Consider the following 114486-nt stretch of genomic DNA (forward strand, 5'->3'; position numbering starts at 1 on the left):
CACGACGTCCAAGTCCGTGAAGGTCGGCATCCCGTCACAGAGCGCGACCATCTCGTGGAAGAGCCGGTCGGTCTCGGGGAGGTGGGAGTTCCGCATCGCCACGTCGTACGAGGGGAACTCGACGATCTCCACGAAGTGCGACCCGTCGGACCGGTCCTTCCCGAGGACGCTGTGGGTGGCCGTCCGCTTCCCCTCGGTCTGCTCGGCCCACTGGTCCATGAGCCGGTTCATCTCGTCGAAGCGGCTCGTCCTGCAGTCGATGATCTGCACGAAGGTCATGACGCCTCCCGGGGCGGCAGGGACGTCTCCATTCTAGGTTCGGGGGGCGCGGGGCGCCCTGGCACGATGGGGCCCATGAAGCGGGGGATCGATGTCGACAACGAGGCGGGCGTCGTCGTCATCGGCGACGGCAACACGGTCGGGTTCGGTACGGGGACGGGGACGGCGGTCCGTTCGGCGTACCGGGAGCAGGTCCGCCGGATCGCCCCGCCGGAACTCGTGGGCCGTGAGGAGGAGTTGGCGGAACTGGCGGAGTTCTGCCGCACGGGGAGCGGGTACCGGTGGTGGCGGGCGGACGCGTGGGCGGGCAAGACGGCGCTGATGGCCTCCTTCGCACTCGACGCGCCCCCGGGCGTGCGGATCGTCCCCTTCTTCGTCACTGCCCGGCTCGGCGCGCAGAACGACGTGGTCGCGTACGTGGACGTGGTCCTGGAGCAGCTCGCGGAGCTGGCGGGGGAGGGCCTCCCGGCCCTGCTGACCGCCGCCACCCGTGAGGCCCACCTCCTGCGCCTGTACGCCTCCGCCGCCGAGGCCCGCGCGGCGCGCGGCGAGCGCCTGGTCCTCCTCGTGGACGGCCTGGACGAGGACCGGGGGGTGACGACGGGCCCGGACGCCCACTCGATCGCGGCCCTCCTCCCGTACGGCACGCTCGACCTGCCGGTCGTCGTCTCCGGCCGCCTCAACCCGCCCCTCCCGGCGGACGTCCCCGAGGACCACCCGCTCAGGGACCCGTCGATCGTCCGGCTCCTGTCCTCCTCCCCGAAGGCCCGCGCGATCCGCGCGGAGGCGGAACGGGAGCTGAAGCACTTCCTGACGGGCGGCGGCCTCCCGTACGAACTCCTGGGACTGCTCACGGCGGCGGGCGGCGGCCTGACGGCGGACGACCTGGCGGAACTGACGGCCGAGATCCCGTACCGGGTGAGGGACGTCCTGCGAACGGGGCCGGGACGGACGTTCGCACTGCGGGACGAGGCGTATCTGCTGGCGCACGAGGAGCTGGTGGTCCAGGCGCGGGAGATGCTGGGTTCGCGGGAGCTGGGGCGGTGGCGGGGCGCGCTGGACGACTGGGCGGGGGAGTGGCGCGCCCGGGGCTGGCCGGACGGCACCCCCGACTACCTGCTGCACGGCTGGTTCCCGATGCTGCGGGCCGCCGGAGACCCGGACGCGATGGCCGCGTGCGCCCTCGACGCCGTACGGCACGACCGGCTGCTCGCGGCGACGGGCGGCGACGGGACGGCGCTCGGGGAGATCACGACGGCGGGCGAGGCGCTGCTGGAGCGGGGGGACCGGCCCGGTCTGATCGTCACCCTCCTGCAACTCGCCCTGCGCCGGGCCGCCCTGCGGGACCGCAACGGACGGGTGCCGGACGAACTCCCTGCGGCATGGGCCGAAGTGGGGCAGGTGAACAGGGGGTTTGCGCTGGCGCGGGGGCTCGAACCGGTGAACCGGATCCGGGCCCTGTGCGGCCTCGCACGGCTGCTGCACGCGCGCGGTGAAGAGGAGCGGGCCCTCGCCCTGGTCGACGAGGCCGCCGCGCTGGCCGACACGGTCGACCACGGCAATGAGCGGATCTCCGTGCTCCAGGCCGTCGGGAACACCTGGGTCGCCGTGGGGGAGGCGGACCGGGCGGAGGAGGTCGCGCGGACGCTGGGAGTCGTCCTGAGAAGCGACTTCCTGCTGGATCTGGTGGCGCTCCGGTGCCGGGCGGGTGAGTTCCGGTCGGCGCTGGACGCGCTGGCCGCCCCGGAGAGAGAGGGGGCGGAGGCCGAGGGCCGCGCCCTCGTCTGCGTCGCCCTCGTCGGGGCCGGACGCGAGGCCGAGGCCCTCGCCCTGGCCCGTTCCGCGAGCGGCCTCGGACGCGCGCTCGCCCTGGTGCGGATCGCCGGCGAGGTCTGCGAGGGTGCGGAAGCGCTGATCGATGAAGGGCTTGCCGCGCTCCCGGAGAAGACCGCGACGGTAGGACCCGACGGCGGACTGGTCGAGGCCCTCGTCGTGGCCGGGGCCGTGGAGCGCGCCGAGGCCCTGGTCGCAGAGTGGGGCGAGTGCCCGTACGCCCACGACGGACGCCTCGCGCTGGTCCGGGGCCTGGTGCGAACGGGCGCGCTCGACCGGGCCGAGACGCTGACCGACCGGATGGCCTCCGGCACCGACGGGGACGACATCCGAACGACACTGATCGAGGCCTGGGCCCGCGAAGGTGCCGTCGAACGACTCGGACCCGCCCTTGCCGGGCTGACTGGCCTGGGGAGCCGTTCCCGCGCGACCCGGTTCGTGGTCGGCGCCCTGGTCCGGGCGGGACGCGTCGAAGAGGCCGAGGCACTCGTGTCGTACGAGACCGGCACGGTCGTCACCGGGCAGACCTGGCTCGCGCGGACCCTGGCCGGCGCCGGGTACTGCGACCGGGCCGTCGTGTTGCTCGGCCGTGTCGAGGCGGCGAGCCGCGAGCCCCGGCGTGCGGAGGCCATCCCCGTCCTGGCGGCCGTCGCGGAGGCGCTGGCACTGTCAGGGCACGGCGGACGCGCCCAGGTCCTCACAGAGGGTCTGGCGGCCAACGGGAACCTGGAGTCGCAGTTGCTCCCGGTTGTGCGCGCCCTGCTTGCCACGGGCCGCTTCGACGAGGCCGAACGGCAGGCGCGGACGGCGGTCGTCGATCAGCAGAGGCACCTGCTCGACCTGGTCGCCCGCGCCTTGGGCGATCCGTCGCTGAGCGAACCGCCGGAGCGTTTCGAATGGGGATGTGGTGGGGGCCGGCCGACCAAGGGCGAGACGGCGCACCGCCTGCTGCCCGCTCCCGAGCAGTGGGTCTCTGTCGTGGAGGCGGAGCGGCGCGCGGCGCGTGCCCGCGCCCTGCACGAGGAGGGCCGGGACGGGAAGGCGGCCCGCGAGCTGACCCGTGCCGTGGCCGCCGCGCGCGGGATCCTGCGGTACACGGCGGCCCCGCTGCCCGTCGTCGTACGGGCGCAGATGGCCCTGGGACGGACGGCGGAGGCCGCCGAACTGCTTCGGGAGGCGACCTCGCACGTGCAGCGCCTGAACGGGATCCGGGAGAAGTCCTTCCTGGCGGAGGCGCTCGTCGCCACCGGGCGGGATGAGGAGGCAGTCGTCCTCGCGCGGACGCGGGCGTACCGCTTCGAGGACACCTCCGCCACACAGCTCGACCTCGTCGGCGTCCTGGCCCGCGCCGGACATTACGCACGGGCCACGGACCTCCTTGACGGCCTTGCACGGCGCGGCCTCGCCCGGGCCCGGGCCTACGCCGGTCTCGCCCTCGCCCACCCCGAACCGACCCGCGCCCGCGAGCTCACCGCCCTCGCCCTTCACACCGGTCCCTGGTACGACGCGCTGCCCGCCGTCCTGCGTCACGAACCCGACGCCCTCCCGCTCGTCCTTGCCGAGGCCGACCGCCTACACCGCGCGCTGGAAGTCTGAGCGGAGGCCCGGCGGCTACGCCGACCGCGTCAGGTCCGACGCCCGCACCTCCTCCACGAACGCCTCCCCCCGTACGTACCGCTCCACCTCCCCCACCGCCTGGTCCGCCATCCGGTGCAGTTCGTTGCCGAGGGAGCCCGCCACGTGGGGGGTGAGGAGGACGTTCGGGAGGGTCCACAGGGGGGAGTCCGGCGGGGGGAGTTCCGGGTCCGTGACGTCGAGGATCGCGTGGAGGCGGCCCGTGAGGAGGTGGGGGAGGAGGGACGGTTCGTCGACCAGGGAGCCCCGGGACGTGTTGATCAGGGTCGTCCCGTCCGGCATCGCCGCCAGTTGTGCCGCGCCGATCATGCGGTACGTGGACGGGAGTTGGGGCGCGTGGACCGAGACGACCGTGCTGCGGGCGCAGAGTTCGTCCAGGGACACCGCCTCCACGCCCGGGACCTCGGTGTACGGGTCGTACAGCAGGATCTCGAAGTCGAAGGGGCGCAGGAGGTCGATCACCCGGCGGCCGATGCGGGAGGCGCCGACGATGCCGATCGTGCGGCGGTGGTTGCCCCAGGCCGTGGACTCCTCCAGCCAGGCGTGGTCGGTGCGGAGTTCGGCGTACCGCCGGGCCGAGCGCAGGACGCGCTTCCCGGCGAAGAGAATCGCGGCGAGCGTGTACTCGGCGACCGGCAGCGCGTTGGCGGCGGCGGCCGACGTGACCCGCAGGCCCCGCTCCCAGCAGGCGTCCGTGACGTGGTGCTTGACGGAGCCGGCCGCGTGGACGACGGCCCGCAGCCGGGGCGCCCGGTCCAGGACCTCGGGGGTGAGCGGGGTCGCGCCCCAGCAGGTCAGGAGCACCTCGGCCTCCGCGAGGGCGGCGGCCGTCCGGGCGTCCGGGGCCGTCAGGTCGTGGGCGACCAGGTGCGGATCGGTGCGGGTCAGGGCCGCGAGGCGGGTGCGGTGGGCCTCGGTGAGCAGGCGGTCGGCGACCCCCGGGCCCATCGCGAGGAGGAGGGAGGGGCGGTTGTCAGTGGTGGGGTGCATCGTGGGTGACGGCCTTCCTCACTTGACGCTGCCGGCCGTCAGACCGGCCTTCCAGTGGCGCTGGAGGGAGACGAAGGCGATGACGAGGGGGACGACGGCGAGCAGGGAGCCGGTGACGACGAGGGGGTAGTAGTCGGGTTCGGCATGGGCGTTGCTGTTCCACGCGTACAGGCCGAGGCTCAGCGGGTACAGCTTCTGGTCGGACAGCATCACCAGGGGGAGGAAGAAGTTGTTCCAGACGGCGGTGAACTGGAAGAGGAAGACGGTCACGAAGCCGGGCATCACCATGCGCAGGCCGATCGACCAGAAGACGCGCAGCTCGCCCGCCCCGTCGATGCGGGCGGCCTCCAGGGCCTCGTCGGGGACGTAGCCGGCGCAGAAGACCCGGGAGAGGTAGACGCCGAAGGGGTTGACGAGGACGGGGACCAGGACGGCCCAGTAGGTGTTGACGAGGCCGATCTCGCTGGCGAGGAGGTACATCGGCAGGGCGAGCGCGGTGGTGGGGACGAGCACGCCGAGCAGGACGAGGCCGAAGAGCTTCTCCTTGCCCCGGAAGTCGTAGACGTGGAAGGCGTATCCGGCGGCCACGCTGACGAGCGAGCAGGCGAGCGCCCCGAGCCCGGCGTAGAGGAGGCTGTTCAGGTACCAGTGGAAGTAGATGCCGTCGCTGTGGGCGGCGAGCCGGGAGAGGTTGCCGCCGAGGTCGAAGCCCTCGAAGGAGAAGGCGTCCCCGGCGAGCAGGCCGCCGGCGTCCTTGGTGGCGGCGGTCAGCAGCCAGACCAGCGGGAAGAGCATGTAGACGGTGGCGAGGACGAGGACGCCGTTGACGGCTGTTCGTGAGAGCCATCTGCTGGCGGAACGGGTCCTTCCCGTACGGACGGTGCTCATGCGGTGCGCTCCTTCCGTGCCGCCCGGCGGCCGGTCAGGCGCGTCACCGCGAAGGAGAGCAGCGCGGCCGTCAGGGCGAGGAGCACGGAGGCCGCCGCGGCGAGCCCGTAGTCGTTGCGGTCGAAGGCCGCGGTGTAGGCGTACATGTTCGGCGTCCAGGTGGAGGTGACGGCGGAGCCGGTGCCCTTGCTGAGGATGAGCGGCTCGGTGAAGAGCTGGAGGGAGCCGATGACCGTGAAGAGCCCGACCATCGCGAGCGAGGCCCTGACGAGCGGGACCTTGATGGAGAAGGCGATCCGCCAGGCCCCCGCCCCGTCCACGGTGGCCGCTTCGAGGACGGAGCGGTCGATGGCCTGGAGGGCCGCGTAGAAGATCACCATGTTGTAGCCGAGCCACTCCCACAGGGCGATGTTCACGACGGAGGGCAGGGCGCCCCCGGGGGAGAAGAAGTCGAAGCCGATCCCTCCCGCCTCCATGGCCTTCACGACCGGGCTGAGCTGGGGCGTGTAGAGGTAGACCCAGATCAGGGCGGCGATGATGCCGGGGACGGCGTGCGGCAGGAAGAGCGCGAGCTGGAAGAAGCGGCGGGCGCGGGCGAGCGCCGAGTCGAGCAGGAGGGCGAGGCCGAGGGCTCCGGCGAGCAGCAGCGGGATGTAGAGCAGGCAGTAGCCGAGCAGGACGCCGAAGCCCTCGCGGAAGGCCCGGTCACCCAGCGCCGCCGTGTAGTTGTCGAGGCCGGTGAAGACGGTCTCGGTGCCGCCGAAGCCCAGTCCGGACTGCTTCTCGGTGAAGAGGCTGAGCCAGACCGCGTAGCCGATCGGCACCACCATCACCGCGGTGAACAGCAGGAAGAAGGGGGTCAGCAGGATCGTGGCGGCGCGGGTGCGGGCCTTCACGCGGATCAGCCCTCGACCTTCAGGCCGCGCTTGGTGAGTTCGGCGACGGTGGCGTCGTGGCCGGCCTTCACGGCGTCGGCGAGCGTCGGACCGCCCGCGGCGACCGCGCCGAACCGGTCCTTGATGGTGGTGTTGGTGGTGCCGGTGGTGGGCCCCCAGGCCCAGTTCGGGTCGATGGAGGCGCCGGCCGTCTCGAAGAGGGCGTAGATGTCCTGGCCGCCGTAGTAGCCGGCGTCGAAGGCCTTCTTGGCGACCGGGCGCAGGGCCGCGGCGGCGGGGAAGGCGGAGGAGGTGCCGGAGGCGATGCGGGCCCGCACGCCCTCCTCGGTGGTGGACATCCACTCGGCGAAGGCGACGGCCGCGGCCTTGTTCCTGCTGTCCTTGGTCACGGCGAAGGAGGTGCCGCCGAGCATGCCGCTGGCGGGCTTGCCGTCCCAGCTGGGGATCGGGGCGACGGCCCACTTGCCGCTCTGCTCGGGCAGGGTGCCCTTGAGGACGCCCGCGCCCCAGGAGGCGCCGAGGTAGCCGAGGGTGGTGCCGTTCTTGAGGGAGCCGACCCACTCGGGGGAGAACGAGGCGTTCTTGTGGACGAGCCCGGCGTCGAGGAGCCCCTGCCAGTAGGCGGTGACCTCGGTGGTGGCCGGGTCGGTGGTGTTCACCTTCCAGGTGTCGTCCTCGGCCTTGAACCACTGGGCTCCGGCCTGCCAGGCCATGGCCTCGAAGGTGGTCGGGTCGTCCGGGAAGAAGGTGGCGATGCGGGCCTTGGCGTCGGCCTTCTTCACCTGCTCGGCGGCCTTCTTGAAGTCGTCCCAGGTGGTGGGCACCTGGACCTTGTACTTCTCGAAGAGGTCCTTGCGGTAGAAGAAGGCCTGCGGGGAGGCGTCGAAGGGGACGGCCCAGGTCCTGCCGCCGAGGGTGGTGAGCTCGACGCTCTGCGGGAGCAGCTTGGCGCGGTCGGCCTCGGTGAACTCGCCGCCGATGTCCTGGAGGGCGCCGGAGCTCACGAACTCGGGGAGCGAGGAGTACTCGATGGAGACGAGGTCGGGGGCGTTGCCCGCCTTCACGGCGTTGGAGATCTTGGCGTAGCCGCCGGCGGTGCCGGAGGGGATCTCCTCGAACGTCACCTTGACGTCGGTGTGGGAGGCGTTGAAGGCGTCCACGACGTCCTTGGTGCCCTTGGCCCAGCCCCAGAAGGTGAGGGTCACGGGGCCGTTCGGCTTGTTCGCGGTGTCGTCACCGCCGCCGCCGCAGGCCGTGAGGACGGCGAGGGCGGCGGCGGTGCCGGCTATGACGCGGGTCGTTCTGCTCCGGAAGGGTGTCACGGCACGGCTCCTGGGGGCGGGGCGGCTGGGAGGTTGTGGCCGTGATCCTGTGACCGTTCATGACCGAAGTCAAGAGCGAAAGATTGATTGATCGAAAAAAGAACAGATCGATCAGGGCGGACCTCTACGGGTGGAAGGCCGCCGCCGGAGCCCCGCACGAGGACCGCACCCGCAGCCACGGCAGCAGGCTCAGATGGCGCCGCGCCTGCGCCTCCCCGGGCCCGTCCCCCGCTCCCTCACCCCCTTCGGTGAGCCGCTCCACGAGCAGCTCCGTCGCGTGCCGCCCCACCTGCCGCTTGGGCGGGGCGACCGCCGTCAGCGGGGTGTCGGCGAGCGCGGCGACCTCGTCGTCGTACGCGATCAGGGCCAGGTCCTGCGGCACCCTGACCCCCAGCTCGGCGAGGCGGCGCGCGATCTCGATGGCGTCCACGTCGTTGTGGACCAGGGCCGCGCCCGCCAGGCCGGAGCCGACGGCGTCGTGCAGCGCCCGCACCGCCCGCTCGAACCCCTCCGGGTCCGTCTCCGCCGGTACGGAGTCGACGACCGGCCGCGGCTCCGCCAGGCCCAGCGTGCCGAGCGCCTCGGCGTACCCGGCGCGCACCGCGAGCGCGGTCGGGGAGTCGCGGCGGGCGACGAGCAGCGGCGTCGCGTGACCCAGGGAGAGCAGGTGGCGCAGGGCGAGCAGGACGCCGTGGGCGTGGTCGGAGGCGACCCGGTCCAGGCCGTCGAGCGGGCTGCCGGGCTCGGCGCGCCGCTCCAGGAGCACGGCCGGCACGGGCAGCTCGGCCAGCCAGTCCCCGTACGCGAGCCGGTCCTCGGGGCCCCGCCAGCCGGGCGCGACCAGGACGCCCTCGGCGCCCGCCGCGAGCAGCCCCTCGGTGCGGGCCCGGTCCTCCTCCGGGCGGTAGTCCGAGACGCGCAGCACGAGCCGGGCCCCGGCGCGGGCCGCCGCCTCGTGCGCGCCCCGGATGACCTCGGCGAAGTAGTACGTGGCGGAGGGCACGAGCAGGCCGAGGACCAGGCCCTCGCCGGGCCGCCCGGCCCCCGGCGCGCCCTGCCGCTCCGGCCAGGACACCTGGCCGTGCACCCGGTCGAGCAGGCCCCGGCCGGCCAGGGCCTCGACGTCCCGGCGGGCGGTGACGGGGGAGACGCCGAGCCGTTCGGCGAGCTCGGAGACGCGGGCGGTGCCGCGCTCGCGCACCAGGGCCAGCAGTCGGTCGTGTCGTTCGGCAGCACTCTCGCGCACGGCGCGGTTCCCCCTCGCGGTGGTGGTGGTCCCCCGAGTCTAGTTCAGAATGATCGAACGGAGGGAATTTCGATCATTCGATCCGAAAGTCTTGACGTTCGATCGGAGCCTGTCCAGGATTCCCGACGACACGGACGTCAGGACGCGGAGCCGCCACGGGGCCCTCGGGACGCCGCCGGAACCGTCACAGGGAGCAACTCATGCCCACGCCCCCCGAAGACCGCGCGCTCAGCCCGTACACCGGCTGGACCCGGGTCCACTGGGAGGCCGCGGCCGACCGGCTCCTGCTCGACGTGCGGCCCTTCGCCTCGCCCCGGCATGGCCTGATCGACCTCCCCGGGCCCCGTCCCAGCTGGTCGGGGCCCCGCTCCGACGGCCTGGAGGGCTGGGCCCGCACCTTCCTCCTCGCCGCCCTCCGCGTCGCGGGCGACCGCGGCGCGGACCCCCACGGCCACCTCGACCGGTACGCCGCGGGCCTCGCCGCCGGAACGGAGGAGCCGGGCCGGGACGACGCCGAGTCCTGGCCCCCCATGGCCGACACCCGCCAGGCGGTCGTCGAGTCCGCCTCGGTCGCCCTCGGCCTGCGCCTCACCCGCCCCTGGCTCTGGGACCGGCTCGACGACCGCGTCCGCGAGCGGGTCGTGGAGTGGCTGCTGCCCGCCCTCGGCCCGTCCCCGGTCGACAACAACTGGTGGCTCTTCGGCCTCACCGTCGCCGGCTTCCTCCGCGACGCCGGGATCGAGACCGACCGCGCCGCCGCCACGATCGACCGCTCCCTCGCCCGCGTCGAGGACTGGTACCTCGGCGACGGCTGGTACAGCGACGGCGACAACCGCGCCTTCGACCACTACAACGCCTGGGCCCTGCACTTCTACCCCGTGCTCCACGCCCACCTGTCCGGCGACCGCGCGCTCCTCGACCGGTACGGCCCCCGGCTGCGCGCCCACCTCGACGACCACGTCCACCTCTTCGACGCGAACGGCGCCCCCGTCCCGTACGGGCGCTCCCTGATCTACCGCTTCGCCGCGGCCGCCGCCCCCTGGCTCGGCGCCCTCACCGGCCACACCCCGCTCACCCCCGGCGCCACCCGCCGCCTCGCCTCCGGGACCCTGCGGTACTTCCTCGACCGGGGCGCCACCGACGGGCACGGGCTCCTCACCCTCGGCTGGCACGGCCCGTACCCGCCGCTCGTCCAGGAGTACTCGGGTCCGGGCTCCCCCTACTGGGCGTCCAAGGGCTTCCTCGGCCTCCTCCTGCCCGCCGGCCACCCGGCCTGGATCGACCCCGAGGAGCCCCTGCCCGCCGAACGCGCCGACACCGTCCGCGCCGTCGCCCCCGCCGGGCTGCTCGTCCAGACCACCGCCGCCGACGGGCTCGTACGCCTCCACAACCACGGCAGCAACCACGTGCACAGCCGCGCGGGCGGCGAGGACGACCCCGGTTACGCCCGCCAGGCCTACTCCACCCGTACGGGACCCACCACCGGGACCGCCCCGGCCGACAACCACTTCGCGCTGCTCGACGACGGGGGCCGGGCCACCACCCGGGGGCCCGCGGTGCCCGCCGGCACCGGCCCCGGCTGGGCCGCCTCCCTGCACGTCCCGCGTCCCGGCGTCCGGATCCTCTCCGCGACCCTCGCCCACGGCGACGCCGAACTCCGCGCCCACCTCGTCCTCGGCGCCCCGGAGGGGACACCCGTACGGCAGACCGGCTGGGCCACCACGCCCGACGGGCCGCGCGCCCGGCTCCACCCGGTCCACGGCCACCCGCCGGAGGACCCGGCCACCGCGCTCCCCGTGGGGGAGACCCTTCAGGGGCCGGACGGCCGCGTCCTCGCCCTGTACGGCACCACGCGCGGCCCGGCCGCCCTCTTCGCGTCCCTCGCCTCGCTCACCGCCGCCCCCGACCCGGCCGCCGTCACCGCCCTCGCGCGCGTGCGGGTCGACGGCCACGCCCTCCACGTGACCTGGCGGGACGGCAGCACCGCGCACCTGGACCTCGACGCCCTGCTGTGAACGGACCCCCCGCGAGGATCACTTCGGGCCGTACTTGCGCCCCGCCTTGGAGGAGACCCCGCCGAGCAGACCACGCGGCGCCAGCTTCGCCACGCCCATCAGGGCCTTGTAACGGGGGTCGGGGATCGACAGCGTCTTCCCCCGGTCCAGGTCGGACAGCGCCGCCGACACCAGCTTGTCCGCGTCGAGCCACATCCAGCCCGGGATGTTGTCCGTCCCCATCCCGGCCCGCTCGTGGAACTCGGTCCGCACGAAGCCGGGGCAGAGCGCCATCAGCCGCACCCCGCTGCCCGCCAGGTCCCGCGCCGCGCCCTGGGTGAACTGCACGACCCACGCCTTCGAGGCGCCGTACGTGCCCCGGGGCAGGAAGGCGGCCACCGAGGCGACGTTCACCACCCCGCCCCGGCGCCGCTCCTTCATCGAGGCGGCGGCGGCCGAGGTCAGCCGCAGCACGGCCTCGCAGTGCACCGTGAGCATCTTCAGCTCGTCGGCCACGGAGACTTCCAGGAACCGGCCCTTGTTGCCGAAGCCGGCGTTGTTCACCAGCAGGTCCACCGGTCGCCTCGGGTCCGAGAGCCGCGCCTCGACGGCGGCGATCCCCTCCTCCTCGGAGAGGTCCGCCGCGAGCACCTCGGCCTCCACCCCGTGCCGGTCGTGCAGCTCGGTCGCCTGCTCCCGGAGCCGCTTCACGTCCCGGGCCACGAGCACGACGTCGTGGCCGTCGGCCGCCAGTCGCCGGGCGAAGGCGGCCCCGATGCCCGCGGTGGCCCCCGTAATCAGTGCAGTCGTCATACGGGCACGGTAGTGCCCCGTCCGGAGCCGGGCACCGGCCCTATGCCCCGGCGCACTCCGCAGCCTGCCTGTCCGCGTGCTTCTCCGTGTACTGGCGGGCGAGGTCGAGCAGGCCCGACTCCATCCACGCGGCGGCGGCCAGCGTGCCGGGCAGCAGGGACCGCTCGACGGTCGCGGCCCGGTGGAGCAGCGCGACGGTGACCTCGTGGTCGGGCCGGTGCACGACGGCGATCGGATCGCCCGCCCGCACCTCGCCCGGCACGATCACCCGCAGCAGCGCGCCCGGCCCCGCCTCCGACCGCGTGAACCGCTTGACCCAGCCCTTCTCGCCGAGGAAGCCCGCGAACGTGCGGCACGGGATGCGGCCGCCGGTCACCTCCAGGACCACCTCGTCGCCGATCCGCCAGCGCTCCCCGATCAGGGCGTTGTTGACGTCGAGGCCCCGGGTGGTGAGGTTCTCGCCGAAGGAGCCGTTGGCGAGCTCGCGGCCCAGCTCCCGCTCCCACAGGTCCATGTCCTCGCGGGCGAAGGCGTACGCGGCCCGGTCGGCGCCGCCGTGGAAGCGCAGGTCGCAGACGTCGTCCCCGGCGAGCCCGCTCCTCCCGACGCCGAGCGGCCCCGGCGCCTCGATCCGCACGGCCCCCTCGACGGGACGCTTGTCGATGGCCGTACGTCCGACGGGGGCGTCGGTGTAGTCCACGGCCCTGGCGCGGCCCACATTCACACTCAGCAAGGTCATGAGGGCACTTTACGGGCGTCCCTCTCAAAGCCTTCGAGCGATATTCGAACCCTCTCCCAAGACTCGCTTATGCTGGAGCACATGATCGAGGCACGCCACCTCCGCGTCCTGCGCGCCGTCGCCGCCACCGGCTCCTTCTCGGCCGCCGCGCGCGAGCTCGGCTGCACCCAGCCCGCCGTCAGCCAGCAGATGAAGGCGCTCGAAGCCTCCGCCGGCACGCCGCTGCTGATCCGCACGGGCCGCGAGATGCGCCTCACCCAGGCGGGCGAGGTCCTGGTGCGCCACGCCTCCGGCATCCTCGCCGGACTCACCGCCGCCGAGGAGGAGGTCGCCGCCATCGCCGGGCTCCGCGCGGGCCGGGTCCGCCTGGTCTCCTTCCCGAGCGGCAGCTCCACCCTCGTCCCCACCGCCCTGGCCGCCCTGCGGGCCGCGCACCCCGGCACCCGGGTCTCCCTCGTCGAGGCCGAGCCGCCCCGCTCGATCGAGATGCTCCGCGAGGGGGACTGCGACATCGCCCTCGCCTTCCGGTACGGGGCGGGGCGGGCCGAGTGGGACGACCTCGTCGTCCGCCCGCTGCTCGCCGACCGGCTCGTGGGCCTGGTCCCCGAGGGGCACCGGCTCGCCGGGTCCGGTCCGGTCGGCATCGGGGAGCTGGCGGAGGAGTCCTGGATCGCGGGCTGCCCGCGCTGCCGCCGCCAACTCGTGGACGTCTGCGAGGAGGCGGGCTTCACGCCCCGCATCGACTTCGCCACCGACGACTACCCGGCCGTGGTGGGCCTGGTGGGGGCGGGTCTGGGCGTGGCCGTCCTGCCGTCCCTCGCCATCGAGTCCGTACGGCCCCGGGGGGCGCGGACCGTGGCCGTGGAGCCCGCCGTGGAGCGGGAGATCGTGGCCCTGACCCTGCCGGACCTCGCGCAGGTCCCGGCGGTCGCCGCCACGCTGGACGAGCTGACACGCGCCGCCACGCGCGCGTAGGCACCTGCGCGGTGTCCTCACGCGCGTGGGCGCGGTGGGCGTTGCTGTTCTCGGGCTCTTGGTTCTCGGTTCTCGGCTCTTGGTTCTCGGCTCTTGGTTCTCGTCGGATCTCGGAGCTGCTCGAAGCTACTCGAAGAAACGTTCCTTCACATGGACGCCGGCGCGGTCGTCGGTGCCGTGGTGGGGGCCGTCGTGATCAGACGGTTGCGGGCGCGTCCCATGAGCTCTTCGCGTTCGTCCTCGGTGAGGCCGCCCCAGACGCCGTAGGGCTCCCGCACGGCGAGTGCGTGTGCCGCGCACTCCGCGCGCACCGGGCACCGCATGCAGACCTCTTTCGCCGAGTTCTCACGCGCACTCCGTGCCGCGCCGCGCTCTCCCTCGGGGTGGAAGAACAGGGAGCTGTCGACCCCGCGGCAGGCCGCGAGCAGTTGCCAGTCCCACAGATCGGCGTTGGGTCCGGGAAGGCGGGAGAAATCTGCCATTGCGCTTGTCCCCTTGAAACCGTGTCGAACGGATAGGTGGGCGGGTGGATGGCTGATGGCCGGGGCTCCTTCCGGTCCCCGACAGCTCGGGTCGTTACACCTACTGTCTAAGTAGATGTAAATATGACTCATTGCGAATCTAGCCACAGACACTGCGAAAAGGGAAGAAATCCCGCTAAATGGGGCATAGCTTTTGATCTCCGGGCGGAACGGCCGCGTCGCTCTCCTCCGCGCACGGCCCCTCACGTAGAGTGCCGAAGCCTGCCGTCCGACCCGTAACTCTTTCGAGTGACCGTCGTTGAGAGTGCGGAGGCGGTTGGAGGAATAAGCGATCGGGCAGGTGTCCGAGAGCGTCAACCGCACAGGTGACGATACGTACAGCCCTGGAGGCTCAAGGTGACGCGCAACAGCTGCGAGAGCCGCGGAGGTCAGGCATGACATCCGTCCTCGTCTGCGACGACTCCCCGCTTGCCCGAGAGGCGCTCCGCCGCGCGGTCGCGACCGTGCCCGGCGTCGAGCGCGTGACCACCGCGGCCAACGGCGAGGAAGTCCTCCGCCGCTGGGGAGCGGACCGCTCGGACCTGATTCTGATGGACGTGCGCATGCCCGGTCTGGGCGGCGTGGAAACCGTCCGCCGGCTGCTCTCGGCGGACCCCGGCGCCCGGATCATCATGCTCACGGTCGCCGAGGACCTCGACGGCGTCGCGCTCGCGGTCGCCGCGGGTGCCCGCGGCTACCTGCACAAGGACGCCTCGCGCGCCGAGCTGCGGGCCACGGTCACCCAGGCGCTCGCCGACCCGACCTGGCGGCTCGCCCCGCGCCGTCTCCGCTCGGCCGAGATGGGCGCCGCGCCCACCCTCACCGCGCGCGAGATCCAGGTCCTCGAAGGCATGAGCCACGGCCGGTCCAACGCCGAGATCGGGCGCGAGCTCTTCCTCTCCGAGGACACGGTCAAGACCCACGCCCGGCGCCTCTTCAAGAAGCTGGGCGCCTCGGACCGCGCCCATGCCGTCGCGCTCGGCTTCCGCTGGGGCCTGGTCCGCTGACGTCGCAGGTCACCTGCCGCATCCCCGTCCCCGTCCGCGTCCTTCGCGGGCCGGACGGGGTGGGCTTGTGTCACTTCCCCGCCGGATGACGCATCCTTGAGATGTGGAGTTCCTCGGGGACGAGTCGATCGAGCGGGAGGGGAGGGCGCGGGGGATGAGTTCCGGCGCACCTGCTCATAACGCTTCGGTGCACAACTACGGACGCGGTGCCACGGACGCGGAAGCGTCGGGGCACCATGGAGCGATGCGCGACGACGAGACCGCACGGTCCCCCATGCCCGCCGGGCAGGGGGAGATCGCCGCGCTCGTCCACCGCGCGGTCGACGGCGACGCGCAGGCCACGCACGACCTGCTCGCGCGCGTGCACCCGCTCGCCCTGCGGTACTGCCGCACCCGCCTCAACCGGCTGCCCGGCGACGCGCGCCACTTCGTCGAGGACCTCGCCCAGGAGGTCTGCGTCGCCGTCCTGATGGCGCTGCCGCGCTACAAGGACACGGGCAGGCCCTTCGAGGCCTTCGTCTTCGCCATCGCCGGGCACAAGGTCGCCGACCTCCAGCGGGCCGCCATGCGGCACCCCGGGTCCACGGCCGTGCCCTCCGACGAGATGCCCGAGCGGCCCGACGACTCCCTCGGGCCCGAGGAGCGGGCCCTGCTCAGCGACGACGCCGAGTGGGCCAAGAAGCTGCTCGCCAACCTCCCGGAGAACCAGCGCGAGCTGCTCGTCCTCCGGGTCGCCGTCGGGCTCACCGCCGAGGAGACCGGGCAGATGCTCGGCATGTCCCCCGGCGCCGTCCGGGTCGCCCAGCACCGCGCCCTCAGCCGGCTGCGCGCGCTGGCGGAGCAGTAACCCCGCCGCTCGCCGACTCCCCGCCCCTTCGGGCCGCCCCGCCGGACGGTAAGTCCCGACGGCTCCCGTCGTCCCTTTCGTCCACGTGGGAACGTCCAAAGCCGCCCGCTGATCTTGCTCGTGGAATGAGACACCGCTCGGGCCCGTTAGCATGGACATCCCGCACCGATCAAGGCCATTTGGGAAGGTGTCATGACTGCCAACGTCGACGGAGTGCCCGACAAATTCGCGACACTCGGGCTGACCTACGACGACGTGCTGCTGCTGCCGGGAGCCTCCGAGGTCCTCCCGAACGCGGTCGACACCTCGTCCCGCATCTCGCGCAACGTCCGCGTCAACATCCCGCTGCTCTCGGCGGCGATGGACAAGGTGACCGAGTCCCGCATGGCCATCGCGATGGCCCGCCTGGGCGGCGTCGGCGTGCTCCACCGCAACCTGTCCGTCGAGGACCAGGTCAACCAGGTCGACCTGGTCAAGCGCTCCGAGTCCGGCATGGTCACCGACCCGATCACCGTGCACCCGGAGGCGACCCTCGCCGAGGCGGACGCGCTCTGCGCCAAGTTCCGCATCAGCGGCGTCCCCGTCACCACCCCCGACGGCAAGCTGCTCGGCATCGTCACCAACCGCGACATGGCCTTCGAGACCGACCGCGACCGCCAGGTCCGCGAGGTCATGACGCCGATGCCGCTGGTCACCGGCAAGGTCGGCATCTCCGGCGTCGACGCCATGGAGCTGCTGCGCCGCCACAAGATCGAGAAGCTGCCGCTGGTCGACGACCAGGGCGTCCTCAAGGGCCTCATCACCGTCAAGGACTTCGTCAAGGCGGAGAAGTACCCGAACGCCGCCAAGGACGCCGAGGGCCGCCTGCTCGTCGGCGCCGCCGTGGGCGCCAGCCCCGAGGCCCTGGAGCGCGCCCAGGCGCTCGCCGCCGCCGGCGTCGACTTCCTGGTCGTCGACACCTCGCACGGCCACAACAGCAACGCCCTGAGCTGGATGGCGAAGATCAAGTCCAGCGTCGACGTCGACGTGATCGGCGGGAACGTCGCCACCCGCGACGGCGCGCAGGCGCTGATCGACGCCGGCGTCGACGGCATCAAGGTCGGCGTGGGTCCCGGCTCCATCTGCACCACCCGCGTGGTCGCCGGCATCGGCGTCCCGCAGGTCACCGCCATCTACGAGGCCTCCCTCGCGGCCCGCGCCGCCGGCGTCCCGCTGATCGGCGACGGCGGCCTGCAGTACTCCGGCGACATCGGCAAGGCGCTGGCCGCCGGCGCCGACACCGTGATGCTCGGCAGCCTCCTCGCGGGCTGCGAGGAGTCGCCCGGCGAGCTGCTCTTCATCAACGGCAAGCAGTTCAAGTCGTACCGCGGCATGGGCTCGCTCGGTGCCATGCAGTCCCGCGGCCAGGGCCGGTCCTACTCCAAGGACCGCTACTTCCAGGCCGAGGTCTCCTCCGACGACAAGCTCGTCCCCGAGGGCGTCGAGGGCCAGGTGCCCTACCGGGGTCCCCTCTCCAACGTCCTGCACCAGCTCGTCGGCGGCCTCCGCCAGACCATGGGCTACGTGGGCGCGGCCACCGTCGCGGAGATGGAGTCCAAGGGCCGCTTCGTGCGGATCACCGCGGCGGGCCTCAAGGAGAGCCACCCGCACGACATCCAGATGACGGTCGAGGCGCCGAACTACAGCAGGAAGTAACGGAGCGCGACGCGTGGGGCGGTTCCGGCATGTGGCCGGAGCCGCCCCACGCGCGCGTGTCGGGGATACTGGTAGGCGCAGACGTAGAGGGAAAGGCCACACATCGTGACTGAGATCGAGATCGGGCGCGGCAAGCGCGGCCGCAGGGCGTACGCGTTCGACGACATCGCCGTCGTGCCCAGCCGGCGCACCCGGGACCCGAAGGAGGTCTCGATCGCCTGGCAGATCGACGCCTACCGGTTCGAGCTGCCGTTCCTGGCCGCTCCGATGGACTCGGTCGTCTCGCCGCAGACCGCCATCCGGATCGGCGAGATGGGCGGCCTGGGCGTCCTGAACCTCGAAGGCCTGTGGACCCGGTACGAGGACCCGCAGCCGCTGCTCGACGAGATCGCGGAGCTGGACGAGGCCGCCGCGACCCGCCGCCTGCAGGAGATCTACTCCGCCCCCATCCAGGAGGAGCTGATCGGCAAGCGCATCAAGGAGGTGCGCGACTCCGGCGTCGTCACCGCCGCCGCGCTCTCCCCGCAGCGCACCGCGCAGTTCTCCAAGGCCGTCGTCGACGCCGGGGTGGACCTCTTCGTCATCCGCGGCACGACCGTCTCCGCCGAGCACGTCTCGGGCGCGGCCGAGCCGCTGAACCTGAAGCAGTTCATCTACGAGCTGGACGTCCCGGTCATCGTCGGCGGCTGCGCCACGTACACCGCTGCCCTGCACCTGATGCGCACCGGCGCCGCGGGCGTCCTGGTCGGCTTCGGCGGCGGCGCCGCGCACACCACGCGCAACGTCCTGGGCATCCAGGTCCCGATGGCGACCGCCGTCGCGGACGTGGCCGCGGCGCGCCGCGACTACATGGACGAGTCCGGCGGCCGGTACGTGCACGTCATCGCCGACGGCGGCGTGGGCTGGTCCGGCGACCTGCCGAAGGCGATCGCCTGCGGCGCCGACGCCGTGATGATCGGCTCCCCGCTGGCCCGCGCCACGGACGCGCCCGGCAAGGGCCACCACTGGGGCATGGAGGCCGTCCACGAGGACGTGCCGCGCGGCAAGCTGGTCGACCTGGGCATCGTCGGCACCACCGAGGAGATCCTCGCGGGTCCGTCGCACACCCCGGACGGCTCGATGAACTTCTTCGGCGCCCTGCGCCGCGCGATGGCCACCACGGGCTACAGCGAGCTCAAGGAGTTCCAGCGCGTCGAGGTCACGGTCGCGGACGCGCAGCACAAGCGCTGACCTCCGTACGTACGGAGGAGGGGCCCCGCACCGACCCGGTGCGGGGCCCCTCTCGCGTATCCCCCGGTGCTACTGGGCGGCCTTCTTGGCGCCCGAGAAGGCGGCGAAGGCGGCGAGGCCGAAGAACAGGAAGGTGAGCGGTCCCAGGCCTTCCTTCCAGGCCGCCGTGATCACGTCGAAGTGGTCGAGGAAGAGCTCGGTGGCGGGGACGTTCAGCTCCTTGCCGCCGATGATCGCCAGGAGGATCAGCTCGCCGAGGTAGACCGCGCCGAGCGAGAGCACGGCGCCGGCCACCGGCAGCGCCGGGTTGGTCCCGCCGACCTTGCCGGCCGCGAAGCCGACGACGAAGCCGACGCCGACGGCGGCCCAGCCGATCTCCCGCTCCACGGCACCGGCGATGCCGCCGTAGGCCGCGGCGGCGACGAGGGCCGCGACGAACGCGGCCAGCAGGCCGAGGCCCACGTTGTCGCGGACGGGCGCGGGCGGCGGCGCCGCCGGGTAGGGCTGCGGCGCGGCGCCCTCGGCGAACGGGTTGCCGGACGGCGGAACGGGCTGGCTCATGCGGTGGATCCCCCCGGGGAACGGAACGCGCGAGCGCGCGTTCGAGAGGCCGGAGACTAGCAGCCGGCTGTGACACCGGCACCGGAGTTACCGCCTTCGAGGCCGGGCGGTCGAGCGGCCGGGCGGCCGAGCGGCCGGGCGGCCGAGCGGTCGAGCGGCCCGATGGTCGTCGGCTCAGAGGCGGTGGGCCGCGCCCGCCGGGGTGGCGCCGCGGGTGTCGAGGAGGAGCTGGGCCTTCACCGACAGGCCCTGGAGGTCGTAGGTGCGGTGGTGCTGGAGCAGGACCGTCAGGTCGGCGTGGGCGGCGGCCTCGTAGAGGGAGTCCGCGCGGGGGACGGGGAGTTCGCGGACGCGCCAGTCGGGGACGTGCGGGTCGTGGTAGCTGACGGCCGCGCCCAGGTCCATCAGGCGGCGGGCGATCTCGTCGGCGGGCGAGCCCTGACGGTCGGGCAGGTCGGGCTTGTACGTGATGCCGAGCAGCAGGATCCTGGCTCCCCGCGCCGACTTGCCGTGCTCGTTGAGGAGGGCGGCGGCGCGCTGCACGACGTACCCCGGCATGCGCTCGTTGACCTGGCCCGCGAGTTCGACGAGGCGGAGCGGGCGGTGGGCGCCGACGGTGTCGACGGGGACGCCGTGGCCGCCGACGCCGGGGCCGGGGCGGAAGGCCTGGAAGCCGAAGGGCTTGGTCTCGGCGCAGCGGATGACGTCCCACAGGTCGACGCCGAGTTCGTGGCAGAGGACCGCCATCTCGTTGACGAGGGCGATGTTGACGTGCCGGAAGTTGGTCTCCAGGAGCTTGACCGTCTCCGCCTCGCGGGGTCCACGCGCGCGTACCACCTTGTCGGTGAGGCGTCCGTAGAAGGCGGCGGCGGACTCGGTGCAGGCGGGGGTGAGGCCGCCGATGACCTTGGGGGTGCCGGCGTAGCCGCGGGTGCGGCTGCCGGGGTCGAGCCGGCCGGGCGAGTACGCGAGGTGGAAGTCGCGGCCCGCGCGCAGTCCCGAGCCCGCTTCGAGGACGTCGCGGAGCAGGCCCTCGGTGGTGCCCGGCGGGACGGGGGACTCCAGGAGGACGGTGGTGTGGGGGCGCAGCCGGGCGGCGAGCGCGCGGGCGGCGTCGGTGACGGCGGTGAGGTCGAGGGACCGGTCGGGGCCGAGGGGGGTCGGGGCGCAGAGGACGGCGGTGCGGACCCGGCCGAGTTCGGCGGGGTCGTGGGTGGGGCGGAAGCCCCCCGCGAGCATCCGGCGGACCTCCGGGACGGTGAGCGGGCCGTCGACCGGGGAGCGGCCGGCGGCGAGTTCGGCGGCGGGCCGCGGGTCGGTGTCGTAGCCGATGGTGTCGACGCCCGCGGCGGTGGCGGCCTGGGCGAGGGGGAGTCCGTGGTGGCCGAGGCCGATGACGGCGAGATCAGCGGGCATGGGGGGTGGGCCGTCCTTCCCAGTAGCCGGAGGGGACGCGACGCGCAAGCCCGGTGGGCGAAACGGGTCGCACGCAATGTCAGACTAGGCGTAAATATGACCGATATGCCGCATTGGGTGGCCGCAGGTCGCCGAGTGTTATCCACAGGTCGGTGGCGAGGCGGTGGCTGAAGTCACCGGGGCGGGACAGAATCGAGCTGTGAGCCGGACCGCACGGTCCCGGCTCGCTCGCGGGAAGGGCCGCGTGCGCGCTTGCGGGGAGGCCCGTGTGGGCGCGCTCGTGTGTTCGTGGAAAGGGCGGCGCGTGTCCGCCCGCGGGAAGGCCGTGTACGGGAGCCGGGCACGGGAAGCCGTGTGCGGGAAGGCCCGCGCGCGGGAAGGACGGGGGAACGACGGGAGGCGGCAGACGTGAGGACAGCGACACTGGGACCGGCCGAGCGCACCGAGGCGCTCGTCGCCATGGCCGAGCGCGAGCTGGACGTGCTGGTCGTCGGCGCCGGGGTGGTCGGCGCCGGGACGGCCCTCGACGCCGTCACGAGAGGACTCTCCACCGGCCTCGTCGAGGCCCGCGACTGGGCCTCGGGCACCTCCAGCCGCTCCAGCAAGCTCATCCACGGCGGCCTGCGCTACCTGGAGATGCTGGACTTCGCCCTGGTGCGCGAGGCGCTCAAGGAACGCGGCCTCCTCCTGGAGCGGCTCGCCCCCCACCTGGTGAAGCCGGTCCCCTTCCTGTACCCCCTCCAGCACAAGGGCTGGGAGCGGTTCTACGCCGGATCCGGCGTCGCGCTGTACGACGCGATGTCGCTCTCCTCCGGGCACGGCCGGGGCCTGCCCGTCCACCGGCACCTCTCCCGGCAGGGCGCCCTGCGCGTCGCCCCCTGCCTCAAGAAGGACGCCCTCGTCGGCGCCCTCCAGTACTACGACGCCCAGATGGACGACGCCCGCTTCGTCACCACCCTCGTGCGCACGGCCGCCTCCTACGGGGCCAGGGCCGCCAGCCGCGCCCGGGTCGTCGGCTTCCTGCGCGAGGGCGAGCGGGTCGTCGGCGCGCGCGTCCAGGACGTCGAGGCCGGCGCCGAGTACGAGATCCGGGCCAAGCAGGTGGTCAACGCCACCGGGGTGTGGACCGACGACACCCAGGCCCTCATCGGGGAGCGCGGCCAGTTCCACGTCCGCGCCTCCAAGGGCATCCACCTCGTCGTGCCCAAGGACCGCATCCACTCCACCACCGGCCTGATCCTGCGCACCGAGAAGTCCGTCCTCTTCGTGATCCCCTGGGGGCGCCACTGGATCGTCGGCACCACCGACACCGACTGGGACCTCGACAAGGCCCACCCGGCCGCCTCCAGCGCCGACATCGACTACCTCCTGGAGCACGTGAACACGGTGCTCGCCACCCCCCTCACCCGCGACGACGTCGAGGGCGTCTACGCCGGGCTGCGCCCCCTGCTCGCCGGCGAGTCGGAGGCCACCAGCAAGCTCTCGCGCGAGCACACCGTCGCCCACCCGGTCCCCGGCCTGGTCGTGGTGGCCGGCGGCAAGTACACGACGTACCGCGTGATGGCGAAGGACGCCGTCGACGAGGCGGTCCACGCCCTGGACCAGCGCGTCGCCCCCTGCGTCACCGAGGACACCCCCCTCCTCGGCGCCGAGGGCTACCGGGCCCTGTGGAACGCGCGGGCCGGGATCGCCGCCCGGCACGGGCTGCACGTCGTGCGGGTCGAGCACCTCCTCAACCGGTACGGCTCCCTGACGCAGCAGGTCCTCGACCTGATCGCCGAGGACCCCCGGCTCGGCGAACCGCTCCCGGCGGCCGACGACTACCTGCGCGCCGAGATCGTCTACGCCGCCTCGCACGAGGGCGCCCGCCACCTCGACGACGTCCTCACCCGGCGGACCCGGATCTCCATCGAGACCTTCGACCGGGGCACGCGCAGCGCCCGCGAGTGCGCGGAGTTGATGGCCCCGGTCCTCGGCTGGGACGCCCGCCAGATCGACAAGGAGGTCGAGCACTACGAGAAGCGGGTGGAGGCCGAGCGCGAGTCGCAGCGCCAGCCCGACGACCTGACGGCGGACGCGGCACGGCTGGGGGCGCCGGACATCGTGCCCCTCTGACCGCACCCGGACCCCTCCGCCCGTACGCCCGTGGACACCTCCGTTCCTACGCTCGTGGACAACTGACGGAACGTCCGGTCCGGTGGGACGCCCGGGTCGTCCGCATACCGGCGGGAACCTGGGAGGCGCACGGCGGCGTCGTCATCCCGGAGTACGGACCCGGGGGCGCCACCGGTCCCGAGGTGAGGGACAATGGGCTCTCTTCCAGGGCGGGTTAACGCATCACGCGGGAAGCGGCAGACGCGGCGAAGACCAGGGATCGCAGAGGGGACGCATGTCGGAGGCGGAGCAGTCGCGGGACACGGCGAAGGACCCCGGGCGGGACGCCGCGGGGGCCGCGACCGACAGCGACCGAGGAACGGTCCCGGCCGCGCGCGAGCCGGAGCGGGACGCGAAGGACGCGCAGGTCGAACGGGGTGCGCAGGCCCCGGAGGACGGCGCGGAACAGGAACCGGGCGTCGGGACCGCCGGGCCGGCGCAGGACGCCGGATCCGCTTCCGGAACCGGGCCCGCCGAGGGGGCCGGGCCCGTCGCGGGATCCGGGTCCGTCGCGGGATCCGGGTCCGTCGCGGGATCCGGGACCGTTTCGGAGGACGGGTCCGTTTCGGGCGGTGCGGGCGGGAAGTCCGCTTCGGGCGTCTCGGTCGTGAAGCGCGCCGCGGACCCCCGGTCCGACGCCGCGACGGGTTCCGGAGCGGATGACGCGGCGGCCGGTGCCGGTGCGGCCGGGCGGCTGCGGGGGACCGAGCCGTCGACCGGGCGGGCCGGGTTCGGCGCCGGCGACGGCGACGGCGGCAGCGGCCGCGGGACGGCCGCGACCGGCGCGGCGCGCGGCGGCGACAGGCTCCGCAAGGCCCCCGCCGGCGAAGGGCGGCTGCTCGCGGGCCGCTACCGCCTCGGCGTGGTCCTCGGACGCGGCGGCATGGGCACGGTGTGGCGCGCCGTCGACGAGACCCTCGGCCGCACCGTCGCCGTGAAGGAACTCCGCTTCCCCAGCAGCATCGACGAGGACGAGAAGCGTCGCCTCATCACCCGGACCCTGCGCGAGGCCAAGGCCATCGCCCGGATCCGCAACAACGGCGCCGTCACCGTCTACGACGTCGTCGACGAGGACGACCGCCCGTGGATCGTCATGGAGCTCATCGAGGGCAAGTCCCTCGCGGACGCCGTGCGCGAGGACGGCACGCTCACGCCCCGGCGCGCCGCCGAGGTCGGCCTCGCCATCCTCGACGTGCTGCGCTCGGCGCACCGCGAGGGCATCCTGCACCGCGACGTGAAGCCGTCCAACGTGCTGATCGCCGAGGACGGCCGGGTCGTCCTCACCGACTTCGGCATCGCCCAGGTGGAGGGCGACCCCTCGATCACCTCCACCGGCATGCTCGTCGGCGCCCCCTCGTACATCTCGCCGGAGCGCGCCCGCGGTCACAAGCCCGGCCCGGCCGCCGACATGTGGTCGCTCGGCGGTCTCATCTACGCGGCGGTCGAGGGCAGCCCGCCGTACGACAAGGGCTCCGCCATCGCCACCCTCACGGCGGTGATGACCGAGCCCGTCGACCCGCCGAAGAACGCGGGTCCCGACCTTGAGAAGGTCATCTACGGCCTCCTCGCCAAGGACCCGGCGCAGCGCCTCGACGACGCCGGCGCCCGGGTCCTGCTGCGGGCCGTGCTCGACGCCCCGGATCCGGCGCCCCCGGTCTCCCCCGAGGTCACCAGGGTCGTACCGCTGCCGCCCGTCCCCGGACCGGCGCCGGCCGACCGGGGCGGGGCGCCCGACGCGGCCGCCGACCGGATGCGGGGCGCCCTGAAGTCCGTGCGCAACGCGGCGGCCTCCGCGAAGGCCGAGCCGAGGTCGAGGACCGCGCCGAACCCGCGGCCCGCGCCGATCCGGGGCGGTGGTAGGCAGGCCCCGGCCCGCGCGTCGCTGACCGACGTCGTGTCGCGCCGCACCCTGGTCGTCATCGCCGCCGTCGTGGTCGTCGCCCTGCTCGGGACGATCCTGGCGGTCTCCCTCGGCGGCGGGGGAGACGAGGGCAACCAGGGCAAGGAGGGCACCACGGCCTCGGCCGGCGCCTCCGCGGGCGGTGACGGCTCCGACGGTTCGGGCGGGTCCGACGGCGGCAAGGGGCAGACCCCGGCCGACCCCGGCCAGCAGGGCGGCGCACAGCCCGACGGCGACGGCGCCGACGGATCGGCCGGCACCGACGGCGCGACGGGGGCGACGGGTTCGACAGGGACGACGGGGACGGCGGACGGCGGGAACGGCGCCACGCCGTCCGGCAAGCCCGACGGCGGCACCGGCGGCGGACTGCCCGCCGGGTACACCCTCGTCACCAGCGACCGCTTCCACTTCTCCATGGCCATGCCCTCGACGTTCGAGCCGAGCGCGATCCCCGGGTACTCCCTCGGCGGGATCTTCAGCGAGAACGGCGGCTTCCCGCGCGTCCAGGTCGACTACAACAACAGCCCGAAGGACAACGCGGCGAGCGCCTGGGAGCTGGCCAAGATCGGCGTGGCCGCCACCAGCAAGGACTACAAGCACCTCGGCATACGGCCCGTCTCGTACAAGGGCTACCCGTCCGCCGCCGACTGGGAGTTCGAGCGCACGCAGAAGGGCGTGCGCGTCCACGTGCTCAACCGCGGCTTCAAGGTGGACTCCAAGTGGGGCTACTCCATCATGGTGAGCTGCGAGGCGGACGAGTGGAACGGCGAGGAGTGCCGGACCCTGCGGGAGACGGCGTTCGCCACGTTCAGCCCCAAGGAGTGACCGGTCCCCCGTATCGTGGGGATCCGGGGGTCGTACGCAATCGAACAGAGCCGCTGACCGCACGGCCCCGCACCGGACCGACCGGAACCGACGGACTCGCGTGATCCCGCACGATCCGGGGTACCCGCGAGGCCACGGGGGACAGTGCGCGCGTGGGGAGGCGTCGTGGACGACTACGCGGGAAGGGTGCTCGCGGACCGCTATCGCCTGCCGCTGCCGCCGGAGGACGGGACCGGGGACGGGCACGACCTGACGGAGACGCGGGCCTTCGACACGTACAGCGGGCAGGAGGTGCTGGTCCGTCAGGTCCCGCTGCCGGAGTTCGTCGACGCCGAGGTGCTCGACGGCGCGGGACCCGACGGTCCCGGCGGCTTCCGGGGCGGCGGGGGGCGGGCCACCCGCCGGCCCGCCGAGCCCGTCGTGCGCCGGGCGATCGAGGCGGCCCAGGCCGCCGCGCAGATCCCCGACCACCCCTTACTGGACCAGGTCTTCGACGTCTTCGCGGAGGCCGGTTCGCTGTGGATAGTCAGCGAACGCGTGGCGGCGGCACGGCCGCTGGCCGCCCTCCTCGCCGAGCGGCCGCTCAACCCGTACCGGGCGGCCGAGATCGGCGCCGACGTCCTCACCGCCCTGCGCGCGCTCCACGCCCACGGCTGGGTGCACCGGAACATCACCTCCCGGACCGTCCTGGTCTGCGACGACGGCCGGGTGGTCCTCTCGGGCCTCGCGGTGGGAGCCGCCGAGGAGGCCCTCTGCGGCTACGCGCCGGTGCCGGAACAGGACGTGCCCGACGAGTTCGCGTACGCGCCTCCGGCTCCGTCGGGGACGGACGAGGAGACCACCCCGGACCCGTACGCCCCGGACCCGTACGCCTCCGACTCCCGCGGACCGGATACGTACGAGCCGGAGGTGTACGAGGCCGAGGCGTACGAACCCGGGGTGTACGGGGCCGAGACGTACGAGGCGGGGCCGTACGAGCCGGACGCGGACGAACCCGAGACGCACGGGGCCGGTGCGTACGCCCTTGAGCCGTACGCGCCGGACACGTACGAGCCGGAGGCGTACGTGTCCGAGCGGTACACGCCTGAGGCGTACGAGCCGGACACGCACGCGCCCGAGCGGTACGCGCCCGAGCGGTACGCGCCCGAAGGGCTCGCGCCCGTCGAGGGTTACGGCTCCGAGGAGTACGCCTCTGGAGCGTACGGCTCCGGGCCGTACGCGCTGGAGGCCCCCGACGGGTCCTGGCGGGCCGGTGACGGGGCGGACGACGGGCCGTACGGCGGCACGGACGACGGGCCGTACGGCGCGGACAGCGGCACGGACGACGGCGCCGACGGCGAGCCGGGCGAAGGCTCCGGTTCCGGCGGTTCCGCTCCGGGGCCCCGCCCCGCCCCCGACCCCTACGGCACCGACCCCTACGGGAAGTCGGCGGCGACTCCCGCCGCGTCGCGGCCTCCGGCCACGCCGCCGACCGCCGACGTGCGGGCCGCGCGGGCCGGGGCCATCGCCGCCTACCGGGCCGGTGCGCGGGCCGCCGCCCGGCTCGGCGAGACGGGGGCGCTGCCCGTGCAGCGGCCCGCGCCCCCGGAGACGCCGGGGCCGCCGCCCCCGCCGACGGCGCAGGCGGAGGGGTCGCCCGAGCCGCAGTGGTGGGCGCGGGTGGCGGACGACGACGAGGACGACGAGGACGAGGGCGACGAGCCGTACGACGGCGGCCCCCGGAACGGCCCGCCGCCGCGCGTGATGCTGACCGGCAGTTGGAGCGACGGCCCGCACGCCTCGCGGGACGGCTCCGGGCCGATACCGGCCGGTGGCGGCTCGGGGACCGGCCGCGGGCCGGTGCTGCCCGGTTCGGGGCGCCCGGCGCTGCCCGCCGGATACCGGGCGGCGGACCCGGACACCGGGCGCCTCCCGGTGCCCGCGGGCGTCCCGGAGCCCCGGCGGGAGGAGCCGGCGACGGTCCCGGCCGAGTCGTACCGGGGCCCGACCACGCGCCTCGCGGCGGAGCGGGCCCGGCAGACCCGGATCGCGGTCGTCGGCGCCGTCACCGAGCGCTGGGCGCCCGAACAGGCCGGTCCCGTCCACGAGAACTGGCGCCTCGCCGCGCCCATCGGCCCCGCGACCGACCTGTGGGCGCTCGGCGCGCTCCTCTACCGCGCCGTCCAGGGCCACGCCCCCTACCCGGAGGACAGCGCGGCCGAACTGGTCCAACTGGTCTGCGCCGAGCCGCCCGCCTTCGCCGAGGAGAGCGGGCCGCTGCGCCCGGTCGTGGAGTCGCTGCTCCGTCAGGACCCGACCGAGCGGCCCGACTTCGAGGAGCTGCGCGGCTGGCTGCGCTCCCTCGTCCGCTCGGCGCCCGAACCGGAGGCCGGTGTCGGCGTCGTACCGCTGCCGTCCTTCGACGGGACGCGGCTGCCGATCGTGCGCCGGCGCGGCGAACTGGTGCGCAGACGGCGCAAGGGGGAGGGCGCGGGCCACCGCCGCCACAAGCGGGGCAAGGACCCGCGCGCCGCGCTCCGGCACGAGCCCGGGCCCGAGCGGAACCGCGTCCGCGAGTACGCGCGCGTACCGGACGATTTCCGCGAGGAGTCCGACGGCGGGTACCACGAGGAACTCCCGCAGCGCGCCCCGCGCGCACCCCGGTCCCCGCGCGCCCCGCGCACCTCCTCCGGGACCTCGGGCTCCCCGCGCGCCCTCGGCCGTACGCTCCTGCTCCTGGTCTTCCTCCTGCTCGCGGGGGCCGTCGCGTACGCCGTCCTCTTCATGCCGCGCGAGGGGGAGGAGCCCGCCGGTTCGGGCACGCCGACGACCGGGCCAGCCCCCGTCACCACCGCGCCGGACACGGGCGGCGACGCCCCGGCCCCGACGACGGGCGCCCCCTCCGCGACCACCCCGCCGGCCACGACCCGGCCCCCGGCGGATCCGTCGGCCCCCGCGCTCGCCTCCGGGTACGCCCTGCGCCAGGACCCGGAGGGGTTCCGGATCGGGGTGCCGAACGGCTGGCGGCGCAGCCCGATCAACGACGCCGGGCAAGTGCGGTACACGGGAGGTGACTTCACGATGATCGTGGTCCCCGGCCGGGACGGCGTGAAGGACAACGGCGCCGACCCGCTGGCGTACCAGAACACCCGGGAGCGCGAGCTGGAGCCCTGGCGGGCGTCCAGTTGGGCGGGCGCGGAGCGGACGCTCCGGGTCGACATCGGCAGCACGGCGACGGCCACGGGAAGTTACTGGTGGCTGGACGGCACGGGACGCGAGGTGTTCGTCCGCAACCTCGCCCTGATCGACGGCGGCCGGTACCACGTCGTGCAGGTCATCGGCCCGTACACCGAGCGGGACAAGGTCTCCGAGATCTACGAGCAGGCCACGAAGGCGTTCCGTCCGGGCCGTTGAAGCGGTCCCGCCGGGGCCGCCGAAGCCGTTTCCTCCGGGCCGCCGCACCCGTTCCGGGCCTGCGGCCCCCGGTCACAGTGCGGTTCCTATGACCGCCCCGAGGTTTCGCGGTCCGTGCCCCCGTCCGTAACCTTGCGTCAGAGGGAACGGGCGGGGGCAAGTGGAACATTCACAGGGCACAGGGACGGGGCTGCTGCTCGCCGGACGCTACCGGCTGGGCGAGTCCATCGGACGCGGCGGCATGGGCAAGGTCTGGCGCGCGCACGACGAGGTGCTGCACCGCGTGGTGGCGGTCAAGGAGTTGACGGCGGGCCGGTTCGTGGCCGAGGCGGACCGGCTCGTGCTGCACGCCCGTACGCAGAAGGAGGCACGGGCGGCCGCGCGGATCACGCACCCGGGCGTGGTGACCGTCCACGACGTCCTGGAGCACGACGCCCGCCCGTGGATCGTCATGCAGTACGTCGACGGGCCCTCGCTCGCCGACGCCGCCAAGGAGTCGGGCACCGTGGAGCCGCGCGAGGCGGCGAGGATCGGGCTGCACGTCCTCGGCGCGCTGCGCGCCGCGCACGCGGCCGGGGTGCTGCACCGGGACGTCAAGCCGGGCAACATCCTGCTCGCGCGCGACGGGCGCGTCCTCATCACCGACTTCGGGATCGCGGCGATCGAGGGGGACTCGACGATCACCCGGACCGGTGAGATCGTCGGTTCCATCGACTACCTGGCGCCCGAACGGGTGAAGGGCGCCGACCCCGGTCCCGCCTCCGACCTCTGGTCGCTCGGGGCCACGCTCTACACGGCGGTGGAGGGCACCTCGCCGTTCCGCCGCGGCTCCCCGATCAGCACCATGCAGGCCGTGGTGACCGAGGAGCCGCCGCACCCGGAGAAGGCCGGGGCGCTGGCCCCCGTCATCGTGGCCCTGCTGCGCAAGGACCCGAAGCAGCGGCCGCGCGCGGACGAGGCCGGTCGGATGCTGCTCGAAGCGATGGAGGGGCGCACGCCGGCATCGGCGCAGGCGTACGTACCGACCCAGCGGGTGGTCAGGGAGGACCTGGACCGGGCGGGGGACGACGTACGCGCCACGCCCGACGAGGCCCGTGCGGCGGATCGGGCGGATCAGGCGGCTCAGGCGGCTCAGGCGGACCGGTCGCACCGGTCGGAGCCGGGAGCCGCAGGGTCCGCAGGGGCCGCGGAGGCCGCCCCGCGCGGCTTCACCGCCCAGTGGCCCCAGCCGCCCCGGACCCTCCGGCAGTCCCAGGCCCCGTCGCCGTCCCGTACGGTCCCCGCTCCGGCGCCCCCCTCCGCCCCTGCGCCGTCCACCGGCCGGGGCCGCCGGCGCGCCGTCGTCCTGGCGGCCCTGCTCGCCGGGCTCGTCGCGGGCGGCGCGGTCTTCGCCGCCATGCAGTACACGGGCGGCGACCGCGACGTCGACGGCACCGGGAGGACGACCGCCGCCACGGCCCCGACCACGACCCCCTCGGCCGAGGGCGAGGGGAAGGACGGGGTCCCCGAGGGATGGCACCGCGTCGTGGACCCGGAGGGCTTCGGCCTCCTCGTCCCGGACGGCTGGAAGCGGCAGGTCACGGACGGCCAGATCGACTACACCCCGGACAACGGCAATCACCGCATCCGGATCAGCGTCGACCGCAGCCCCGACTTCGAGAGCCCGTACATGCACGCGCTCGACCTGGAAGGCGCCCTGGGCAAGCGCATGCACTACAAGCGGGTCCAGCTCTCCCAGAAGGTCTACCGGGATCAGACCCTCTCCGTCCTGTGGGAGTTCACCTGGACCGAGAAGAAGAACTTCCCCGGACCCCGGCACGCGATCGACCAGATGTACTACGGCGACGACGGCACCGAGTACGCCGTCTACATGTCCTCGCCGGAGTCGAGCTGGGAGACCACCCGGGAGCAGTTCGACATCGTCCTGCGGCACTGGCGGGAAACGGGGGAGTAGGCGGGCGCACAAGCGGGCGGGCGCAAAGGCCGGGAAAATCTCCGTGGTGGGCCTCCGGCAGCCGTAAGCCGCTGATCAGGGCTTATGTGCCAGTGATCGCTGGCGCGATGCGCGGCCCCGGTGAAAACGCGTTACCGACGGGTACCCAAAGGGCGGAAGGCGCCTTACGCTCGCCCTCATGACGGACTCGCAGGCCCCCGCCGCCCCTTCGGCTCCCGACGCCCCCGCCACCGGCGCCCTCTCCACCGGGACCGGGACCACCGCCCCCGCCGGGGCGACCAACCCGGTCGCGCCCGCGCCCGCCGGCGCCCGGACCGCCGCCGACGTCGTGACGCCCGACCTGGTCGCCCGGCTCGTCCGCGGCGTGGTCGGCTCCGGCCGGACCGCCAACCACACCCCCTTCACCGGGGAGAAGCTGGCGGACCTGCCCGAGTCCACCCCCGAGGACGTCGCCGAGGCCTTCGCCCGCGCCCGCGCCGCCCAGCCGGTCTGGGCCGCGACGCCGGTCCGCGCCCGCGCCGCCGTGCTCCTCCGCTTCCACGACCTGGTCCTCCAGCGGCAGGCCGAGGTCCTCGACCTCATCCAGCTGGAGACGGGCAAGGCGCGCCTGCACGCCCACGAGGAGGTCCTGGCGGTGGCCGTCGCCGCCCGCCACTACGGCCGCAAGGCCCCCTCCTACCTGCGCCCCCGCCACCACACCGGCGTCGTGCCGACCCTCACCAAGGTCACCGAGCTGCGCCAGCCGCGCGGGGTCGTCGGCCAGATCGCCCCCTGGAACTACCCGCTCGAACTCTCCGTCGGCGACGCCCTGCCCGCCTTCGTCTCGGGCAACGCCGTCGTCATGAAGCCCGACACCGAGACCGCGCTCACCGCCCTGTGGGCCCGTGACCTGCTCATCGAGGCCGGACTGCCCGCCGAGGTCTTCCAGGTCGTCCTCGGCGAGGGCCCGGTCGTCGGCCCCGAGGTCGTCCGGCACGCCGACTACGTCTCCTTCACCGGCTCCACCCGCACCGGCCGCGAGGTCGCGCAGGGCGCCGCCGCCCGCCTGGTCGGCGTCTCCCTCGAACTCGGCGGCAAGAACGCCATGCTCGTCCTGGAGGACGCCGACGTCGAGAAGGCCGCCGCCGGCGCCGTCCGCGCCTGCTTCTCCTCCGCCGGACAGCTCTGCATCTCCATCGAGCGCCTGTACGTGCACGAGTCCGTCGCCGACGACTTCGTCGCCCGGTTCGCCGCCCGTACGAAGGCGATGCGGCTCGGCACCTCCCTCGCGTACGGGGCCGACATGGGCTCCCTCGTCGGCGAGCGGCAGCTGGAGACCGTCAAGCAGCACGTCGAGGAGGCCGTCGCCAAGGGCGCCGAGCTGGTCGCGGGCGGCGTCGCCCGCCCCGACGTCGGCCCCCTCTTCTACGAGCCGACCATCCTCGACGGCGTCGAGGCCCCGATGGCCGTCTGCCACGAGGAGACCTTCGGCCCGGTCGTCTCGATCTACCGCTTCACGGACGAGGACGAGGTCGTCGAGCTCGCCAACGCCACCCCGTACGGCCTCAACTCCTCGGTCTGGACGAAGGACTCGCGCCGCGGCCACGCCGTCGCGGCCCGGCTGCGCACCGGCACCGTCAACATCAACGAGGGGTACGCCCCCGCGTACGGCAGCGTGCAGTCCCCGATGGGCGGCATGAAGGACTCCGGGCTCGGCCGCCGCCACGGCTCCGAGGGCATCCTCAAGTACACCGAGGCCCAGACCGTCGCCCAGCAGCGGCTGATCCCGCTCGCGCCCTCCTTCGGGATGGACGACGAGAAGTACGCGGCGTTCATGAGCCTGTCCCTGAAGGCGATGAAGGCCCTGCGCCTGCGCTGAGGCCCCCGGGCCCCCGCCGGTGGCGGGGGCCCGCGCACCCCCTCTTTTCGACCCCTTTTTCCGTACGCCGTACGAGGAGAGCCATGACCGCGGTACCCCCTACCCAAAATCAGGAGCAGGCGGAGGACGGCGCGTACGACTACGACGTCCTCGTCGTCGGCTCCGGCTTCGGCGGTTCGGTCACGGCCCTCCGCCTCACCGAGAAGGGCTACCGGGTCGGCGTCCTGGAGGCCGGGCGCCGCTTCACCCGCGAGACCCTGCCGAAGAACTCCTGGGACCTGAAGAACTTCCTGTGGGCCCCCGCCCTCGGGCTCTACGGCCTCCAGCGCATCCACCTGCTCGGCAACGTCATGGTGCTCGCGGGCGCCGGCGTGGGCGGCGGCTCCCTCAACTACGCCAACACCCTCTACGTACCCCTCAAGGCGTTCTTCGACGACCCGCAGTGGAAGGACATCACGGACTGGGAGGACGAGCTCCGGCCGTACTACGACCAGGCCAAGCGGATGCTCGGCGTCCGGCTCAACCCGACGATGACCCCCTCCGACGTGCACCTGAAGTCGGCCGCCGAGGCGATGGGCATCGGCGACACCTTCCACATGGCACCGGTCGGCGTCTTCTTCGGCGACGGCGAGGACGCCGACGGCACGACCAGGACGAAGCCTGGCGGCGAGGTCCCCGACCCGTACTTCGGCGGCGCGGGCCCCTCCCGCCGAGCCTGCGCCGAGTGCGGCGAGTGCATGACCGGCTGCCGCCACGGCGCCAAGAACACCCTCAACGAGAACTACCTGTACCTCGCCGAGAAGGCGGGCGCGACCGTCCACCCCATGACGACGGTCGTCACCGTCACCGAGGACTCGCGCGGCGGCTTCGCGGTGAAGACCCTGCCCACGGACGACCGGAAGAAGGGCAGGGGCCGCACGTTCACCGCCCGCCGGGTCGTGATCGCGGCCGGCACGTACGGCACGCAGACCCTGCTCCACCGGATGAGGGACACCGGCCTGCTGCCCCGGATCTCGCACCGGCTCGGCGAGCTGACCCGCACCAACTCCGAGGGCCTGGTCGGCGCGCAGACCACCGACCGCCGCTACCGGAAGAAGCACGGCGGGGGGAAGGCCGACTTCACCCGGGGCGTCGCCATCACCTCCTCCGTCCACCCCGACGAGAACACCCACATCGAGCCGGTCCGGTACGGCAGGGGCTCCAACTCGATGGGCAGCCTCACCGTCCTCCAGGTGCCCTACGGCGCCCACCGGGTGCGCAACTGGGTCCTCAACCTGCTCCGGCACCCCGCGCTCGCCGCCCGCTCGCTCTCCAACCGGAAGTGGTCCGAGCGGACCATCATCGGCCTGGTCATGCAGTCCCTCGACAACTCCCTGACCACCTACCGCAAGCCCGGCGGCATCGGAAAGGGCCTGCTCACGGCCCGCCAGGGGCACGGGGCGCCGAACCCGGTCCAGATCCCGGCGGCCACCCGGGCCGCCACCCTCCTCGCCGAGGAGATCAACGGCTTCGCCGGCTCCAACGTCGGCGAGCTGATGGGCACCCCGCTCACCGCGCACTTCCTGGGCGGCTGCCCGATCGGCGCGGACGCCGCGTCCGGCGTCATCGACCCGTACCACCGGCTCTACGGCCACCCGGGGATCTCCGTCGTCGACGGGGCGGCCGTCTCCGCCAACCTCGGCGTGAACCCGTCCCTGACGATCACCGCCCAGGCGGAGCGGGCCATGTCCTTCTGGCCGAACAAGGGCGAGGAGGACCCGCGCCCGGCGCAGGGGGAGGGGTACGCGCGGCTCGCGGCGGTCGAGCCGAAGTCCCCCGCGGTCCCGGCCGAGGCCTTCGGCGCGCTGCGGCTGCCGTTCCTGGGGATGCCGAAGGTCCCGTCGAAGGCCCTGCCGGACGTTCCGCTGGAGGTCCCGTCGAAGCAGTCGACGCGGGAGTGACCCGGACGGAGCGGGAGTGACCCGGGCCGGAACGGCGGAAGACCCCGGCCGGAACGGCGGAAACAGAAAGGGCGCTGCATCCCCCTCCGAATGCAGCGCCCTTCCGGCTTCTGGTGTTGCTGCATGGTTGACCCGCCACCCCGGCGATTGGTTGTAGCGGTTGCACGAGATCGTCATGTGACGCGCGTCACATCCCGGAGGGCGGGGGTACGGGCGAGGGCCCCGTGCCGCGATTCGGGTCGCGGCACGGGGCCCTCGGGGGTCGGCACCGGTGTCGGGGCGGCGGCGGTGCCGAACGGAGCGGCGCCGGGGGGTCGCGCCGCCGTGGGGGAGGGGGAACGGAGTGGGGGGACGAGGGGACGGGGTCTGCGCAACGGTGCTGGGGCCGCGGGGTGCGGCCGGGGGAGCCGGTTGCGGTCGACCCCGGGCGTCCCCGGGGCCGACCGCCCTTTCTGGGTGACCGGACCGCTGTCCCCTGCTGCCCGGTCACACGCGCTGGTGCGAGGTCCCACGACGTACCGGAGAGGCACGCCACACGCCCCAGCGAAGCCACGCGTGGTTTTTCTTCGGGCCCGCCCCTGGCTGGCACGGACAACCGGACCAACGAAGCCGGCGCGGAGCCGGTCACGCGCCGTACGGGTGAGAGCGGGTCCGAACTCGGGTGCGGGCACCCACTCAGACGCGTCCCCGGCACAGCTCCAGCATCGTCATCGCGAGCGCCGTGCCCGGCTTGCCGAGGGCGTCCCTGTAGTGGCCGAGGACCTCCATCTCGCGGTTCAGGTTCACCCGGCGGCCCCCGGAGGAGATCCGGGCCTCCTGGATGACGGCCGAGACGGCCATCCGTTCCTGGATGAGACCGATGATCCGGTCGTCGAGCGCGTCGATGCGCTCACGGGCGTCGTCGATCAGCGCCGCCGCCTCGTCGGTGCGGGCGCCGGTCTTCTCGGTGGTGGCGGTGTGCTTCTCGGTGGTGGCGGTGGTCGTCGTCATGGTGGGGCTCCTGGGGTGTCGGGCCCCCGGAACGATCCGGCCCGGGAACGACAGAGCGCCCCGGGCCTTGTCGGCCCGGGGCGCCTGGGAAGTCGCTCGTCAGTTGCTCAAGCAGCACGACCATGGCAGCCGGTGGGCCGGTTGCCATAGGTAAAGACGAAGGTCGGGTGCTTGCGCATGGCGACAGTATGGACCCCGCCCCGGAGCCGGGGCCAACCCGGGTTCGGATGGTGAGACGAATGATCCGACCGGCGCGCCGGTAGAATCGACAAATAGCACCCCTTTCGAGGGACCCCCTCCTACCGCCGGAAGGCCGCCGTAGTGTCATCAGCGACCCCCGCTGCCGCGCCCGACGTCACCAACCCGGACGTAGTCCTCGTTGTCGACTTCGGCGCCCAGTACGCCCAGCTCATCGCCCGCCGCGTCCGTGAGGCCCGGGTCTACAGCGAGATCGTCCCGTCCACCATGCCGGTGGCCGAGATGCTGGCCAAGAACCCGAAGGCGATCATCCTCTCCGGCGGCCCGTCCTCCGTGTACGCGGAGAACGCCCCCCGCCTCGACCGCTCGCTGTTCGAGGCGGGCGTCCCCGTCTTCGGCATGTGCTACGGCTTCCAGCTGATGGCGACCACCCTCGGCGGCACCGTCGACAACACCGGCGCCCGCGAGTACGGCCGCACCCCGCTGCACGTCTCCAAGGCCGGCTCCACCCTCTTCGAGGGCACCCCCGTCGAGCAGTCGGTGTGGATGTCGCACGGCGACGCCTGCTCCGCCGCCCCCGAGGGCTTCGCCGTCACCGCCTCCACGGACGTCGTGCCGGTCGCCGCCTTCGAGAACGACGAGAAGAAGCTGTACGGCGTCCAGTACCACCCCGAGGTGCTGCACTCCACGCACGGCCAGCAGATCCTGGAGCACTTCCTCTACCGGGGCGCCGGCATCGAGCCCAGCTGGACCACCGGCAACGTGATCGAGGAGCAGGTCGCGGCCATCCGCGCCCAGGTCGGCACCAAGCGCGCGATCTGCGGCCTCTCCGGCGGCGTCGACTCCGCCGTGGCCGCCGCCCTCGTGCAGAAGGCCATCGGCTCGCAGCTCACCTGCGTGTACGTCGACCACGGCCTGATGCGCAAGGACGAGACCGAGCAGGTCGAGAAGGACTTCGTGGCCGCCACCGGCGTCCAGCTGAAGGTCGTCGACGCGCAGGAGCGGTTCCTCACCGCCCTCGCCGGCGTCTCCGACCCGGAGACCAAGCGGAAGATCATCGGCCGCGAGTTCATCCGCGTCTTCGAGCAGGCCCAGCTGGAGATCCTCCAGGAGGAGGGCCCCGAGGTCGCGTTCCTCGTCCAGGGCACGCTCTACCCGGACATCGTCGAGTCCGGCGGCGGCACCGGCACCGCCAACATCAAGTCCCACCACAACGTCGGCGGCCTGCCCGACGACATCGAGTTCGAGCTCGTCGAGCCGCTGCGCCAGCTCTTCAAGGACGAGGTCCGCATGGTCGGCCAGGAGCTCGGCCTGCCCGAGGAGATCGTCCAGCGCCAGCCCTTCCCCGGCCCCGGCCTCGGCATCCGCATCGTCGGCGAGGTCACCAAGGAGCGCCTGGACCTGCTGCGCGAGGCCGATGCCATCGCCCGCGAGGAGCTGACGGCCGCCGGTCTCGACCGCGACATCTGGCAGTGCCCGGTCGTGCTGCTCGCCGACGTGCGCTCCGTGGGCGTCCAGGGCGACGGCCGCACCTACGGCCACCCGATCGTGCTGCGTCCCGTCTCCTCCGAGGACGCCATGACGGCCGACTGGTCGCGCCTGCCCTACGAGGTGCTCGCCAAGATCTCGACCCGCATCACCAACGAGGTCGCCGACGTGAACCGCGTCGTCCTCGACGTCACCAGCAAGCCGCCGGGCACCATCGAGTGGGAGTGACCCCTCCCGCCCGCCCGTGAAACCGCCGCTCCGGACCACCGGGGCGGCGGTTTCGTCGCGTCCGGGCCCGGGTGACCCGACCGGCCGGGCACTGCCTCCCGGCGCATGAGCCTGCCACCGGACCCCGTCCCCCACGACGCCGCCACCACCCGCGAGCGGCTCGGGGCGGTCTCGTCGCCCGGACCGACCGCCAGCCGCTCCGGCGCGGGACCGGCCGAGCGGATCCCGAACTCCTGTCGTCACACCATCGCTTCACCCTTCTGTACGTCAATCCGACGACACGGCAATCACTCCTGGGTGGGGCGCACGCGGCGGTGGCGGGAGCCCTCGGTACGGCACAATTCCGTGGAACCAACGGCACGTTGGCCCTCCACGGCACCTCGCGGCGCACCGGAACACGCCGGGACGCACCGGAACGGGTCGTGGAGCGAGCCCGGAGAGAGAGCACCGTGGCGGTTCAAGAGGCGAGACGGTACGGCGAGCACGCGACGGCCTGCGACGGCTGCGCCCCTTGCGGGCGGACCGGCCACCGGCGCGCGGTCGCCGCCTTCCTCGCCCGTCGCGACGAGCTCGCCGCCGGACACGGCGTCCCCGCCGCCGTCGCCCACTCCCCGGTCGCCGCCCGCCAGTGGGTCTCCGACGAACTCGCCCAGTCCGCCCGCGCGGTCGCCGCGCACGCCCGGGAGGCCGGACCCGCCCGGCTCGACCTGGTCCGGCGCGGCTGTCTCCGCACCGTCTGGGGCGCCGTCCTCGCCCTCCTCCTCGGCCAGGCCCTCACCGCCGTCGAGTCCGGCTGGACCGGCGCCCGCACGGCCGGCCTCTGCACCGCCCTGGTCCTCGCCGCCCTCCTCAGCGCCGCCGCCCACGTCCACCGGGCGCGCGGCGGCCTCCTCGCGCCCCTGATCGGCGAGGACAACCGGCTCTCCACCACCCGCGCCGTCGCCGCCGCCTGGCTCCTGCTCCTCTCCTTCTCCCTCCTCTTCCTGGCCGCCCGGCTCCCGGCCCTCCGGCCACCGGCCGCGACCACCACGACCACGGCCACGGCCACCGCCACGGCCTTCGGTCTGTCCCGGGCCGCCGGCCTGCTCACCGCCCTGGCCCTGGTGGCGGCCGTCACCGTCACCGCCCGCCTCGTCGTCACCGCCGGGATCGCGGCGGGCCGCCTCCAGAAGGTGCGCGCCGACCGCCCGCGCGCCGCCGACCTGCTCTGCGACGACAGCGGCCGGGCCTGTCTCGCCGACGTCCAGTACCTCCTGGTCTCCAGCGCCGTCCTCGCCCTCGCGGCCGTCGGACTCGCCCGCGACCCCGCCCGGCTCCCCGAGGTCCCCTGGTCCCTCGTGCTCCTCCTCGGCGTCTCGGCGGCCTGGCACCTCGCCGCGAAGTGCGCCGAGGGCGTCCGCCCCACGATCCACTCCGTGGTCCGGTCCCGGGAGGCGGGCGACCTCGACGCCCCGATCCGCACGGGCGACGACATCGAGATCCGAGGCCGCGGCTTCGTCCCGCCGGGCGCGGGCGCCCCCGACCCCCTGACCCGCCTCGTCGTCCGCATCGGCCCCGTCCACGCCCACGTCCCCCTGGTCCCGGTCCCGGGCGGCTTCGCCAACCCCACCGACACCGCCCTGACCGTCCCCCTCCCGGCGGACGTGGAACCGGGCCGGGCGGAGGTCTCGGTCGTGACGGCGGCGGGCGTGGAGACCAATCGGGTCACGATCGACGTCGTGGACTGACCTCCCGGCCCCTCCTCGCACCCCGGGGCCGCCGAACGGAGGAGAATCGTTCCGCGAGCAGCCGTACGGGGTGTGAGAGGTGACCGGCGATGACGGAACAGACGGACCGGACGGGCCAGGGGGACGACGGCCCCCGCGGCGGGACCGGCGGCGGTGGAACCGGCGGTGGCGGCAGGACCGGCGGTGGCGGCAGGACCGGCGGTGGCGGCAGGACCGGCGGCGATGGTGACGGGACCGGTGCCTGGAAGGCCCTCGCCTCCCGTTACGCCCTCCTTCCCCTGCGGATCTTCCTCGGGATCACGTTCGTCTACGCCGGACTCGACAAGCTCACCGACTCCTCCTTCTTCGCCGACGCCGGCAGCGGGTCCATCGGCGAGACGATGCGCGGCGTCCGGGACGGCTCCGCGCTCCCCGCCCTCGTCGACCTCGCCCTCAAGAGCCCCACCGGCTTCGGGTACGCCCTCGCCTTCGGGGAGCTCGCCGCCGGGCTCGGAACCCTCTTCGGCCTCTTCGCCCGGGTGGCGGCGCTCGGAGGCGCACTGATCTCGCTGAGCCTCTGGCTGACCGTGAGCTGGCAGGCGTCGCCCTACTACCTCGGCAACGACCTCGTCTATCTGATGGCCTGGCTGCCGCTGCTGCTCGCCGGGGCCCCGGTGCTCTCGCTGGACCGGATCCTCGCCGAACGGCGCCGTATTCGATAGGCGACCCAGGTCGCGAGGGCGGCGGCGCCCAGGCCGCCGCAGAGCACCGGGACCACCGCGTACCAGGGGGTCGTCCAGGCCCCGGCGGCATCGCCCGCGTACAGGGCGGTCAGGGCGAGGGCGGTGAGGCCGACGAGGAGCCGGCCGGGACGGAACTCATGAAGCAGCACGGATGACCTCCACCTGTCCGAGTGCGACCTCCAGGGAGAGGTCCAGGGTGCCCGCCGGGGCGGTCCCGGCCGGCGGCGCGAGCGTGTGGGTCTCCTCGCGGCCCGGTGCGATGTCGATGTCGTTCGGGGGCTGTCCCGGCAGGCGCAGGTCGCCCAGCGCCACCTCGGTGCGCAGCTTCACGACCGCGTCCTTCGGGACGACCACCTTGAGCTGCCCTGCGCCCACCTCGGCGCCGGTGGTGACCGTCGTGCCCGCGGGGAGCGGGAGCCCCGACAGGTCGAGCGTGCCGACCCCGCTGCCCAGCTCGTAGCGCGGCTGCACCGCGGCGACCGACGCCGGCGCCCAGGTCTCGCGGACCCAGTCCGTGGTGATCCGGTCGGGCAGCGCCGTCGCCAGGGCGAGCAGGCCCGCCGTGACCACGGTCAGGAAGACCGTGCCGAACCCGGTCCGCCCGAGGAAGCTGCTGACGACGAGCCCCAGGCCGAGCACCCCGAGGGCGGCGGCCAGGCCGATCTGCAGACTGGTGCCGAGCGGCTCCGTCTCCCAGGTCAGGGCCGTGCCGAGGCCGGCCGCCACCATGGCGAGCAGCTGGACGAGACCGCCGATGGAGAGCGGGCTCTTCCGCACGGAGGGCGTCGGACGCCCGGGCGCCGGGGCCGCGGGACCCCACTGGCTGCCGGGCCTCGGCACCTCGCCGTTCACCTTGCCGTCCTCGTCGAGCACGCCGTGCGGGCCCCACAGGTAGCCGACGGCCACCCGGCCCGTCGAGCCGTCCTTGACGATCGGGTCCTTCCACCAGGAGGTGTACTCGATCAGCGGCGGGGCCTTCGTCTCGGGCGGGGCCTCGGCGACCGCGAGCGCAGCCGCCGTGTCCGTCCTGCCCTCGGTCTCGACCGCGCCGGTCCGTCTCCGCCGGGACCAGACCGCCGCTCCGCACGCCACGAACGCCACCAGCAGCGAGGAACCCAGCATCGATCCGCTGCGCAGCATCGACAGGAAGACCCCACAGCCGACCAGCGCCATCAGCAGGGCCGCGAGGGAGGAGCCGGAGACGCGACCGGTCAGCAGCCTGCGCCCCTCGTGGTCCTCCTCGCCCGCGAGCGGGATCAGCAGCCACGCGAAGCCGTAGAAGATCAGACCGAAGCCGCCGGTCACCGCCAGCACGCCGATCGCGACGCGGAAGACCACCGGGTCCAGGTCGAAGTACCGGCCGAGACCGCCGCAGACACCGCCCACGACCTTGCTTCCGCGCGAGCGCCGCAGGGGCGCGGCGGAAGCGGCCTCCGCCGCCGGCGGGGCCTCGTGCTGCGAAGGCGTCGAACTCGTCATGCCTCCATGGTGACGGCCCGTGACGCCCCGCGGCACCGGGGACGACCCTGGCCCGACCCTGATATTCGGAGGGCCCTCCTCCCCGAGGCCGTACCGGGGAAGATCTCAGGGCCGACCCTGATGTCCCGGGCGGGCCGAACGTGTGACGATCGGCGCATGTCCGTATCCGCTCGTGTCACCGAGACCGACGAACCGCCCCTGCGCAGGCTCTACCGGAGCGCCGACGGGCGGTGGCTCGGCGGTGTCGCACGCGGTCTCGCGGGACACCTCGGGCTGCCGGTCGTCTGGGTGCGCACGGCGTTCGCGGTCCTCGCCATGGCGGACGGCCTCGGCGCCGTGCTCTACGCGGTCTTCTGGATCGTCGTCCCGCTCGGCGTCGGCGGACGGACCGCCCCGCGTCCCGTCTTCGAGACCACCCCGGACGGGCGCCGCAAACTGCGCAAGCCCGACCGGGGCCAGGTCTTCGCCCTGGTCGTGCTCGCCGCGAGCCTCGCGGTCGTCGCCGGGAACGCCAGCTTCGACGGCCAGACCGGTCGCTACATCTGGCCCGTCCTCCTCACCGGCGTCGGCGTCGCCGTCTTCTGGCGCCAGACGGACAACGCCCGCCGGGCGAGCTGGACCGACCCCGGACGGCACCGGCGCGCGTTCCAGCTCGCCCGCGGTCTCGTCGGCGTCGCCCTGGTCGGCACCGGTCTCGCGGTCTTCGTGGTGGTCCGCGGCTCCGTCGCCCAGCTCGGCACCGCCCTCACCGCCGCCGTCGCCGTCCTCACCGGCATAGCCCTGCTCGCCGGCCCCTGGCTGGTCCGCATGTCGCAGGACCTCACCGAGGAGCGGACCATGCGCATCCGCGCCCAGGAGCGCGCCGAGGTCGCGGCCCACGTCCACGACTCGGTGCTGCACACCCTCACCCTGATCCAGCGCAACGCCGACGACCCGGGCGAGGTGCGCCGGCTCGCCCGCGCCCAGGAGCGGGAGCTGCGGAACTGGCTCTACAAGCCGGAGGGCACCGGCAGGGACGAGGAGGAGCCCGAGACCCTCGCGGAGGCGGTGAAGAGGGCCGCGGCCGAGGTCGAGGACAAGCACGGCGTCCCGCTGGAGGTGGTCGTCGTCGGCGACTGCCCCCTCGACGAGGGACTGGTCGCACAGATACAGGCCGCGCGCGAGGCGATGGTCAACGCCGCCAAGTACGGTGGCGAGGGAGGGGCGGTGCAGGTGTTCGCGGAGGTGGACGGCCGCACGGTCTTCGTCTCGGTGCGCGACCGGGGGCCGGGATTCGACCTGGACGACGTGCCCGAGGACCGGATGGGCGTACGAGAATCGATCATCGGCCGGATGCAGCGCAACGGCGGTACGGCCCGGCTGCGGTCACCGCAGGGCGGAGGCACCGAAGTGGAGCTCGAGATGGAGAGGGCGGACGGATGAGCGACGAGACCGGGGCAGCGACCGGGAGCGGGGCGGGCGCGGACGCGGGGGCGGCGACGCCGGGCGCCGGGCGCCGGGTGCGGGTGGTGCTCGTCGACGACCACCGCATGTTCCGCACCGGGGTGCAGGCCGAGATCGGCCGGACCGAGGTCACCGGCGTCGAGGTGGTCGGCGAGGCCGCCGACGTCGACCAGGCGGTCACGGTCATCACCACGACCCGCCCCGAGGTCGTCCTGCTCGACGTGCACCTGCCGGGCGGCGGCGGGGTCGAGGTGCTGCGGCGCTGCGCGAGCCTGCTCGGCGCGCCCGAGGACCCGGTCCGCTTCCTGGCGCTCTCGGTGTCGGACGCGGCCGAGGACGTGATCGGGGTGATCCGGGGCGGCGCCCGCGGCTACGTCACCAAGACGATCACCGGCACCGACCTGGTCGACTCGATCTTCCGGGTCCAGGAGGGCGACGCGGTCTTCTCCCCCCGGCTCGCCGGCTTCGTCCTGGACGCCTTCGCCTCGACGGACGCGCCCCCGGTGGACGAGGACCTGGACCGGCTCACCCAGCGGGAGCGGGAGGTGCTGCGGCTGATCGCCCGGGGCTACGCGTACAAGGAGATCGCCAAGCAGCTCTACATCTCGGTGAAGACGGTCGAGTCGCACGTCTCGGCGGTGCTGCGGAAGCTCCAGCTCTCCAACCGCCACGAGCTGACCCGCTGGGCCACCGCCCGCCGCCTGGTCTGAGCCCGCACCCCGGACCTGGGACGCGGGGACCCGGGACCGGGACCGCGCCCCGCCGGGGCGGTGGACGGGCGTGCGGGGGGGTCGGGCCCGGGGCCGGCCCACACGGCAGGCCCGGGTCAGGACGTCAGCTCACGCGGGTCGCTCCGGCGAAGGGCATCTCGTCGATCGGGGCGATCCGGATCGGGGCGCCGGGCCGGGGGGCGTGAATCATCCGGCCGCCGCCGATGTAGAGCCCGACGTGGCTGATCCCGGAGTAGAAGAAGACCAGGTCACCGGGGGCGAGCTGGGAGCGGGAGACCCGCTTGCCGGCGTTGATCTGGGTGTACGTCGTGCGGGGCAGGGAGACGCCGGCCGCGCGCCAGGCCGCCTGGGTGAGGCCCGAGCAGTCGTACCCGGAAGGACCCGTCGCCCCCCACACGTACGGCTTGCCGAGCTGGGCGTGGGCGAAGGAGACGGCCTGGGCGGCCCGGGAGTTCGGGGCGCTCACCGGTCCGCGCGCGCTGCCCGAGGAGCGGTCGGCCCGTACGCGGGCGGAGGTGCCGGGAGCGTTCGTTCCGTACGGCCGCGTCGCGGTGTCCGGGACGTTCCGGGTGGCGGTGGCGGCCTCGTACCGGGCCCGTTCCTCCGCGGTCAGCCGGGCGAGCAGGGTCCTGGCCGCCTTCAGTTTGCCGAGGACGGCCGCCTTCTGCCGCCGCAGTTCGGCCTCGTGACCGCGCAGTGCGGTCAGCCGTTCCGCCGACTCGCCGCGCAGCTGCCCGATCGCGCCGAGTTCGCGCCGTACGGCCCGGATCGCGGTCGTCTGCCGGTCGCCGGCCTGCTCGGCGAACGCGGCCCGCGCCAGGTACTGGTCCGGGTCGGAGGTGAGGACGAGCCGCACCGTGGGGTCGAGCCCTCCGGAGCGGTACTGGGCGGCGGCCGCGGCCCCGAGGGCGTCCCGTGCGTCGTTGAGGCGCCGGGTCCTGCGGGCGGCCTCGTCGCGCAGCCGGTCGAAGGCGTCCCGCGCCTCGTCCGCCTTCTCCTTCGCCCCGTCGTACCGCTCGGTCGCGGCCCCGGCCTCCTCGTAGAGCCGGTCGACCTGCGCCTTGACCTGGGCCGCGGTGGGCCGGGGGTCCGCGTGTCCGGACCCTTCGAAGAGCGTCGTCGTCGCCGCGGAGGCGAGGGCGAGGGTGGCGGCGGTGCGGACCGCCTGACCGCCGAGGAGGGACGGCGTGGACTTCCGGTGCGCTGCCACGAGGGCGGGTCACATCCTCTTCCCTGGGGGACGGTGTCCGCCGGGCCGGCGGCGGCCCGCACAGGGGGACGGACCGCCGCCGGTTTTCTCGGCGGGGGTGACCGACGACCGCCGACCTGCCGGCGGGGTGGGGAGCCGGTCACCTGGTGGAGGACGCTAGGCCCGGGGTCACGCCCGGATGACGGGTTGACCGCTATTGGCGGCAGTTGACAGGTGGGCGACCGAACCCTTTCGCCGGGTGACGGGGTGAGGATCGGTTCCGGGGCGCCCGGGCAGCCGACCGGAGTTCCGGGGTGCCCGAGGCGCGCCGGCAGCCGACCGGGGTTCCGGAGCGGACGGGACCCGTCCGGAAAGGGGGACCGGGGGCCCGGCTAGGCTCCGCCCCATGGACGTCCTCATCAATGTCTTCGTCGCCCTGCACGTCATCGGCATCGCCTCCCTCCTCGGCGGCTTCCTCACCCAGATGAAGGCGATGGGCGCCGGTACGGCCCGCTTCAGCCCCGCGATGCTGCACGGAGCGCTGACCATGCTGATCACGGGCGTCGCGCTCGTCGGCCTGAACCAGGCCGACGACCAGAGCGTGAACAACCTCAAGATCGGCATCAAGCTGGCGATCCTCGTCGTGATCCTCGGCCTGGTCTACGTCAAGCGGGACGACGAGAAGGTCGACAAGGGCCTCTTCGCCGCCGTCGGCGGCCTGACCACGGCGAACGTCTTCATCGCGACCCTCTGGACCTGAGCCGCGCCCGCGGTGCGCGGCCCCGGTGTGACCCGTTCCGCACCCAGGCGGCGCCGCTCGGCTCCTCAAGGCGGGCCCGGATGTCGGCGGGGCGTCCTAGACTCGTGAGGCGATGAGCAGCCTCTTTGACGACAGCTTCCTGGCCGGTCTCCAGAACTCCTCGGAGGAGCCCCCGCCCCACCCCGAGGACGACGAGCAGGGCTCCCCGGCCCCGGAGGAGGTCCCGCACGACCTCTTCGGGGAGCACTTCGACGCGCCCCCGCCCCGGGACGCGTACTACCGCGACGGCGCCCCGCGCCCCGTCGTGGACCCCGCCGCGCTCCTGGAGGGGCTGAACGAGCAGCAGCGCGCCGCCGTCGTGCACACCGGCACCCCGCTGCTCATCGTCGCCGGCGCCGGCTCCGGCAAGACCCGGGTGCTCACCCACCGCATCGCCCACCTCCTGGGCACGCGGCACGTCCACCCCGGCCAGATACTGGCGATCACCTTCACCAACAAGGCCGCCGGCGAGATGAAGGAGCGCGTCGAGCAGCTCGTCGGCCCGCGCGCCAACGCCATGTGGGTCATGACCTTCCACAGCGCCTGCGTCCGGATCCTGCGCCGCGAGTCGAAGCGGCTCGGCTTCACCTCCTCCTTCTCGATCTACGACGCCGCCGACTCCAAGCGCCTGATGGCCCTGGTCTGCCGCGACCTGGACCTCGACCCGAAGAAGTTCCCGCCGAAGTCCTTCAGCGCCAAGATCTCGAACCTCAAGAACGAGCTGATCGACGAGGAGACCTTCGCCGACCAGGCGCAGGACGGCTTCGAGAAGACGCTCGCCGAGGCGTACCGGATGTACCAGGCGCGGCTGCGCGAGGCCAACGCCCTGGACTTCGACGACATCATCATGACGACGGTCCACCTGCTCCAGGCGTTCCCCGACGTCGCCGAGCACTACCGCCGCCGCTTCCGCCACGTCCTCGTCGACGAGTACCAGGACACCAACCACGCCCAGTACACCCTGGTGCGCGAGCTCGTCGGCACCGGTTACGACGACCTCGGCCCGGCCGAGCTGTGCGTGGTGGGCGACGCCGACCAGTCGATCTACGCCTTCCGCGGCGCCACCATCCGCAACATCCTCCAGTTCGAGGAGGACTACCCGGACGCGACCACGATCCTCCTGGAGCAGAACTACCGCTCCACGCAGACGATCCTCTCGGCCGCCAACGCCGTCATCGAGCGCAACGAGTCCCGCCGCCCCAAGAACCTGTGGACCAACGCGGGCGAGGGCGCGCGGATCACCGGCTACGTCGCGGACACCGAGCACGACGAGGCCCAGTTCGTCGCCGACGAGATCGACCGCCTCACGGACGCGGGCGAGGCCAAGGCCGGGGACGTCGCCGTCTTCTACCGGACCAACGCCCAGTCCCGCGTCTTCGAGGAGATCTTCATCCGCGTCGGCCTGCCCTACAAGGTCGTCGGCGGCGTGCGCTTCTACGAGCGCAAGGAGGTCCGGGACGTCCTCGCGTACCTCCGCGTCCTCGCCAACCCCGAGGACAACGTCCCGCTGCGCCGCATCCTCAACGTCCCGAAGCGGGGCATCGGCGAGCGCGCCGAGGCGATGATCGACGCGCTCTCGCTCCGCGAGAAGATCACCTTCCCGCAGGCCCTCAAGCGGGTCGACGAGGCGTACGGCATGGCCGCGCGCTCCGCGAACGCCGTCAAGCGCTTCAACGTGCTCATGGAAGAGCTGCGCACCGTCGTCGAGTCCGGCGCCGGACCCGCCGTCGTCCTGGAGGCCGTCCTGGAGCGGACCGGCTACCTGGCCGAGCTCCAGGCCTCGACCGACCCGCAGGACGAGACCCGGATCGAGAACCTCCAGGAACTCGCCTCCGTCGCCCTGGAGTTCGAGCAGGAGCGGGGCGAGGAGCCCGCGACCCTCGCCGAGTTCCTGGAGCAGGTCGCCCTCGTCGCCGACTCCGACCAGATCCCCGACGAGGACGAGGAGGGCCGGGGCGTCATCACCCTCATGACGCTGCACACCGCCAAGGGCCTCGAATTCCCGGTGGTGTTCCTCACCGGCATGGAGGACGGCGTCTTCCCGCACATGCGGGCCCTCGGCCAGACGAAGGAGCTGGAGGAGGAGCGGCGCCTCGCGTACGTGGGCATCACGCGCGCGCGTGAGCGGCTCTACCTCACCCGCTCGGCGATGCGCAGCGCCTGGGGCCAGCCCTCGTACAACCCGGCCTCGCGCTTCCTGGAGGAGATCCCGCCCACGCACCTGGAGTGGAAGCGGACCGGTCCGATGGCGAAGCCCGCCGGGCCGACCTCGGGCATCACCTCCTCGCTCTCCTCCTCCCGTGCGCGCTCCGGCCCCTCGGGCTTCGCCACGCGGCGGGCCGGTGAGAAGCCGGTGGTCTCGCTCCAGGTGGGTGACCGGGTCACGCACGACCAGTTCGGTCTGGGCACGGTGATGGCGGTGACGGGCGAGGGCGACAAGGCCCAGGCGACGATCGACTTCGGCGACGACAAGCCGAAGCGGCTGGTGCTGCGGTACGCGCCGGTCGAGAAGCTGTAGGGGACGTACGCGGTCACGGAAGGGGGCCCCGACTCCGGTCGGGGCCCCCTTCCGTACGTGCGTGGCGGATCAGATGGTCGGGTCGAGGCCGTGGCTGCGCAGCCACGCCAGCGGGTCGATCGCGTAACCGCCGCCCGGCCGGACCTCGAAGTGCAGGTGCGGGCCGGTGGAGTTGCCGGAGTCGCCCGAGTACGCGATGACCTCGCCGGCCTTCACGGAACCGGAGCGGATCTTGGCGCTGCTGAGGTGGCAGTACCAGGTCTCGGTGCCGTCCGGGGCGGTCACGATCACCATGTTGCCGTACGCGCTGTTGAGCTGGGTGCGGACGGTGCCGTCCGTCGCGGCCATCACGGGCGTGCCGCCGAACACGGGGAAGTCGATGCCGGTGTGCACGGACATCCAGTTGACGCCCGACTGGCCGAAGCGCGCGCTGAGCCGGTGGAGCTTCACCGGCAGCGCGAACTTGGGGCGCATCGCCTCCTTGCGGATCGCCTCCTCCTCGCGCTTCTTCTTCTCGGCGGCCTGACGGACCTTGAGGTCGATGCGCTCCTGGGTGCGGCTGGCGCGGCTGCCGAAGTCGCGGGCGTCGGCGTCGAGCGCGTCGAGCTGGGTGTTGAAGGCGTTGTTGGCGGCGACCGGCTCGACCGCGTCGGGGGCGGCGGCGAGCGCGGTCGTGTTGTCCTTCTTCTCGCCCCCGGCGCCGGTGCCGGGGAGCCCGCCGACGGACGCGGCGGCGATGCCGGCGACCCCCATGACACAGGCGGAGGGGACGGCGACGGTCAGCAGCGCGGACCGCTTGGCCGGGGTACGACGACGGCCGCGACCGCCGCCGGAGGAACGGCGTGCGGAGCGGCCGGCGGGGGAGTCGGTACGGAGCTCGACGGCGGGCTCGTCGTGGGTTTCCTCGTCGGACCCGTAGGTCTCGTCGGCCTCGTAGGCCTCATCGGTCCCGTGGGTTTCGTGAGCCTCGTCGGCCCCGTACGCCTCGTCGGTCTCGTGGGCCCCACGGGCCTCGCCGTCCGCGAAGGAGAACTCGGGCGCGTGCTCGGCGAGCGGGTCGTCCTGCGGGGTGTACTGGTGGGGGACGACCGGCTCGGCCTCCGGAGCCGCCTGGTTCCACGCGGTCGCGTCGTAGGCACCGGTCTCGGTCTCGGTCGCGAAGACCGGGGCGGCCCACTGGCCGGTGGCGTCGTAGGACTCGTAGCCGTACGTGCCCTGGGCGGCGTACGCGCCGGCGTGGGCGGCCTCGTACGGGCCGGCGTGCTGGGCATCGGTCCAGGCGGAGGCGTCCCACTGGCCGGAGGTGTCGTACTGACCGGGGGTGGCGTACGGCGCCGCGCCGGTCGCGTAGGCCTCGTACCCCTCGTAGGAACCGGTGGTTCCGTAGGCGGGGGTTCCGACGTTCCACTGACCGGTGGTGTCCCACTGACCGGTCGTGTCGTACTGCCCGATGGTGTCGTGCTGCCCGGCGGCGCCGATGGTGTCGGTGGTGCCGTACTGGCCGAGATCCCACTGGCCGCTGTGGTCGGCCCGGCCGCCGGGGTACGAGCCGAACAGCGGGTCTGCGGCGAAACTGCCAGTGGTGGGGGTGTCGTCTCCGACGTACCCGGCGTGGGGGTGCTGGTCGTTCACCAACGTCTCTCTCGCCTCGGCAGCAGGACCAGTCCGGGGCGGGCCCGACGAGGGGTGTCCCGGGGGGAAGCAGTGGCGCGACTGTACCCGGCGGTATGCGCGACGGACAATCTTCGGAGGGGTTTGCGACCGTAGGAAACGGGCAATCGGTCGTGTTTCGCCAGCTCGTGGAGACAGCTTTGGCCTTGTGTTCGAGAAACGTTCGAACGGGGGTGTCGCGCGGTCGGGCGACGGGTGCGGATGCCGGTGATGCCGTGTGAACGGACGGCCACAAGGCGTCTACGGAACGTCTACGAGGCGCCTGCGGGGCGTCGGCGAGGCGTCGGCGAGTCACGGGCGAGACGCCCTGCGGGCCCCGGTCGGGCCACCCCCGGTCAGGCCACGGAGGACGCGTCCGGTTCCTCTCCCCGCCCGGCCGCGGCACCGGGCCCGTCGGCGTCGAGCGCCTCGCGGACCCCGGTGGCCACCGTCGGGTGCACGGGCAGCGCGAGGTGGCCGATGCCGCTGACCCGGACGTTGTGCACGAGCAGGTCGGGGTGGTCGAGGCGGGCGGTCTCCACCGGCACCATCACCTGGTCGAGGTCGCTCCAGAAGCTCACGAACCGGGTCCGGCAGCCGGGCGCGGGCCCGGCCAGCTCCCGCAGCACCTCGGAACCGGGCCGCATCTGCCGCACCAGCGGATGGGCGGCGGCGAGCCGGGCCATGGTCGTGCCCGCGTGCGGGGTGCCGAGCATGACCAGGGTCCGCACCCGTGCGTCACCCCCGAGACACTGCACGTAATAACGGGCGATCAGCCCGCCCAGGCTGTGCCCGACGACGTCGACCTCGGCGTGTCCCGTGCGGGCGCGGATCTCCTCCACCCGGCGGCCGAGGAGCTCGGCGGCGGCCCGCAGGTCGCACGTGAGCGGTGAGTAGTTGAGCGTCTCGATCCCGTCACGGCCGTGCCGGGCGAGGGAGCGGCGCAGCAGGACGAAGACCGAGCGGTTGTCGACGAAACCGTGCAGGAGCAGGACGGGGCGCCTGCCCCGGGCGAGCCCCTCGGGGGAGGCGTCGGGCGGGGCGGGGGCGAGGCGCTCGGCCGCGATCCCGGTGGGGTAGAGGACGAGGTGGCCGGTGAGGATCGCCAGCTCGAGTGCGGTGGCCTTCATCAGGGTGGTGACCTTGGCGAACTCCATGGCCGGCCTCCCGAACGGCGTGCGGGGCCGGACGCTGTGGCCGGTGCGCCGCGCCCCCGCGCCGCACGGACGGCGGCACGGAGGCGCGGCGCACCTCGTCGCGGCTCCCTTCGCGACCGGTCCCGCCTGCGGCTGGTGGGCCCAGGAGGAGGGCCCTGAAGCGGGGACGGTGCGGAGCGAACATGTCCCACGTGTGATTTCCCCCTCGGTGGCTGCCGCGAAACAGCCGCTTGCGGGATGCTGGGGATAACGTTCGTTCACCTCCCCGGCAAAGAGGCGCGGGGGTCGCATGTGGAGGCAGTGATGGGTGTGACCGGTCCGATCCGCGTGGTGGTCGCCAAGCCGGGTCTCGACGGCCACGATCGCGGGGCCAAGGTGATCGCGCGAGCGCTCCGGGACGCCGGCATGGAGGTCATCTACACCGGACTCCACCAGACGCCCGAGCAGATCGTCGACACCGCGATCCAGGAGGACGCCGACGCGATCGGCCTCTCGATCCTCTCGGGCGCGCACAACACGCTCTTCGTGAAGGTCCTGGAGCTCCTCAAGGACCGCGACGCGGAGGACATCAAGGTCTTCGGCGGCGGCATCATCCCGGAGGCGGACATCGCGCCGCTGAAGGAGAAGGGCGTGGCGGAGATCTTCACGCCGGGTGCGACGACGGCGTCCATCGTCGACTGGGTGAACGCGAACGTCCGCGTGGCCGCGTAGTACGCGGGGCGCGAAGCGGCACGGGTCGCGAAGCGTTTCACCCTCCTCACTGTCCAGGGCCCTCCCGCGGGAGGGCCCTTCGCCGTCCGTGCGTCCCTCGGGCGGGCGGTGCGAGTTCGGCGCGTATCGACGCGCGCAGGCGGAGCGTGGAGACCAGGCGCCGGAAGGCCTCCGACCAATAGCCGCCCGCGCCGGGGACGGCGTCCTCCGCCTCGTCCGGACGGGCCGTCAGGGGTTCGAGGTGCCGGGCCGCCTCCGGGGCGAGGCAGCGCTCCGCGAGACCCATCACCCCGCTGAAGCTCCACGGGTAGCTCCCCGCCTCGCGCGCGATGTCCAGGGCGTCGATCACCGCCCCGCCGAGCGGCTCCGCCCACGGCACGGCGCAGACGCCGAGGAGCTGGAACGCCTCCGACAGGCCGTGGGCCGCGACGAACCGGGCGACCCAGAGCGCCCGCTCCTCCGGGGACAGCATCGACAGGAGCTGGGCCCGCTCGGCCAGCGACGAGGTGCCGGGGCCCGTCGCGGGCGGGGTCGCGGGCGAGCCGAGCAGCGCGCGCGACCAGGCCGCGTCCCGCTGCCGCACGGCCGCCCGGCACCAGGCCGCGTGCAGCTCGTCGCGCCACTCGTCGGCGACCGGCAGGGCCACGATCTCCTTCGGGCCGCGCCCGCCGAACCTGGCCGGCCAGCAGGAGAGCGGCGCGGACTCGACGATCCTGCCCAGCCACCAGGAGCGCTCGCCCCGGCCCGCCGGGGGGACCGCCACGACGCCGTCCCGCCGCATCGCCGCGTCGCACTCGTGCGGGGCCTCGACGCCGATCGTCGGCACGTCGGCCGTCCGGTCGAGGCCGACGCAGGTCAGGGCCCGGACCGCCATCCGGGCCGCGAGGGCGGAGGAGGGCAGCGCGGAGAGCAGTTCGGCGGCGGTGGCGCGGACGTTCCGGCTGCGGTCGCCGAGCGCCGCCTCCAGGAACTCCTCGTCGGCGTCGGTGAGTCCGGCCCGCAGCGAGTCGAGGAACATCAGCCGGTCCTCCGCCCGCTCGGCGGCCCAGGTGGAGGCGAGGAGGGCGAGACCGGCGGCCGGGTCCTCGTTCCGTACGGCGGTGAGCAGGGCGACCCGTTCGGCGAACAGGCCCTCGTCCCACAGGGCCCGCACCGCCTCCGCGTCCCGGGGGGACGGGAGGGAGCCGGCCGCCCCCGTCCCGCGGAGGGCGAACCTCCACTCGGGGTTGAGCCGGGCCAGCCACAGCCCGCGCGGCCCCGCGAACCGGAGGGCCGGGGCCCGCAGGTCGGTGCGGGCCCGGGCCGCGTCGAGGAGCGCGGGCAGGGCGGCGGGCGGCGCCTTGTACCCGTGCTCGTCGGCGAGGGCCAGCCACTGGGGGAGCAGTTCGGCGAGGTCGGGCGCGGTTCCGCGCCGCCCGGCGGGCGAGGGCGCGGTCCGGCCGGCGAGCAGTTGGTCGAGGCGCCGCCGGGCCGCCTCGGGCAGCGGCGCGCGCGGGTCCTCCGGCGCGGGCTCCGGCGGGGGCGCGGCGGGCCCGGGGCGCAGCCCCGCCCTGCGCCGTACGGTGTGCAGCGCGGCCGCGTCGAGCAGCGCGAGCGCCGCGGCCGCGCCTGCCGTGTCGCTGCCTGCCGTGTCGCTGCCTGCCGTGTCACCGCCTGCCGTGCTGTCGCTCGTCGCGCTGTCGTCCGTTGCGTTGCCGCTTGTCGCGTTGCCGTCCGTCGCGTTGCCGTCCCCCGCGCCGCCGCTCCCCGCGACACCGCCCGTCCCCGCGCGCGTGAGTCCGGCGGGCGGCCGTCGGTCCGTTCCGAGCAGCGCCGAGGTGACCAGCTCCTCCCAGCGGAGGTCGGAGGCGGGCCCGGCGGTCGTGCGGTTCCCGCCGCCGTCCGCGGCGCGGGCGGTCACGGCCTCGTCCGCTACTCCCGTCCCGCCCTTGGCGGACGTGGTCGTGGTGGTGTCCATCGGGCTCCTCCTGGCGGTCGGGCGGTCGGTCGCCGGTGACTGGTGGTTTTCGGACGTCATGAGGTCACAGGAGGGGGACCGTCTCGGCCGGGGCCTCCGGCGACCAGGCGGCGAGCGGGGTGAACCCCCGGTGCCCGCACTCCCCGAAGACGGTCACCGGGGCGCCGCCGGACAGGGCGACGAGCCGCCAGAGGCCCGGGTGGGGCCGGGCCCCGGACGTCAGGGGCAGCGCCTCGCGGCCGTCCGCGTCGGCGAGCTGCCAGCCGTACTCCGCCCGCGCCGGTACGACCCCGCCCAGCGTCACGGGCCACGCGTCCAGCCACGGGTCCCCGCGCAGCGCGCGTCCGTACGCGTCGAGGGCCTCGCCGACCGGGCCGCCCGGCGGCGGGGCGGCGGGACCGGCGACCGGGACGAAGTGCTCGCCGGGCTCGGCCCGCACCTGTCCGGAGCCGGCGTGCGGGGTCAACTCGCCGTCGAACACCGCGCCCACCGGAAGGGAAAGGCCGGGTGCCCGGCCCGCCGCCCCGTACGAGAGCACGAGCGCCGTGCGCCCGCCGGTCGTCCCGTACAGCCAGACGCGCCGGGTGGTCAGCCGGGCGTCACCCGTGTCGTACTGCGCGAGGACGAGCCAGTGGTCGCGCACCGGGGCTCCGGCGACCGGAGAGGGGAGGCCGACCCGGGTCCGCACGGTCGTCGCGAAGGGCGCGGGCAGCCGGTCGGCGGCCAGCCACGCCCGGTCGAGGAGGTGGGTCAGCGCGCACTCCTCCAGGAGCCGCACGGGCCAGCCCGGCCCCGAGCCCGGTATCGCCCCCAACTCCCGCACCCGGCCCGCGAGTCCCGGGGCCTGGGCGTCGACCATGCGGGCCGCCGTCTCCTCCCACAGGCCGTGTCCGGTCCGCCCGGCCGTCGCCAGGCCGCCCCGCAGCAGATCGGTGAGCCGCTGCTCCAACTCCCGCGCGCCCGAGGTGATCCGGGCCGCCCTGCGCTCGGCCCTGCGGCGGGCCGCGACGGGATCCGCCGGGCCCTCCTCGGCCGTGCCGGGCCCGCTCCCCGCTCTGCGCGACGCCTCGTCAGGAGCCGGTGCCGGCACCTGCCCGGTCGTCGAACGCACCCCCATGCCATCCATGTCCACGACGGTAGAGGGCACCACTGACAACGCTCCCCGGCCCGGGAGTTCGGGGAGGAGGGGCAGGGGGGCGGAAAGGTGGCTTTACTCTTCCTTTACCATTCCCTGTGCGGGGGTCACGCTCGGCCCTCCGCATCCGGACACGTCCAGGGGGACTCCCGTGAAGCGCACCACCCGTGCCACCCGTACCGCTCGTACCGCTCGTACCGTCCGTACCGCTCGTACCGTCCGCACCGCCGTCTCGGCCCTGGCCGTCACCGGCCTCGCCCTCGGCCTCGGCGCCTGTTCGGAGGCCGCGGAGAAGGCCGTCGACCAGGTCGACAAGTCCGTGAACGAGACCTACGAGGTCACGTACGAGGTCAGCGGCAGCGCGGTCGAGTCCGTCGACTTCCACGCCGGCGGCGGCACCGCGATGGAGCCGAAGATCGAGTCGGAGAAGAAGCCCGCCACCCCGTGGAAGAAGACGGTGACGCTGAAGGGCATCATGCCGCCGGCCGTCATGCCGGTCTCGCTCAACCCCTCCGACCTCACCTGCAAGATCACCTACAACGGCAAGGTCATCAAGGAGGCCAAGGCCGAGCAGGCGATGGCGGGCGGCTGCGTCGCCGTCTCCCCGGTCGTCGGCTGACCCCCGCCGGGACCGGAGGGTGCGTCAGCCCCTCCAACCACCCCTGACCAGCGGTGACATCGGATTGTCAGTGGCATGGTGCACGGTGGATCGCACAGCAGGTCGAACGATCTGGAGGGGGATCCATGCCCGTGCCCGAAACCATCGCGAAGCCCGGTGACGGTGCCGAGACGGACACCGCGCCGGGCCGGCCGCAGGCCTCCACCGAGGTCCTGCGGCCGCACGCCGAGCACGCCTTCGCCGCCGAACTCGCGGCGCTCGCCGCGGCCGACGACCGGCCGCGGCCCGCCCGCTGGCGCCTCTCGCCCGGGGCCGTCGCCACCTACCTCCTCGGCGGCACGCTCCCCGACGGGACCGTGATCACACCCAAGTACGTCGGTCCGCGCCGCATCGTGGAAGTCGCCGTCACCACCCTCGCCACCGACCGGGCGCTGCTCCTCCTCGGTGTCCCCGGCACCGGCAAGACCTGGGTCTCCGAGCACCTCGCCGCCGCCGTCAGCGGCGACTCGACCCTCCTCGTCCAGGGCACCGCCGGCACCCCCGAGGAGGCGATCCGGTACGGCTGGAACTACGCCCGGCTCCTCGCCCACGGCCCCGACCGGGAGGCGCTCGTGCCCAGCCCCGTCATGCGGGCCATGTCCCGGGGCGCGACGGTCCGCGTCGAGGAACTCACCCGCATCCCCGCCGACGTCCAGGACACCCTCATCACGGTCCTGTCCGAGAAGACCCTGCCCGTGCCCGAGCTGGGGGAGGAGGTGCAGGCCGTCCCCGGCTTCAACCTCATCGCCACGGCCAACGACCGGGACCGGGGCGTCAACGAGCTCTCCGGCGCGCTGCGCCGCCGCTTCAACACGGTCGTGCTGCCGCTGCCCGCCACCCCCGAGGACGAGGTCGGCATCGTCGCCCGGCGCGTCGAGCAGCTCGGGCGCTCCCTGGAACTGCCGGTCCCGCCGGACGGGGCGGCCGAGATCCGCCGGGTCGTCACCGTCTTCCGCGAGCTGCGGGACGGGGTCACCGCCGACGGGCGCACGAAGCTCAAGTCCCCCTCCGGGACGCTCTCCACCGCCGAGGCCATCTCCGTCGTCACGGGCGGCCTCGCCCTCGCCGCCCACTTCGGCGACGGCGTCCTGCGCCCCGCCGACGTCGCCGCCGGCGTCCTCGGCGCCGTCGTCCGCGACCCGGCCGCCGACCGGGTCGTCTGGCAGGAGTACCTGGAGACGGTCGTCCGGGAGCGGGACGGCTGGAAGGACTTCTACCGCGCCTGCCGGGAGGTGGGCGCGTGACGCCGCCCGCCGCCACGGCCTCCGTCGGGGTTCCGGGGGGAGCCCGCGCTCCGCGGACGGGTCCCGGCGGCCCCCTGCTGCTCGGGGTGCGGCACCACGGGCCCGGGTCCGCGCGGGGCGTGCGGGCCGTCCTCGACGCGGAACGGCCCGCCGCGGTCCTGATCGAGGGGCCCGCCGAGGCCGACGCGCTGGTGGAGCTCGCGGGGGACCCGGGCATGCGGCCGCCCGTCGCCCTGCTCGCCCACGCCGTGGACGACCCCGGGCGGGCCGCGTTCTGGCCGATGGCCGAGTTCTCGCCCGAATGGGTCGCGATCCGCTGGGCCCTGGACCGGGGCGCCGCCGTCCGGTTCGTCGACCTGCCCGCCGCGCACACCCTCGCCGCCGACCCCACCTGGGACGACGCCGAGGAGGCCGCCGGGGACGGAGTGCCGATCGACCCCGTCGCGGAACTGGCCGGGGCCGCCGGGTACGAGGACGCCGAGCGGTGGTGGGAGGACGTCGTCGAACTGCGCGGCGACGGCGACCCCGCCGCACCGTTCCGGGCCCTCGCCGAGGCCATGGGCGCCCTGCGCGAGGCGTACGGACACGGCGGCCACCCTCGCGACCCCGTCCGCGAGGCGTACATGAGGCTCCGGCTGCGGGAGGCCCGGAAGGAGTTCGGGGACTCCGTCGCCGTCGTCTGCGGCGCCTGGCACGTCCCCGCCCTCGCCCTGCGCACCACCGTCGCCGCCGACCGGGCCCTCCTCAAGGGGCTGCCCAAGGTGCGGACCGAGGCGACCTGGGTCCCCTGGACCCACCGCAGGCTCGCCCGCCGCTCCGGCTACGGCGCCGGCATCGACGCCCCCGGCTGGTACCGCCACCTCTTCACCGCCCCCGACCGGCCCGTCGAGCGCTGGATGACCGAGGTCGCCGGTCTCCTCAGGGCCGAGGACCGCCCCGTCTCCTCCGCCCACGTCATCGAGGCCGTCCGGCTCGCCGAGTCCCTCGCCGCGCTGCGCGGCCGCCCGCGGCCCGGCCTCGACGAGACGATCGACGCCGTCCGCGCCGTCCTCTGCGACGGCTCCGACGTGCCGCTCGCCCTAGTCCGGGACCGCCTCGTCGTCGGGGACGTCCTCGGAGAGGTGCCCGACGGCGCCCCCGCCGTCCCCCTCCAGCGCGACCTGAGCCGCCGTCAGCGCTCCCTCCGCCTCAAGCCCGAGGCGCAGGAGCGGGAACTCGCCCTCGACCTGCGCAAGGAGACGGACGGCGACCGCAGCCGCCTGCTGCACCGGCTGCGGCTCCTCGGCGTCCCCTGGGGCGAACCGGTCGCCGGCCGCACCGGCACCGGCACCTTCCGCGAGACCTGGCGACTGCGCTGGGAGCCCGAGCTCCACGTCCGGGTCGCCGAGGCGGGCGTCTGGGGCACCACCGTCGAGGCCGCCGCCACCGCCAGGGTCACGGCCCGCGCCCTGACGGCCGGCGACTCCGCCGGGGCCACCGACCCGACCGTCTCCCCCCGCCCGGCCACCGCCACCGGCCCGGCCGCCTCCCCCCGCCCGACCGCTACCGGCCCCTCCCTCTCCACCACCCCTGCCGCCTCCACCGGCCCCGCCGTCACCCGCCCGATCACCACCACCCGCCCGGCCGCCGCCTCCACCGGCTCCGCCGCCTCCCCCCGCCCAGCCGCTCCCGTCCGTCCCATCGCCCCTGACGGCCCCGCCGCCCCCCTCACCCTCGCCGACGTCGCCGTTCTCGTCGAGGACTGCCTCCTCGCCGGGCTCACCCGTGCGCTTCCCGTCGTCATGCGGGCGCTCGCGGACCGGGCCGCGCTCGACGGTGACGTCGTCCATCTCGCGCGCGCCCTCCCGGCCCTCGCCCGCGCCCTGCGCTACGGCGACGTCCGGGGCACCGACGCCGCCGCCCTCGGGGAGGTCGCCGCCGGGATCGCCGAGCGGATCTGCGTCGGCCTGCCGCCCGCCTGCGCCGGACTCGGCGCCGACGCCGCCGCGTCCCTGCGCGAGCGGATCGACGAGGTCCACCAGGCCCTCGGCCTGCTCCCCGACGCCACGGGGATCCGCGAGCGCTGGGCCGGCGTCCTGCACCGGATCGCCGCGCACGACCGGGTGCCCGGCCTCCTCCGGGGCCGCGCCGCCCGACTCCTCCTCGACGAGGAGCGGATCCCCGACGACGGGGCCGCCCTCCTCATGAGCCGCGCCCTCTCGCCCGGCACCCCGCCGTCCGACGCCGCCGCCTGGATCGACGGCTTCGCCGGCGCCGCCGCCGACGGCGGACTGCTCCTCGTCCACGACGAGCGCCTCCGCGGCCTCGTGGACGCCTGGCTCACCTCCGTACCGGCCGAGGCGTTCACCGACGTCCTGCCCCTGCTGCGCCGCACCTTCTCGGCGTACGAGCCGGGCGTGCGCCGCACCCTCGGGGAGCTGGCCGCCCGGGGGCCCGGGTCCGGCCGCCCGAGCGCCTCCGCGCCCGGCGCGCCCGGGTTCGCCCCCGCCCCCGACCCGGAGCGCGCGGACGCCGTCCTCCCCCTCCTCCACCTCGTCCTCGGCACGGAGGTCCCCGCATGATCCGTACGACTCCCACGACTCCCACGACCTCCGACCCCGCCGACGAGCGGCTGCGCCGCTGGCGGCTCGTCCTCGGCGGGGGCGACGCCGACGGCACCGGGCGCGCGCTCACCGGGACCGACGCCGCCGTGGACGGAGCCCTCGCCGCCCTCTACGGGCGGAACCCGGACGACCGCGACGGCACCGGACGGAGCCGTACGGGCGGCCTCGGCGCCTCCGCGCCCTCCGTCGCCCGCTGGCTCGGCGACATCCGCACGTACTTCCCCGCCTCCGTCGTCCAGGTCATGCAGCGCGACGCGATCGACCGGCTCGGCCTCGCCGGCCTCCTCCTGGAGCCGGAGATGCTGGCGGCCGTCGAGCCCGACGTGCACCTCGTCGGCACCCTCCTCTCCCTCCGCGAGGCCATGCCCGAGACCACCAGGGAGACCGCCCGCGCCGTCGTGCGCAAGGTCGTCGACGACCTGGAGAAGCGCCTCGCCGCCCGCACCCGCGCCACCCTCACCGGCGCCCTCGACCGCTCGGCCCGCACCGCCCGCCCCCGCCACCGGGACATCGACTGGGACCGCACGATCCGCGCCAACCTCAAGAACTACCTGCCCGAGCACCGCACGGTCGTCCCCGAGCGGCTGATCGGGCACGGGCGCGCCGCCCGGGGGGTGCGCAAGGAGGTCGTGCTCTGCGTCGACCAGTCCGGCTCCATGGCCGCCTCCGTCGTCCACGCCTCCGTCTTCGGCGCGGTGCTCGCCTCCATGAGGTCGATCGCCACCCGGCTCGTCGTCTTCGACACCGCCGTCGTCGACCTCACCGACCGGCTCGACGACCCGGTCGACGTCCTCTTCGGCACCCGGCTCGGCGGCGGCACCGACATCAACCGCGCCCTCGCCCACTGCCAGGCCGGCATCACCCGCCCCGCCGACACCGTCGTCGTCCTGATCAGCGACCTGTACGAGGGCGGTGTCCGCGACGGGATGCTGAAGCGGGTCGCGGCGATGCGGGACTCCGGCGTGCGGTTCGTGGCCCTGCTCGCGCTCTCCGACGAGGGCACCCCCGCCTACGACCGCGACCACGCGGCGGCGCTCGCCGCGCTCGGCGTCCCGGCCTTCGCCTGCACCCCCGACCTGTTCCCGGAGATCATGGCCGCCGCCCTGGAGAAGCGCCCCCTGCCGATACCCGCCTGATCGCGGAGGCGCTCCGGGGTGCGGAATCCGTCGTCGCGGACCACCCGCACGGGTGGCCGGAGGGACACTGAGTTCCATGTCACAGCGGCCCCCGGACGCCCCTCACCCCGCCGCCCCGCGGGCCGTGAGCGGCCGGGACCCCAAGCCCCGCCTGCCACGACCGCCGCGGACGGCCGCCCCGCGACCCCCGCGGGCCGCGCCGTCGCCCCCACGGCCTGTGACCCGTATCACCGCTCTCCTGTGATCTGCGATTTAGGGACCCACGGCACACGGCGATAACCTGCGAGACGGACATGCCGCGTCCACGGACACCGTGTACGCCTCCCTTGTGACAGAGCAGTCACGTTGCCCTCCGCGGCACGCCCACGCAGACAACGAACCGCGATCATCAGAAAAGGGACGGACGCGCGTGGACCTGTTCGAGTACCAGGCGAGGGACCTCTTCGCCAAGCACGGTGTACCGGTGCTGGCCGGTGAAGTCATCGACACGCCTGAGGCGGCGCGCGAGGCCACCGAGCGTCTTGGCGGCAAGTCGGTCGTCAAGGCGCAGGTGAAGGTCGGCGGCCGCGGCAAGGCCGGCGGCGTGAAGCTGGCCGCCACCCCGGACGAGGCCGTCGCCCGCGCGACGGACATCCTCGGGATGGACATCAAGGGCCACACGGTCCACAAGGTGATGATCGCCGAGCTGTCCCCGGAGATCGAGGCCGAGTACTACGTCTCGTACCTCCTCGACCGCACCAACCGCACCTTCCTGGCCATGGCCTCGGTGCAGGGCGGCATGGACATCGAGGAGGTCGCGGAGAAGACCCCCGAGGCCCTCGCGAAGGTCCCCGTCAACGCCAACGACGGCGTCACCCTGGAGAAGGCCCGCGAGATCGTCGCCCAGGCGAAGTTCCCGGCCGACGTCGCCGAGGGCGTCGCCGAGGTCCTGGTCACCCTGTGGGACACCTTCGTCGCCGAGGACGCCCTCCTCGTCGAGGTCAACCCGCTGGTGAAGACCAAGGACGGCCGCATCCTGGCCCTCGACGGCAAGGTCTCCCTCGACGAGAACGCCGACTTCCGCCAGCCCGAGCACGAGGCCCTGGAGGACAAGGCGGCGGCCAACCCGCTCGAGGCCGCGGCCAAGGCCAAGGGCCTCAACTACGTCAAGCTCGACGGCGAGGTCGGCATCATCGGCAACGGCGCGGGCCTGGTCATGTCGACCCTGGACGTCGTCGCGTACGCCGGTGAGGACCACGGCGGCGTGAAGCCGGCCAACTTCCTCGACATCGGCGGCGGCGCCTCCGCCGAGGTCATGGCGAACGGCCTGGAGATCATCCTGGGCGACCCGGACGTCAAGTCCGTGTTCGTCAACGTCTTCGGCGGCATCACCGCCTGCGACGAGGTCGCCAACGGCATCGTCCAGGCCCTGGAGCTCCTCGCCTCCAAGGGCGAGGAGGTCACCAAGCCGCTGGTCGTGCGCCTCGACGGCAACAACGCCGAGCTGGGTCGCAAGATCCTGTCGGACGCCAACCACCCGCTGGTGCAGCGCGTGGACACCATGGACGGAGCGGCCGACAAGGCCGCCGAGCTCGCGGCTGCGAAGTAAGGGACGAGGGACACCAGAGCCATGGCTATCTTCCTCAACAAGGACAGCAAGGTCATCGTCCAGGGCATGACCGGTGCCACGGGCATGAAGCACACCAAGCTCATGCTGGGTGACGGCACCAACATCGTCGGCGGCGTGAACCCGCGCAAGGCCGGCACCAAGGTCGACTTCGACGGCACCGAGGTCCCGGTCTTCGGCACCGTCGCCGAGGCCATCAAGGAGACCGGCGCCAACGTCTCGGTCCTCTTCGTGCCGCCGGCCTTCGCGAAGGCCGCCGTCGTCGAGGCCATCGACGCCGAGATCCCCCTCGCGGTCGTCATCACCGAGGGCATCGCCGTCCACGACTCCGCCGCGTTCTACGCGTACGCCGTGGAGAAGGGCAACAAGACCCGCCTCATCGGCCCGAACTGCCCCGGTCTCATCACCCCGGGCCAGTCCAACGCCGGCATCATCCCGGGCGACATCACGAAGCCGGGCCGCATCGGCCTGGTCTCGAAGTCCGGCACGCTGACGTACCAGATGATGTACGAGCTCCGTGACATCGGCTTCTCGTCCGCCGTCGGCATCGGTGGCGACCCGGTCATCGGCACCACGCACATCGACGCCCTGGCGGCCTTCGAGGCCGACCCGGAGACCGACCTGATCGTCATGATCGGCGAGATCGGCGGCGACGCCGAGGAGCGTGCGGCCGACTTCATCAAGGCCAACGTCACCAAGCCGGTCGTCGGCTACGTCGCGGGCTTCACCGCGCCCGAGGGCAAGACCATGGGCCACGCCGGCGCCATCGTCTCCGGCTCCTCCGGCACCGCCCAGGCGAAGAAGGAGGCCCTGGAGGCCGCGGGCGTCAAGGTCGGCAAGACCCCGACCGAGACGGCCAAGCTGGCGCGCGCGATCCTCGCGGGCTGACGCCGCCACCACCGCACAGCGAGTGGGCCCCGCCCCCTCCCGGGAAACCGGGAGGGGGCGGGGCCCACTCGCTGTACGGGGCGGAGCAGGCTGCTAGCCGGCCACCGGGACCAGGCGCTCGGGGCCCGGGTTGGGCTCGGAGCGCAGCCGGTCGCGGAGCTGCACGTCCTCGGGCCTGAGCTTCTCCGGGCCGCCGCGCACCGGCACCCCGTTGACGGTCTCGCCGGGGGCGTTCACCGGGATGTACCGGGTCGGCGCCGTCACCGCCGTGAAGCCGGTCATCACGACGAGGGCCGCCGTCACGCCGACCACCGCCCGCGTCCAGGCGCGGGCCCGGTGCTCGCTGCCGGTCCGGACCGCGCGGGCCGCCGGGAGCGCCGCCGCCTCCGTGACCGGCGCGTTCAGCCGCCGGCGCAGTTCCTCCGGGTCGGCGAGACCGGGATCCCGCCGCGCGAGGACCGTGCGCGCGTGCAGCAGCCGGTGGGCGGCGGCGGGGGTGCTCGCCTCCGTCTCGGCCGCCGTGTCCGGCAGGTCGAGGCCGAGACCGTCGTAGAGCAGCACGGTGCGGCGGTACGGCGGCGGCAGTTCGAGCAGCGCGGAGACCAGCTCCCGTTCCCCCCGGCCCGTCTCGGCCGCCGGGGCGTCGGGGTGCTTGTGGGCGCGGCGCAGCCGGTGCCAGGGGGAGAGGGCGTACTCGTACGCCGTCGCCCGCACCCAGCCCACCGGGTCCGCGTCGACCGCGACCTCGGGCCAGCGGTGCCACGCCTGCTGGAAGGCGCGCTCGACGGCCTCCCGGGCGAGCGCCCGGCGCCCGGTGAGCAGACAGGCCTGGTGGACGAGGCCGGGGGCGGCGTGCGCGTAGAGCGCGTCGAACGCCTCCTCGGGGGTGAGACCCGGCACGGCGACCGGGCCCCCGACCGGTTCCACCGTCTCCGGTGCCTCCGGTTTCAGGCGCTCCGACGGCATGGAGACGCCGTCACCGGCCGGTACGGGAGGAAGGACCCGCGTCGACTCGGCGTCCCGCTCGGCCGCGTCCCCGGAGATGCTCCCGGCGGCACTCCCGGACCGGTCGCCGGCGCGGGGCCGGGAGGAAACCGGGGAGGAGGGGGCCGAAGGAGTGAGACCGGCGGTCTCGGAGGCCGGTTCCGGGCCGGGAGCCGGTTCCGGACCGGAGGCCGGTTCCGGGCCGGGAGCCGCTTCCGGGCCGGAGGCCACTTCCGGACCGGGAGTCGGTTCCGTCCCGGGGCGCCGTGCTTCCGCCCGCCCCGCTTCCGTCTTCCCGGCGGGGCTCGGGGGAGCGGACGGGGACGGGCCGTCGGGGCCGTCCGCGCCGAGCAGCCGCGCGTACGCCTCGCGCTTGCGGCCCCGGGGCGCCGAGCGCCCCGTCTCCCACGCCTTGACCGTGGCTTTCGTGACGCCCATGGCCTCGGCGACCTGCTCCTCGCTCAGGGCGAGGGCCTCGCGCAACCTGCGCCGCTCCTTGGGGGTCGGCAGGGTGACGGAGGTGCTGGAATCCGCGGTGCTCCGGCTCATGGGCGTCGACCTCCCGCAGAGCTTCTCTGGGCGGAAAAGTACATAAACGTATCTTGAGCGACACAACGGATGTTTGCCTGTTACGCGGCGAAAGCGCGTGTCGTTGGGAGCATGGCCCCGTGACCCACGTGACCGAACACCCCCTGGTCCAGGGCGGCCGTTCCGCCGCGCTCGCCGCCGCCTGCGTCCGGGGCGGGGTCGCCGCCGGACTCGGCCTCGGCGGCCTCGCGGTCCTGGTGATCGCGGCCTGGATCAGCTCCCCGTTCCCCGACGGCGGCCCCGGCGACGTCCTCCACGCCGCCACCGGGCTCTGGCTGCTCGCCCACGGCGTGGACCTGATCCGCACGGACACCCTCTCCGGCCCGCCCGCGCCCCTCGGCGTCGTCCCGCTCCTCCTGACCGCCCTGCCCGTCTGGCTCGTTCACCGGGCCGCCCGCGACACCCTCGACCGGAGCACCGCGGGCCGGGACCGGCCGCGCCCCTCCCCGAGCGGCGCGATCGCCTCGGTGGCCGGGGGATACCTGCTGGTCACGGCGGTGGTCGTGCTCTACAGCGAGAGCGGTCCGCTGCCCGCCGACCTGACCACGGCCGGGCTCTGGCCGCCCGCCGTCGTCGTCGGCGCGGCGGGGGCGGGGGTCTGGACGGCGCTCGGCCGCCCCTTCCCCGGGCAGCGGTGGGTGGTCCTCCCGCGCGCGGCGGGGCTCGGGCTCGTGACGCTGCTCGCCGGCGGCGCGGCGGCCGTGGCGGCCTCACTGGTCCGGCACGCGGACCGGGCGCAGGCCGTGTTCCTCGGCCTGGCGGGGGAGTGGTCGGGACGGGCCGTCGTCCTGCTGCTGGTCCTGGCGCTGCTGCCGAACGCGGCCGTGTGGGGCGCCTCGTACGGCCTCGGGCCCGGCTTCGCCCTCGGCACGGGCGCCCTCGCGACCCCGCTGGGCCTCGCCGGGGAACCGGCCGTACCGCCCTTCCCGCTCCTGGCCGCGGTGCCCGCCGAGGGGCCCGGCGGCGGGCTCCAGTGGGCGGTCGTGGCGGTCCCGCTGGTCGCGGCCCTGCTCCTGGGCCACCGGGTGGGCCGCTCGGCGCGGACCTGGACGGCCCGGGACACGGCGCTGACGGCGCTGGGCGCGGCCGGGGCGTGCGGGGCGGCCGTCGCCGCCCTCGCGGGCGCGGCGGGCGGCCCGGTCGGCTCCGGCCGGCTGTCCGCGTTCGGCCCGGTGTGGTGGCAGGCGGGCGGGGCGGTGGTGCTCTGGGGGGCCTGCGCGGGCGTTCCGGCGGCCCTGGGGGTACGGGCCTGGGGCCGCCGCGTCCCGCGGGCGGAGCGCGTACCGGCTCCGGCCCCCGCCCCGGACCTCACGGCGGGGGAGACGGCGACGGGCGCCGCCGGCCGCAAGCTCCTCCCGAAGTGGGTACGGCGCCCGGCCTGGAGCCGGAACCCGATCCCGCACCTCGACCGGGTCCGCCTCCGGCGGACCGGAGCGGCGACCGGGGCCCCGGCCTCCGGCGGCGGTTCGTACGGCGACCCGTACGGCGACCCCTTCGGCGACACCGGCTACGAGCCGTACGACTTCCTCCCGGCGGCCTGGGAGCCCTCCCCGGCGCTGAAACCGGAACCGGAACCGAAACCGGAACCGCAGCCCCAGCCGCAAACACGTCCGGGGCCGGATCCGAAAACGGACCCGACCCCGGACGCGAAGGACTCGGAGGACTCCAAGGCCTCCAAGGACTTCAAGGGCTCCAAGAGCTCCGAGAACTCGGAAGACCCCGAGGGCCCCGGCGCGTAGGCCCCGCCTACTCCCGGACTCCGAAGCCCGCCCGCAGCGGCTTCGGCAGGAGGTCGTTGCAGGCCAGCTCGCCCGCGTGGGTGAGGGCGTCGTCGCGGCACTCGTAGAAGTCGCGGTAGACGAGCTGCAGGGTGAAGCCGCCCGCCACGATCGCCAGGGCCACGGCCGAGGCGACCAGACCGCTGATCGCGGCCGTCCGCATCGCCCGCGCCGGGGCGGCCACCGGCGAGGCGCCCTGCCCCTGCGCCGGAGTCCGTCCCGAGGGCTGGGACGCCGGCTGTGACGTCGGCGACACCGCACCGGCCCCGGCGGCCCCGCCGGTTCCGTCCGCCGCCCGCTGCCCGTCCTGCTTCGGCTCGGTCCGCAGCGAGCTGATCCCCCAGTAGAGGCCGAGGGCGCCGAGGAGCAGCGCCAGCTCCGGGATCTCGAAGAGGGCGAAGAAGAAGGCCCACATGCCGGCGAGGATCGCGTACCGCGCCCGCCGCTGCGCCGGGTCCGTCGGGTCCCAGCGGAGCTTCGGGCCGCCCCCGGTCCCGCCCTGCTCCGGCCCGCCCTGCCCGCCGTCCTGACCGCCCTGGCGCTCGGGTCCGCGGCCGAAGCCGTCCTGGGAGGGGCCCGGCTGGCGCGGGCTCCAGCGGCCGTCGGACGGCCCCGGGGCGTCCGGGGTCCCGGACGCGTCGTCGTCCGAGCCCTCCGGCCGCCGCGGCTGCCACGGCTGATCCGGCCGCCCCTCGGGCGGCGGCGCGAACGGGTTGTTGTCGTCCGTGGACTGGCGTTCCGGCATCTGCTGAACGTCTTCCCTCTGTCGTCTCGACCACGGCCGCACCCGTGGTCTCCGCTGCTGTCTCGTGCTGCCCGGCACTGCTTCGTGCGCTTCGTACCGCTTCGTACTGCTTCGTGTCGTCTCGTCCGCGTACGTCCGCCGCGCCGTCCGGCCCCCGGCCCGGCCCCGGTCCGTGACCGGTCCGGTGCGCGTCCGGCGTCGGACCCTGACGCTACCGCCCTGCCCCGCCCCCGTCCCGCGGGGGCCGTCCGGTGTGCCGGTATCGTTGCTGACGGTCGAGCCATTCGTAGGGTTCCCCGTATCGAGCGGCACGATTCGTTCGTACGACCGCACAAACACCACGGAAAGAGTGACCCAGTGGCTGCCGCCCGCCTCGTCGTCCTGGTCTCCGGTTCCGGTACCAACCTTCAGGCCCTCCTCGACGGCATCGCCGCCGACCCCGAGGGGTACGGCGCGGAGGTCGTCGCGGTCGGCGCCGACCGCGACGGGATCGCGGGTCTGGAGCGCGCCGAGCGCGCCGGGCTCCCGACCTTCGTGTGCCGGGTGAAGGACCACGCGAGCCGCGAGGAGTGGGACCGCGCCCTGACGGAGGCCACCGCCGCGCACGAGCCCGACCTCGTCGTCTCGGCCGGCTTCATGAAGATCGTCGGCAAGGAGTTCCTCGCCCGCTTCGACGGCCGGGTCGTCAACACCCACCCGGCCCTGCTGCCCAGTTTTCCCGGTGCCCACGGGGTGCGCGACGCCCTCGCCTACGGCGCGAAGGTCACCGGGTGCACCGTCCACTTCGTCGACGACGGCGTCGACACCGGCCCGATCATCGCCCAGGGCGTGGTCGAGGTGCGGGAGACGGACGATGAAGCCGCTCTGCACGAGCGCATCAAGGAAGTCGAGCGCTCGCTGCTCGTCGACGTCGTGGGGCGTCTCGCCCGGCACGGCTACCGCATTGAGGGACGAAAGGTTCATGTCGGTGAACACGGACACCGTTAAGCCCATCCGCCGCGCGCTGGTCAGCGTCTACGACAAGACGGGGCTCGAAGAGCTGGCCCGCGGCCTGCACGAGGCCGGTGTCGAGCTCGTCTCCACCGGCTCCACCGCCGGGAAGATCGCCGCGGCCGGCGTTCCCGTCACCAAGGTCGAGGAGCTGACCGGCTTCCCCGAGTGCCTGGACGGGCGCGTCAAGACCCTCCACCCGCGCGTGCACGCCGGCATCCTCGCCGACCTGCGCCTGGAGTCGCACCGCGAGCAGCTCGCCGAGCTGGGCGTGGAGCCGTTCGACCTGGTCGTCGTGAACCTCTACCCGTTCCGCGAGACGGTCGCCTCCGGCGCCACCCCGGACGAGTGCGTCGAGCAGATCGACATCGGCGGCCCCTCCATGGTCCGCGCCGCCGCGAAGAACCACCCGTCCGTGGCCATCGTCACCAGCCCCGAGCGGTACGGCGACGTGCTCGCCGCCGTCCGGTCCGGCGGCTTCGACCTGACCGCCCGCAAGCGGCTCGCGGGCGAGGCCTTCCGGCACACGGCCGCGTACGACGTGGCCGTCGCCTCCTGGTTCGCCGCCGATTACGCCGCCGCCGACGACAGCGGCTTCCCGGACTTCCTGGGCGCCACGTACGAGCGGAAGAACGTCCTGCGGTACGGCGAGAACCCGCACCAGGGCGCCGCCCTCTACGTCGACGGCACGGGCGGCCTGGCCGAGGCGGAGCAGCTGCACGGCAAGGAGATGTCCTACAACAACTACACGGACACCGACGCCGCGCGCCGGGCCGCGTACGACCACGACGAGCCCTGCGTCGCGATCATCAAGCACGCCAACCCGTGCGGCATCGCGATCGGCGCCGACGTCGCCGAGGCCCACCGCAAGGCGCACGCCTGCGACCCGCTGTCCGCGTTCGGCGGCGTCATCGCCGTCAACCGCCCGGTGACGGTCGAGCTGGCCGAGCAGGTCGCGGAGATCTTCACCGAGGTCATCGTCGCCCCGGCCTACGAGGACGGCGCCGTGGAGGTCCTGGCCAGGAAGAAGAACATCCGCGTGCTGCGCGCCGAGGGCGCCCCGGCCAACCCGGTCGAGGTCAAGCCGGTCGACGGCGGCGCCCTCCTCCAGGTCACCGACCGCCTCCAGGCCGACGGCGACGACCCGGCGAACTGGACCCTCGCCACCGGCGACGCCCTCTCCGACGGGGAGCTGGCCGAGCTGTCCTTCGCCTGGAAGGCCTGCCGCGCGGTCAAGTCCAACGCGATCCTGCTCGCCAAGGACGGCGCCTCGGTCGGCGTCGGCATGGGCCAGGTCAACCGCGTCGACTCCGCGAAGCTGGCCGTCGAGCGGGCGGGCGAGGAGCGGGCGCGCGGCTCGTACGCCGCCTCCGACGCCTTCTTCCCCTTCCCGGACGGCCTGGAGATCCTCACCGCGGCCGGCGTGAAGGCGGTCGTGCAGCCCGGCGGCTCGGTCCGCGACGAGCTGGTCGTCGAGGCGGCGGCCAAGGCCGGCGTGACGATGTACTTCACGGGCACCCGCCACTTCTTCCACTGAGTCGCGTGACGCGGACGGCCCGTCGCCCTTCCCCGGGGCGGCGGGCCGTCGGCGTCGCATCGGCGGAACGGTCGATCGAGCGGTCTCTGTTCTAATGGATTGCTCTTCTGTCGGCCGCCGGTGATGGGGACGTGATGTTGGACGTAGGGAACAAGTCCCCCGAGGAGGCCGTCGAGGACGTCGGGGGTGCCGCCGCCGGGGCTCCGGCCGCCGCCGTCCCCGCCCCCGCGAGCGCCCCGGACGCCGTCGGTGCCGAGGCCCCCGCCGGCCCCGCGCCCGCCCCCCTCCGCCCGTACCTGATCGTCGCGGGCGTCCTGTGCGTCGTCTACTTCCTGTACTCCTGGGTGCAGTACGCCTACTTCCGCACCCCCTCCTGGGACCTCGGGATCTTCGGGCAGTCCGTCCGCGCGTACGCCGAGTTCCGGGCGCCGGTCGTCGACATAAAGGGGCCCGGCTTCCCGATCCTCGGGGACCACTTCAGCCCGGTCACCGCCCTGCTCGCGCCGCTGTACCGGGTCTGGCCCTCGCCGGTCGCCCTGCTCTTCGCGCAGGCCGCGCTCTTCGCCGCCTCGTCCGTCGTCGTCGGCCGCACCGCGCAGCAGGTCCTCGGCAGCCGGGCCGTCGGCCTCGGGCTCGCGGTCGCGTACGGGCTCTCCTGGGGACTCCAGGAGGCGGTGAAGTCCGACTTCCACGAGATCGCCTTCGCCGTCCCGCTGCTCGCCCTGACCTGCCGGGCCCTGGTCCTCGGCCGCTGGACCGCGGCCGCGGCCTGGGCGATCCCGCTGATCCTCGTCAAGGAGGACATGGGGCTCACCGTCGCCATGGTCGGCGCGGTCCTCTTCCTCAAGGGGAGCAGGCGGCTCGGCGCCGCCCTGGCCGCCTTCGGCGTCGCCGCCTTCGCCCTCACGGTCCTCGTCCTGATCCCGGCGGCGAGCAGCCTCGGCCAGTACGACTACTGGTCCAAGATCGAGAAGACGGGCGAGGGGGCCGACACCTCCTTCGGCCAGGTCGTCGCCGACGCCCTCGCCTCGGGCGAGCGCTGGGAGATGGTCCTCCACCTGCTCGCGATCACCGGCTTCCTCGCCCTGCGCTCCCCGCTGGTCCTGCTCGTCCTGCCGACCCTGGGCTGGCGCTTCCTCTCCCAGGACCCCAACCACTGGGGCATGCACTGGCACTACAGCGCGGTCCTCATGCCGGTCGTCTTCCTGGCCCTGGTGGACGGCGCCCGCGCGGTGCGCACCTCGCCGCGCGCCTGGCTCGTCTCGTACGGGAGGGTCGTCGTCCCGGTGGCGACCGCGGTCGCGCTCGTCCTCGCGGCGAACCTGCCGCTGCGGGAGCTCCTGAAGCCGGAGACGTACCGGGCGGACGCGCGGGTCGCGCAGGCGCGGGAGGCGCTGGCGGCGGTGCCGGAGGGGGTGAGCGTCGAGACGGACGTCCCGCTCCTCGCCCACCTCACGGCGGACCACCGGGTCTACTGGGCCGGGACCTCCGGGGACGTCGACCCCGACTACCTGGTCTACGACCTGCGCGGCTGGTCGCAGCAGGTCGCGGACCCGGTGGGGCTGGCCTCGCAGCTCCATCCGCGGGCCCGGTACGAGCTCACGCACCGCTCGGAGGGGTTCGCGGTCCTGAAGCGGCGGTGACGCGGGGCGCGGCGACGCGGGAGGCCCCGGGCATCGACCGATGCCCGGGGCCTCCCGCGTGCGACGGAGCCGGCTCGACGTCAGCCGTTCTCCTTGACGACCAGCGTGCTGCAGATCTTGTCCGCGAAGGTCTGCTTCTTGGAGTCCCAGATCGGCCAGAGGTAGCCGATGTAGCAGGCGATGCCGTCGAGGAAGTGCGCCAGCTGGCGCACGAACGCCATGCCGAAGCCGAGCGGGCGGCCGTCCGACTCGCGCAGCGTCCGGGTGCCGACGGCCTTCTTGCCGATCGTCTGGCCGGTCGCGCCCTCCTTGTAGATCTGGAAGAAGAACATGAAGATCAGGTAGACGAGGCCGACCACGCCGAGGATCGCCCCGAGGCCGTTCTCACCGCTGCCGTCGCTCGTCGCGGCGGCTATGCCGATCAGCACGTAGTACGGCAGCATGACGACGGCGAGGTCGATCAGCCGGGAGAGGAAGCGCCAGCCCCAGTGCGCCAGCGGCGGGACGTTGCCGTAGCCGCCCGCGCCCGGGTAGCCGCCACCGGCGTACGGCGAGACCGGCGGGGCGGCGGGGTAGCCGTAGCCCTGCTGCGGCGGCACGCCCTGCGGGGCCTGCTGCGGGTAGCCGTACCCGGGCTGCTGGCCCTGCGGGTAGCCGTAGCCGGGCTGCTGGCCCTGCCCCTGCCCCTGGCCCTGGCCGTAGGGGTTGTTCGGGTCGCCGAAGCTCATCGCGGGATTCCTCCGTGAATTTCTCTGTGCGGGGACGTCGCGGCCCGCGCGGAGGACTTTCACGGCATCTGAGCGGATTTCCCCCCGGCACTTTCCGCGGTGCTGCGCCGATCATCGTTGTCGCAAGGGCGAGTTTTTGTCCAGTCGATACGTCACGGAGTTGTGCAAGTGCAACCTTCCGTTCCGCGCCCCGGGGCCCTCGGCGCGAGCGAATTGGAAGAAGCCGGGGGGCATCCGGGAAGATGGCTCCATGAGCGCCCAGATTCTCGATGGCAAGGCCACCGCAGCCGCGATCAAGTCCGATCTGACCGCCCGTGTGGCGGCCCTCAGGGAGAAGGGCGTCACGCCCGGACTCGGCACCGTCCTCGTCGGCGACGACCCGGCCAGCCAGAAGTACGTGGCCGGAAAGCACCGCGACTGCGCTGAGGTCGGCCTCGCCTCCCTCCAGCGCACGCTGCCCGGCACCGCCACCCAGGAGGAGATCGAGGCGGTCGTGCGGGAGCTCAACGAGGACCCGGCCTGCACCGGTTACATCGTGCAGCTCCCACTGCCCAAGGGCATCGACGAGAACCGCGTCCTGGAGCTGATGGACCCGGAGAAGGACGCGGACGGGCTCCACCCGACCAACCTGGGCCGCCTGGTGCTCAACGAGCCCGCCCCGCTGCCCTGCACGCCCAACGGCGTCATCACCCTGCTCCGCCGCCACGGCGTGGAGATCAACGGCGCCGAGGTCGTGGTCGTCGGGCGCGGCGTCACCATCGGGCGCTCGATGCCGCTGCTGCTCACCCGCCGCTCCGAGAACGCGACCGTGACCCAGTGCCACACCGGCACCCGGGACCTCGCGGCGCACCTGCGGAACGCCGACATCATCGTGGCGGCGGCCGGCGTGCCGCACCTGATCAAGCCCGAGGACGTGAAGCCGGGCGCGGCCGTCCTCGACGTCGGCGTCTCGCGCAACGCCGAGGGGAAGATCGTCGGCGACGTGCACCCCGGCGTCGCCGAGGTCGCCGGCTGGATCTCCCCGAACCCGGGCGGCGTGGGCCCGATGACCCGCGCCCAGCTCCTCGTCAACGTCGTCGAGGCCGCCGAGCGCGCGGCCGCGGCGCTCTGACGTGACGTCCGGGGGCCTCCGGATGCGACGCGGACCGCGGCGGCGGCCGCCCACCGTCACCACCGACACCGCACGCCCCGAGGGCGGCGGGCGCGCCGCGCCCGGCGCCGCCCCGGCGCCCGCGCGCCAGTGGCCGCTGATCACGGTCCTCTGCGTCGCCGGGGCCGGACTGCTCGTGGTGGGCGCGGACGCGTTCCCGCAGTCCTTCCGCGTGGGGGCGATCCTGGTCGGGGTCGCGCTCCTGCTCGGCGCCGTGATGCGGCGGACGGTGCCGTCCGTGGGCATGCTGGCGGTCCGGTCCCGCTTCACCGACATGATCACGTACGGGGTGATGGGCGGCCTGATCGTGCTGCTCGCGCTCATGGTGCAGCCGGGGCCCTGGCTGCGGATCCCGTTCCTGGAGGACATCCTCCACCTGACGGTGACGTAGGGCCCGTACGCGCGGACGCGGCGCCCGCCCTCTCCCCCGTGGGAGGGCGGGCGCCGTCGTGATCAAGGGTCATGGACGCGCCAACGCCGGTTCAAGGCCCGTCGGCGCGCTGTGGCACGGAAGTGACCATTCCGGTACGTCGTCACCCGTGCGGGGCGCGCGCCGCCCCCGGCGCTGCCATCCTTCGACGTGACGGACGGGGCGGGTGACGAGAGCGGAGGCGAGGGGGTGGCACATGCCCGGCTGGAAGGCGCTTCCGGAGGGACTCGACCCGGAGGCGCGCGCGTCCACGGAGCGGATCCGGCGCCTGATCGACCGCAGCGGCCTGGGCGTGGTGGCCGTCGCCGAGCGCACCGAGCGCACCGAGCGCATCGAGCGCACCGAGCGCACCGGGCGCGAACGGTCCGCGCGGGACGCGTATCTGAACGCCCGTCGGCCCGTCCCGCGCGGTGCGTGCTCGCCCTCGCGGAGGTGACCGGCGCGGACCCGGCCGACCTCGCGGACCGCTGGGAACGCGCCCGGAGGCGCTTCGCGCCGGCGGGGGAGGCGCGCGCGGGAGCCCCGGACGCCGGGGCTCCGGGGGCCCGGTGCCGGTCTCGGTCCCGGCCCCGGCCCCGGTCGCCCCGCCCCGCCCCCCGTCGCCGTACCACCGTGCTCCTCCACGTCGCCGCCGTCCTCGGGGCCCCGCTCGTCGTCACCGCCGCCCCGCCCCTCGTCGACCTGGGCGGTGGCGGCGGGGCGGACGGTGGTGCGGGCGGGCGCGCGACCGCGCCGCCCACCACCCCCGCCCCGAGCCCGACGCCCCGCACCGAACTCCCCGCGGGGGTGGGGTGCTCCGGTGCCGACCGCGCCGGACGGGACCCCGAGGCCATGGGGTGCGGCGGCCCCCTCGCCGTCACCGTCGCACGCGCCCGCGTCGCCGCCGCCGCCGTCGAGGTCCGCCACAGCGCCGCCTGCGCGGCCTCCTGGACCCGGATCACCGGCGCCGCCCCCCGGCGACACCGCCTCCGTCGAGGTCGCGGGCGCGACCGGGCGCGCCACCGTCCCCGAGGGCGCCGACACGGCGGCGGAGGAGACCGACGCGTACACCCCGGTGCTCGCCGCCGCCCCGGAGGCGTCCGCACGCGCCTGCGGCACCCTCGCGGACGGCACCGGGGGCTGCGCGGCGGGCCGGTAGGACGGCCCGCGCGGACGGGTGGCAGTGAGCCGGACCACAAAGGGGTGGGGATTCAGGAGGGCCCGGGTCGGATAGCCTGACCGCTGGATATCTCTTCACGTCGAGACACCGATCGATCAAGAGGGGTATCCCGCACCAGGGGCAGGGACCCCCACCGCCAGCTGTCTTACGGAGATCGCCATGACCCGCACTCCCGTGAATGTCACCGTGACCGGCGCGGCCGGCCAGATCGGCTACGCGCTGCTCTTCCGCATCGCCTCCGGCCACCTGCTCGGCGCGGACGTGCCGGTCAAGCTCCGCCTCCTCGAGATCCCGCAGGGCGTCAAGGCCGCCGAGGGCACCGCCATGGAGCTCGACGACTGCGCGTTCCCGCTGCTCAAGGGCATCGACATCTTCGACGACCCGAACCAGGGCTTCGAGGGCGCCAACGTCGCGCTGCTCGTCGGCGCCCGCCCCCGCACCAAGGGCATGGAGCGCGGCGACCTGCTCGCGGCCAACGGCGGCATCTTCAAGCCGCAGGGCAAGGCCATCAACGACCACGCCGCGGACGACATCAAGGTCCTCGTCGTCGGCAACCCGGCCAACACCAACGCCCTGATCGCCCAGGCCGCCGCCCCGGACGTCCCGGCCGAGCGCTTCACCGCGATGACCCGCCTGGACCACAACCGCGCGCTGTCGCAGCTCGCCGCCAAGACCGGCGCCTCCGTCGAGGACATCAAGCGCCTCACCATCTGGGGCAACCACTCCGCGACCCAGTACCCGGACGTCTTCCACGCGGAGATCGCCGGCAAGAACGCCGCCGAGGTCGTCAGCGACGAGGCGTGGCTGGCCGACACCTTCATCCCGACCGTCGCCAAGCGCGGCGCCGCGATCATCGAGGCCCGTGGCGCGTCCTCCGCCGCCTCCGCCGCGAACGCCGCCATCGACCACGTCCACACCTGGGTCAACGGCACCGCCGAGGGCGACTGGACCTCCATGGGCGTTCCGTCGGACGGCTCCTACGGCGTCCCCGAGGGCCTCATCTCCTCCTTCCCCGTCACCACCAAGGACGGGAAGTACGAGATCGTCCAGGGCCTGGAGATCAACGACTTCTCCCGCGCCCGCATCGACGCCTCCGTGCAGGAGCTCGCCGAGGAGCGCGACGCGGTCCGCGAGCTCGGCCTCATCTGAGCCCGCTCCCCGCGCACTTCCGGCGCCCCCGGCCCGTACGACCGACCGTACGGACCGGGGGCGCCGTTTTTTCCACCGACGGGGGACTCCCGCCTCGCCTATGCTGTGCCACCGGCTCCCGGTCAACCCTCCGGGGGCGAAGGACAGTTCCACACCATCGGGGGAGCCTTGGCGCAGTCGTTCGTACCCCAGCAGCCCGGACAGCCACCCGGTACGCCGCCACCCGGCACGCCACCGTCCGGCACCCCGTCACCGGGCACCCACCCGTCGGCCAGCGAGGCGACCCGGCTGCTCTGCGCCGGCACGTACCTCGACGACGGCTTCCGCGACGAGGTCATCGACCAGCTCTACGTCCACGAGGAGCGCTTCGCCGCCCCCTCCCTCGGCTACGACGCGAGCCGCGTCCTCGCCCACGCGCTGCGCGCCCGCCGCGTCGAACTCGGCTGGGCCGCCGCGATCCTGGCGCTCTGGGTCGTCGCGTTCCCGCTGACCAAGGGCCTGGTCGTCCTCCTCGTCGTGCCCTTCCTGCTGCTCGGGGTCGCCCGCTGGATCCGCGGCCGGGCCGCCACCGCCGCCACCCCGGTGTACCGCCTCGTCCCCGCCTTCGTCCTGCGCTGGTACGGGCGGCTCATGCTCTTCCAGGGCGCGCTGTTCCTCCTCTTCCTCGCCCTCGGCGACGAGGAGGACCGCTGGGAGCTGCTCGGCGACCTCTCCGAGGCGGGCGAGTTCCTCGGCGCCCTGGCGCTGCTCGCCGCCGACGAGGTGTGGGGCGTCGGCCGGCTGGAGGCGTGGATCACGATCGCGGTGCCGCTGCTCGTGGCCTGGGCGGTGGCCGTCCAGCGCGGCCAGTTCGCCCGCGCGCTCACCCAGGAGCTCTCCCGGGAGCGCTTCCCCGACCAGCGCGCCGACCCGGCCGAGCAGGCCGAGGGCGCCCGCTCCCGCCGGCTGCGCGACCGCATCCGGATCGAGCAGCACGCGCGGCTCGTCATGTACGGGGCCGACGACCCGTTCTGCGGCGCCGGCGAACCGTACGAGCCCTGGTCGCTCTCCATCGAGCTGCGCCCCCGCAAGGACCTCGACGGCCGGGCGCCCGAACCGCTCGACAACAGCGCCATCATGCGGCACGTCGTCCCGCTCGTGGAGGCGCTGCGCGTGCCCTCCCCGCACGGCTCGCCGCAGATCCAGGCGGCCGTACGGGACCGGCTGCGCGACCTGGAGATCGACGAGGTCGTCTTCCTGCCCGTCGACGGCCTCCCGGACCGCACCGCCGCCCCGTACACCCCCGAGGGCTTCGAGGCGCACCGCTCGGGCTCCATCGAGGAGGGCGGCGAGACCCGCCGCCACTTCCTGCGCGTCCGGGTCGGCGGCTGGGGCGAGGAGATCGTCACCACCGTCTTCGTCCGCGTCCACACGCAGGGCGGCATGCTGATGCTGGAGGTCGCCCCGCACGTTCTGCGGCCCGTGAAGCCGCTCTACCGCTACGCCGACCGGATCGCCCACCGCTACCGGCACAACCACCACTTCGGCAAGGCCGTCTGGGCCCTCGGGCAGACCCCGCGCTCCGCCGGACAGGCCCTCGTCACCCTCTGGCGCTCGCTCGGCCACGCCTGGCGGCTGCTCACCGCGGGCCACGCCCACGCGCTGCCCGAGGGGCCCGAGGTCTCGGTCCGCGAGCTCGGCTCCGACGACGAGGCCTCCCTGTTCCAGGAGATGGACGTCAGCCGCTACCTGAAGAGCGTCCAGGACCGGGTCGCGAACGGCGTGACGGTCGCGCTCCGCGAAGCCGGTTACGAGACGGCCGAGTTCGAGCAGAAGATCGTCCACGTGGCCGAGGGCGGCACCTTCATCGAGAACACCAAGGGCAACGTGACCCTCGGCAACCACAACACCGTCACCAACAAGACCTTCACCACCTCGACGCCCGGAGGCAACCGTGGCTGACACCGACGACACCCCGCGCCGCGACGGCATCCAGGTCTCCAACACCGGCGGCAACGTCACCATCGGCGACCACAACACCGTCACCAGCACCGTGACCGGGAACCAGCCGGCCCGCGACCCCCTCCAGGAGGAGCTGCTCCTGGCGATCCGCCGCCTCCGCGGCGACCTGGGCGGTGTCGTCGCCTCCGAGCGGACGGCCGCCCTGGACGCCGAACTCTCCGACGCGGAGGACGAGATCGAGGGCACCGGCCGCGCGGGCACCGGCCGCCTCACCCGCCTGCGCCGGGCCCTCGCGGACGCCGGGGCCGTGACCGGCATCCTCGCCTCGGGCGTGGCCGTGGGGCAGGCCGTCGGCGCGCTCCTCGGAGGATGAGATGAGCGGGTACGGGGGAGGCGGGGGCGGCGGGGCCCGCTGGAACGACGAGACGCAGAGCTGGGAGACGGGAGCCCCGGCGCCCGCGCCCGGGCCCGTCGGCGGGAGCGGCCCGCTCCTCCCGCCGCTGCCCCCGCCCCCGCCCCCGACCGCGCCGGAGCACGGACCGGGATACGCGCCGGAGCGCGGACCGGAGTACGCGCCGGAGCACACCCTCGCGTACGAGACGCAGTACGGGCCCCGGTACGTACCGGAGACGGGCGGTTGGCAGTACGCGCCGCCCCCGCCCCCGCCGCCCCGGTCCTCCGCGCGGACGGCGGTCGTGGCCGGGGTGGCCGCGGCCGTCCTGGCGGCGGGGTCCGTCGGCGGCTGGCTGCTCTGGGGCAGGGGCGACGACGGGAAGGCCCCGGCGGCGGGCCCGCCGGCCTCGGTGTCGGCGTCGGACCCGGTCTCGGAGGAGACGCCCTCCGGGGAGACGGCGGAGCCGACCTCCGGCACGCCCACGTCCACTCCCACGGACGACGTGCCGCCACCCGGCTACCGGGCGGTGAAGGACCTCAAGAGCTTCACGATCGCGATCCCCGAGGACTGGAACCGCACCGAGTCCGACCAGGGCGTCTTCTACAACGCGCCGGACGGCCGGAGCCTCCTCCAGGTCTTCGTGGTCTCCGAGGGCGGCCTGACGCCGTACGACGCCCTGCGCGGCACCTCGCAGGACGGGAGGGCCACCAAGCCCGGCTACGAGGAGATCAGCCTCGAACGGGTCACCGGCGAACCGGACGCCCCGGCCGACGCCGCCGAGCTGGTGTACGCGTACGACCGCGACGGGGGCCGCCGCAAGGTGGTCGACCGGGCGTTCACGGCGGCGGACGGCACCCACTACGCGATCCTGGCGGCGGGCCCGGAGGAGGACTGGCCGAAGCAGCGCGAGGTGCTCCGGGTGGCCCTGGAGTTCTTCGAGCCGGGCGCGTACTGATCCCGGCTGTCCCGGCGGACGCCTACGGGGCGCCCGGCTCGTAGTGGCCGGGCGTCATCCGGGTGGTGACGCCGATCCGGTTCCAGGCGTTGATGGTGACGATCGCGGCGATCACCCGGGCCAGCTCGGTCTCGTCGAAGTGCGCGGCGGCGAGCGCGTACACCTCGTCGGGCACGAAGCCGTCGGTGAGGACGGTGACGGCCTCGGTCAGGGCGAGCGCCGCGAGCTCCCGCTCGGTGTAGAAGTGCTGGGACTCCTCCCAGGCGGAGAGCTGCACGATCCGCTCGACGCTCTCGCCCTCCGCGAGGGCGTCCTTGCTGTGCATGTCCACGCAGAACGCGCAGTGGTTGACCTGCGAGGCCCGGATCTTGATCAGGTGGTAGAGGGTGGGGTCGACGTCCTTGGCGGCGGCCGTCTCCAGGCGGATCATCGCCCGGTAGAACTCGGGGACCCGCTCGGCGAAGGGCATCCGGGGCGCGTGCTCGTGGGCGCGTTCGACGGTGGTGTGCGTACTGGTCATGGTGTCCACCCTAGGAACCGGTTGGCGCAGGGGTATGGTCCATTTCCATGGCGAACGACTGGGCCACTTTCGGGGCCGACCTCCATCTGGAACTCCGGGGGACGCGGCTGCGAGCGGGGCTCATGGACGCCCTGCGGGAGGCGGTGCGCAGCGGGCGCCTGGCGGCGGGGACCCGGCTGCCGTCCTCCCGCTCGCTCGCCGCCGACCTGGGCACGGCCCGCAACACGGTCGCCGACGCGTACGCCGAACTGGTCGCCGAGGGCTGGCTGACCGCCCGGCAGGGCTCGGGCACGCGGGTGGCCGACCGCGCGGAGCCCCGGGACCGGCCGCGCCACCGGCCCCCGACCACCCCTCCGGCCACGGCCACCCCCGTCCACAACCTCAGGGCGGGCACCCCCGACCTCGCCTCCTTCCCCCGCGCCGACTGGCTCAAGGCGTACCGGCGGGCGCTCACCGCCGCCCCCGACGAGGCCTTCGGGTACGGGGATCCGCGCGGCCGCCCCGAACTGCGCACCGCGCTCGCCGAGTACCTGGCCCGCGCGCGGGGCGTGCACGCCCGGCCCGAACGGATCGTGGTCTGCGCGGGGTTCGCGCACGGCCTGACGCTGCTCGGCCAGGCATTGCGGGAGCGCGGGGTGCGGGAGGCGGCCGTGGAGTCGTACGGCCTGAGGGTCCACGCGGACGTCCTGACCCGGGCGGGCCTGGGCACCCCGCTCCTCCCCTTCGACGAACGGGGCACGGACGTGAGGCGGTTGACGTCTCTCCCCGGCTGCGGAGCGGTCCTGATGACGGCGGCCCACCAGTTCCCGCTCGGCGGGGCCCTGCCCCCGGACCGGCGGGCGGCCGTCGTCGACTGGGCGCGGGCGTCGGGCGGCCTGGTCCTGGAGGACGACTACGACGGCGAGTTCCGCTACGACCGGCAGCCGGTGGGGGCGCTCCAGGGCCTCGACCCGGAGCGGGTCGTGTACCTCGGCACCGCGAGCAAGTCCCTCGCGCCCGGCCTGCGCCTGGCGTGGATGGTCCTGCCGGCGGGCCTGGTGGACGAGGTGACGGCGGCGAGGGGGACCGTGGAGCGGGCGTCGGGCGCGCCGGACCAGCTGGCGTTCGCGGAGTTCCTGCGCTCGGGGGCGTACGACCGGCACGTCCGGGCGATGCGGCTGCGCTACCGGCGCCGCCGCGACCAGCTCGTGGCGGCGGTGGCCGCGCACGCGCCGGAGACCCGGGTCGGCGGCATCGCGGCCGGCCTGCACGCCGTCCTCACCCTCCCCCCGGGCACCGAACGCCCGACCCTGCGGACCGCCGCCCACCACGGCCTCGCCGTCCACGGCGTCTCCCACTACCGCCGCCCCACCGCCACCCCGGCCCCGGACGGCCTCGTCGTCGGCTACGCCACCCCGTCGGACAGCGCGTGGCCGGGAGCGTTGGAGGCGCTGTGCCGGGTGCTGCCCTGAGGGGTGCGCGGTGCCTGTTGGGGCCGTCGGGAGGCAACGTCGTGGCGGGCACGGGCGTCCGAAGGAGTGTCGGACCCGGCTCGACCGGGTCGTGGTGAGGGGGGCTCGTGGAGCGGGACATGGACGAACAGGACGGTTCGGGGCGAGAGCCGAACGCTTACGAGAGGGTTCTCGCGGAGGACCGCCGGGTCGTGCGCGAGCTGTTCCGGGTGAGTATCGGCGGTGCCCATGCCGGGTTCGTCGTCACGGCCTTCGTCGTGGCGCTGTTCGCCGTCATCGGCGGCGCCGTGTGGGCCCTGGCCGTCGGCGGAGCGGTCGCGTCCTGGTTCACCGTCGCCCTTGCCGCGGCCGTCCGTACCGGTCGCCGCGGGCGAGCGGCGGTCACGCGCGCCTACCTCCTGACCTTCGGCTGGGCCAGCTGGCTGTGACCACCGCGGGGCACGACCGGCGGGGCCGAGCACCGGGACGGACGGCCTCCACCTCGCGCCACACCCGCCGCACGTCCCGGAGCCTCGGCGATCAGGCGGTTCCCCGCTCCGCGGCGGCGAAGTAGTGGCGCAGGGCGTCCTCGCTGTCCGGAGTGAACGGATTCTCCTCCATCGACCGGAGGAGTGCGGACTCCGTCAGCCAGCCGTGCCACATCACTTCGTCCGGGTCGGGATTCGGGTCGTCGGACAGGACGGCCTCGTGCACGGCGAGCCAATGGGGGCTGAGCCCCCTGCGGTTCAGGAACTTCACGACGAAGCGGACCGGTGCTCGGACGCCCAGTTCCTCGGCCAGTTCGCGCGATGCGGCCTCCTCGTAGGACTCACCCGCGGCGACGGCGCCGCCGGACGCCACCTCGTAGTGCCCCGGGAACCGGGTGAGGTGCTCGGAACGACGGTGCACGAGGATCCGGCCTTCACGGTCCCGGCACACCGTCACGGCGATCCGGTGCAGCCAGCCACGGCGAACGGCCTCGTCCCGGCCGACCACCGCCAGGACCCGGTCCTGCTCGTCGACACGCTCGACCGTCTCGTCGGCGAGTCCCGCGAGCGGCTGCCGAGGCACGGTCCCGGAGGCGGACGCCTGCTGCCGGTCGAGCTTCTCCAGGACCCGGTCGCGGAGGAGCTCGTACTCCTCGCGGAGCCTGCGCCACTCGGTCACGGGCGGGCGGGGAACGACGATGCCGCCGGTGACCACCTCCTCCGGCCCGAACTGCTCGCGGGTGAGGTCGATCTCGACGCCCGCGCCCAGGCGGTTCCACCAGTGGTGGTCCACGCGCTCTCCGCCGACGTGGACCTCCCCGCGGATCAGCTCGCCCCCCAGCAGGTCGTTGAGCACCATGGCGGTCACCCCGCACTGGTCCCGGGCCGGGTTGTCCTCGGTCCAGCGTGCTCGGAACTCGGGCGTGCACGTCTCGGCACTCCAACTGCCGCGCACGGCTCGTTCGATGTCGGAAAGGAGCAACGGCGTCATGCCCGTGATCCTGCCCGCGACCACTGACAACGGCCCGGGGCGCTGCCGCGCGAGGCCACGTGCTCGATGTTCGGCGAGAAACGCCCGCCCTCCACCGCGACAGGCCGGAAGTGCCCTGCAGGTGCTTCCCGGGCTCCTCCGATCACGGCTTCGGCCGGCCGCGGTGCTCTTCGAGGATCTCCCGGGCCGTCCGTACCAGGTGCGCGTTGCCCTCCGCGGTCGAGCCGTCGGGCAGTGTCCGTACGTCCTCCAGGCCGATCCTGGTGGCCAGGCCCAGGCCGGCCGCCGCGCGCAGGACGGGCCAGGCGCCGCCGTCCTCGCCGTGCAGCAGCAGGGGCGCCGCGAGGCCGTCCCCCAGTTCCCGCAGCAGGGCCGTGGCCGTGGACGCCGCCGTGGCCGGGTCGGTGTCGGTCACCTCGACCAGGACCCGCAGCACCCGGTGGGCCGACGGCCAGGTGCGGAACCGGCGGGCGCCGTCGGTGTCCGACCAGACGCCGGCCTCGACGCCGATCCCGCGCTCCAGCAGCGCGTCGGCCACCGCCTCGGCGCCCTCCTCGTGCCAGTTCACCGAGGCGTGGTCGGGCAGCACCGTCCAGGACCGGATCAGCGCGATCCGCCGCTCCGGGTCCGGGACCGCCCAGGCCCCGGTGGTGACCCCGACCCGCACCCCCTCCGGCACGGCGGCGCGCACCGCGCCCACCGCCCCGGCGACCGCCCGGGGCTCCAGCGAGTCGAGACCGTCGGCCCCCCGGGGGTGGAGGTGGACGTCCTCCGCTCCGGCCTCCACGGCGCGTGCCGCCTCGGCCGCCAACTCCCCCGGAGTCACCGGGACCCACCGGTCCTCGCTCCGGCTCCGTGCTCCGTTCAGGCATACCTGCAACATGCGTCGCACTCTGCCGGACACCACCGGCAGGAGGCCGGAACCCGAGCCAGGGCCTGTCTTCCGTGTCGGCCGGCTAAACGGCACCGGCAGGGGGCCCGGGATCCGCCTCCCGGTCCGGGTCCGGGTCCGGCGCCTCGCCGAAGCGCGCCAGGGTCAGGGAGCCCGCCACCGCCACGGCGAAGCCGGTGACCGCGAGCCAGCCGAGGCCGGCGCGGGTGGTGTCGCCGAGCCAGGCCACGCCGACCGCCGCCGGGCCGATCGTCTCGCCGAGGACCATGCCCGCCGTCGCCGTCGTCACCGAACCCCGCTGGAGCGCCGAGGTCAGGAGGAGGAACGCCGCCCCGCCGCCCGCCAGGAGCGCGTACAGGGTCGGGTCCGTCAGGTCGATCCCGTCGATCAGGCGGACCGCCACCTCCACCACCCCGAAGCCGAAGCCCGCCCCCAGGCCCAGGGCGAGCGCGCGCGGGCGGTCCGGCAGCCGGCCGGCCGCCGCGCCGAGCAGCAGGATCCCGAAAGCGACGGCCAGGAGCGCCCAGTCCAGCGCCTCCGGGCCCGCCCGGTGGCCCTCCCTGCCCGAGGCGAGGGCCAGCATCGCGAGCCCCGCGCAGACCACCGCCACCGCCGCCCACTCCACCCGGCTCAGCCGCACCCGGAGCACCCGCGAGGCGACGACCGCCGTCACCGCCAGGCTCGCGGCGAGGGCCGCGCCCACCACGTAGATGGGCAGCGTCCGCAGGGCCACGACCTGGAGGACGAACCCCAGGCCGTCCAGGCAGAGACCGGCGAGATAGCGCCACTGCCGCACCGCCCGCCACAGCAGCGCGACGTCGACGCCGCCGCCCGTGCCCGGCTCCGCCGCACGGGCCGCCACCGCCTGGAAGACGGACGCCGTGCCGTAGCAGATGGCTGAAGCAAACGCACAAATCATCCCGAGGAGCACGAAACGACTCTAGGGCCTGCGGCCGGAAAGCAGCGGACTGGACTGGCGGTCGCGGCATGTGTGACCGTGAGGCGCGCGACCGAGGGGATCGCGACCGCGAAGGGGGAGGGTGAGAGACGTGCGGAGGCTGAGGTCGAGCACGGTGGTGCTCGGCGGCATGGGCGTCCTTGCGGCGACGATCACGGCGTGCGGTTCCGAACCGGACAAGCGGTGCGTGGACCGGCTGAGCCGGGAACAGCTGCCCCGTTACGAGTGCGAGAGCGGCAGCGGCGGCAGCAGCTCTCCCCGCGGGTCGTACTACTACGGCGGGTCCGTCAGCGACAAGAAGGTGAGCGGCGGCAGCTTCGACAAGGCCGCCGTCGACAGCGGCGGCTTCGGCTGCTCCGGTTCCGGCGGCGGCTGAGGCGGGCCCGGCACCGTGGAACGCCACACCATCGAACCCCGCCCCGACTGGCAGCGGACCGTCGAGGAGCAGGGGCTCGTCTATCCGCTGACCCGCCACCCGGACGGCTCGCTGCGCCCGTACTGGGACGAGAGCGCGTACTACTCCTTCTCCCTGCCCGAGGTCGAGGCGCTGGAGGAGGTCGTCGAGGAACTGCACGCCATGTCCCTCGCCGCCGCCGCGCACATCGTCGAGGAGGAACGTTTCGCGGAGCTCGGCGTCACCGACCCCCGGCTGGCCGGACTGATCGCCGAGTCCTGGCGCCGCCGTGACGAACTACCCTCGATCTACGGGCGGTTCGACCTGCGGTACGACGGCACGGGGCCGGCCAGGATGCTGGAGTACAACGCCGACACCCCCACCTCCCTCGTGGAGGCCGCGAGCCCGCAGTGGTTCTGGATGGAGGAGCGGTTCCCCGGCGCCGACCAGTGGAACTCCCTCCACGAGCGGCTCGTCGACGCCTGGAAGCGGCAGGCCCACCTGCTGCCGCCCGGCCCCGTCCACTTCGCGCACTCGGAGGGCGACGAGCTCGGCGAGGACCTGATGACGGTCGCGTACCTGCGCGAGACCGCCCAGCAGGCCGGCCTGGAGACCGAGGCGCTCTCCGTCGAGCAGATCGGCTGGGACCGGCTCTCGGGCCGCTTCGTCGACGACCGGCTCCGCTTCGTCCGCAGCTGCTTCAAGCTCTACCCGTGGGAGTGGCTGACCACCGACCGCTTCGGCCCGTACGTCCTGGACACCCTTGACAACGGCGGCGGCACCGGCACCACCTGCTGGATCGAGCCCGCCTGGAAGATGCTGCTCTCCAACAAGGCGCTGCTCGCGATCCTGTGGGAGCTGTACCCGGACCACCCCAACCTGCTGCCCGCCTACCTCGACGGGCCGCGCGAACTCGCCGCCACCACCGGCTGGGTCGCCAAACCGCTGCTCGGCCGCGAGGGCGAGGGCGTCACCCTGCACGAGGCCGGTACGGAGCCCTTCGTACGGGACGGGGAGCCCTGCTGCTACCAGGGCCTCGCCCCGCTGCCCGACTTCGACGGCAACCGGGTGGTCCTCGGCGCGTGGGTCGTCGAGGACGAGGCGGCGGGCCTCGGCATCCGGGAGTCGGCGGGCCCCGTCACCGACGAGTACGCCCGCTTCCTGCCGCACGTGATCCTGTGACCGCGGCTCCGTCCCCGCCGGTCGCCGGACCGGCGGGGACGGACCCCGTCAGTCCGCCAGCACCCCCCTCAACTGCTCAAGACCCCAGTCCAGGTCCTCCTTCGCGATGACCAGCGGCGGGGCGATCCGGATCGTCGAGCCGTGGGTGTCCTTCACCAGGACCCCCCGGTCGAGCAGCCGCTCCGAGATCTCCCGGCCCGTGCCCTTCGACGGGGCGATGTCCACCCCGGCCCACAGCCCGCGCCCCCGCACCGCCTCCACCGCGCCGCCGCCCACGAGCAGCCCCAGCTCGGCGTGGAGGTGGTCGCCCAGCTCCGCCGCCCGCTCCTGGTACTCGCCCGTCCGCAGCATCGCGATCACCTCCAGGGCCACCGCGCAGGCCAGCGGGTTCCCGCCGAAGGTCGACCCGTGCTCGCCCGGCCGGAAGACCCCGAGCACGTCCCGGTCGGCCACCACCGCCGACACCGGCACCACCCCGCCGCCCAGCGCCTTCCCGAGCAGGTACACGTCCGGCACCACGCCCTCGTGGTCGCACGCGAACGTCCTCCCCGTCCGCCCGAGCCCCGACTGGATCTCGTCCGCCACGAACAGCACGTTCCGCCGCCGGGTCAGCTCCCGCACCCCCGGCAGATAGCCGGCCGGCGGCACCAGGACCCCCGCCTCGCCCTGGATCGGCTCCAGGAGCACCGCCACCGTGTTCTCCGTGACCGCCGCCTCCAGGGCCGTCAGGTCCCCGTACGGCACGATCTCGAACCCCGGCGTGTACGGCCCGAAGTGGTCCCGCGCCTCGTGGTCCGTGGAGAAGCTCACGACCGTCGTCGTCCGGCCGTGGAAGTTGTTCGCCGCCACCACGATCTTCGCGTGCCCGTCCGGCACGCCCTTCACCTCGTACCCCCACTTCCGGGCCGTCTTGACGGCCGTCTCCACCGCCTCCGCCCCCGTGTTCATCGGCAGCACCGCCTCCTTGCCGCACAGCTCCGCGAGCCGCGTGCAGAAGTCGGCGAACCGGTCGTGGTGGAAGGCCCGCGAGGTCAGCGTCACCCGCTCCAGCTGGGCCTTCGCCGCGTCGATCAGACGCCGGTTGCCGTGCCCGAAGTTGAGCGCCGAGTACCCGGCGAGCAGATCGAGGTACCGACGCCCCTCGACATCGGTCATCCAGGCGCCGTCCGCCGAGGCGACGACGACCGGAAGGGGGTGGTAGTTGTGGGCGCCGTGCGCCTCCGCGGAAGCGATCGCGTCTTCTGTCCTCGACACGGGATCTCCGTTCGTCCTGCGGCCCGGGGTGGATGTGCCCCCTTCCCCTATCGTCGCTCGCATGCCGGACGGGGAAACCTCCGACACGGCCGGGCCGCTACCCTGACGGCACGCACGGCGACTGGCGTACGGGGAAGCGACCCCGGGGGAGCCGTGCGCGGCAGACCGCACGAGGCGCCGCCCGCCTGGGCGTCCCGGGACCGACGTCCCGCGCGGCGCCGCGACCTCCTCGCAGTGCCCCGGGACACCGACCACGCCCGGAGGACACCACCGTGACCACCACCGAAGCCGTCGCAGTCGCAGACGCCCACCCCGCCCTCTCCGCCGCCGACCCCGAACTCGCCGCCCTCGTCGGCGCCGAGGAGCGGCTCCAGGCCGACACCCTGCGCCTCATCCCCAGCGAGAACTACGTCTCCGCCGCCGTCCTCGAAGCCTCCGGCACCGTCCTCCAGAACAAGTACAGCGAGGGCTACCCCGGCCGCCGCTACTACGAGGGCCAGCAGAACATCGACAAGGTCGAGGCCCTCGCCGTCGCGCGCGCCAAGGCCCTCTTCGGCGTCGACCACGCCAACGTCCAGCCCTACTCCGGCTCCCCGGCCAACCTCGCCGTGTACCTCGCCTTCGCCGAGCCCGGCGACACCGTCATGGGCATGGCCCTGCCCATGGGCGGCCACCTCACCCACGGCTGGGGCGTCTCCGCCACCGGCTCGTGGTTCCGGGGCGTCCAGTACGGCGTGCGCCGGGACACCGGGCTCGTCGACCTCGACGAGGTCCGCGACCTGGCCCTCAAGGAGCGCCCGAAGGTGATCTTCTGCGGCGGCACCGCCCTGCCCCGCACCATCGACTTCGCCGCCTTCGGCGAGATCGCCCGCGAGGCCGGCGCCGTCCTCGTCGCCGACGTCGCCCACATCGCGGGCCTGATCGCGGGCGGCGCCCACCCGTCCCCGGCCGGGCACGTGGACGTGATCTCCACGACCACCCACAAGACCCTGCGCGGCCCGCGCGGCGCCATGCTCCTGTCCCGCGAGGAGCACGCCCGGGCCCTCGACCGGGCCGTCTTCCCCGGCCTCCAGGGCGGCCCGCACAACCAGACCACCGCCGCCATCGCCGTCGCCCTGCGCGAGGCCGCCCTGCCCTCCTTCCGCACCTACGCCCACGCCGTCGTCGCCAACGCGAAGGCCCTCGCCGGGGCGCTCCTCGCCCGCGGCCTCGACCTGGTCTCCGGCGGCACCGACAACCACCTGATCCTGATGGACCTCACCTCCCGGCAGGTGCCGGGCAAGACCGCCGCCAAGGCCCTCGACCGGGCCGGGATCGTGGTCAACTACAACACCGTCCCCTTCGACCCCCGCAAGCCCTTCGACCCCTCCGGCATCCGCATCGGCACCCCCGCCCTCACCTCCCGCGGCCTCGGTACGGAGCACATGCCGCTGGTCGCGGAGTGGATCGACCGGGGCGTCACGGCCGCCGGCCGCGGCGACGAGGAGGCGCTCGCCGCGATCCGCGCCGAGGTCGCCGACCTGATGGCCGCCTTCCCGGCCCCGGGCCTGCCCGTCTGATCCGGCAGCCACCGCGAGGGGGCGCGGACCGGCGCGCGCACTGTGTTCCTGGTCTCATCCGCCACGGGCCACGGCCGCCGCGACCGGAACCGCGCCCCCGCGCGCGTACCCCCTGACACATCGGCCCGGCGGGACCTGACACATCGGTCGGGCGGGGACCGGTCCCGCACCTGAGAGAATGATGTGCATGGCCTTTGACAGTCCCCGTGTGCTCTCCGGAATCCAGCCCACCGCCGGCTCGTTCCACCTCGGCAACTACCTCGGCGCCGTCCGCCAGTGGGTCGCCCTCCAGGAGACCCACGACGCGTTCTACATGGTCGTGGACCTGCACGCGATCACGGTCCCGCAGGACCCGGCCGAGCTGCGCGCCAACACCCGGCTCGCCGCCGCCCAGCTGCTCGCCGCCGGTCTCGACCCGGAGCGCTGCACCCTCTTCGTCCAGAGCCACGTCCCCGAGCACGCCCAGCTCGGCTGGATCATGAACTGCCTCACCGGCTTCGGCGAGGCCTCCCGCATGACCCAGTTCAAGGACAAGTCCGCCAAGCAGGGCGCCGACCGCGCCACCGTCGGCCTCTTCACGTACCCGATCCTCCAGGTCGCCGACATCCTGCTCTACCAGGCGAACGAGGTCCCGGTCGGCGAGGACCAGCGCCAGCACATCGAGCTGACCCGCGACCTCGCGGAGCGGTTCAACGGGCGCTTCGGCGACACCTTCACGATCCCCTCGCCGTACATCCTGAAGGAGACGGCGAAGATCTACGACCTCCAGGACCCCTCGGTCAAGATGAGCAAGTCGGCCTCCACGCCGAAGGGCCTCATCAACCTCCTGGACGACCCGAAGGCCACCGCGAAGAAGGTCAAGAGCGCCGTCACCGACACCGACACGGTGATCCGCTTCGACCCGGAGAACAAGGCCGGCGTCTCCAACCTCCTCACCATCCTGTCCACCCTCACCGGCACCTCCGTCCCCGACCTGGAGAAGTCCTACGAGGGCAAGATGTACGGCGCGCTCAAGACGGACCTCGCCGAGGTGATGGTGGACTTCGTCACGCCGTTCCGGACCCGCACCCAGGAATACCTGGACGACCCGGAGACGCTGGACTCAGTCCTGGCCAAGGGCGCCGAGAAGGCCCGCGCGGTCGCCGCCGAGACCCTCGCGCAGACGTACGAGCGGATGGGCTTCCTGCCCGCCAAGCACTGAGTACCGGGGCCCTGGTCACGGGGGTGGTGCAGGCCGCACACTGGCGGCTGCACCACCCGCACGCCCACCCGCACACGCGACGCACCTACACGCACCGGACGACGGAGGAGAACGACGTGGGGACCGTAACGCTCGGCGTTTCGATCGCGGTCCCGGAGCCCTACGGCAGCCTGCTCCAGGAGCGGCGCGCCGGCTTCGGGGACCAGGCCGCGCACGGCATCCCCACCCACGTCACCCTCGTCCCGCCGACCGAGGTCCCCCGGGAGCGGCTGCCGGAGATCGAGGCGCACCTCGCGCGCGTGGCCACCGGCTACCACCCCTTCCCCGTCCGCCTGAAGGGCACCGGGACCTTCCGTCCGCTCTCCCCGGTGGTCTACGTGAAGCTGGCGGAGGGCGTCGTGCCCTGCGACCGGCTCCAGCAGCGGATCAGGGACGAGGCCGGGCCGCTCGTGCGCGAGCTCCAGTTCCCGTACCACCCGCACGTCACCGTGGCGCACGGCATCTCCGAGGAGGGGATGGACCGGGCGTTCGAGGAGCTCGCCGGGTACGAGGCGGCCTGGACCTGCCGCTCCTTCGCGCTGTACGAGCAGGGCGCGGACCTGGTGTGGCGGAAGCTGTACGACTACGAGTTCGGCAGCGGCCACCCGGCCCGCGCCGTCCCGGCCCAGGGCGGCAGCCCGGTCGACACGCCGACGGCCGCGCCGAGCGCCTGAGGCCCGGCACGGCCGCCTACACCGGCAGCCGCCGGTACAGCGGCCTCGGCACGTGCCGCACCGCCGACGTCACCATCCGCAGCGTCCCCGGCACCCACACCGTCTCCGAGCGGCGCCGCAGCCCCAGCTCGATCGCGCCCGCGACCGCCTCCGGGGTGGTCGCGAACGGTCCCTCCGGGCGCCCCGCCGTCGCCCCGGAGCGCACGGACCCGGGTCGCACCACCATCACGTGCACCCCGGTGCCGTACAGCGCGTCCCCGAGCCCCTGGGCGAAGACGTCCAGCCCCGCCTTCGAGGAGCCGTAGATGAAGTCGGCGCGGCGGGCCCGCTCGGCCGCCACCGAGGAGAGCACCACGAGCGAGCCGTGCCCCTGCGCCTGGAGCGCGCCCGCGCACACCAGGCCGGCCGAGACGGCGCCGGTGTAGTTGGTCCCGGCGACCCGGGCGGCGGCGACCGGGTCGGACTCGTCGCGGGCCTGGTCGCCCGGGACCCCGAAGGCGAGCAGCACCATGTCGACGTCGCCCGCCGCGAAGACCGGGCCGAGCCGCTCCTCGTGCGACCCGGGGTCGAGCGCGTCGAAGGGGACGGTCCGCACCCCGGCCCCCAGCGCCCGCAGCGAGTCGGCGGCGGCGTCGAGGGCGGGGGAGGGGCGGCCGGCCAGGTGGACCGCGCGGGTGCGCCGGGCGATCATCCGGCGGGCCGTGGCGAGCCCGATCGCGGAGGTGCCGCCGAGGACGAGCAGGGACTGGGGCGCGCCGAGGGCGTCCTTCACGATCAGCTCCTAGAGGGTCCTAGAGGGAGAGACGGCGGGAGAGGTCCGAAGCGAGGACGGACCGGGGGCCGAGCGCGGCCCGCAGCGCCCGGAACTCGTCGAGCCGCGGGTACATCGCGGCCAGGACCTCCGGCCGCACCCGCGAGTCCCCGGCCAGGTACACCCGCCCGCCGGCCTCCGCGACCTCCTCGTCGAGCGCGTCGAGGAAGGCGCCGAGCCCCGGCAGGCCGGTGGGCAGGCCGAGGGCCAGGGACCAGCCGGGCAGCGGGAAGGAGAGCGGCCCGGGACCGCCCGGGCCGAACCGCTTGAGGACGGCGGGCAGGACGGGCCAGCGCCGGTCCGCGATCCGCCGCACGATCCCCCGGAGCACCTCCTCCCGCCCGTACGGGAGGACGAACCGGTACGGGACGGAGCCCCCGGGACCGTACAGCCGGTTCCAGTGCGGGACGGCGTCGAGCGGGTGGAAGAAGCCGGACAGCGGCCGGAGCCGGCCGGTGGCCGCGCGGGGCGCGGCCCGGTACCAGAGCTCGCTGAAGAGCCCGGCGGAGGCGCCGCCGAGCAGCCCGTCGGGGACGTGCGGCGGCGGGGCGGGCAGCCGCCCGGGCCGGAAGGCGAGCGGCGCGCGGCGGGCCGGGTGGCGGCGGGGCAGCGCGTCGTACGGGGCGGGGTTGCCGCGCGTGAGGACGGCGCGGCCGGTGGCGGCGCCCCGGGCGAGCAGGTCGACCCGGGCGGTGGAGTGCTCGTACCGGTGGTCGCCCCCGGCCAGCAGGGCGAGGAGGTCGTCGAGGTCGCGGGCGCGCTCGGTGTCCACGCGCATCAGGGAGGTCTCGACGGCCGGCAGCCGCAGGACGGCGGAGAGGACGACGCCGGTCAGGCCCATGCCGCCGGTGGTGGCGTCGAAGAGCGGGGTGCCGGGCCGGACGGTCCTGATCTCCCCGTCGGGGGTGAGGAGCTTGAGCGAGGCCACGTGCCGGCCGAAGGAGCCGGCGGCGTGCTGGTTCCCGCCGTGGACGTCGGCGGCGATCGCGCCGCCGACCGTCACGTACCGGGTGGCGGGCACGACGGGGACGAACCGGCCGAGCGGCAGCAGGACCTCCATCAGCCGGTGCAGGCTGACGCCCGCCTCGCAGTCGACGAGCCCCGCGCGCGCGTCGACGGCGCGGATCCGGTCGAGGCCGGTCATGTCGAGGACGGTGCCGCCGGCGTTCTGGGCGGCGTCGCCGTGGGAGCGTCCGAGGCCGCGGGCGATCGCGCCCCGGCCGCCGGGCGCGCGGAGGACCGCGACCGCCTCGGCGGGACTGCGGGGCCGGTGCACGCGCGCGAGGGTGGGGGCGGTGCGGCCCCAGCCGGTGAGGGCTTCGCAGTCGTCGTCCGGGACGCGGGTCTCGACAGCCATGGAGCCGACCGTATAGGCGGCAATGCCGCTTATGCCGGTATTACACGATATTCCCGGGCGGTGCGTCGAAAGGGGTGATGATCCGACGGGAGGAGGATCGGAAGAGAATTCCGGCGGCCGGCCCTCATGTCGACCGACCTCTTGCCGACCGACCTCATGTCGACCGACCTCTTGCCGACCGACCTCATGTCGACCGACCTCTTGCCGACCGACCTCATGTCGATCGCGCATGAGACGGCCGGGCGGGGGGATTCTCGTACTCCGGTCACCCGCGCACCGCACGGATCGAGGGGTACACGCACGACATGGACTGGCTGACCAAGCTCCCCGTCATCGGCCCCTGGGTCGCCCGCCTGATGCGCACCCACGCCTGGCGCGCGTACGAGACCCTCGACCGGGCCCACTGGAGCCGGCTCGCCGCCGCCATCACCTTCCTCTCCTTCCTCGCCCTCTTCCCGCTCATCACCGTCGCCGCCGCGGTCGGCGCCGCGCTCCTCAGCGACGAGCAGCTCGACCGGATCGAGGAGAAGATCGGCGAGCAGGTCCCCGGCATCTCCGACCAGCTGAACATCGGCGCGCTCGTCGACAACGCCGGCACCGTCGGGATCGTCGCCGGCGCCCTGCTCCTCTTCACCGGCATCAGTTGGATCGGCTCCATGCGGGAGTGCCTGCGCGCGGTGTGGGGCCTCGACGACGTCGAGGGCAACCCGGTCCTGCTCAAGGGCAAGGACGCGATCGTCCTGGTCGGCCTCGGCGGCGTCGCCCTCGCCTCGCTCGCCGCCTCCTGGCTCGGCTCCACCGCCGTCGGCTGGAGCGCCGACCGGCTCGGCGTCTCCGAGGGCGGGGCGGGCGGCGTCCTGCTCCAGGCCGGGGGCGTCCTCGTCGGCGTCGTCGCCGACTTCCTGATCCTGCTGTACGTCCTGTCCCTGCTGCCCGGCGTCGAGCCGCCCCGCAAGGAGCTCGTGGTGGCCTCGCTCATGGGCGCGGTCGGCTTCGAGCTCCTCAAGCTGCTGCTCGGCGGCTACATGAAGGGGGTCGCGGCGAAGTCGATGTACGGGGCGTTCGGCGTCCCCGTCGCCCTGCTCCTCTGGATCAACCTCACCGCGAAGCTGCTGCTGTTCTGCGCCGCGTGGACGGCCGCGGCCTCGCCGGGGAAGGACGGGGCTCCGGCCGGGACCGGCGAGGACGGGGACTCCGGTTCCGGCGAGGGCCCCGGTCCGGGCGGGACCTCCGGTTCCGGCGGGGCCCCCGGTTCCGGCGGTTCCGGGGCTACTCTTCTCCGCCCCGGTCACGGCGACGCGCCGCCACGGCCAGCGGCCAGCGCCGGTTGACCAGGAACACGGCGCCCGCGAGGAGGGCGAGGACCCCGCCCGCCACGGCCAGCGCGGTCCCGACCCCGCCGGTCCTCCCGGCCGCGACCGCCTGGACGGGCTGCGCCGGGGCGTTCTTGCCGGGTGCCGGGTCCGCCGCGCCGGCGGACGCGGACGCCCCCGTACGGGCCGAGCGCGGCGGCACCAGCTCGCCCACCGGCTCCACCTTCCCGAGCGCCGCGAAGCCCCAGTCGAACAGCCGGGCGGTCTCCCGGTAGACGGCGTGCTGCTCCTCGGAGGACGGGTTCATCACGGTGACGAGCAGGACCCTGCCGTTGCGCTCGGCGACCCCGGTGAAGGTCGCGCCCGCGTGCGTGGTGTTGCCGTTCTTGACCCCGGCGATGCCCTGGTACGGCGGGACGCCGAAGTCGCCCGTGAGCAGCCGGTTGGTGTTCTGGATCTCGAAGGTCTCGCGCTTCTTCTCGCCCGGCTTCCGTATGCCGGGGAAGGCGGCGCGGGCCGTGGCGGCGTACTCGCGGAAGTCCGGCTTCGTCATGCCGTTGCGGGCGATGAGCGTGAGGTCGTACGCGGAGGAGACCTGGCCCGGGGCGTCGTAGCCGTCCGGGGAGACCACCTTGGTGTCGAGCGCCTGGAGCTCGGCCGCCTGGTCGTTCATGTCCTGCACGGTCTGCTTCAGACCGTGGTTCATGTTCGTCAGGACGTGCACGGCGTCGTTGCCTGAGCGCAGGAAGACGCCGAGCCACAGGTCGTGGACGCTGTAGGTCTGCTTCTCCTTGACGCCGACCAGGCTGGAGCCCTCGCCCATCCCCGCCAGGTCCTGACCGGTGACCAGGTGGTTCTGCGTCTTGGGGAACTTGGGCAGCAGGGTGTCCGCGAAGAGCATCTTCAGGGTGGAGGCCGGGGCGAGCGGCCAGTGCGCGTTGTGCGAGGCGAGGACCTGGCCGTTCTCCGCGTCCGCGACGATCCAGGAACGGGCCGACAGCTCCTTGGGCAGCACCGGCGCCCCGGCCTTGAGCCGCACCTGCGTCCCGGGCCGGCCGAGCAGGGCGCCGCCCACCTCGGACATGGCGAGCGGCGGCTTGGGCTGCTTGTCCTGGGAGTCCTTCCCGTCCGCGTGGGCCGCGGGCGCGGCGAGGACGAGCGGGAGGAACACAGCAGCGGCGACCGTCCAGGCGGTCTTCTTCGAAGCAGACACGGTCGTGAACGTACAGGTACGGAACGGGGATACGAACCCGGGAAGGCCGTTCGAACCCATTCGTCCACCCGGGGGCGTGAAACCCCGCCGTCGCATCCGCTGGGTCCCGCTCGCGTTCGGGGCATGGAGCCGGCGCATCGGCATCACCTTTCGTACGTCACTGGCCCGGAGGGCGCACTCACGCCCTCCAAGACGTCGACGGGCCCGCCGAGGATCCGGATGCGGCGCTCTTCGGTCAATCCGTTCCGGCCGGGGCCCGCACGCCGAGCCGCTGCCCGGCGCCGTACTCCCCGTACCGCTCCACCTCGGCGAACCCCGGCCGCGCCGCGAGCCGCATCGCGCGGCCGGGTGGCGGATCCGGTCCCGGCGGTTTCCTACTTCCCGGTCGCCCGGACGCCCCGGAGGCCGATCACGCCGACGGCCGTTCCCAGGACGAAGGAGGTGACGGCGAGGGCGAGGTGCACCCAGAAGTACGCGGTCGGGTCCCCCGCGTCGTCGAAGGCGAGCCCGCTCCCGTCCTTCCAGAGGTTCTTCGCGAAGGTCACCCAGATCACCCAGGACCAGACCCCGAACGCGAGCAGGAACCAGGAGGCGCGGCGGCTGAGCTTCATGAGCTGTCCTTCGAGGGAGGGCGGGTCGTTCCCCGCCAGTATCGAACCGCCCCCGCCGGGCCCCGGAGGCGGGTCTCTGTACGCTGGGCCCGGCCGCGCCCGGGATCGACGGGCCGCGCGGGGCGCGCGTCGTACGGGCGCCCAGAAGGAGAAGGGGTTCCGGGCCGTGGTCGTCCTCCTGCTGGTCGTGGTCCTCGCGCTGCTCGGCGCGGTCCACCGGTACGTGTGGCGGCGCCTCGTCCGCGACGTGACGGCGCCCGGCGGCCTGCCGCGCCGCCTGGGCACGGCCGCCGTCGTGGCCCTGCCGCTGTGCTCGGTCGCGGCCCTGGTCTCCTCCCGCGCGGGCGTGCCCTTCCGGATCCAGCATGTGCTCGCCTGGCCGGGGCAGATGTGGCTCGCCGTGCTCCTGTACCTGGTCCTGGCCCTGCTGGTGGGCGAGGCCGTCCGCCCGCTCCTGCGCGCCCGGCTCGCCCGCCGGGCCCCGGCCCCCGACGCGGTCACGGCTCCCGAGCCGGTGCCGGTGCCGGCGGCCGCCGCGCCCGACACCGCGACCCCGGCTCCGGCGGCCCCCGCCCCGGAATCCGCGACCACCCCCACCGACCCCTCCCGCCGTCTCTTCGTCTCCCGGGTCGTGGGCGGCGGCGCCGCCGCCGTCGCGCTCGGGACCGTCGGGTACGGCACGTACGGCGTGCTGCGCGGGCCCCGGGTCAAGCGGGTCACCGTGCCGCTCGCCAAGATCCCGCGCGCCGCGCACGGGTACCGGATCGCCGTCGTGTCCGACATCCACCTGGGCCCGATCCTGGGCCGCGCCCACACCGAGCGCATCGTGGCCACGATCAACTCCACCCAGCCCGACCTGATCGCGGTCGTCGGCGACCTCGTCGACGGCACCGTCGCGGACCTCGGCCCCGCCGCCGAGCCGCTCGCCCGGCTCCGCGCCCGCCACGGCTCCTTCTTCGTGACCGGCAACCACGAGTACTTCTCGGGCGCCGACGCCTGGGTCGACCACGTGCGCGAACTCGGCCTGCGCCCGCTGCGCAACGAGCGCCTGGAGATCCCGGCCGGCTTCGACCTCGCGGGCGTCGACGACGTCGCGGGCGAGAGCGAGGGCCGGGGCCCCGACTTCGGCCGCGCCCTCGGCGACCGCGACCGGGCCCGCGCCGCCGTCCTCCTCGCCCACCAGCCGGTCGTCGTCCACGACGCCGTGCGCCACGGCGTGGACCTCCAGCTCTCCGGCCACACCCACGGCGGCCAGCTCTGGCCCGGCAACCTCCTCGCCGAACTGGCCAACCCGACCGTCGCCGGGCTCGAACGGTACGGCGACACCCAGCTCTACGTCTCGCGGGGCGCGGGCGCCTGGGGACCCCCGGTCCGGGTCGGCGCCCCCTCCGACGTCACCGTCGTCGAACTCGCCTCGAAACAGGCGTGAAGAGGGCCCGTCACTCCGCGCACCGAGAGTGATACGTGCTGCTCATCGACTTAAAGTCTCATATCCCGGACATATACCTGTGGTGTGAAAGTTTTCTCTTCCGCTTGTGAAGGCCGTGTGATGGGATGACGCCATCGCGGCGGTACCGGGGGGCCCCGCACCTGGGGTGGTACCGAAAAAAGGAAGCACGGCAATGCGGTCGACGGTCCGTCTGCGGATCCTCATCACTTGTGGAGTACTGGTGGCGGCCGGGGTGGGCGGCTGGCAACTCCTGCCCTCCGACGGCGTCAGGACCGATCCGATCGCCGTCGGCACCACCGACGAGATCACCTCGCTCGACCCGGCCGGCGCCTACGACGCCGGCTCCTGGGCGATCTACAGCAACGTCTACCAGTCCCTCCTGACGTTCAAGCCGGGCTTCACCGAGCCGGTGCCGGACGCCGCCGAGAGCTGCGGCTTCACGGGCTCCGGCCTCACCACGTACCGGTGCACGCTCCGCGACGACCTCACCTTCTCCAACGGCCGCAGGATGACCGCCGAGGACGTCGAGTACTCCTTCGAGCGCATGCTGGGGATCAAGACGGACGTCGGCCCGCAGCCGCTCTTCCCGACGCTGAAGAGCGTCGAATCCGAGGGCCGGACCGTCACCTTCCACCTCGGCGCCAAGGACGTCACGTTCCCGCTGAAGCTGGCCACCGGCGCCGGTTCGATCGTGGACCGCGAGCGCTACCCGGAGAAGAGGCTGCGCCCGGACGAGGCGGTCGACGGCTCGGGGCCGTACGTCCTCAAGGAGTACAAGCCGGGCGAGTCCGCCCTCCTGGAGCCCAACCCGCGCTACAAGGGCGCCGTCGCCAGGACCGGCCGCCCGGTCCTCGTGAAGTACTACGCCAAGTCCGAGGAGCTCGCCGGGGCCTGGAAGGCGAAGGACGTCCAGGTGACGCACCGGCAGCTCCCGCCGGACTTCGTCTCCACGCTGGAGGCCGCGGACGGCACCCGGGTCACCGAGGCGGAGAGCGCCGAGATCCGCAACATCAACTTCAACGTCCGCCCCGGCTCGCCCATGGCGGACAAGGCCGTGCGGCGGGCCGTCGCGGCGGTCCTCGACCGACCGGCGATCACCACCGGCGCCTACAAGGGCACGGTCGAGCCGCTGTACTCCCTCATCCCGCAGGGCTTCGTCGGCCACAGCACCGCGTTCTACGACCGCTACCCGGAGCCCAGCGGCGCGAAGGCGAAGAAGATCCTGGAGGACGCGGGGATCGGCACCCCCGTGAAGTTCACCTTCGGCTTCCGCGAGGACGACACCTACGCCGCCGAGACCACCGAGATCAAGCGGCAGCTGGAGGAGACCGGCCTCTTCGCGGTGAAGACCGTCGAGGTCAAGTGGGAGGACTTCCAGAAGCAGTACGCGAAGGGCGACTTCGACGCGTACACCGTCGGCTGGCTCCCCGACTTCCCCGACTCCGACAGCTTCACCGCCCCGCTCGTCGGCACCGCGAACACCCTGCACAACGGGTTCTCCAGCGAGCGGATCGACTCCCTGATCGCCTCGACGCAGCGGTTCAGCGAGCGTTCGCGGGCGACGGAGGACTTCAAGGCGATCCAGAACGAGGTCGCCGACGACGTCCCGCTCGTCCCGCTGTGGCAGAAGAAGGACTACGTCCTCTCCACGGAGGCGGTCGCGGGCTCCCAGTACCTGACGGACGGCACGGGCATCTGGCGCCTGTGGGAACTGAGCTGGATCTAGGGCCTGTCCGGCGGGGAGCCGTGCGGCTCCCCGTGCCGTCCCCGCCTACTGCTTGGCGCCCGCCCGCTTCGGCTTGCCCGAGGCCGCCATCCCGGCCGCCGTCGGCATGAAGTCGGCGAGCAGCTCGTGGGTCTCCTTGACCAGCGGGCGCAGGATCCGGAAGCGGGAGAGCGAGATCGCGCGGGCGGTGACCGGCGCGAGCCGCTCCACGAGCCGCCGGCTGTTGGCGGCCCCCTCCGACCGGTCGTACACCCAGAAGAGCACCAGACCCATCTGCTGGAGCCACAGCAACTGCGGCAGGGCCTCGGCCAGTTCGGGGTCGACCTTCACCGAGGCCCCGGAGATGACGCGCCGGTGCACCTCGATCGCGGCCTCGCGCGGCCCCTCCGACTCGGGCGAGAACGGGCTGAGCGGGCTGTCCGGGTCGGCGGCGTTCTTGAAGAACTGGGCGGCGAACTCGTGGTACGGCTCTGCGATGTCCAGCCAGCCGAGGTAGACCCCCCGGATCCGGGTCGTCAGGTCCTTCTCGCCCCCGGTCAGGATGGGCTCGACGGCGGCCTGGTGCTCCTCGGCGATCCGGTCGTAGAAGCCCTGGACCAGGTGCTCCTTGGACGAGAAGTAGTAGTACGCGTTGCCGACGGAGACCCCGGCCTCCTGGGCGATGGCCCGCATCGTCGTCTTGTCGTAACCGCGCTCCTTGAACAGCCGGAGCGCGGTTTCGAGGATGAGCGTGCGGGTCTGCTCGCTCTTGGGGGCCTTCTTCTCTTCCTTCACGTCCTTCACGGAGCCGAGCCTAACCGGGCGGACCGGGCACTTCGCAGCGCCCGTCCCCGCAGCCGCCCGGGCCGGGTCCCCCGCCGGGCCCCTTGAGCGCCTCGCGCCACTTGGCGGCGGCCAGGACGGTCATCCGGGCGAAGGGCTGCCCGGCGGGGGTGGCCAGCCAGTGGGCCCTGGGCCGGTGCTCGGCGAGGGCCCAGAGGCAGACGATCCAGGCGGCGGTCTCCCGGTAGACCTGGCCCCGGTCCCCGATCACGGTGATCTCCCGCAGGGTGGCGGCGTGGTCGAGGGCCGGGAACCGGCGCCGGGCCTCCTGGGACCTGGCCGGCACCAGGTCGAGCGGGACGAGCTGCCGCTGCCGCAGCAGCCAGTGCCGCAGGTGCACGCAGAGCGGGCAGTCGGCGTCGTACAGCACGGTCAGGCGCCTCACGGGCGTCCGCGGGGCGGGGGCCCCCGGCGCGGGGGCCGGTACCGGGGTGCCCTGTCCGGGTGCGGTCGGCACGGCGGTTCAGCCCTGCTGCGGCGCGGGCGGGGCCCAGGGGCCGCCCTTGGGGGTCGCGGTCCAGCCCTGCGGGCCGACCGGCGGCACCTGCTCGCGCTCCATGACCCCGCGCCGGCGGATCTTGTTGAGCACGTACACGTTCCCGAGGTGCATCACGCCGAGGACGAGCAGCACCACCCCGAGCTTGACCGAGAGGGCCTCGAAGAGCGCCCGGGCGTCGAGGACGGCGTCGTCCTGGCTCAGGTAGAGGGCGACGAAGCCGAAGTTGACGAGGTAGAAGCCGACCACCAGGAGGTGGTTGACGGCTTCCGCGAGCTTCTCGTTCCCGTGCAGGACGTCCGCCAGGAAGATCCTTCCGTTGCGGCTGAGCGTGCGGGCGACCCAGATGGTGAGGGCCACGGCGATCAGCAGGTAGACGATGTACGCGACGACAGTGAGGTCCATGCCCCACCCTCCCTTGAACGCGTTCAAAAGCTGGCAGTGACGACTGTAGACCTCCTCTTGAACGTGTTCAAGTCGCGGGGGGAGGGGATCGTCCACTCGCTCCCCTCCTAGGGCCTGTCCGGCGGATCAGGGTCGGACAGGCCCTAGGTGAACTTCCGTACGCCCGGCACCAGCGCCGTCCCCAGGCAGCAGCCGCCCACCGTCAGCGCGGCGGCGAGCAGCGGGACTTCGGGGCCCCAGGCCGAGGCGGCGAGCGGGGCCAGGGCGTAGCCGAGGGGCATCGCGGCGAGCGAGAGCAGCCAGTCGTACGAGGTGACGCGGGCGAGCGCGTGGGCGGGCACCGCGCGCTGGACGGCGGTCTGCCAGACGGGGGAGAGGAAGCCGAGGCCGGCCTGCGCGAGCCCGTAGGCCGCGATCGTCACCGGCGCGGGCGCGGCGACGGCGAGCAGGACCAGCGGCAGCGCGTACGTGGCGAGGCCGAGGTTCGCCGTCAGGACCGGGCGCCGGGGGCTGACGCGGTCCGCGAGCAGCGCCCCGAGGAGGAAGCCGACGGCGCCGACCTGGAGGAGGACCACCCAGGTGGTGCCGCCGCCGAGCCGCTGCACGGCGACGGCGGGCCCGAGGGTCGTCAGGACGGCGGCGGCGCCGTTCCAGGCGCTGTGGCCGACCAGGCTGGTCCAGTACCAGTCCCGGGAGCGGACCTCCCGCCAGCCCTCGACGAGGTCGGCGCGGAGCGAGCGGCGGGGGATCGGCACCCGCTCCACCCGTACGGCGGTCAGGAGCAGGGCGCTGACGCCGAAGGTCGCCGCGTCCAGGACGAACGCCCAGCCGGCGCCGACCGTGAGGACCAGCGTGCCCGCGAGCGCCGGGCCCGCGAGGCGGGCGGCGCTCTGGGCCACCCCCGTGGCCGCGTTGGCGCGGTGCAGCGCCCCGGCCTCCACCGTGCCCTTCACCAGGGGTGCGACGGTCGGCATGGCGAAGGCCCCGGCGGCCCCGCCGCACGCCTCCGCGACCGCGAGCACGGCGAGGCCGGGGGAGCCGCCGAGGAACTGGACGCCGACGAGGAGCTGGGTGGCGCAGCGTACGAGATCGGTGGTGAGCGCGACCGTCCGGGCGTCGAAGCGGTCGCCGACGACGCCGCCCAGCGGCAGCAGGAGCAGCTTGGGGACCATCGCGCAGCCGAGGACCAGGGCGAGCGCCGAGGTGGAGCCGGTGGCCTCCAGGACGGCGAGGGCCAGGGCGGCGGGGATGGCGGCGTTGCCGAGGAGGGAGAGGGCGCGGCCGGTGAAGAGGAGGCGGAAGGAGCGGGTGCGCAGGGGGTGGGGGAGGGATGCGGGCGCCGTGGCGGCGGCGGGAGCGGCGGGCATGGTCGAAGAGTATTTCGGTACCGAATAATTCGCCAACGAATTAGTTGGCGGAGGGCTATTCGACAGCGAATTATTCGGAACCGAAATGCTTGAGGAGACGGGTGTGCCCCTCCCCGACGTACGATCGCCCCATGGACCCCACCCCCGCGCCCCCCGCCCCCTCGGAACGGCGCGACTGGACCGACGGGCACGTCGCCCGCTGGCAGCCCGTCCTGCCCGGCCTCGACCCCGTCGTCGAGGGCGCGGTCACCCGGATGAAGAAGCTCTCGGTCCATCTGCGCCGGGTCAGGGAGCAGTCGCTCGTCGACTTCGACCTGGAGCGCCACGAGTTCGACACGCTCCACAAGCTGGCCGGCCGCGGCGGCAGCGCCGCCCCCTCCGAACTCGCGCAGGACCTCGACCTGGCCCCCGCCTCCGTCTCGGGTCGCCTCGACGCCCTGGAGAAGCGCGGCTTCGTCCGCCGCACCCGGTCGACCACCGACCGGCGCCGGGTCGCTGTCGAACTCACCGCCTCCGGCCGCGAGACCTGGCTCGGCGCTATGGACGTCCTCGGCCACGAGGAGTACCGGCTCCTCGGCGTCCTCGGGCCCGAGGAGCGCGCCCTGCTCAACGACATGCTGCGCCGCGTGATGGTGGCGGCGGAGGCGGGCGACGCCCCCGCCCCCTGGCGCGGCTGAGGTCCGCGGACCGGACCGTCACACGCTCAGCGAGCGCGCGAAGTTGAGCTGGCCCATCACCCAGTGGATGGTGTCCGGGCCCGTCGCCGGGATCATCGTCGCGTGGTGACGACCCCCGCTGGTCACGGTGACCTGGATGAAGCCCGTGGTCTTCTTCTCCTTCATCAGGAGGAACAGCAGACCCACCAAGCACAGCAGCGCGAAGACGATCGCGAGCACGACCGCGGCCGTCGGGATCTTCTCCTCGGTCCGCGACATGTCCATCGCGTTCCACACCGCGCCCTTGAGGGGCATCTCCCCGGCCGGCGTGATGATCCGGTCCCCGACCACCGTGATGTCACCGAGCGCGAGGACCGGCGCGGCCCCGGCCGCCATCGGCGGGAACCGCTGCGGCACGGGCACGCCCGCGGCGAGCGTCGGCTGGTACGCCGGGGGCTGCGGGTACCCGTACCCCGGGGGCACGTCCTGCGGGTACCCGTACGCCGGGGTCCCGGGCGCGCCGCCCTGCCCCGGAGCCCGCCCCGGCCCCCACGTGTACTCGCCGTCCGCGTAAGGATTCGGCTCGCTCATCAGTCCCCGCTCTCCACAACGACACACTCCTGCGCGTGCGGACGGGAAAGCCCGCCCCCGCACGCCGAGCGTACAGAAGCGGGCTTTCCCGTCGTGACCGCGATTCAGAAACGACGCGTGATCAGCGCGCGCTTCACTTCCTGGATCGCCTTGGTGACCTCGATGCCGCGCGGGCAGGCGTCCGTGCAGTTGAACGTCGTGCGGCAGCGCCACACGCCGTCCTTGTCGTTCAGGATCTCCAGGCGCTGCTCACCGGCCTCGTCGCGCGAGTCGAAGATGAAGCGGTGCGCGTTGACGATCGCGGCCGGACCGAAGTACTGCCCGTCGTTCCAGAAGACCGGGCAGGACGACGTGCACGCGGCGCACAGGATGCACTTGGTGGTGTCGTCGAAGCGCTCGCGGTCCTCGGCGGACTGCAGGCGCTCGCGGGTCGGCTCGTTCCCCTTGGTGACCAGGAACGGCATGACGTCCCGGTACGCCTGGAAGAACGGCTCCATGTCCACGACCAGGTCCTTGAGGACCGTCAGGCCCTTGATGGCCTCGACCGTGATCGGCTTCTCGGGGTTGATGTCCTTGATCAGCGTCTTGCAGGCGAGCCTGTTCTTGCCGTTGATCCGCATCGCGTCCGAGCCGCAGATGCCGTGCGCGCACGACCGGCGGAAGGTCAGCGTGCCGTCGACGTCCCACTTGATCTTGTGGAGGGCGTCGAGCACGCGCTCCTTGGGGTCGATCTCGATCTGGAAGTCCTCCCAGACCGCCGCGTCCGAGACCTCGGGGTTGAAGCGGCGGATCCGCATCGTGACCGTGATGTACGGCGACGCGGCGGAGTCCTTCTCGACCTTGTCCAGTACGGGGGTAGCCATCAGTACTTACGCTCCATCGGCTGGTAGCGGGTCGTGACGACCGGCTTGTAGTCGAGACGCACGGTCTCGGAGCCGTCCTTGCCGACCTCGCGGTACGCCATCGTGTGACGCATGAAGTTGACGTCGTCGCGGTTCGGGTAGTCCTCGCGGTAGTGACCGCCGCGGGACTCCTTGCGCGCCAGGGCCGAGACGGCCATGACCTCGGCCAGTTCGAGCAGGTTGCCCAGCTCGATGGCCTCCAGGAGGTCGGTGTTGAAGCGCTTGCCCTTGTCCTGGATGGACACGTTCTCGTAGCGCTCGCGCAGCTCGGCGATCTTGTCGACGGCCGTCTTGATGGTCTGCTCCGTGCGGAACACCATCACGTTGGCGTCCATCGTCTCCTGGAGCTCGCGGCGCAGGTCGGCGACCCGCTCGTTGCCCGTGGAGTTGCGCAGCTTCTCGATCTGGCCGACGACGAACGCCTCGGGGTTCTCCGGCAGCTCGACGTAGTCGGCCTTGGCGGAGTACTCGGCCGCGGCGATGCCGGACCGCTTGCCGAAGACGTTGATGTCGAGCAGCGAGTTGGTGCCGAGGCGGTTGGCGCCGTGCACCGACACGCAGGCGACCTCGCCGGCCGCGTACAGGCCCGGGACGACGGTGGTGTTGTCCGAGAGGACCTCACCCTCGACGTTGGTCGGGATGCCGCCCATGGCGTAGTGCGCGGTGGGCTGGATCGGGATCGGGTCCGTGTACGGCTCGATGCCGAGGTACGTACGGGCGAACTCGGTGATGTCCGGCAGCTTGGCGTCGAGCTGCTCCGGCGGGAGGTGCGTCAGGTCCAGGTAGACGTGGTCGCCCTCGGGACCGCAGCCGCGGCCCTCGCGGATCTCCGTGTAGATGGAGCGCGAGACGACGTCACGGGACGCGAGGTCCTTCATGACCGGCGCGTACTTCTCCATGAAGCGCTCGCCGTCCTTGTTGCGCAGGATGCCGCCCTCGCCGCGGGCGCCCTCCGTGAGCAGGATGCCCATGCGCCAGATGCCCGTCGGGTGGAACTGGAAGAACTCCATGTCCTCCAGGGGCAGGCCGCGGCGGTAGCAGGCCGCCTGGCCGTCACCGGTCAGGGTGTGCGCGTTGGAGGTCACCTTGAAGAACTTGCCGGTGCCGCCGGAGGCGTAGATCACGGCCTTGGCCTGGAAGATGTGGATCTCGCCGGTGGCCAGCTCGTAGGCGACGACGCCCGAGGAGTGCTTGACCCCGTCGACCTCGGTGATCAGCTGGTCCAGGACGTAGAACTCGTTGAAGAACTCCACGCCCTCCTTGACGCAGTTCTGGTACAGCGTCTGGAGGATCATGTGACCGGTGCGGTCCGCGGCGTAGCAGGACCGGCGGACCGGGGCCTCGCCGTGGTTGCGGGAGTGACCGCCGAAGCGGCGCTGGTCGATGGTGCCGTTCGGGGTGCGGTTGAACGGCAGGCCCATCTTCTCCAGGTCGAGGACGGCGTCGATGGCCTCCTTCGCCAGGATCTCGGCGGCGTCCTGGTCGACCAGGTAGTCACCGCCCTTGACCGTGTCGAAGGTGTGCCACTCCCAGTTGTCCTCCTCCACGTTCGCCAGCGCGGCGGCCATGCCGCCCTGCGCGGCGCCCGTGTGGGAGCGGGTGGGGTAGAGCTTGGTGAGCACGGCGGTGCGGCTGCGCTTCGTCGCCTCGATGGCGGCGCGCATGCCGGCGCCGCCGGCTCCGACGATGACGGTGTCGTACTTGTGGATCTTCATCAGTGGATTACCTCAGCCCCGTGCCTAGCGGATGTTCGGGTCGAAGGTGAAGATCACCAGCGTGCCCAGAAGGATGGTGAACACCGTGGCGGTGTACAGCAGGCCCTTGAGCCACAGGCGCGTGTTGGCCCGCTCCGCGTAGTCGTTGACGACCGTGCGGAGGCCGTTGGCGCCGTGCAGCATGGCGAGCCAGAGCATCAGCAGGTCCCAGACCTGCCAGAACGGGGACGCCCAGCGGCCGGCCACGAACGCGAAGCCGATCTTGGAGACGCCGCCGTCCAGGAAGAGCTGGATCAGCAGGTGGCCGAGGACCAGGACGACGAGGACCACGCCGGAGAGGCGCATGAAGAGCCACGCGGCCATCTCGAAGTTGCCGCGGGTCGCGCGCGGGGTCCTGCCGGTGCGCTTGCGGGGGGCCTCGATGTACGGCGCGGGGTTGTCCACGTCGTAGCCGCCGCCCTCGACGGGTCCGATCGCGGAGGTGGTGTCAGTCGACATGTCTGGCGTCAGCTCCCGAACAGTTCGCGTGCGGCGTGGCCGAGGACGGGGTACAGCGAGCCCGCCATCAGCACGACCCAGATGCCCACGACGGTCCAGAGCATCTGCTTCTGGTAGCGGGGGCCCTTGGACCAGAAGTCCACGGCGATGACGCGGAGGCCGTTCAGCGCGTGGAAGAGGATGGCGGCGACCAGGCCGTACTCGAGCAGAGCGACGATCGGCGTCTTGTAGGTCGCGACGACCTCGTCGTAGGCCTCGGGGGAGACGCGGACGAGAGAGGTGTCAAGGACGTGTACGAACAGGAAGAAGAAGATGAGGACGCCGGTGACTCGATGAGCCACCCAGGACCACATTCCTTCCCGGCCGCGGTACAGCGTTCCAGCCGGCACGGAAAAACCCTCCGGGAGCGGGGATCAGGGCCGGCCGGCTTCTCTGTCGGTCTGGCCCGGCCGGGTACGGTCCACCGGCCCCGGTCATCGTAGCGACGAGTTGTCGGTTCGCTCGCGCGGGGTCCATAGGTGTGATCAAACAGGCACGGACGGGCTATCGCACGGGGCGGAATCACCGCATTGCGGACGGAATCACGCTCCGGAGTGTCGGGGCGTGAGCGCACGGTCAGCCCGGGGCCAGCCGGAAGGCCAGGCGGGCGCGGGCGAGCCGGCGCAGTTCCTCGGCCGCGATCACCCGCTCCTCCTCCGGTTCGTTGCCGAGACGTGACCGGATTCCGGCCAGAACCTGGTCGAGCCGCTCGTCGGGACGCACCCCGTCGAGGCTGATCACGAACGCGTGTCCGAAGCTGCTCTCGTACGCGGCGTGCGCGGCCCGCAGCGCGGTCCGGGCGGCCGCCGGGGCGTCGGGGTGCGGCGGCAGGGAGGACTCGGCGGCCAGGGCTCCGTCCAGATCGGCGCGCGACAGGTCGTACCCGGCCTCGTCGGCGGCGGCGAGCAGGGCCTCCACCGTGGGGTAGGGGCGGTGCGCCGCCACCCGTTCGGCCCAGCGGAGGCTGTGGCAGCAGGAGAGCAGCAGGGCCACGGCCTCGGCGGGGGCCGCCGCGTTGAAGCCGACGAGGCCGCCGGGGCGCCGGGGGCGGGAGGACGGCCGACCGGGTATGGCAGGCGTGTCCGTGGAGCCCGGGGTCCGGCAGGTGGCGTGGGTGTCGCTGGTCAGCGTGGGCTCCGGTTACTCCGGGACGGGTGGGGTGGGCGTGACGCAACGTTATCGACGGGACGGGGTAAGTGTCCGACGGATGCGCGATTTTCACCCGGAAGGGAGAGTTTCGGAACATCTGATGGACGCCGGGATTCCGGTCGCCCGCCCGTGGGTGAACACGGGGTGACGATCGCCCGTCCCCGCCGCCGTCGGCGCGACGGGTGCCGCACTTGTTGACGGCGTCCGGGGTTCCGGCGTTCCCTCCGTCGCGGATGCGGGGGTTCCGATCTCGCCGTCCGTCGCGGATGCGGGGTTCCGATCTTGCCGTCCGCTCCGGATGCGTGGGCCTCCTGTTTCGCCGTCCGCTCCGGATGCGTGGGATTCTGGTTTCGCCGTCCGCTCCGGATGCGTGGGCCTCCGGTTTCGCCGTCCGCTCCCTCCCGGACCGTCGCCCGATTGGCCGGACCCTCATCCGTAGGGGAGGATTCCGATTGATGCGGTACTCCATACGGGGGCCCCGACGCGGCCCCGCGCTCCTGGCGACCTCGGTGGCACTGGCCACCGTGGCGGCCTGTTCCGGCGGCGCCGCCCCGGGCCCGTCCGCCGCCCCGTCCCCCGGCTCGGCCACGGCCGCCGCGCCCACCGGCGCGCCGCCCTCGCCGACCCCCACTCCCACGCCGACCAGGACGTATCCGCTCTCCAGCGCGCCCCGCACGGTCCCCGCCGTCCGCGCCCACGAGGCCGCCCGCGGCCCCGGCTGGAAGCCCGCGCCCACGGGCGGGGTCGTCATCGCCGCGAACAGCGGGGGCCTCGCCGACGAGGGGAAGCTGATCGCGGGCGAGCTGGGCGTCCCCTACCGGGGCGCCGTCGCCGCCGGACCCGGGGACGTCGAGCTGGCCCTGGGCGGGACGGGCGCCCCCGAGTCGTACACCCTCGCCGTCCAGGGCGGCCGGGTCCGGATCAGCGGGCCCGACGAGGCCGGGGTCTTCTACGGCACCCGGACCCTCAAGCAGTCGGTGAAGGCGACCGGCGCGATGCCTGAGGGGACGGTGAACGACCGGCCCGCCAAGCCGCAGCGGGGACTGAACGTGGACACCGCCCGCAAGCACTTCACGGCCGGTTGGATCGAGGACCGCATACGCGAGATGGGCGACCTCAAGCTCAACCAGCTCGGGCTGCACTTCTCCGACGACCAGGGCTTCCGGATCGAGTCCGACAGCCACCCCGAGGTGGTCTCCGCCCAGCACCTCACCAAGGCCGAGGTCCGGCGGATCCTCGCCCTCGCCGCCGAGCGGCACGTCACCGTCGTCCCCGAGATCGACTCCCCGGGGCACCTCGGCGCCGTCATCGCCGCCCACCCGGACCTCCAGCTCCGCAGCGCGACCGGCCGGGCCCCGCGCGGCGCCGTCGACATCGCGAACCCGGCGTCGGCGAAGATCGTCGACGACCTGCTGCGCGAGTACTCCCAGCTCTTCCCCGGCGCGTACTGGCACCTCGGCGCCGACGAGTACGTGGCGCTCATGGCGAAGGACCCCGAGGCCACCTACCCGGCGCTGGCACGGGCGGCGAAGGCGAAGTACGGGCCCTCCGGCCGGGTCCAGGACCTGGCCACCGGCTGGCTCAACGACCGCGCGGCCGTCGTCCGCCCCACCGGCAAGACGCTCAAGGCCTGGAACGACGGCTTCTTCACGGGCGGGGTCGTGAACGCGGCCGACGACCTGGAGGTCGAGTACTGGACGGGCAAGGAGTTCGGCGCCCGGCAGCCCGTCTCGTACCTGAGCCAGGGCCGGAAGATGGTCAACCTCAACGACGAGTACCTCTACTACGTCCTCGGCGAGCCCAACGACTTTGCGTACCCCACCGGCCGCCGGATCTACGAGCAGTGGACCCCGCTCGTCGTGCGCGGCACCGCCCCCGTCCCGGCGAAGTACGACCCCCAGATCCTCGGCGCCCGGTTCGCCGTCTGGTGCGACCTGGCGAACTCCCAGACCCCGGCCCAGGTCGCGGCCGGCATCCGGCTCCCCCTGGCGGCCCTCTCCCAGAAGCTCTGGAACCCGGCGAAACCGACGGCGAGCTGGGACCAGTTCCGGGCGCTCGCGGAGCGGGTGCGCGGCTGAGCCGGGCTTTTGACGTGGACGTAGCGACTTCGCAACGCGTACGTTCCCCCGGCGGCGGTCGCACGGCCGCCACCGGCGCCTCGGGGAGGGGCGCCGACCTTCCCCGGGGGGGACCCGCACCTTCATGCTCCGCAATCCGACCGGCCTTTCGCATGCCGTCGTGGCCCTGCTCGCCGGCAACATCGCCTTCGACGTGCTGCTCGCCGTGTTCGAGCTCCGCTTCCTGCTGACCGACGCCACCACGGACTTCTTCGACCCGGCCGTCTTCGGCGCCCTCGACCTGAACACGGCCTACGACTTCGCGTACCTGGTGTACGTGGCGACCGGGGTCGTCTTCATCGTCTGGTTCCACCGGCTGCGGAAGAACGCCGAGGTCTGGGCCGGCGACCTCCAGGGCCGGAAGCCCGGCTGGGCCATCGGCGGCTGGCTCATCCCCCTTGCCAACCTGTGGATCCCGCGGGGGATCGCCGCCGACATCTGGCGGGCCAGCCGTTGGCAGCCGTACGCCGCCGACGGCGCCCGGGAGCTGGCGCTCCTCAACGCCTGGTGGACGCTCTGGGTCGCCGACAGGGTCGTGGAAAGGATCGCCACCCAGCTCTACAAGCGGGCCGAGACCGCCGACGCCTACACCGTCGCGGCCTCCTTCTCCTTCGGCGGCTGCCTGCTCGACATCGCCGCCGCCGTCTTCGCGATCCTCTTCGTCCGGCGCCTCACCTCTATGCAGCATGCCAAGGCCACTGGCATGATTCCGGCCACACAGTGACGAAAAGGCGACACCCCGCGACGTAAGGGGAACCGCCGCGTCCACATCGGGTGGCGAGGAGGCGTCCATGACGTCGGGGAAGCCGGAGAACGACCGGAGCCTGCGGGAGCTGATCGACGGGGCCGACGAGCGGGGCCTGGCCGCGGCCGGCCTCGCCTGTCTCGACCGCTGCCTCCCGCTGCTCGCCGCCGACCGGGGCGACGCCCTGCGGCCCGCCTGGGCGGCCGTCGCGCGCGCCGACGGCGCGGCGTGGGGCGAGGCCGTCGCCGAGGCCCGCGTCGAGCTGGACGCCGAGGGCGGCGGGGAGGCGGCGGAGGCCGTGCGCGGCATGCTGGCCGCCGCCCCCGGGGACTGGTCCCCGGAGTCCCTGCGCGCCTGGGTCGGCGCCTGCTCCGGCACCGCCCTCGCCCTGCACGGACGGTACGACGCGGCCGGCGCCGACGAGGGTCTCGTCGAGCGCTGCCGCGCCGGGGACGCCGAGGGCGCGGGCCCGCTGCTCGCCGGGGAGCTCCGCCGCCAGCGGGCCGTCCTCGAATCGGTCGCCCACGGCCCGACCGGACTGCGCCGGGCCCGCGAGCTCTCCGTCGAGGGCGGCCGGGTGCTGCGCGCGGTCGTCTCGCGCCGGGCCCGCACCACCGCCTGAGGGGACGGTCAGGCCTCCGTCCCCGGCTCGGGGGCCTTGATCGCGATCGAGGCGACCGTCTCGGCGATCTCCCGCTCCGCCGTCGCCTTGTCGAGACCGAGCCCGCTCAGCACGCCCTGCCCGTCCTCGTGCTCCAGGAGCGCGAGCAGGACGTGCTCGGTGCCCACGTAGTGGTGCCCGAGGCGCAGGGCCTCGCGGAACGTCAGCTCCAGGACCTTCTTCGCCGCCGCGTCGTACGGCACGAGCGCGGGCGGCTCCTCGACGGCCGGCGGCAGGGTCGCGGCCGCGGCCTCGCGCACCCGCTCCAGGGGCACGCCCCGCGAGGTGATCCAGTGCGCCGCGAGCCCCTCGGGCTCGGCGAGCAGGCCGAGCACCAGGTGGGAGGGGGTGATCTCGGCGTTGCCGACGGCCGTGGCCTCGTTCTGGGAGGCCATGACCACGTTGCGCGCGCGGGGCGTGAAGCGGCTGAACCCGGCGTTCGGGTCCATCTTCTCGGCGTCGGGGTCCTTGGGCACGAACCGCTTCTGGGCGGCCTGCCGGGTGACGCCCATGCTGCGGCCGATGTCGGTCCAGGAGGCGCCGGAGCGCCGGGCCTGGTCCACGAAGTGACCGATGAGGTGGTCGGCGACGTCGCCGAGGTGGTCCGCCGCCATGACCGCGCCGGAGAGCTGCTCCAGGGCGTTCGGGTGGACCTTCTTGATGGCTTCGATGAGTTCGTCGAGACGGACGGGAACGGTCGGACCGACTGGATTCGTCATGAGGCAACCCTAGGTTGACACCCCAGCAGTGTCAACCGTCGGTTGACATGCGCGAGGGATCGCGCCTCTTCGTACTGCTCGATCGAGTGGGGTGACGGGCACCATTCCGTACTCGGCCTTCGCTCTGGCGAACGGCCCGACGTCGAGTTTGCCCGCCTTGGGCGCATGGACAGCGAGTGACCTGACCACGCCTTGCCTTTGACGGGTTCGGGCCGCTCGGCCGCTATCCCGACATCCCTGCCGCCCCACGACGGAGCGCGTCCGGGCTCGCGGTGAGAAATCTGTCCGCCGGAGTGGTGGATCGCTGTCGGCGGCCCGGCCGGGTCGGCAATCAAACGTGGCGCCCCCGCTGGGCCGAGTCGGTAACGACGTCCTGCTCACACTCGCAGGTCGGGGGAGGGTGAACGGACGGGCTGGAGGGCGTGCGCCGGGCCGACTGGAGTTGCCGACCATGCTGGCCGTCGAGGTGCGTCCCGGTGGTGCGGTTACAGGTCCGCGTGCTTCAGGAACAGCGCGAGATCGCTGTCGCGGACCCGGGGAACTCCTTGCGGGTGCTGGTTCGTCAGCGCCGCAAGCGGAACCGGGGAACGGTGAAGAGCCCGCGTCGCGTCCCGATCGAGCGAGGCCCGGAACCTCCACGGGTACTGGACGTCGCCAGTCACCTCGAAGGGTTCGTCCTCGACCTCCGCAACGGCGGCCACTTCTTTCACCGGAGCGGCGAAGTAGATCCAGATGCGGTCCCCAGGGGTCATACGGCGCTGCCGCGCCAACCACCACTCCTGGCTAGGAGCGGTCTCGGCAAGCTCCAGTACCCGGTCCTTGCTGGAGAGGCCCCCATCCGCGGTCATTTCTGTGGGTTTCAGAATGAACAGCCAGTCACGAATGTCGAGTCTCCCCTTCAAAACCAACGGATCAGGATGTTTCGTACGTGGTCGGAAGGGCCCCAGCCACGCACCCAGGACACCATCCGCCGCTCTCGCGCCAGGAACGCTCTTCGTTCTGCGTGGACAGTGCCTTGGCGTACCGGTGCAGTGTGCAGGCCAGGGCGTAGGTGCTCTCTTCCCTGCGGATGACCTGAGCATGGTCTTTCGGATGGTCGTAGACGAGGTCCCATCCAATGATCACGGACGGGCCGATGGCATCGACGCGGCGGCGCCCGTCACTGCTGACATGGATGGTGCGCTTCATGCGTCCCCCTCCGGTCCCTACGTCGCCTGGCGTCGAGGAACGAACGGCGTACATCGGAACGATGAATGTACCCGGTGATCCGGGAGCCAACTGCGTTTCATCGACGCGGATATCGCCGGATACGCGGGTCCTCGACCTGAAGGCGGAGCTTTGTCGATCGTAGGGCGCATACATGAGGCCGTATCGACGACGGTGCGTGATGCTGTGACGCGGTCTGGGGCCAGGTCGTGCGGGTTCGTCCGGCACTGGCAAGCCGGGCCGACTCGCCATGGACAGTTCGGAGTGGCCCAGTAGCCTTGGGTGGGTGCATGTCGCCTCTCGTTTGTATCGACAGTTCTGCCGTCTTCCTCCGATCCTCCAGGGCCTCCTTTGGGTTGCCCTCTTCCTGGCCCTCCTCAATTCGGTGTGGGGGCTCTGGAACGGAGGCACGGGCAGGCAGCCGGGAGGGCCGGACGGGAAGGGTTCGCTGAGCGCCTACGACCACGGCTACTCGATCACGAGAACAGTGCTGACCAACAACTCGATCACGCTTGAGATCCCGGGTACCGGATCAAGGGCTGCTCAGGACGCCCTCCTCAGGAACTGCCGACACGTCGTGCAGCGGATCATGGCGGGAGGAGATGTGCCCACGGGTTTCTACTCGTCGCCCGACGAGTGGCACCGCGGCTGCACCGACTATCTGGCCGAGTGGTTCGCCCAGCGAGACCGGTAACAGCGTTCCGGAGTGGCGACGCGGGGCCTTGGCTCGGCGAGGATCGAGCGAACGACCGGACACGTTGACCACCGGTGGTCACACGGAAGGACCGTGCCCTGGGTATCGCCCGCTCGAAGAAGAAAAGGAGAGACGACCGGGGCCGCCACCCCCCACAGGAGAGGCCCCGGTCGTCCTCCACGGAGCCGCAGCACGGCTCCGTACTCCTTTCAGCGCCGGGAGTGCGCTTTCTGTCACACCGTCTCCGGGCACTGGAAGGTTGCAAGTTGTACAAGGGACGGACACCGCGTGGACGCGGCGCC

Annotated in this window: 97 protein-coding genes and 2 pseudogenes (1 of these 99 only partly in view); 54 read left to right on the forward strand and 45 right to left on the reverse strand. The window is 73.6% G+C overall.

All coding sequences use genetic code 11. From position 1 onward, the window contains the following. Nucleotides 1-279, reverse strand: partial view of an ester cyclase gene (locus tag ACIP5O_RS13045; protein WP_401292170.1) — the start only. Its footprint begins 420 nt before the window's first position; only the first 279 of its 699 coding nucleotides appear in the window; the start codon lies at nt 277-279; its stop codon lies off the left edge, out of view. 75 nt (nt 280-354) lie between these two features. On the opposite strand from ACIP5O_RS13045, the gene ACIP5O_RS13050 reads away from it, so the two are divergent. Further along, a complete protein-coding gene (locus tag ACIP5O_RS13050; protein WP_401292172.1) occupies nt 355-3708 on the forward strand; it encodes a hypothetical protein in 3354 nt (1117 codons plus the stop codon). A 15-nt stretch (nt 3709-3723) separates the two neighbouring features. Here the strand turns inward: ACIP5O_RS13050 and ACIP5O_RS13055 are convergent, their stop codons facing one another. The 5 genes from ACIP5O_RS13055 to ACIP5O_RS13075 form a co-directional block, all read right to left on the reverse strand. After that, entirely contained in the window at nt 3724-4737 is a 1014-nt protein-coding gene (locus ACIP5O_RS13055) for a hydroxyacid dehydrogenase (protein ID WP_401292175.1), read from the reverse strand. A gap of 18 nt (nt 4738-4755) precedes the next feature. Then, nucleotides 4756-5625: a carbohydrate ABC transporter permease gene (locus ACIP5O_RS13060; RefSeq protein WP_401292178.1), complete on the reverse strand. Its 870-nt coding sequence runs from the start codon at nt 5623-5625 to the stop codon at nt 4756-4758. Then, the gene (locus ACIP5O_RS13065) at nt 5622-6521 is read right to left on the reverse strand and encodes a carbohydrate ABC transporter permease (RefSeq protein ID WP_401292180.1); all 900 of its coding nucleotides are present in this window, start codon (nt 6519-6521) and stop codon (nt 5622-5624) included. Before ACIP5O_RS13065 ends, ACIP5O_RS13060 begins: the two co-directional genes overlap by 4 nt. 5 nt (nt 6522-6526) lie before the next feature. Then, nucleotides 6527-7843, reverse strand: a complete 1317-nt coding sequence (locus ACIP5O_RS13070) for an ABC transporter substrate-binding protein (RefSeq protein WP_401292181.1) — start codon at nt 7841-7843, stop codon at nt 6527-6529. Between the two features lie 124 nt (nt 7844-7967). Further along, nucleotides 7968-9089, reverse strand: coding sequence for a substrate-binding domain-containing protein (locus tag ACIP5O_RS13075; protein ID WP_401292183.1), 1122 nt, complete (start codon nt 9087-9089; stop codon nt 7968-7970). Between the two features lie 200 nt (nt 9090-9289). On the opposite strand from ACIP5O_RS13075, the gene ACIP5O_RS13080 reads away from it, so the two are divergent. Further along, the gene (locus ACIP5O_RS13080) at nt 9290-11104 is read left to right on the forward strand and encodes a DUF2264 domain-containing protein (protein ID WP_401292184.1); all 1815 of its coding nucleotides are present in this window, start codon (nt 9290-9292) and stop codon (nt 11102-11104) included. Between the two features lie 18 nt (nt 11105-11122). Here the strand turns inward: ACIP5O_RS13080 and ACIP5O_RS13085 are convergent, their stop codons facing one another. Then, on the reverse strand, nt 11123-11896 hold the full coding sequence (locus ACIP5O_RS13085; RefSeq protein ID WP_401292187.1) for an SDR family NAD(P)-dependent oxidoreductase: 774 nt from the start codon (nt 11894-11896) through the stop codon (nt 11123-11125). A 40-nt stretch (nt 11897-11936) separates the two neighbouring features. Next, a complete protein-coding gene (locus ACIP5O_RS13090; protein ID WP_401292190.1) occupies nt 11937-12635 on the reverse strand; it encodes an MOSC domain-containing protein in 699 nt (232 codons plus the stop codon). 81 nt (nt 12636-12716) lie between these two features. On the opposite strand from ACIP5O_RS13090, the gene ACIP5O_RS13095 reads away from it, so the two are divergent. Then, on the forward strand, nt 12717-13610 hold the full coding sequence (locus ACIP5O_RS13095; RefSeq protein WP_401292193.1) for a LysR family transcriptional regulator: 894 nt from the start codon (nt 12717-12719) through the stop codon (nt 13608-13610). 146 nt (nt 13611-13756) lie between these two features. Here ACIP5O_RS13095 and ACIP5O_RS13100 read toward each other — a convergent pair whose 3' ends face one another. Further along, nucleotides 13757-14092, reverse strand: a complete 336-nt coding sequence (locus ACIP5O_RS13100; protein ID WP_125659938.1) for a WhiB family transcriptional regulator — start codon at nt 14090-14092, stop codon at nt 13757-13759. Between the two features lie 434 nt (nt 14093-14526). Here ACIP5O_RS13100 and ACIP5O_RS13105 point away from each other — a divergent pair, with 434 nt between their 5' ends. From ACIP5O_RS13105 to ACIP5O_RS13120, 4 genes are all read left to right on the forward strand, one after another. Beyond that, nucleotides 14527-15138: a response regulator transcription factor gene (locus ACIP5O_RS13105; RefSeq protein WP_003948568.1), complete on the forward strand. Its 612-nt coding sequence runs from the start codon at nt 14527-14529 to the stop codon at nt 15136-15138. Nucleotides 15139-15382: 244 nt separating this feature from the next. Continuing rightward, nucleotides 15383-15985: a sigma-70 family RNA polymerase sigma factor gene (locus ACIP5O_RS13110; RefSeq protein ID WP_401292196.1), complete on the forward strand. Its 603-nt coding sequence runs from the start codon at nt 15383-15385 to the stop codon at nt 15983-15985. A gap of 192 nt (nt 15986-16177) precedes the next feature. Further along, nucleotides 16178-17680: an IMP dehydrogenase gene (guaB, locus tag ACIP5O_RS13115; protein WP_030209131.1), complete on the forward strand. Its 1503-nt coding sequence runs from the start codon at nt 16178-16180 to the stop codon at nt 17678-17680. Between the two features lie 105 nt (nt 17681-17785). After that, on the forward strand, nt 17786-18910 hold the full coding sequence (locus ACIP5O_RS13120; protein ID WP_125659941.1) for a GuaB3 family IMP dehydrogenase-related protein: 1125 nt from the start codon (nt 17786-17788) through the stop codon (nt 18908-18910). Nucleotides 18911-18979: 69 nt separating this feature from the next. Here ACIP5O_RS13120 and ACIP5O_RS13125 read toward each other — a convergent pair whose 3' ends face one another. Both ACIP5O_RS13125 and ACIP5O_RS13130 read right to left on the reverse strand, forming a co-directional pair. After that, a complete protein-coding gene (locus ACIP5O_RS13125) occupies nt 18980-19471 on the reverse strand; it encodes a hypothetical protein (protein WP_401292199.1) in 492 nt (163 codons plus the stop codon). A gap of 174 nt (nt 19472-19645) precedes the next feature. Next, complete coding sequence (locus tag ACIP5O_RS13130; RefSeq protein WP_401292202.1) at nt 19646-20887, reverse strand: nucleotide sugar dehydrogenase; 1242 nt, start codon at nt 20885-20887, stop codon at nt 19646-19648. 408 nt (nt 20888-21295) lie between these two features. On the opposite strand from ACIP5O_RS13130, the gene ACIP5O_RS13135 reads away from it, so the two are divergent. The 6 genes from ACIP5O_RS13135 to ACIP5O_RS13160 all read left to right on the forward strand — a co-directional run bounded on the left by ACIP5O_RS13135 (nt 21296) and on the right by ACIP5O_RS13160 (nt 34911). After that, nucleotides 21296-23002: a glycerol-3-phosphate dehydrogenase/oxidase gene (locus ACIP5O_RS13135; RefSeq protein WP_401292204.1), complete on the forward strand. Its 1707-nt coding sequence runs from the start codon at nt 21296-21298 to the stop codon at nt 23000-23002. Between the two features lie 874 nt (nt 23003-23876). Further along, complete coding sequence (locus tag ACIP5O_RS13140; RefSeq protein ID WP_401292707.1) at nt 23877-25766, forward strand: serine/threonine-protein kinase; 1890 nt, start codon at nt 23877-23879, stop codon at nt 25764-25766. Nucleotides 25767-25931: 165 nt separating this feature from the next. Continuing rightward, the gene (locus ACIP5O_RS13145; protein WP_401292206.1) at nt 25932-29159 is read left to right on the forward strand and encodes a serine/threonine protein kinase; all 3228 of its coding nucleotides are present in this window, start codon (nt 25932-25934) and stop codon (nt 29157-29159) included. Between the two features lie 160 nt (nt 29160-29319). After that, nucleotides 29320-31113 carry a serine/threonine-protein kinase gene (locus ACIP5O_RS13150; RefSeq protein WP_401292209.1) on the forward strand — a complete coding sequence of 598 codons (1794 nt, stop codon included), beginning with the start codon at nt 29320-29322 and terminating at the stop codon, nt 31111-31113. 178 nt (nt 31114-31291) lie between these two features. Then, on the forward strand, nt 31292-32971 hold the full coding sequence (locus ACIP5O_RS13155) for a succinic semialdehyde dehydrogenase (RefSeq protein WP_401292212.1): 1680 nt from the start codon (nt 31292-31294) through the stop codon (nt 32969-32971). A gap of 83 nt (nt 32972-33054) precedes the next feature. After that, complete coding sequence (locus tag ACIP5O_RS13160) at nt 33055-34911, forward strand: GMC oxidoreductase (protein WP_401292214.1); 1857 nt, start codon at nt 33055-33057, stop codon at nt 34909-34911. A 675-nt stretch (nt 34912-35586) separates the two neighbouring features. Here the strand turns inward: ACIP5O_RS13160 and ACIP5O_RS13165 are convergent. Next, nucleotides 35587-35901 (reverse strand): chorismate mutase, encoded by a 315-nt coding sequence (locus ACIP5O_RS13165; RefSeq protein ID WP_401292216.1) that lies wholly within the window; start codon nt 35899-35901, stop codon nt 35587-35589. Between the two features lie 321 nt (nt 35902-36222). On the opposite strand from ACIP5O_RS13165, the gene guaA reads away from it, so the two are divergent. The 3 genes from guaA to ACIP5O_RS13180 all read left to right on the forward strand — a co-directional run bounded on the left by guaA (nt 36223) and on the right by ACIP5O_RS13180 (nt 40243). Further along, nucleotides 36223-37815, forward strand: coding sequence for a glutamine-hydrolyzing GMP synthase (gene guaA, locus ACIP5O_RS13170; RefSeq protein WP_356541365.1), 1593 nt, complete (start codon nt 36223-36225; stop codon nt 37813-37815). A 449-nt stretch (nt 37816-38264) separates the two neighbouring features. Next, nucleotides 38265-39542 (forward strand): hypothetical protein, encoded by a 1278-nt coding sequence (locus ACIP5O_RS13175; RefSeq protein WP_401292219.1) that lies wholly within the window; start codon nt 38265-38267, stop codon nt 39540-39542. Between the two features lie 89 nt (nt 39543-39631). Then, nucleotides 39632-40243 carry a DoxX family protein gene (locus tag ACIP5O_RS13180; protein ID WP_401292222.1) on the forward strand — a complete coding sequence of 204 codons (612 nt, stop codon included), beginning with the start codon at nt 39632-39634 and terminating at the stop codon, nt 40241-40243. Here ACIP5O_RS13180 and ACIP5O_RS13185 read toward each other — a convergent pair. Continuing rightward, entirely contained in the window at nt 40153-40413 is a 261-nt protein-coding gene (locus ACIP5O_RS13185; RefSeq protein ID WP_401292223.1) for a hypothetical protein, read from the reverse strand. The genes ACIP5O_RS13180 and ACIP5O_RS13185 overlap by 91 nt on opposite strands. After that, complete coding sequence (locus ACIP5O_RS13190; protein ID WP_401292226.1) at nt 40400-41743, reverse strand: PspC domain-containing protein; 1344 nt, start codon at nt 41741-41743, stop codon at nt 40400-40402. The genes ACIP5O_RS13185 and ACIP5O_RS13190 overlap by 14 nt, the downstream gene beginning before the upstream one ends. Before the next feature lie 156 nt (nt 41744-41899). On the opposite strand from ACIP5O_RS13190, the gene ACIP5O_RS13195 reads away from it, so the two are divergent. Both ACIP5O_RS13195 and ACIP5O_RS13200 read left to right on the forward strand, forming a co-directional pair. Beyond that, on the forward strand, nt 41900-43165 hold the full coding sequence (locus ACIP5O_RS13195; RefSeq protein WP_401292229.1) for a PspC domain-containing protein: 1266 nt from the start codon (nt 41900-41902) through the stop codon (nt 43163-43165). After that, nucleotides 43162-43896 carry a response regulator transcription factor gene (locus ACIP5O_RS13200; protein ID WP_356541376.1) on the forward strand — a complete coding sequence of 245 codons (735 nt, stop codon included), beginning with the start codon at nt 43162-43164 and terminating at the stop codon, nt 43894-43896. Before ACIP5O_RS13195 ends, ACIP5O_RS13200 begins: the two co-directional genes overlap by 4 nt. A 124-nt stretch (nt 43897-44020) precedes the next feature. On the opposite strand, the gene ACIP5O_RS13205 is transcribed toward ACIP5O_RS13200, so the two are convergent. After that, nucleotides 44021-45127: an NlpC/P60 family protein gene (locus ACIP5O_RS13205; protein ID WP_401292232.1), complete on the reverse strand. Its 1107-nt coding sequence runs from the start codon at nt 45125-45127 to the stop codon at nt 44021-44023. A gap of 385 nt (nt 45128-45512) precedes the next feature. Here ACIP5O_RS13205 and ACIP5O_RS13210 point away from each other — a divergent pair, with 385 nt between their 5' ends. Further along, a complete protein-coding gene (locus ACIP5O_RS13210) occupies nt 45513-45866 on the forward strand; it encodes a hypothetical protein (protein WP_401292234.1) in 354 nt (117 codons plus the stop codon). Between the two features lie 112 nt (nt 45867-45978). Further along, nucleotides 45979-48423, forward strand: a complete 2445-nt coding sequence (gene pcrA, locus ACIP5O_RS13215) for a DNA helicase PcrA (RefSeq protein ID WP_401292237.1) — start codon at nt 45979-45981, stop codon at nt 48421-48423. 69 nt (nt 48424-48492) lie between these two features. Here the strand turns inward: pcrA and ACIP5O_RS13220 are convergent, their stop codons facing one another. Further along, nucleotides 48493-50055, reverse strand: a complete 1563-nt coding sequence (locus tag ACIP5O_RS13220; protein WP_401292240.1) for a M23 family metallopeptidase — start codon at nt 50053-50055, stop codon at nt 48493-48495. A gap of 374 nt (nt 50056-50429) precedes the next feature. After that, nucleotides 50430-51230 carry an esterase/lipase family protein gene (locus ACIP5O_RS13225; RefSeq protein ID WP_401292243.1) on the reverse strand — a complete coding sequence of 267 codons (801 nt, stop codon included), beginning with the start codon at nt 51228-51230 and terminating at the stop codon, nt 50430-50432. A gap of 303 nt (nt 51231-51533) precedes the next feature. Here ACIP5O_RS13225 and ACIP5O_RS13230 point away from each other — a divergent pair, with 303 nt between their 5' ends. Continuing rightward, nucleotides 51534-51941, forward strand: a complete 408-nt coding sequence (locus ACIP5O_RS13230) for a cobalamin B12-binding domain-containing protein (RefSeq protein WP_030209190.1) — start codon at nt 51534-51536, stop codon at nt 51939-51941. A 46-nt stretch (nt 51942-51987) separates the two neighbouring features. Here the strand turns inward: ACIP5O_RS13230 and ACIP5O_RS13235 are convergent, their stop codons facing one another. Together ACIP5O_RS13235 and ACIP5O_RS13240 are read right to left on the reverse strand one after the other, a co-directional pair. Continuing rightward, the gene (locus ACIP5O_RS13235) at nt 51988-53898 is read right to left on the reverse strand and encodes a DUF5691 domain-containing protein (protein WP_401292246.1); all 1911 of its coding nucleotides are present in this window, start codon (nt 53896-53898) and stop codon (nt 51988-51990) included. Nucleotides 53899-53962: 64 nt separating this feature from the next. Next, nucleotides 53963-55015 (reverse strand): SWIM zinc finger family protein, encoded by a 1053-nt coding sequence (locus ACIP5O_RS13240; RefSeq protein WP_401292709.1) that lies wholly within the window; start codon nt 55013-55015, stop codon nt 53963-53965. A 169-nt stretch (nt 55016-55184) separates the two neighbouring features. On the opposite strand from ACIP5O_RS13240, the gene ACIP5O_RS13245 reads away from it, so the two are divergent. The 6 genes from ACIP5O_RS13245 (at nt 55185) to sucD (ending at nt 63168) form a co-directional block, all read left to right on the forward strand. After that, complete coding sequence (locus ACIP5O_RS13245; RefSeq protein WP_401292248.1) at nt 55185-55652, forward strand: MmpS family transport accessory protein; 468 nt, start codon at nt 55185-55187, stop codon at nt 55650-55652. A 125-nt stretch (nt 55653-55777) separates the two neighbouring features. After that, nucleotides 55778-56935, forward strand: a complete 1158-nt coding sequence (locus tag ACIP5O_RS13250; RefSeq protein ID WP_401292250.1) for an AAA family ATPase — start codon at nt 55778-55780, stop codon at nt 56933-56935. Then, a complete protein-coding gene (locus ACIP5O_RS13255) occupies nt 56932-59496 on the forward strand; it encodes a DUF5682 family protein (RefSeq protein ID WP_401292251.1) in 2565 nt (854 codons plus the stop codon). The genes ACIP5O_RS13250 and ACIP5O_RS13255 overlap by 4 nt, the downstream gene beginning before the upstream one ends. After that, nucleotides 59493-60674, forward strand: coding sequence for a VWA domain-containing protein (locus ACIP5O_RS13260; protein WP_401292254.1), 1182 nt, complete (start codon nt 59493-59495; stop codon nt 60672-60674). The genes ACIP5O_RS13255 and ACIP5O_RS13260 overlap by 4 nt, the downstream gene beginning before the upstream one ends. Nucleotides 60675-61083: 409 nt before the next feature. Beyond that, entirely contained in the window at nt 61084-62262 is a 1179-nt protein-coding gene (sucC, locus tag ACIP5O_RS13265; protein WP_125662210.1) for an ADP-forming succinate--CoA ligase subunit beta, read from the forward strand. A gap of 21 nt (nt 62263-62283) precedes the next feature. Then, the gene (gene sucD / locus ACIP5O_RS13270) at nt 62284-63168 is read left to right on the forward strand and encodes a succinate--CoA ligase subunit alpha (RefSeq protein ID WP_121833822.1); all 885 of its coding nucleotides are present in this window, start codon (nt 62284-62286) and stop codon (nt 63166-63168) included. A gap of 93 nt (nt 63169-63261) precedes the next feature. Here sucD and ACIP5O_RS13275 read toward each other — a convergent pair whose 3' ends face one another. Next, nucleotides 63262-64701: a helix-turn-helix domain-containing protein gene (locus tag ACIP5O_RS13275; protein ID WP_401292257.1), complete on the reverse strand. Its 1440-nt coding sequence runs from the start codon at nt 64699-64701 to the stop codon at nt 63262-63264. Between the two features lie 119 nt (nt 64702-64820). On the opposite strand from ACIP5O_RS13275, the gene ACIP5O_RS13280 reads away from it, so the two are divergent. Further along, entirely contained in the window at nt 64821-66479 is a 1659-nt protein-coding gene (locus ACIP5O_RS13280; RefSeq protein ID WP_401292260.1) for a DUF6350 family protein, read from the forward strand. A gap of 7 nt (nt 66480-66486) precedes the next feature. On the opposite strand, the gene ACIP5O_RS13285 is transcribed toward ACIP5O_RS13280, so the two are convergent. After that, a complete protein-coding gene (locus tag ACIP5O_RS13285; RefSeq protein WP_401292262.1) occupies nt 66487-67263 on the reverse strand; it encodes a hypothetical protein in 777 nt (258 codons plus the stop codon). Between the two features lie 357 nt (nt 67264-67620). Between ACIP5O_RS13285 and purN the strand changes: the two genes are divergently transcribed. The 3 genes from purN (at nt 67621) to ACIP5O_RS13300 (ending at nt 71433) form a co-directional block, all read left to right on the forward strand. Further along, a complete protein-coding gene (gene purN / locus ACIP5O_RS13290; RefSeq protein WP_401292265.1) occupies nt 67621-68250 on the forward strand; it encodes a phosphoribosylglycinamide formyltransferase in 630 nt (209 codons plus the stop codon). Continuing rightward, nucleotides 68225-69790 carry a bifunctional phosphoribosylaminoimidazolecarboxamide formyltransferase/IMP cyclohydrolase gene (gene purH / locus ACIP5O_RS13295; protein ID WP_401292266.1) on the forward strand — a complete coding sequence of 522 codons (1566 nt, stop codon included), beginning with the start codon at nt 68225-68227 and terminating at the stop codon, nt 69788-69790. Before purN ends, purH begins: the two co-directional genes overlap by 26 nt. A gap of 134 nt (nt 69791-69924) precedes the next feature. Next, complete coding sequence (locus ACIP5O_RS13300) at nt 69925-71433, forward strand: DUF2079 domain-containing protein (protein ID WP_401292268.1); 1509 nt, start codon at nt 69925-69927, stop codon at nt 71431-71433. An 80-nt stretch (nt 71434-71513) separates the two neighbouring features. On the opposite strand, the gene ACIP5O_RS13305 is transcribed toward ACIP5O_RS13300, so the two are convergent. Next, on the reverse strand, nt 71514-72161 hold the full coding sequence (locus tag ACIP5O_RS13305; protein ID WP_401292270.1) for an RDD family protein: 648 nt from the start codon (nt 72159-72161) through the stop codon (nt 71514-71516). 250 nt (nt 72162-72411) lie between these two features. Here ACIP5O_RS13305 and ACIP5O_RS13310 point away from each other — a divergent pair, with 250 nt between their 5' ends. The 8 genes and pseudogenes from ACIP5O_RS13310 (at nt 72412) to ACIP5O_RS13345 (ending at nt 79339) form a co-directional block, all read left to right on the forward strand. Further along, the gene (locus ACIP5O_RS13310; protein WP_401292273.1) at nt 72412-73272 is read left to right on the forward strand and encodes a bifunctional methylenetetrahydrofolate dehydrogenase/methenyltetrahydrofolate cyclohydrolase; all 861 of its coding nucleotides are present in this window, start codon (nt 72412-72414) and stop codon (nt 73270-73272) included. 34 nt (nt 73273-73306) lie between these two features. Next, nucleotides 73307-73702: pseudogene (locus tag ACIP5O_RS13315) on the forward strand (DUF3017 domain-containing protein); the annotation flags it as partial. A 235-nt stretch (nt 73703-73937) separates the two neighbouring features. Beyond that, nucleotides 73938-74177, forward strand: a complete 240-nt coding sequence (locus ACIP5O_RS13320; RefSeq protein WP_401292276.1) for a hypothetical protein — start codon at nt 73938-73940, stop codon at nt 74175-74177. A 363-nt stretch (nt 74178-74540) separates the two neighbouring features. Further along, nucleotides 74541-74879, forward strand: coding sequence for a hypothetical protein (locus ACIP5O_RS13325; RefSeq protein WP_401292278.1), 339 nt, complete (start codon nt 74541-74543; stop codon nt 74877-74879). Between the two features lie 180 nt (nt 74880-75059). Then, a complete protein-coding gene (locus ACIP5O_RS13330; RefSeq protein ID WP_125659861.1) occupies nt 75060-76049 on the forward strand; it encodes a malate dehydrogenase in 990 nt (329 codons plus the stop codon). Nucleotides 76050-76217: 168 nt separating this feature from the next. Continuing rightward, on the forward strand, nt 76218-77990 hold the full coding sequence (locus ACIP5O_RS13335) for a hypothetical protein (RefSeq protein WP_401292281.1): 1773 nt from the start codon (nt 76218-76220) through the stop codon (nt 77988-77990). Then, the gene (locus ACIP5O_RS13340) at nt 77983-78363 is read left to right on the forward strand and encodes a hypothetical protein (RefSeq protein ID WP_401292283.1); all 381 of its coding nucleotides are present in this window, start codon (nt 77983-77985) and stop codon (nt 78361-78363) included. Before ACIP5O_RS13335 ends, ACIP5O_RS13340 begins: the two co-directional genes overlap by 8 nt. Before the next feature lies 1 nt (nt 78364). Continuing rightward, on the forward strand, nt 78365-79339 hold the full coding sequence (locus ACIP5O_RS13345) for a hypothetical protein (protein ID WP_401292286.1): 975 nt from the start codon (nt 78365-78367) through the stop codon (nt 79337-79339). A gap of 22 nt (nt 79340-79361) precedes the next feature. Here the strand turns inward: ACIP5O_RS13345 and ACIP5O_RS13350 are convergent, their stop codons facing one another. Further along, entirely contained in the window at nt 79362-79859 is a 498-nt protein-coding gene (locus ACIP5O_RS13350; RefSeq protein WP_401292289.1) for a carboxymuconolactone decarboxylase family protein, read from the reverse strand. 47 nt (nt 79860-79906) lie between these two features. Between ACIP5O_RS13350 and ACIP5O_RS13355 the strand changes: the two genes are divergently transcribed. Continuing rightward, nucleotides 79907-81310, forward strand: coding sequence for a PLP-dependent aminotransferase family protein (locus tag ACIP5O_RS13355; protein WP_401292292.1), 1404 nt, complete (start codon nt 79907-79909; stop codon nt 81308-81310). 119 nt (nt 81311-81429) lie between these two features. After that, nucleotides 81430-81738, forward strand: a complete 309-nt coding sequence (locus ACIP5O_RS13360) for a hypothetical protein (RefSeq protein WP_401292295.1) — start codon at nt 81430-81432, stop codon at nt 81736-81738. A 91-nt stretch (nt 81739-81829) separates the two neighbouring features. Here ACIP5O_RS13360 and ACIP5O_RS13365 read toward each other — a convergent pair whose 3' ends face one another. The 4 genes and pseudogenes from ACIP5O_RS13365 to ACIP5O_RS13380 all read right to left on the reverse strand — a co-directional run bounded on the left by ACIP5O_RS13365 (nt 81830) and on the right by ACIP5O_RS13380 (nt 84579). Then, nucleotides 81830-82360, reverse strand: coding sequence for an NUDIX hydrolase (locus ACIP5O_RS13365; RefSeq protein ID WP_401292712.1), 531 nt, complete (start codon nt 82358-82360; stop codon nt 81830-81832). A gap of 24 nt (nt 82361-82384) precedes the next feature. Continuing rightward, nucleotides 82385-82768, reverse strand: a pseudogene (locus tag ACIP5O_RS13370) (hypothetical protein); the annotation flags it as partial. Between the two features lie 142 nt (nt 82769-82910). Next, complete coding sequence (locus tag ACIP5O_RS13375; RefSeq protein WP_401292298.1) at nt 82911-83651, reverse strand: 3-keto-5-aminohexanoate cleavage protein; 741 nt, start codon at nt 83649-83651, stop codon at nt 82911-82913. A 73-nt stretch (nt 83652-83724) separates the two neighbouring features. After that, a complete protein-coding gene (locus ACIP5O_RS13380; protein ID WP_401292301.1) occupies nt 83725-84579 on the reverse strand; it encodes a hypothetical protein in 855 nt (284 codons plus the stop codon). A gap of 169 nt (nt 84580-84748) precedes the next feature. On the opposite strand from ACIP5O_RS13380, the gene ACIP5O_RS13385 reads away from it, so the two are divergent. Continuing rightward, nucleotides 84749-84994 carry a hypothetical protein gene (locus tag ACIP5O_RS13385; RefSeq protein WP_401292714.1) on the forward strand — a complete coding sequence of 82 codons (246 nt, stop codon included), beginning with the start codon at nt 84749-84751 and terminating at the stop codon, nt 84992-84994. Between the two features lie 15 nt (nt 84995-85009). Next, complete coding sequence (locus ACIP5O_RS13390; protein ID WP_401292304.1) at nt 85010-86194, forward strand: glutathionylspermidine synthase family protein; 1185 nt, start codon at nt 85010-85012, stop codon at nt 86192-86194. A 48-nt stretch (nt 86195-86242) separates the two neighbouring features. Here the strand turns inward: ACIP5O_RS13390 and rocD are convergent, their stop codons facing one another. Then, the gene (gene rocD, locus ACIP5O_RS13395; RefSeq protein WP_401292307.1) at nt 86243-87448 is read right to left on the reverse strand and encodes an ornithine--oxo-acid transaminase; all 1206 of its coding nucleotides are present in this window, start codon (nt 87446-87448) and stop codon (nt 86243-86245) included. A 272-nt stretch (nt 87449-87720) separates the two neighbouring features. Between rocD and glyA the strand changes: the two genes are divergently transcribed. From glyA to ACIP5O_RS13410, 3 genes are all read left to right on the forward strand, one after another. After that, entirely contained in the window at nt 87721-89007 is a 1287-nt protein-coding gene (glyA, locus tag ACIP5O_RS13400; protein ID WP_401292308.1) for a serine hydroxymethyltransferase, read from the forward strand. A gap of 187 nt (nt 89008-89194) precedes the next feature. Then, on the forward strand, nt 89195-90208 hold the full coding sequence (gene trpS / locus ACIP5O_RS13405; protein ID WP_401292311.1) for a tryptophan--tRNA ligase: 1014 nt from the start codon (nt 89195-89197) through the stop codon (nt 90206-90208). A 116-nt stretch (nt 90209-90324) separates the two neighbouring features. Beyond that, nucleotides 90325-90921 (forward strand): 2'-5' RNA ligase family protein, encoded by a 597-nt coding sequence (locus ACIP5O_RS13410; RefSeq protein WP_401292313.1) that lies wholly within the window; start codon nt 90325-90327, stop codon nt 90919-90921. A 16-nt stretch (nt 90922-90937) separates the two neighbouring features. Here the strand turns inward: ACIP5O_RS13410 and ACIP5O_RS13415 are convergent, their stop codons facing one another. Both ACIP5O_RS13415 and ACIP5O_RS13420 read right to left on the reverse strand, forming a co-directional pair. Next, the gene (locus ACIP5O_RS13415) at nt 90938-91693 is read right to left on the reverse strand and encodes an SDR family NAD(P)-dependent oxidoreductase (protein ID WP_401292316.1); all 756 of its coding nucleotides are present in this window, start codon (nt 91691-91693) and stop codon (nt 90938-90940) included. A 19-nt stretch (nt 91694-91712) separates the two neighbouring features. Continuing rightward, a complete protein-coding gene (locus ACIP5O_RS13420; RefSeq protein WP_401292319.1) occupies nt 91713-93089 on the reverse strand; it encodes an FAD-binding protein in 1377 nt (458 codons plus the stop codon). A gap of 305 nt (nt 93090-93394) precedes the next feature. Here ACIP5O_RS13420 and ACIP5O_RS13425 point away from each other — a divergent pair, with 305 nt between their 5' ends. Continuing rightward, nucleotides 93395-94420, forward strand: a complete 1026-nt coding sequence (locus ACIP5O_RS13425; RefSeq protein WP_401292322.1) for a YihY/virulence factor BrkB family protein — start codon at nt 93395-93397, stop codon at nt 94418-94420. Here the strand turns inward: ACIP5O_RS13425 and ACIP5O_RS13430 are convergent. Next, nucleotides 94359-95615: a D-alanyl-D-alanine carboxypeptidase family protein gene (locus ACIP5O_RS13430; protein ID WP_401292324.1), complete on the reverse strand. Its 1257-nt coding sequence runs from the start codon at nt 95613-95615 to the stop codon at nt 94359-94361. The two genes, ACIP5O_RS13425 and ACIP5O_RS13430, sit on opposite strands and share 62 nt — an antisense overlap. A gap of 374 nt (nt 95616-95989) precedes the next feature. Next, nucleotides 95990-96226, reverse strand: coding sequence for an SCO4848 family membrane protein (locus tag ACIP5O_RS13435; RefSeq protein WP_125659795.1), 237 nt, complete (start codon nt 96224-96226; stop codon nt 95990-95992). Nucleotides 96227-96392: 166 nt separating this feature from the next. Here ACIP5O_RS13435 and ACIP5O_RS13440 point away from each other — a divergent pair, with 166 nt between their 5' ends. Continuing rightward, nucleotides 96393-97655, forward strand: a complete 1263-nt coding sequence (locus tag ACIP5O_RS13440; RefSeq protein WP_401292327.1) for a metallophosphoesterase — start codon at nt 96393-96395, stop codon at nt 97653-97655. Nucleotides 97656-97848: 193 nt separating this feature from the next. Beyond that, nucleotides 97849-99402, forward strand: a complete 1554-nt coding sequence (locus ACIP5O_RS13445) for an ABC transporter substrate-binding protein (protein ID WP_401292330.1) — start codon at nt 97849-97851, stop codon at nt 99400-99402. Nucleotides 99403-99447: 45 nt separating this feature from the next. Here the strand turns inward: ACIP5O_RS13445 and ACIP5O_RS13450 are convergent, their stop codons facing one another. The 4 genes from ACIP5O_RS13450 to ACIP5O_RS13465 form a co-directional block, all read right to left on the reverse strand. After that, on the reverse strand, nt 99448-100185 hold the full coding sequence (locus tag ACIP5O_RS13450) for a TetR/AcrR family transcriptional regulator (protein ID WP_401292332.1): 738 nt from the start codon (nt 100183-100185) through the stop codon (nt 99448-99450). A 10-nt stretch (nt 100186-100195) separates the two neighbouring features. Beyond that, nucleotides 100196-100609: a thiol-disulfide oxidoreductase DCC family protein gene (locus ACIP5O_RS13455; RefSeq protein WP_401292335.1), complete on the reverse strand. Its 414-nt coding sequence runs from the start codon at nt 100607-100609 to the stop codon at nt 100196-100198. Between the two features lie 78 nt (nt 100610-100687). Then, nucleotides 100688-101125, reverse strand: coding sequence for a hypothetical protein (locus ACIP5O_RS13460; protein WP_401292336.1), 438 nt, complete (start codon nt 101123-101125; stop codon nt 100688-100690). 143 nt (nt 101126-101268) lie between these two features. Next, complete coding sequence (locus ACIP5O_RS13465; RefSeq protein ID WP_401292338.1) at nt 101269-102492, reverse strand: MFS transporter; 1224 nt, start codon at nt 102490-102492, stop codon at nt 101269-101271. A gap of 131 nt (nt 102493-102623) precedes the next feature. Between ACIP5O_RS13465 and ACIP5O_RS13470 the strand changes: the two genes are divergently transcribed. Continuing rightward, nucleotides 102624-103169, forward strand: a complete 546-nt coding sequence (locus ACIP5O_RS13470; RefSeq protein WP_401292340.1) for a MarR family winged helix-turn-helix transcriptional regulator — start codon at nt 102624-102626, stop codon at nt 103167-103169. A gap of 18 nt (nt 103170-103187) precedes the next feature. On the opposite strand, the gene ACIP5O_RS13475 is transcribed toward ACIP5O_RS13470, so the two are convergent. The 6 genes from ACIP5O_RS13475 to ACIP5O_RS13500 form a co-directional block, all read right to left on the reverse strand. Then, on the reverse strand, nt 103188-103739 hold the full coding sequence (locus ACIP5O_RS13475; protein ID WP_401292343.1) for a hypothetical protein: 552 nt from the start codon (nt 103737-103739) through the stop codon (nt 103188-103190). A 104-nt stretch (nt 103740-103843) separates the two neighbouring features. Next, entirely contained in the window at nt 103844-104602 is a 759-nt protein-coding gene (locus ACIP5O_RS13480; protein WP_030687532.1) for a succinate dehydrogenase iron-sulfur subunit, read from the reverse strand. Continuing rightward, nucleotides 104602-106356, reverse strand: coding sequence for a succinate dehydrogenase flavoprotein subunit (gene sdhA / locus ACIP5O_RS13485; protein ID WP_401292347.1), 1755 nt, complete (start codon nt 106354-106356; stop codon nt 104602-104604). Before sdhA ends, ACIP5O_RS13480 begins: the two co-directional genes overlap by 1 nt. 24 nt (nt 106357-106380) lie before the next feature. Beyond that, nucleotides 106381-106854: a succinate dehydrogenase hydrophobic membrane anchor subunit gene (locus tag ACIP5O_RS13490; RefSeq protein WP_356541451.1), complete on the reverse strand. Its 474-nt coding sequence runs from the start codon at nt 106852-106854 to the stop codon at nt 106381-106383. Between the two features lie 8 nt (nt 106855-106862). Continuing rightward, nucleotides 106863-107243 (reverse strand): succinate dehydrogenase, cytochrome b556 subunit, encoded by a 381-nt coding sequence (gene sdhC, locus ACIP5O_RS13495; RefSeq protein WP_356541453.1) that lies wholly within the window; start codon nt 107241-107243, stop codon nt 106863-106865. Between the two features lie 226 nt (nt 107244-107469). Next, nucleotides 107470-107964 carry a 2-oxo-4-hydroxy-4-carboxy-5-ureidoimidazoline decarboxylase gene (locus tag ACIP5O_RS13500; RefSeq protein WP_401292717.1) on the reverse strand — a complete coding sequence of 165 codons (495 nt, stop codon included), beginning with the start codon at nt 107962-107964 and terminating at the stop codon, nt 107470-107472. Between the two features lie 533 nt (nt 107965-108497). Here ACIP5O_RS13500 and ACIP5O_RS13505 point away from each other — a divergent pair. The 3 genes from ACIP5O_RS13505 to ACIP5O_RS13515 all read left to right on the forward strand — a co-directional run bounded on the left by ACIP5O_RS13505 (nt 108498) and on the right by ACIP5O_RS13515 (nt 111526). Further along, nucleotides 108498-110120 (forward strand): glycoside hydrolase family 20 protein, encoded by a 1623-nt coding sequence (locus ACIP5O_RS13505; RefSeq protein WP_401292352.1) that lies wholly within the window; start codon nt 108498-108500, stop codon nt 110118-110120. Nucleotides 110121-110280: 160 nt separating this feature from the next. Next, nucleotides 110281-110883, forward strand: a complete 603-nt coding sequence (locus ACIP5O_RS13510) for a DUF4328 domain-containing protein (protein ID WP_401292353.1) — start codon at nt 110281-110283, stop codon at nt 110881-110883. Nucleotides 110884-110950: 67 nt separating this feature from the next. Then, nucleotides 110951-111526: a hypothetical protein gene (locus tag ACIP5O_RS13515; protein WP_401292355.1), complete on the forward strand. Its 576-nt coding sequence runs from the start codon at nt 110951-110953 to the stop codon at nt 111524-111526. An 8-nt stretch (nt 111527-111534) separates the two neighbouring features. Here ACIP5O_RS13515 and ACIP5O_RS13520 read toward each other — a convergent pair whose 3' ends face one another. The 3 genes from ACIP5O_RS13520 to ACIP5O_RS13530 form a co-directional block, all read right to left on the reverse strand. Further along, a complete protein-coding gene (locus tag ACIP5O_RS13520) occupies nt 111535-112284 on the reverse strand; it encodes a Clp protease N-terminal domain-containing protein (protein WP_401292358.1) in 750 nt (249 codons plus the stop codon). Nucleotides 112285-112769: 485 nt separating this feature from the next. Then, nucleotides 112770-113192 carry a hypothetical protein gene (locus tag ACIP5O_RS13525; RefSeq protein WP_401292361.1) on the reverse strand — a complete coding sequence of 141 codons (423 nt, stop codon included), beginning with the start codon at nt 113190-113192 and terminating at the stop codon, nt 112770-112772. 4 nt (nt 113193-113196) lie between these two features. Further along, on the reverse strand, nt 113197-113472 hold the full coding sequence (locus tag ACIP5O_RS13530; RefSeq protein WP_401292363.1) for a hypothetical protein: 276 nt from the start codon (nt 113470-113472) through the stop codon (nt 113197-113199). Nucleotides 113473-113776: 304 nt separating this feature from the next. On the opposite strand from ACIP5O_RS13530, the gene ACIP5O_RS13535 reads away from it, so the two are divergent. Then, on the forward strand, nt 113777-114184 hold the full coding sequence (locus tag ACIP5O_RS13535) for a hypothetical protein (protein ID WP_401292365.1): 408 nt from the start codon (nt 113777-113779) through the stop codon (nt 114182-114184). Nucleotides 114185-114486 lie beyond the last annotated feature (302 nt).

The sequence above is a fragment of the Streptomyces sp. NPDC088915 genome (assembly GCF_044749825.1).
In the GTDB taxonomy this organism is placed as follows: Bacteria; Actinomycetota; Actinomycetes; order Streptomycetales; family Streptomycetaceae; genus Streptomyces.

Coding starts and splice junctions, on each gene's coding strand:
- ACIP5O_RS13050 (WP_401292172.1), top strand. CDS start 355: ATGAAGCGGGGGATCGATGTCGACAACGAGGCGGGCGTCGTCGTCATC.
- ACIP5O_RS13055 (WP_401292175.1), bottom strand. CDS start 4,737: ATGCACCCCACCACTGACAACCGCCCCTCCCTCCTCCTCGCGATGGGC.
- ACIP5O_RS13060 (WP_401292178.1), bottom strand. CDS start 5,625: ATGAGCACCGTCCGTACGGGAAGGACCCGTTCCGCCAGCAGATGGCTC.
- ACIP5O_RS13080 (WP_401292184.1), top strand. CDS start 9,290: ATGCCCACGCCCCCCGAAGACCGCGCGCTCAGCCCGTACACCGGCTGG.
- ACIP5O_RS13085 (WP_401292187.1), bottom strand. CDS start 11,896: ATGACGACTGCACTGATTACGGGGGCCACCGCGGGCATCGGGGCCGCC.
- ACIP5O_RS13090 (WP_401292190.1), bottom strand. CDS start 12,635: ATGACCTTGCTGAGTGTGAATGTGGGCCGCGCCAGGGCCGTGGACTAC.
- ACIP5O_RS13095 (WP_401292193.1), top strand. CDS start 12,717: ATGATCGAGGCACGCCACCTCCGCGTCCTGCGCGCCGTCGCCGCCACC.
- ACIP5O_RS13100 (WP_125659938.1), bottom strand. CDS start 14,092: ATGGCAGATTTCTCCCGCCTTCCCGGACCCAACGCCGATCTGTGGGAC.
- ACIP5O_RS13105 (WP_003948568.1), top strand. CDS start 14,527: ATGACATCCGTCCTCGTCTGCGACGACTCCCCGCTTGCCCGAGAGGCG.
- ACIP5O_RS13110 (WP_401292196.1), top strand. CDS start 15,383: ATGCGCGACGACGAGACCGCACGGTCCCCCATGCCCGCCGGGCAGGGG.
- guaB (WP_030209131.1), top strand. CDS start 16,178: ATGACTGCCAACGTCGACGGAGTGCCCGACAAATTCGCGACACTCGGG.
- ACIP5O_RS13125 (WP_401292199.1), bottom strand. CDS start 19,471: ATGAGCCAGCCCGTTCCGCCGTCCGGCAACCCGTTCGCCGAGGGCGCC.
- ACIP5O_RS13130 (WP_401292202.1), bottom strand. CDS start 20,887: ATGCCCGCTGATCTCGCCGTCATCGGCCTCGGCCACCACGGACTCCCC.
- ACIP5O_RS13155 (WP_401292212.1), top strand. CDS start 31,292: ATGACGGACTCGCAGGCCCCCGCCGCCCCTTCGGCTCCCGACGCCCCC.
- ACIP5O_RS13160 (WP_401292214.1), top strand. CDS start 33,055: ATGACCGCGGTACCCCCTACCCAAAATCAGGAGCAGGCGGAGGACGGC.
- ACIP5O_RS13165 (WP_401292216.1), bottom strand. CDS start 35,901: ATGACGACGACCACCGCCACCACCGAGAAGCACACCGCCACCACCGAG.
- ACIP5O_RS13180 (WP_401292222.1), top strand. CDS start 39,632: ATGACGGAACAGACGGACCGGACGGGCCAGGGGGACGACGGCCCCCGC.
- ACIP5O_RS13190 (WP_401292226.1), bottom strand. CDS start 41,743: ATGACGAGTTCGACGCCTTCGCAGCACGAGGCCCCGCCGGCGGCGGAG.
- ACIP5O_RS13195 (WP_401292229.1), top strand. CDS start 41,900: ATGTCCGTATCCGCTCGTGTCACCGAGACCGACGAACCGCCCCTGCGC.
- ACIP5O_RS13200 (WP_356541376.1), top strand. CDS start 43,162: ATGAGCGACGAGACCGGGGCAGCGACCGGGAGCGGGGCGGGCGCGGAC.
- ACIP5O_RS13210 (WP_401292234.1), top strand. CDS start 45,513: ATGGACGTCCTCATCAATGTCTTCGTCGCCCTGCACGTCATCGGCATC.
- pcrA (WP_401292237.1), top strand. CDS start 45,979: ATGAGCAGCCTCTTTGACGACAGCTTCCTGGCCGGTCTCCAGAACTCC.
- ACIP5O_RS13225 (WP_401292243.1), bottom strand. CDS start 51,230: ATGGAGTTCGCCAAGGTCACCACCCTGATGAAGGCCACCGCACTCGAG.
- ACIP5O_RS13230 (WP_030209190.1), top strand. CDS start 51,534: ATGGGTGTGACCGGTCCGATCCGCGTGGTGGTCGCCAAGCCGGGTCTC.
- ACIP5O_RS13235 (WP_401292246.1), bottom strand. CDS start 53,898: ATGGACACCACCACGACCACGTCCGCCAAGGGCGGGACGGGAGTAGCG.
- ACIP5O_RS13240 (WP_401292709.1), bottom strand. CDS start 55,015: ATGGGGGTGCGTTCGACGACCGGGCAGGTGCCGGCACCGGCTCCTGAC.
- ACIP5O_RS13250 (WP_401292250.1), top strand. CDS start 55,778: ATGCCCGTGCCCGAAACCATCGCGAAGCCCGGTGACGGTGCCGAGACG.
- ACIP5O_RS13260 (WP_401292254.1), top strand. CDS start 59,493: ATGATCCGTACGACTCCCACGACTCCCACGACCTCCGACCCCGCCGAC.
- sucD (WP_121833822.1), top strand. CDS start 62,284: ATGGCTATCTTCCTCAACAAGGACAGCAAGGTCATCGTCCAGGGCATG.
- ACIP5O_RS13275 (WP_401292257.1), bottom strand. CDS start 64,701: ATGAGCCGGAGCACCGCGGATTCCAGCACCTCCGTCACCCTGCCGACC.
- ACIP5O_RS13285 (WP_401292262.1), bottom strand. CDS start 67,263: ATGCCGGAACGCCAGTCCACGGACGACAACAACCCGTTCGCGCCGCCG.
- purH (WP_401292266.1), top strand. CDS start 68,225: ATGTCGGTGAACACGGACACCGTTAAGCCCATCCGCCGCGCGCTGGTC.
- ACIP5O_RS13300 (WP_401292268.1), top strand. CDS start 69,925: ATGTTGGACGTAGGGAACAAGTCCCCCGAGGAGGCCGTCGAGGACGTC.
- ACIP5O_RS13305 (WP_401292270.1), bottom strand. CDS start 72,161: ATGAGCTTCGGCGACCCGAACAACCCCTACGGCCAGGGCCAGGGGCAG.
- ACIP5O_RS13310 (WP_401292273.1), top strand. CDS start 72,412: ATGAGCGCCCAGATTCTCGATGGCAAGGCCACCGCAGCCGCGATCAAG.
- ACIP5O_RS13320 (WP_401292276.1), top strand. CDS start 73,938: ATGCCCGGCTGGAAGGCGCTTCCGGAGGGACTCGACCCGGAGGCGCGC.
- ACIP5O_RS13330 (WP_125659861.1), top strand. CDS start 75,060: ATGACCCGCACTCCCGTGAATGTCACCGTGACCGGCGCGGCCGGCCAG.
- ACIP5O_RS13345 (WP_401292286.1), top strand. CDS start 78,365: ATGAGCGGGTACGGGGGAGGCGGGGGCGGCGGGGCCCGCTGGAACGAC.
- ACIP5O_RS13350 (WP_401292289.1), bottom strand. CDS start 79,859: ATGACCAGTACGCACACCACCGTCGAACGCGCCCACGAGCACGCGCCC.
- ACIP5O_RS13355 (WP_401292292.1), top strand. CDS start 79,907: ATGGCGAACGACTGGGCCACTTTCGGGGCCGACCTCCATCTGGAACTC.
- ACIP5O_RS13360 (WP_401292295.1), top strand. CDS start 81,430: ATGGACGAACAGGACGGTTCGGGGCGAGAGCCGAACGCTTACGAGAGG.
- ACIP5O_RS13375 (WP_401292298.1), bottom strand. CDS start 83,651: ATGTTGCAGGTATGCCTGAACGGAGCACGGAGCCGGAGCGAGGACCGG.
- ACIP5O_RS13380 (WP_401292301.1), bottom strand. CDS start 84,579: ATGATTTGTGCGTTTGCTTCAGCCATCTGCTACGGCACGGCGTCCGTC.
- ACIP5O_RS13385 (WP_401292714.1), top strand. CDS start 84,749: ATGGGCGTCCTTGCGGCGACGATCACGGCGTGCGGTTCCGAACCGGAC.
- trpS (WP_401292311.1), top strand. CDS start 89,195: ATGGCCTTTGACAGTCCCCGTGTGCTCTCCGGAATCCAGCCCACCGCC.
- ACIP5O_RS13420 (WP_401292319.1), bottom strand. CDS start 93,089: ATGGCTGTCGAGACCCGCGTCCCGGACGACGACTGCGAAGCCCTCACC.
- ACIP5O_RS13425 (WP_401292322.1), top strand. CDS start 93,395: ATGGACTGGCTGACCAAGCTCCCCGTCATCGGCCCCTGGGTCGCCCGC.
- ACIP5O_RS13435 (WP_125659795.1), bottom strand. CDS start 96,226: ATGAAGCTCAGCCGCCGCGCCTCCTGGTTCCTGCTCGCGTTCGGGGTC.
- ACIP5O_RS13445 (WP_401292330.1), top strand. CDS start 97,849: ATGCGGTCGACGGTCCGTCTGCGGATCCTCATCACTTGTGGAGTACTG.
- ACIP5O_RS13460 (WP_401292336.1), bottom strand. CDS start 101,125: ATGGACCTCACTGTCGTCGCGTACATCGTCTACCTGCTGATCGCCGTG.
- ACIP5O_RS13465 (WP_401292338.1), bottom strand. CDS start 102,492: ATGCCCGCCGCTCCCGCCGCCGCCACGGCGCCCGCATCCCTCCCCCAC.
- ACIP5O_RS13470 (WP_401292340.1), top strand. CDS start 102,624: ATGGACCCCACCCCCGCGCCCCCCGCCCCCTCGGAACGGCGCGACTGG.
- ACIP5O_RS13475 (WP_401292343.1), bottom strand. CDS start 103,739: ATGAGCGAGCCGAATCCTTACGCGGACGGCGAGTACACGTGGGGGCCG.
- ACIP5O_RS13480 (WP_030687532.1), bottom strand. CDS start 104,602: ATGGCTACCCCCGTACTGGACAAGGTCGAGAAGGACTCCGCCGCGTCG.
- sdhA (WP_401292347.1), bottom strand. CDS start 106,356: ATGAAGATCCACAAGTACGACACCGTCATCGTCGGAGCCGGCGGCGCC.
- ACIP5O_RS13490 (WP_356541451.1), bottom strand. CDS start 106,854: ATGTCGACTGACACCACCTCCGCGATCGGACCCGTCGAGGGCGGCGGC.
- ACIP5O_RS13505 (WP_401292352.1), top strand. CDS start 108,498: ATGCGGTACTCCATACGGGGGCCCCGACGCGGCCCCGCGCTCCTGGCG.
- ACIP5O_RS13515 (WP_401292355.1), top strand. CDS start 110,951: ATGACGTCGGGGAAGCCGGAGAACGACCGGAGCCTGCGGGAGCTGATC.
- ACIP5O_RS13520 (WP_401292358.1), bottom strand. CDS start 112,284: ATGACGAATCCAGTCGGTCCGACCGTTCCCGTCCGTCTCGACGAACTC.
- ACIP5O_RS13530 (WP_401292363.1), bottom strand. CDS start 113,472: ATGAAGCGCACCATCCATGTCAGCAGTGACGGGCGCCGCCGCGTCGAT.